General features: G+C 67.0%; 69 protein-coding genes, 2 tRNA genes, 2 rRNA genes and 3 pseudogenes (2 of these 76 cut by a window edge). 47 read left to right on the top strand and 29 right to left on the bottom strand.

The annotated features are described in order from the left end of the window. From QE385_RS10070 to QE385_RS10055, 4 genes are all read left to right on the top strand, one after another. Positions 1-909 (top strand): 23S ribosomal RNA (locus QE385_RS10070); it begins 1928 nt to the left of the window's first position. Between the two features lie 130 nt (positions 910-1039). After that, positions 1040-1154, top strand: a 5S ribosomal RNA gene (gene rrf, locus QE385_RS10065). Positions 1155-1269: 115 nt separating this feature from the next. Then, positions 1270-1346: transfer RNA gene (locus tag QE385_RS10060), tRNA-Met, on the top strand. A 256-nt stretch (positions 1347-1602) separates the two neighbouring features. Then, a protein-coding gene (locus QE385_RS10055; protein WP_307098189.1) for an IS3-like element ISGbe2 family transposase occupies positions 1603-2810 on the top strand; the annotation gives its coding sequence in 2 pieces (ribosomal slippage) (positions 1603-1927 and positions 1927-2810; 1209 coding nt in all). A gap of 49 nt (positions 2811-2859) precedes the next feature. Here QE385_RS10055 and QE385_RS10050 read toward each other — a convergent pair. After that, a pseudogene (locus tag QE385_RS10050) lies at positions 2860-4620 on the bottom strand (strawberry notch-like NTP hydrolase domain-containing protein); the annotation flags it as partial. A gap of 354 nt (positions 4621-4974) precedes the next feature. Here QE385_RS10050 and QE385_RS10045 point away from each other — a divergent pair. Beyond that, positions 4975-5889, top strand: coding sequence for an NmrA family NAD(P)-binding protein (locus tag QE385_RS10045; RefSeq protein WP_307101411.1), 915 nt, complete (start codon positions 4975-4977; stop codon positions 5887-5889). A 114-nt stretch (positions 5890-6003) separates the two neighbouring features. Here QE385_RS10045 and QE385_RS10040 read toward each other — a convergent pair. The 7 genes and pseudogenes from QE385_RS10040 to QE385_RS10010 form a co-directional block, all read right to left on the bottom strand. Further along, a pseudogene (locus QE385_RS10040) lies at positions 6004-6238 on the bottom strand (DUF6117 family protein). After that, a complete protein-coding gene (locus QE385_RS10035; RefSeq protein ID WP_307101409.1) occupies positions 6235-6651 on the bottom strand; it encodes a hypothetical protein in 417 nt (138 codons plus the stop codon). The pseudogene QE385_RS10040 and the gene QE385_RS10035 overlap by 4 nt, the downstream one beginning before the upstream one ends. Positions 6652-6785: 134 nt before the next feature. Beyond that, positions 6786-8900 (bottom strand): ParB/RepB/Spo0J family partition protein, encoded by a 2115-nt coding sequence (locus QE385_RS10030; protein ID WP_307101407.1) that lies wholly within the window; start codon positions 8898-8900, stop codon positions 6786-6788. Positions 8901-8982: 82 nt separating this feature from the next. Beyond that, on the bottom strand, positions 8983-9876 hold the full coding sequence (locus QE385_RS10025; RefSeq protein WP_307101405.1) for an addiction module antidote protein: 894 nt from the start codon (positions 9874-9876) through the stop codon (positions 8983-8985). Then, on the bottom strand, positions 9873-10466 hold the full coding sequence (locus QE385_RS10020) for a ComF family protein (RefSeq protein ID WP_307101403.1): 594 nt from the start codon (positions 10464-10466) through the stop codon (positions 9873-9875). Before QE385_RS10020 ends, QE385_RS10025 begins: the two co-directional genes overlap by 4 nt. A gap of 148 nt (positions 10467-10614) precedes the next feature. Beyond that, positions 10615-11172 (bottom strand): annotated as a pseudogene (locus QE385_RS10015) (DUF932 domain-containing protein); the annotation flags it as partial. A 100-nt stretch (positions 11173-11272) separates the two neighbouring features. Further along, the gene (locus QE385_RS10010; RefSeq protein WP_307101402.1) at positions 11273-11851 is read right to left on the bottom strand and encodes a hypothetical protein; all 579 of its coding nucleotides are present in this window, start codon (positions 11849-11851) and stop codon (positions 11273-11275) included. A gap of 168 nt (positions 11852-12019) precedes the next feature. Here QE385_RS10010 and QE385_RS10005 point away from each other — a divergent pair. The 7 genes from QE385_RS10005 to QE385_RS09975 all read left to right on the top strand — a co-directional run bounded on the left by QE385_RS10005 (position 12020) and on the right by QE385_RS09975 (position 21258). Beyond that, a protein-coding gene (locus QE385_RS10005) for an IS630 family transposase (protein WP_307098127.1) occupies positions 12020-12966 on the top strand; the annotation gives its coding sequence in 2 pieces (ribosomal slippage) (positions 12020-12356 and positions 12356-12966; 948 coding nt in all). A 514-nt stretch (positions 12967-13480) separates the two neighbouring features. Continuing rightward, positions 13481-16519, top strand: a complete 3039-nt coding sequence (locus QE385_RS10000) for a TonB-dependent siderophore receptor (RefSeq protein WP_307101400.1) — start codon at positions 13481-13483, stop codon at positions 16517-16519. 107 nt (positions 16520-16626) lie between these two features. Beyond that, positions 16627-17745: an aspartyl/asparaginyl beta-hydroxylase domain-containing protein gene (locus tag QE385_RS09995; RefSeq protein ID WP_307101399.1), complete on the top strand. Its 1119-nt coding sequence runs from the start codon at positions 16627-16629 to the stop codon at positions 17743-17745. Then, on the top strand, positions 17742-19229 hold the full coding sequence (locus QE385_RS09990; protein WP_307101397.1) for a putative 2OG-Fe(II) oxygenase: 1488 nt from the start codon (positions 17742-17744) through the stop codon (positions 19227-19229). Before QE385_RS09995 ends, QE385_RS09990 begins: the two co-directional genes overlap by 4 nt. A 224-nt stretch (positions 19230-19453) precedes the next feature. Then, on the top strand, positions 19454-20005 hold the full coding sequence (locus QE385_RS09985) for a hypothetical protein (RefSeq protein ID WP_307101395.1): 552 nt from the start codon (positions 19454-19456) through the stop codon (positions 20003-20005). A gap of 163 nt (positions 20006-20168) precedes the next feature. Then, on the top strand, positions 20169-20480 hold the full coding sequence (locus QE385_RS09980) for a hypothetical protein (RefSeq protein WP_307101393.1): 312 nt from the start codon (positions 20169-20171) through the stop codon (positions 20478-20480). A 100-nt stretch (positions 20481-20580) separates the two neighbouring features. Beyond that, positions 20581-21258 carry a hypothetical protein gene (locus QE385_RS09975; protein WP_307101391.1) on the top strand — a complete coding sequence of 226 codons (678 nt, stop codon included), beginning with the start codon at positions 20581-20583 and terminating at the stop codon, positions 21256-21258. A 10-nt stretch (positions 21259-21268) separates the two neighbouring features. Here QE385_RS09975 and QE385_RS09970 read toward each other — a convergent pair whose 3' ends face one another. Next, positions 21269-21847, bottom strand: coding sequence for a bifunctional 2-polyprenyl-6-hydroxyphenol methylase/3-demethylubiquinol 3-O-methyltransferase UbiG (locus QE385_RS09970; protein ID WP_307101389.1), 579 nt, complete (start codon positions 21845-21847; stop codon positions 21269-21271). A 168-nt stretch (positions 21848-22015) separates the two neighbouring features. Between QE385_RS09970 and QE385_RS09965 the strand changes: the two genes are divergently transcribed. The 3 genes from QE385_RS09965 (at position 22016) to QE385_RS09955 (ending at position 27690) form a co-directional block, all read left to right on the top strand. Further along, positions 22016-24508: a TonB-dependent receptor domain-containing protein gene (locus QE385_RS09965; protein ID WP_307101385.1), complete on the top strand. Its 2493-nt coding sequence runs from the start codon at positions 22016-22018 to the stop codon at positions 24506-24508. A gap of 157 nt (positions 24509-24665) precedes the next feature. After that, positions 24666-25682: a DUF2332 domain-containing protein gene (locus QE385_RS09960; RefSeq protein ID WP_307101384.1), complete on the top strand. Its 1017-nt coding sequence runs from the start codon at positions 24666-24668 to the stop codon at positions 25680-25682. 262 nt (positions 25683-25944) lie between these two features. Continuing rightward, a complete protein-coding gene (locus QE385_RS09955; RefSeq protein ID WP_307101382.1) occupies positions 25945-27690 on the top strand; it encodes a methyl-accepting chemotaxis protein in 1746 nt (581 codons plus the stop codon). 276 nt (positions 27691-27966) lie between these two features. Here QE385_RS09955 and QE385_RS09950 read toward each other — a convergent pair whose 3' ends face one another. From QE385_RS09950 to QE385_RS09940, 3 genes are all read right to left on the bottom strand, one after another. Further along, positions 27967-29277 carry a chloride channel protein gene (locus QE385_RS09950; protein WP_307101380.1) on the bottom strand — a complete coding sequence of 437 codons (1311 nt, stop codon included), beginning with the start codon at positions 29275-29277 and terminating at the stop codon, positions 27967-27969. Between the two features lie 120 nt (positions 29278-29397). Then, complete coding sequence (locus tag QE385_RS09945; protein ID WP_373424717.1) at positions 29398-31776, bottom strand: TonB-dependent receptor plug domain-containing protein; 2379 nt, start codon at positions 31774-31776, stop codon at positions 29398-29400. A 178-nt stretch (positions 31777-31954) separates the two neighbouring features. Continuing rightward, positions 31955-34240 carry a TonB-dependent receptor gene (locus QE385_RS09940; RefSeq protein WP_307101377.1) on the bottom strand — a complete coding sequence of 762 codons (2286 nt, stop codon included), beginning with the start codon at positions 34238-34240 and terminating at the stop codon, positions 31955-31957. A gap of 276 nt (positions 34241-34516) precedes the next feature. Between QE385_RS09940 and QE385_RS09935 the strand changes: the two genes are divergently transcribed. The 3 genes from QE385_RS09935 (at position 34517) to QE385_RS09925 (ending at position 38328) form a co-directional block, all read left to right on the top strand. Next, on the top strand, positions 34517-36811 hold the full coding sequence (locus QE385_RS09935; protein WP_307101376.1) for a beta-glucosidase: 2295 nt from the start codon (positions 34517-34519) through the stop codon (positions 36809-36811). Positions 36812-36815: 4 nt separating this feature from the next. Then, entirely contained in the window at positions 36816-38075 is a 1260-nt protein-coding gene (locus tag QE385_RS09930; protein ID WP_307101374.1) for an MFS transporter, read from the top strand. 91 nt (positions 38076-38166) lie between these two features. Then, complete coding sequence (locus QE385_RS09925; RefSeq protein WP_307101372.1) at positions 38167-38328, top strand: hypothetical protein; 162 nt, start codon at positions 38167-38169, stop codon at positions 38326-38328. 134 nt (positions 38329-38462) lie between these two features. Here QE385_RS09925 and QE385_RS09920 read toward each other — a convergent pair whose 3' ends face one another. Further along, on the bottom strand, positions 38463-40091 hold the full coding sequence (locus QE385_RS09920; protein ID WP_307101370.1) for an alpha-L-fucosidase: 1629 nt from the start codon (positions 40089-40091) through the stop codon (positions 38463-38465). A 341-nt stretch (positions 40092-40432) separates the two neighbouring features. Between QE385_RS09920 and QE385_RS09915 the strand changes: the two genes are divergently transcribed. Beyond that, positions 40433-43441 (top strand): TonB-dependent receptor plug domain-containing protein, encoded by a 3009-nt coding sequence (locus tag QE385_RS09915; protein ID WP_373424716.1) that lies wholly within the window; start codon positions 40433-40435, stop codon positions 43439-43441. A gap of 12 nt (positions 43442-43453) precedes the next feature. Continuing rightward, positions 43454-44455 carry a glycoside hydrolase family 43 protein gene (locus QE385_RS09910; protein WP_307101368.1) on the top strand — a complete coding sequence of 334 codons (1002 nt, stop codon included), beginning with the start codon at positions 43454-43456 and terminating at the stop codon, positions 44453-44455. A 144-nt stretch (positions 44456-44599) separates the two neighbouring features. Here QE385_RS09910 and QE385_RS09905 read toward each other — a convergent pair whose 3' ends face one another. Then, positions 44600-45634, bottom strand: a complete 1035-nt coding sequence (locus tag QE385_RS09905; protein WP_307101366.1) for a LacI family DNA-binding transcriptional regulator — start codon at positions 45632-45634, stop codon at positions 44600-44602. Between the two features lie 134 nt (positions 45635-45768). Between QE385_RS09905 and QE385_RS09900 the strand changes: the two genes are divergently transcribed. Next, a complete protein-coding gene (locus tag QE385_RS09900; protein WP_307101363.1) occupies positions 45769-47010 on the top strand; it encodes an MFS transporter in 1242 nt (413 codons plus the stop codon). Continuing rightward, positions 47007-48599, top strand: a complete 1593-nt coding sequence (locus QE385_RS09895) for a glycoside hydrolase family 43 protein (protein ID WP_307101361.1) — start codon at positions 47007-47009, stop codon at positions 48597-48599. Before QE385_RS09900 ends, QE385_RS09895 begins: the two co-directional genes overlap by 4 nt. Positions 48600-48619: 20 nt before the next feature. On the opposite strand, the gene QE385_RS09890 is transcribed toward QE385_RS09895, so the two are convergent. The 4 genes from QE385_RS09890 to QE385_RS09875 form a co-directional block, all read right to left on the bottom strand. Then, on the bottom strand, positions 48620-49003 hold the full coding sequence (locus QE385_RS09890) for a reverse transcriptase-like protein (RefSeq protein WP_307101360.1): 384 nt from the start codon (positions 49001-49003) through the stop codon (positions 48620-48622). Then, positions 49000-50613, bottom strand: coding sequence for an NAD(P)/FAD-dependent oxidoreductase (locus QE385_RS09885; RefSeq protein WP_307101357.1), 1614 nt, complete (start codon positions 50611-50613; stop codon positions 49000-49002). The genes QE385_RS09890 and QE385_RS09885 overlap by 4 nt, the downstream gene beginning before the upstream one ends. Positions 50614-50669: 56 nt before the next feature. Further along, positions 50670-51131 (bottom strand): GNAT family N-acetyltransferase, encoded by a 462-nt coding sequence (locus QE385_RS09880; protein ID WP_307101355.1) that lies wholly within the window; start codon positions 51129-51131, stop codon positions 50670-50672. Positions 51132-51199: 68 nt separating this feature from the next. Then, a complete protein-coding gene (locus QE385_RS09875; protein ID WP_307101353.1) occupies positions 51200-52495 on the bottom strand; it encodes an HD-GYP domain-containing protein in 1296 nt (431 codons plus the stop codon). A 210-nt stretch (positions 52496-52705) separates the two neighbouring features. Here QE385_RS09875 and QE385_RS09870 point away from each other — a divergent pair, with 210 nt between their 5' ends. Together QE385_RS09870 and QE385_RS09865 are read left to right on the top strand one after the other, a co-directional pair. Then, positions 52706-55093, top strand: coding sequence for a TonB-dependent siderophore receptor (locus QE385_RS09870; protein WP_307101351.1), 2388 nt, complete (start codon positions 52706-52708; stop codon positions 55091-55093). Between the two features lie 19 nt (positions 55094-55112). Then, positions 55113-55796 carry a Fe2+-dependent dioxygenase gene (locus QE385_RS09865; protein WP_307101350.1) on the top strand — a complete coding sequence of 228 codons (684 nt, stop codon included), beginning with the start codon at positions 55113-55115 and terminating at the stop codon, positions 55794-55796. Between the two features lie 36 nt (positions 55797-55832). Here QE385_RS09865 and QE385_RS09860 read toward each other — a convergent pair whose 3' ends face one another. Continuing rightward, a complete protein-coding gene (locus tag QE385_RS09860) occupies positions 55833-57947 on the bottom strand; it encodes a TonB-dependent siderophore receptor (RefSeq protein ID WP_307101348.1) in 2115 nt (704 codons plus the stop codon). Between the two features lie 187 nt (positions 57948-58134). Between QE385_RS09860 and QE385_RS09855 the strand changes: the two genes are divergently transcribed. The 6 genes from QE385_RS09855 to rarD all read left to right on the top strand — a co-directional run bounded on the left by QE385_RS09855 (position 58135) and on the right by rarD (position 66191). Further along, positions 58135-58992, top strand: a complete 858-nt coding sequence (locus QE385_RS09855) for an endonuclease/exonuclease/phosphatase family protein (RefSeq protein WP_307101347.1) — start codon at positions 58135-58137, stop codon at positions 58990-58992. A gap of 93 nt (positions 58993-59085) precedes the next feature. After that, positions 59086-61065 carry a sialate O-acetylesterase gene (locus tag QE385_RS09850; protein WP_307101345.1) on the top strand — a complete coding sequence of 660 codons (1980 nt, stop codon included), beginning with the start codon at positions 59086-59088 and terminating at the stop codon, positions 61063-61065. A 223-nt stretch (positions 61066-61288) separates the two neighbouring features. Next, complete coding sequence (locus QE385_RS09845) at positions 61289-62584, top strand: 3-methyl-2-oxobutanoate dehydrogenase (2-methylpropanoyl-transferring) subunit alpha (protein WP_307101343.1); 1296 nt, start codon at positions 61289-61291, stop codon at positions 62582-62584. A gap of 190 nt (positions 62585-62774) precedes the next feature. After that, the gene (locus QE385_RS09840; RefSeq protein WP_307104668.1) at positions 62775-63782 is read left to right on the top strand and encodes an alpha-ketoacid dehydrogenase subunit beta; all 1008 of its coding nucleotides are present in this window, start codon (positions 62775-62777) and stop codon (positions 63780-63782) included. A 1-nt stretch (position 63783) separates the two neighbouring features. Then, positions 63784-65082 (top strand): dihydrolipoamide acetyltransferase family protein, encoded by a 1299-nt coding sequence (locus QE385_RS09835; RefSeq protein ID WP_307101341.1) that lies wholly within the window; start codon positions 63784-63786, stop codon positions 65080-65082. Between the two features lie 215 nt (positions 65083-65297). After that, positions 65298-66191 (top strand): EamA family transporter RarD, encoded by an 894-nt coding sequence (rarD, locus tag QE385_RS09830; RefSeq protein WP_307101339.1) that lies wholly within the window; start codon positions 65298-65300, stop codon positions 66189-66191. Between the two features lie 6 nt (positions 66192-66197). Here rarD and QE385_RS09825 read toward each other — a convergent pair whose 3' ends face one another. Both QE385_RS09825 and QE385_RS09820 read right to left on the bottom strand, forming a co-directional pair. Next, positions 66198-66977: an SDR family oxidoreductase gene (locus QE385_RS09825; protein ID WP_307101338.1), complete on the bottom strand. Its 780-nt coding sequence runs from the start codon at positions 66975-66977 to the stop codon at positions 66198-66200. 28 nt (positions 66978-67005) lie between these two features. After that, on the bottom strand, positions 67006-68433 hold the full coding sequence (locus QE385_RS09820) for a glucoamylase family protein (protein ID WP_307101336.1): 1428 nt from the start codon (positions 68431-68433) through the stop codon (positions 67006-67008). A 573-nt stretch (positions 68434-69006) separates the two neighbouring features. Between QE385_RS09820 and QE385_RS09815 the strand changes: the two genes are divergently transcribed. Next, positions 69007-69774, top strand: a complete 768-nt coding sequence (locus QE385_RS09815) for an enoyl-CoA hydratase/isomerase family protein (RefSeq protein WP_307101333.1) — start codon at positions 69007-69009, stop codon at positions 69772-69774. A 158-nt stretch (positions 69775-69932) separates the two neighbouring features. On the opposite strand, the gene QE385_RS09810 is transcribed toward QE385_RS09815, so the two are convergent. The 3 genes from QE385_RS09810 to QE385_RS09800 form a co-directional block, all read right to left on the bottom strand. After that, a complete protein-coding gene (locus tag QE385_RS09810; protein WP_307101331.1) occupies positions 69933-70154 on the bottom strand; it encodes a DUF1289 domain-containing protein in 222 nt (73 codons plus the stop codon). Positions 70155-70158: 4 nt separating this feature from the next. Next, positions 70159-71580 (bottom strand): DEAD/DEAH box helicase, encoded by a 1422-nt coding sequence (locus tag QE385_RS09805; protein WP_307101329.1) that lies wholly within the window; start codon positions 71578-71580, stop codon positions 70159-70161. A 144-nt stretch (positions 71581-71724) separates the two neighbouring features. After that, positions 71725-72174, bottom strand: coding sequence for a hypothetical protein (locus QE385_RS09800; RefSeq protein ID WP_307101327.1), 450 nt, complete (start codon positions 72172-72174; stop codon positions 71725-71727). A gap of 66 nt (positions 72175-72240) precedes the next feature. On the opposite strand from QE385_RS09800, the gene QE385_RS09795 reads away from it, so the two are divergent. From QE385_RS09795 to QE385_RS09785, 3 genes are all read left to right on the top strand, one after another. Continuing rightward, positions 72241-73665 carry an FAD-binding oxidoreductase gene (locus QE385_RS09795; RefSeq protein ID WP_307101324.1) on the top strand — a complete coding sequence of 475 codons (1425 nt, stop codon included), beginning with the start codon at positions 72241-72243 and terminating at the stop codon, positions 73663-73665. A gap of 75 nt (positions 73666-73740) precedes the next feature. Next, on the top strand, positions 73741-74514 hold the full coding sequence (locus QE385_RS09790) for a SapC family protein (RefSeq protein ID WP_307101322.1): 774 nt from the start codon (positions 73741-73743) through the stop codon (positions 74512-74514). Between the two features lie 3 nt (positions 74515-74517). Next, complete coding sequence (locus QE385_RS09785; protein WP_307101320.1) at positions 74518-75057, top strand: cytochrome b; 540 nt, start codon at positions 74518-74520, stop codon at positions 75055-75057. Positions 75058-75359: 302 nt separating this feature from the next. Here QE385_RS09785 and QE385_RS09780 read toward each other — a convergent pair whose 3' ends face one another. Further along, on the bottom strand, positions 75360-76217 hold the full coding sequence (locus tag QE385_RS09780; RefSeq protein ID WP_307101318.1) for an N-formylglutamate amidohydrolase: 858 nt from the start codon (positions 76215-76217) through the stop codon (positions 75360-75362). 100 nt (positions 76218-76317) lie between these two features. Here QE385_RS09780 and cpdR point away from each other — a divergent pair, with 100 nt between their 5' ends. The 7 genes from cpdR to QE385_RS09745 all read left to right on the top strand — a co-directional run bounded on the left by cpdR (position 76318) and on the right by QE385_RS09745 (position 81348). Then, positions 76318-76695 carry a cell cycle two-component system response regulator CpdR gene (gene cpdR, locus QE385_RS09775; RefSeq protein ID WP_307104665.1) on the top strand — a complete coding sequence of 126 codons (378 nt, stop codon included), beginning with the start codon at positions 76318-76320 and terminating at the stop codon, positions 76693-76695. 45 nt (positions 76696-76740) lie between these two features. Next, positions 76741-76815 (top strand) — tRNA-Val (locus tag QE385_RS09770). A 130-nt stretch (positions 76816-76945) separates the two neighbouring features. After that, the gene (locus QE385_RS09765; protein WP_307101315.1) at positions 76946-77233 is read left to right on the top strand and encodes a hypothetical protein; all 288 of its coding nucleotides are present in this window, start codon (positions 76946-76948) and stop codon (positions 77231-77233) included. An 8-nt stretch (positions 77234-77241) separates the two neighbouring features. Then, positions 77242-77673 carry a periplasmic heavy metal sensor gene (locus tag QE385_RS09760; protein ID WP_307101313.1) on the top strand — a complete coding sequence of 144 codons (432 nt, stop codon included), beginning with the start codon at positions 77242-77244 and terminating at the stop codon, positions 77671-77673. Further along, positions 77670-78230, top strand: a complete 561-nt coding sequence (locus QE385_RS09755) for an RNA polymerase sigma factor (protein WP_307101311.1) — start codon at positions 77670-77672, stop codon at positions 78228-78230. Before QE385_RS09760 ends, QE385_RS09755 begins: the two co-directional genes overlap by 4 nt. 32 nt (positions 78231-78262) lie before the next feature. Continuing rightward, positions 78263-80035, top strand: coding sequence for a copper resistance system multicopper oxidase (locus QE385_RS09750; RefSeq protein ID WP_373424653.1), 1773 nt, complete (start codon positions 78263-78265; stop codon positions 80033-80035). After that, on the top strand, positions 80032-81348 hold the full coding sequence (locus tag QE385_RS09745; protein ID WP_307101309.1) for a copper resistance protein B: 1317 nt from the start codon (positions 80032-80034) through the stop codon (positions 81346-81348). Before QE385_RS09750 ends, QE385_RS09745 begins: the two co-directional genes overlap by 4 nt. A gap of 249 nt (positions 81349-81597) precedes the next feature. Here the strand turns inward: QE385_RS09745 and QE385_RS09740 are convergent, their stop codons facing one another. Together QE385_RS09740 and QE385_RS09735 are read right to left on the bottom strand one after the other, a co-directional pair. After that, a complete protein-coding gene (locus QE385_RS09740) occupies positions 81598-82206 on the bottom strand; it encodes a DUF1826 domain-containing protein (RefSeq protein WP_307101307.1) in 609 nt (202 codons plus the stop codon). Between the two features lie 138 nt (positions 82207-82344). Beyond that, positions 82345-83649, bottom strand: coding sequence for a sugar MFS transporter (locus tag QE385_RS09735; RefSeq protein WP_307101306.1), 1305 nt, complete (start codon positions 83647-83649; stop codon positions 82345-82347). 182 nt (positions 83650-83831) lie between these two features. Here QE385_RS09735 and QE385_RS09730 point away from each other — a divergent pair, with 182 nt between their 5' ends. Both QE385_RS09730 and QE385_RS09725 read left to right on the top strand, forming a co-directional pair. Continuing rightward, on the top strand, positions 83832-84926 hold the full coding sequence (locus QE385_RS09730; RefSeq protein WP_307101304.1) for an aldose epimerase family protein: 1095 nt from the start codon (positions 83832-83834) through the stop codon (positions 84924-84926). A gap of 13 nt (positions 84927-84939) precedes the next feature. Continuing rightward, positions 84940-86730: an IlvD/Edd family dehydratase gene (locus tag QE385_RS09725; RefSeq protein ID WP_307101301.1), complete on the top strand. Its 1791-nt coding sequence runs from the start codon at positions 84940-84942 to the stop codon at positions 86728-86730. Between the two features lie 77 nt (positions 86731-86807). On the opposite strand, the gene QE385_RS09720 is transcribed toward QE385_RS09725, so the two are convergent. Beyond that, a complete protein-coding gene (locus tag QE385_RS09720) occupies positions 86808-87182 on the bottom strand; it encodes a hypothetical protein (RefSeq protein WP_307101299.1) in 375 nt (124 codons plus the stop codon). 186 nt (positions 87183-87368) lie between these two features. Here QE385_RS09720 and QE385_RS09715 point away from each other — a divergent pair, with 186 nt between their 5' ends. Genes QE385_RS09715 through QE385_RS09705 form a run of 3 tightly spaced genes read left to right on the top strand, consistent with a single transcriptional unit; the run spans position 87369 to position 90207 of the window. Beyond that, positions 87369-88514 carry a fumarylacetoacetate hydrolase family protein gene (locus QE385_RS09715; RefSeq protein ID WP_307101297.1) on the top strand — a complete coding sequence of 382 codons (1146 nt, stop codon included), beginning with the start codon at positions 87369-87371 and terminating at the stop codon, positions 88512-88514. 14 nt (positions 88515-88528) lie between these two features. Beyond that, positions 88529-89314: an SDR family NAD(P)-dependent oxidoreductase gene (locus tag QE385_RS09710; protein WP_307101295.1), complete on the top strand. Its 786-nt coding sequence runs from the start codon at positions 88529-88531 to the stop codon at positions 89312-89314. A gap of 29 nt (positions 89315-89343) precedes the next feature. Further along, a complete protein-coding gene (locus tag QE385_RS09705; RefSeq protein WP_307101293.1) occupies positions 89344-90207 on the top strand; it encodes an SMP-30/gluconolactonase/LRE family protein in 864 nt (287 codons plus the stop codon). A gap of 58 nt (positions 90208-90265) precedes the next feature. Here the strand turns inward: QE385_RS09705 and QE385_RS09700 are convergent, their stop codons facing one another. Then, positions 90266-91054 (bottom strand): FadR/GntR family transcriptional regulator, encoded by a 789-nt coding sequence (locus QE385_RS09700; protein ID WP_307101291.1) that lies wholly within the window; start codon positions 91052-91054, stop codon positions 90266-90268. Positions 91055-91164: 110 nt separating this feature from the next. Between QE385_RS09700 and QE385_RS09695 the strand changes: the two genes are divergently transcribed. Then, positions 91165-92500 carry the 5' portion of an aldehyde dehydrogenase (NADP(+)) gene (locus QE385_RS09695; protein WP_307101289.1) on the top strand. It continues 188 nt past the right edge of the window, so the window shows 1336 of its 1524 coding nt (coding positions 1-1336); the start codon lies at positions 91165-91167; its stop codon lies off the right edge, out of view.

Here is a 92500-nt window from a genome sequence, read left to right as displayed (position 1 = left end):
TAACGACTTCCCCACTGTCTCCAGGACATGCTCAGCGAAATTGAATTCTCCGTGAAGATGCGGAGTACCCGCGGTTAGACGGAAAGACCCCGTGCACCTTTACTGCAGCTTCAGAGTGGCATTGGACAAGAACTGTGTAGCATAGGTGGGAGGCTTTGAAGCATTGGCGCCAGCCGATGTGGAGCCATAGGTGAAATACCACCCTGTTGTTGTTTAATGTCTAACCTCGTACCGTGAAACCGGTACAGGGACCCTCTGTGGCGGGTAGTTTGACTGGGGCGGTCGCCTCCTAAAGAGTAACGGAGGCGCGCGAAGGTTGGCTCAGGCCGGTTGGAAACCGGCTGTTAGAGTGCAATGGCATAAGCCAGCCTGACTGCGAGACTGACAAGTCGAGCAGAGACGAAAGTCGGTCATAGTGATCCGGTGGTCCCTCGTGGAAGGGCCATCGCTCAACGGATAAAAGGTACGCCGGGGATAACAGGCTGATAACCCCCAAGAGCTCATATCGACGGGGTTGTTTGGCACCTCGATGTCGGCTCATCACATCCTGGGGCTGGAGCAGGTCCCAAGGGTTTGGCTGTTCGCCAATTAAAGTGGTACGTGAGCTGGGTTCAGAACGTCGCGAGACAGTTTGGTCCCTATCTGCCGTGGGCGTCGAAATTTGAGAGGAGTTGACCCTAGTACGAGAGGACCGGGTTGAACGTACCTCTGGTGTACCTGTCGTCGTGCCAACGGCGCAGCAGGGTAGCTATGTACGGACGGGATAACCGCTGAAAGCATCTAAGCGGGAAGCCTCCCTCAAGATAAGATTTCTCAGGACGGTCGAAGACCACGACCTCGATAGATCGGATGTGGAAGTGCGGTAACGCATGGAGCTAACCGATACTAATTGTCCTATTCGCGCTTGAGAGCTCCACACCCCCACCATCAGCCCTGGGCTAGATGGCAGGGTGCGGTCATCAATACAGCCAGTGCACGCATCGATTTTATACCCATCACCCCGCCCACAAAGCGGGGTCAGTATTCGCGGACTCTATTGCCTGGTGGCCATAGCGTCGGTGTCCCACCCGATCCCATCCCGAACTCGGCCGTGAAACCCGACTGCGCCAATGGTACTACTGCTCAAGCAGTGGAAGAGTAGGGCGTCGCCAGGCATTATAGTCCGCGTATACACAAAACCCATTCACTTGTTTCCTCGGGCACTCAGCCCGGGGCGCTCAGCCCCACGACACCACGCATGAAGCGTGCCGCCGTGCGGCTCAGCTCAGTCGCGGGGTGGAGCAGCCCGGTAGCTCGTCAGGCTCATAACCTGAAGGCCGCAGGTTCAAATCCTGCCCCCGCAACCATCTCAAATTGCGATACCAAATCGCGCAGATCAGCCGCCCCAACCGGGCGGCTTTTTTGCGTCCGCAAGTCCTGATGGTTGCGCCCTCCCGCACCTACCTCAACTTGCGAACCGGCCAAGTTCTGGCCGAAGCCGGTCCCCGCAACCATCTCGACTTGCGATCGGCACGCCCCTCCGGCGGTGAGCTGGCCCCCATTTCGACCGGACGGATTCAAGCCTAAGAAGGAGGCTTGGGGCTATCCCCTAAGCATAGGCTTATGTCCGTGTCCGAAATCATCACCGACGGCGGTCGTCGCCGTCACTGGAGCACGCCTGAGAAGCTGAGGATCGTCGAGGAGACGCTCGATGGTCGCGAGAGCATATCGGTGGTGGCACGCCGCAACGGCGTGGCGCCGAACCTGCTGTACCGCTGGCGGCGGCTGATGCTGGAGGGCGGGAGCGTCGCGGTCGCCGGCGACGACGACGTGACCAGCAATCGCCAGGTCCGCGAGATGGAGACCCGCATCCGCGAACTGGAGCGCCAGCTCGGCCGCAAGACGCTGGAGGTCGAGATCCTGAAGGAGGCGCTGGAGCGCTCACGCCCAAAAAAAGCGAGCTTGCTCATGCACTCGCCGTTGCCGGAGACTATCCGGTGAGCCTGGTCGCCAAGACGCTCGGGGTCGGGCGCTCGACGGTGTACGACCGCCTGACCGGCCGCACCCGGACGCGCGGGCCGTACGCCAAGGCCGACGACGCGGACCTGCTGCCCCGCATACGCCAGATCGCCGCGCAGCGGCCCACCTACGGCTACCGCCGCATCGCGGCAGTCCTCAATCGACAGCAACGCGCCGAAGGACTGGCGCCGGTCAATCACAAGCGCGTCTATCGCATCATGGCCGCGGACCGCCTGCTGCTGGCGCGGCGCTACACCGAGCGGGCCGACTATGGCCATGACGGCGTCGTGGTGGCGATCCGCTCGAACCTGCGCTGGTGCTCGGACGGCTTCGAGTTCACCTGCTGGAACGGCGAGGTCGTGCGCGGCGCCTTCATCATCGACGCCCATGACCGCGAGATCATCGCCTGGCGCGCGATCGCCAATGCGGGCATCAGCGGCTCGGACGTGCGCGACATCATGCTGGAAGCCGTGGAAACCCGCTTCGGCGGTATGCGCGCGCCCGTGCCGGTCGAGATGCTGTCCGATAACGGCTCGGCCTATACTGCCCGCGAAACACGCACCTTTGCCCGGCAGCTGGGCCTCAAACCCTGCTTCACGCCCGTTCGCAGCCCGCAGTCCAACGGCATCTCGGAGGCCTTCGTTCATACCCTCAAGCGCGATTACGTCCGCGTCTCGCCGCTGCCTGATGCTCCCACCGCGTTGACATCGCTTGCCGGATGGATCGAGGACTACAACGACAACCACCCCCATTCAGGGCTCAAAATGCGTTCACCGCGCGAACATCGCGCACTGGTTTCTGCAACCGCCTGAATCCGTCCGGTGAAACGGGGGCCAGATCAGGCGGGCCTTTTGCTTTTGAGCGATACCGCAAGGATAGCGTGGCATAGGTTGCAAACAGGACGCCTTCGGTCAGCGCGATCGGTCGTCCTTGCGGGAAACGCGACAGTGGCGTGACCAGCAGGCGCTCCATTCCGAGCGCCGACCAGTCGCGCTGTGCGTCCTCGATTAGCTTGTCGGATTTGCTGATCCAAACCGCCTTGCGCCGTCCCTGCATCCAGTTGTCGAGGATGATGCCGGCGGACTGGCGGCCCTTGCCCGCACCGGTGCCGTCGCCCAGCATGAAGCCACGGCGGAAGCGCACGGCGTTCACGGCATCGGCGGGTGCTGCCTGAACGAGATCGAAGGCCGCATCGACCGTCCATGATCCGGCGAGGAAGTCCGAATGGGCCACGCCGGCATAGATGACGGTTTCGAGCTGAGCGTCCGACAAGAGGGCGCGGATGTTGGCCGGGAGCATCGGGCGATAGCCGGGCTTCGGCGGCGCCACGCTCGCCATCGCCGCCGATTGCACCAGCTTGGTCGGATGGGCCTGAGAACCAGGAATACGGATCGCCTGCAATACGTATTCTTCATAAATCGCATCGGTGAGGTGCGCGCCTTCCGGCGGCGTCCAGTCCACGGCTTCATAGGCGAGTTCGACGCCCTCGGGATCGGCGGAGGCGACGGCCGGGCGCGAAGTGGCGGCGCGGGCAATGTAACCGCGCACCGACTTCGGCGGGGCAGCGGAGATCGGAGGCGCGCCAGCAGGCAAGATGAGGGGACGCCGGGGCGGCACATCGGCTGCGATCCAGTCGAGCAGCGTGGCCGCATCCGGCGCCATGCCCCGCGAGACCGGGAATACGGTCGGATCGTCGGCGGGCTCTTTGTCGATGACGGTCAGCCGTGTCGGAAAGGTCGTGCCGTGCTTGCGATAGACCGACCTGTCGATCGCGGCGGAGAACACAACGCGCCCGCGCGCCTGCAAGGCGACGAAGGCATCGCGCCAGTCCGGCAACTCCGGCCCGACATTGGCACCGGTGATGGCGACCAGCCGCCCACCGGGCGCGAGACGGTTGAGCGCCGAGGCGATATGGCGAAAGCCTGCATCCGCCACGCGGCCGGAGACATGCGCCATCGCCGAGAAGGGCGGGTTCATCAGCACGACGGACGGGACAGCGGCAGGGTCGAGATGATCGTCGATCTGCGCGGCGTCGAAGCGGCTGACGGCAATGGCCGGAAAGAGGGCGGCGAGAAGCTCGGCGCGCGTATCCGCCAGCTCGTTGAGGATCAGCGATGCGCCTCCGGTCTGCGCGAGGATCGCCAGCAGGCCGGTACCGGCCGATGGTTCCAGTACACGGTCATCCGGCGTAATCGCGGCCGCGGTCAGTGCCGCGAGGCCGAGCGGCAACGGCGTCGAGAATTGTTGAAGCGCCTGGCTTTCCTCCGAACGGCGCGTGTGCGTCGGCAGCAGCGCCGCGATCTTCGCCAGCACGGACAGTCGTGCAGCCGGAGTGTCGGCTTTACGGAACAGCGCCTTTCCGTATTTGCGCAGGAACAGGACGGTCGCGACTTCGCACGCCTCATAGGCCGTCTTCCAGTCCCAGGCACCCGAGGCATCGGACGCGCCGAACGTCGTTTCCATGACGGTGCGCAGCATGCCGGTATCGACGGGCTGGCCGCGTTCGAGATGGGGAAGCAGGAAATTTGCCGCAGCGAGAATGGCAGCGGAAGGGGCGACCGGAGTACGATCGAGCGGAAGCGGCGCGGCCGACGCCTCGGCCACGGGCAGCATGATGTTCATGGAGAAGTCCTCGGGAGAGCGAAACGGGAAAAGTCCCGACGACGCTCTCTCTCGAACGCCGGGGCTCACCCCCGTCCCGGCACTCCTCTCACTCGAAACGCCGATGGCGGAACGGCGGCGGCCGGATTTGGCGATCCCTCTGTTGACGCCGCGCAAGGTTCAGCTTTAATTGTCGTGTCGAAATGGCAGGCTTGGTCTGGGTAGGCCCAAGTCCTTTCCCGAGATAGGGAAAGCTCTTTTCGCATCGAACGATGCGATCCCCGACAGTCCCCGCACGGCTTGCCGTGTTTTCGGGTCTGTTCGGTGCAATTGACGACAAAGCTGCTCCGACAGACCATTTTGAAGGAGCAATCCATGATCGACAGATCGAAACCCATTCTCGTTTTTCTTGCCGCCGGCGTTCAGGGCAGCGCGGTGATGCATGCCGCGCTGGGGCGGGGCCTGAAGGTCCGCGCACTGGTGCGCGACAGCAACCGCGCTACAGCGTTGGCCGCACCTGGCGTCGAGCTGGCAGAAGGTGATCTTGGCGCTGCCGCCTCTCTCACCGCCGCCAGCACCGGCATCGATCATGCCGTGCTCCAAGTGCCGATCGGCCCGGCCGAGACGATGGCAATGCAGGCAGGGAACGCGCTCGCGGCCTTCAAAGCGGCGGGCATCAAATCCTTCGTACTCAAGCTCGCCAGCGCCAGCCGGCCTGCGCCCTGTGAGGAGCCCAGCTTCATCGCCAACCATAGGATCGAGGAGGCGGCACGCGCTTGCGGCATCGACTTCGCCATCGTGCGCCCGACCATGTATCTCGACAATCTGCTGAAACCCTCGGCGCTGGCCGAGATTATCAACGATGGCGTGTTCGCACCGCCGATCCCAGCCTCTCAGCGCATTGCCTGGACATCCGCCGACGATTGCGCCGAAGCCGCGCTGACGCTGCTGGAACGCGGCGCGATGGGTGGCGATCACCGCATCGCCGGGCCGGAGAGCCTGGCGGGCGATGAACTGGCCGAACGGGTGAGCGCCAGCCTCGGCCGCGCGATCCGCTATCGCGGTCAGCCGCTGGACGAGTTCGAGCGTGATGTCGATGTGGCGATGGGGCCAGGCGTCGGTAGGCGCGTGGCCTCGAAGTTCCGGTACTTTGCGACCTATCCCGAAGAGGCCGACGCCATCCTTGCACGGCCCTTCGCGCCGCAATCGGGATTAGAGAATTTTCGGCCGAAGAGCGTCGAGAGATGGGTTCGGGAGCATCGGCTGTGTTTCACGATCCCATCGACCTGACGCGCTGAGCGTGTGTGGCAGAAACCGTCAGCATAGGAAAAGCGCCCAACCATCAGGTGGGCGCTTTTCCGGCTCAAACTGGTGGCCGCGTCCGTCAACGGGCTGTATCGACTATCATGATGCGCCGGCAGGCTGAATGAAGCCGCCGGGATTATCTGGATTGGGCGGCAGATAGGCGTCGTAAGGATTGCGCGAAGACATAGTCGCCGTTGTCCTTCCCCACGGCGCAGATGACGTATCTCATCGCGCCAGTCTGTGCGTCCGCGCATTCCATGAGAGCGAGGTTGCCATCCTCCGCCGCGCGAAGCAGCGTCTGGAAGTTGGCGCGGGCATATGCCGGGATGCTCATGGCCGCTCTCCATCGCTGGAGAGGTGTTCGTCAAGCCAGCCATCGGTGTAGATCCAGTCCAGCGTTTCGCCAGTGGCGAGATCAAGGACATGCGCGCCACCGCCGAAGCCGTCGAGGCGCGGCTTCGAACAGGTGTTGGCGTATTGGAAGCCCCATCGGCCCGTGAGGCCGAACGTGGCAGCACAGCGTTTGACGAACTGGATGAGGCGTTCGGGATCACCGGTCACGTCATCGCGCATCCAGAGGTTGGTGCCGCCATGCTCGGGCTGGATCGAGAAGAGGAAGCCGTCCGACGGCGGTTCTTCCGACGCGCCTTCCTCGGAGAGCGCGTTGTAGAGGTCTAGCGCGCGGGCGGCGTTTTCGGGCGTGCCAACATCGAGCAGGCACGAGAAATGGGTGAAATAGTCGGCCATGACAGGCTCCTGAAACAAGAAAGCCCGACCCGCGCGGCATCGCCGTGCAGGCTCGGAACGTGGGGCCGGGCTGAGATTGCGGGATTGGACGAAGGTGGGTGGGACCGGACGGTGCCAGTCCCACCCGATGAGGCTCATTCGGCGGCGAGCAGGGCTTCGTCGTCTTCGACCGGTTCCTCGTCGTCACCGTCATCGGAGAGGAAGGCCGGCAATGCCTCGTCTCCACCATCCTGATCGGCGGGTTCTCCAGCCATTTCGCCACTGGATTCTGCCGACCGTAGCGGTTCGGGCAGCCAGCCGCTGTCCGCCAGAAGGCGTTCCGCCTCCTTGGCCATGTCGCCCTTCTTCATATGGTCGATGAGCTGCGCCGCCCGTTCGCCTGCCCCCTCACGCACTGCCTCGACGATACGCGCCTTGGTGACACGGCCGAAGTAGTTGCCGACCGTCGGCCTCCAGCTCGCGCCTACCATGTCCAGGCCGGTCGCGCGCGCCAGCCGCTCGGCCTGGCGCATACGGACCTCCAGCCCATGCTCGCTGATGCCGGAGCCGCTGTAGGGATTGGGCCGCTCATAGAGGGCGTTGATCCCGTAGCTGACGCAATGGGCGAGCAGGTCCATACGGTGGTCATCGTCGAGCGCGGTCAGCCAGTCCCACAGCGCTTCGTCATCAGCGGGGATGTGATCGCCCCAGCGTTCGTGCCGGTCGGTGACGGATTTCGCCGAGGCGCTGTCCTTCAGATCGTCGGCCTGCGCGGCGAAGTGGATCTGGCGGACATTGGCTTCGAGCGCGCCTGTTGCCGGGCGATGCAGGAAGATGTCCGAGACCAGCTTGTGCAGGAGCGCCGTCATGGCGACGTGCGGATGATTGGCAACGGCATCACGCAGCGCCAGCGTGCGATGCGCGGTCAGTTCGATGACGAGACGCTCGGGCAGCGGCTTGATGCCGTCGTCTTCCTCCTCTTCGGCGGGTGCCCCTTGGCCGCCGATGGTGATGACAGCGCGCTGGATGGCGGGATCGACGCTCTCCTCCGGTGCGTCGTCACCGCCAGCCACGTCCACGGGCAACTCATCCTCGGGGCGGACATAGCCGCGGTCGATGATGACCGCGCCATGGGCGTCGATAGCGGCGAAGGCTCCGGCGATAGCGATCTCTGCCGGGTCATAGCTGACCGGGCGGTTATCGAGTGCTTCCATTGCCGCTTCGATCTCGCCGAGCCGTTCGTCCACTGCATCGGGCAATTCGTCGGCGTGTTCATACTCTTCAGACAGCCGGTTATATTCCACCTGCAAGGCGTCGCGTGTCGCCCGTTCCTCGTCGGTCATGTCGAGAACGGTTCCCGGCAACCGGCGCATGCCGTGGGTGACGCCATAGGGAATGCTGACGGCAGCATCGACCCATTTCCAGCCTTCCGCCGCGATTTCATCGGCGATGACCTTCAACTTCTCCGCGACCAGCCGGTCGAGCAAGCCGACATCCTGAAGCCAGCCGCCATCGTCGGACTCGAACAGATCGCGCAGCACGATGCCACCCGCTGCCTCATAGGTGTCGATGCCGACGAACACGGCACGCTTGTCGGACGCGCGCACCGTGGTTTCGGTGAGCATCCGCTTGATCTGCCACGGCTCCTTCTGCCAGCTATTGCGGATCGCCTCCCAAACCTGTTCCTGACGGGCATGATCCTCCGACACGGTGAAGGCCATGAGCTGCTTCAGCTCCATGCCGTCCTCGGCGAAGACGTCGAGCAGCACCGACGAGACGGAGGCGAGCCGCAGGCGCTGCTTGACGATATTGACATCGATCAGGAATGCGGCGGCTATTGCCTCTTCGCTCATGCCCTTGTCGCGCATCGCCTGGAAGGCGCGATACTGGTCGAGCGGATGCGGCGGAATGCGCTCGTCATTCTCGGCGTAGGAGATTTCCTCCATCAGAATACCGCTCGCCGCGTCGCTGACGATACAAGGCACCGGCGCCGTCTTGTTGAGGCGCTTCTGCTTCACCAGCAGCTCAAGCGCCCGGTAGCGGCGTCCGCCGGCCGGCACCTCGAACATGCCGGTCTCCACGCCATCGGCATCGAGGACGGCACGCACATGCAGCGACTGGATGAGGCCGCGACGGGCGATGGACTCGGCCAGATCCTCGACCGAGACACCGGCCTTGATCCGGCGGACGTTGGACTGGCTCAGCACCAGCTTGTTGAAGGGGATGTCGCGCGAGCACGACAGGGTGATCTTCTGAACGGCAGTTGCCATCGGGGTTTACTCCGCGACGGGCGGTCGAAAGCCTCTCTCTCGACCTCCAACCCGTCACGAAGCGAAGCGCCGCCCTCTTCCTCTACAGGACCGCAGCGCTGGGAACCGGGGATGGATCGTGCGGCTTCGCCTCCAATCGCACTCCCAGCGAAGACAGAACCTTCATGACGGTGACGAACTCGGGATTCCCGCCAGCATCGAGCGATCGATAGAGGCTCTCGCGTGCAAGACCGGTCTCGCGGGCGATCTGGCTCATCCCTCGGTCGCGGGCGATTGCGCCGAGAACATTCATGATCCGCGTCGCGTCGCCGGACGCCAGCGCGGCGTTGAGGGCCCGAACGGCCTCCTCGGCTGGCTCGGCTGGTTGCGCAGAGCGCGGGTCCGGCACGTCCGCAGCCTCCCCTGGCGTCAAGGGCGTATGATCGAGCAGGCTGGGTTGCGGATCGGCTTCAATCAACGCCCATTCCTGCGGTGTCGCCCGATCCCGAAGGTCGGTGCGGAAAGACGGATCGCACTGGCGGATGAAATCGAGATATTGCTCGACCGTCTTGACGTTGACCGCCGCCTTGTCCGGCACATTGAAGAGGACGGAGATCTTGCCGGCCTGAACCAGACGCAGAACGTTCAGCACGGTGCCGGGGCTTTTGCCGTCCCAGATCATTAGACCGAAATCGGCCTCGCGCGCCATCTCGCGGTCCTTGGCGGCATAGAATTGAAAGCCCTTTGTCCCTTTGGGAACATCGACGCGATGCGTGGTCCATGACCCCAGATTGTTGCGCGGCGCATCGCCCGAACAGAAAACGGTGACGTTGGCATAGTTGGCGTCGAAGAAATGCTTCTGAACGGCTTTGTCAGCGCCATTCGCGTCCCCGACGATGACCTGATGGTGGCTGGCGATGACGTTATCGAGGCGCTTCTTGACCTCGGCCGGTAAACGGGAAACGTGCCGCGAGCCACCGATGAAGATGGTGTTCATTGGTTGCTCCGTGTCTTGGTGATGGTGAGCGCCCGCACCACCTGCGCCTGGCCGGTATCCAGAAGGACATCGGTAATCGCGTTCATGGTCGTGCCGGAGCGGAAGAGGTCGTCGAACAGCAGGATTTTGCGGCCGCGCGTCTGTGCGGCATCGACGGTGTAAAGTCCCTTGACGTGCTCCTTGCGCTCATCGGGATCGGTGATGTTCTTGAGCTGGCCTGTCGGGCGCGTCGTGGTGATGCAGGAAAGGACCGGGACACCCAGAGCCTGCCCGATGCCTTCCGCCATGATGATGACCGGCTGGACGGCGCGCGGGTGCGAAGGGGGGACCGGCACGATCGCGTCGAACTTGTCCCGATGATGCCCGAGGAAATCGGCAACTGTCTCTATGATGGGAGCGGCGGCCGATCGGTCGGCCCGGTTCTTCAGGCGGAACAGCAGCTCGGCGATCTCAGGCCGGACCGTCTCGAACTGCATATACCCGAAATCATTATAGCCGACCGGCGTGCTGCTGATCGTGTGAAGATCCATCGCAACGCCGGAATGCCAGTGCCCGGATATCGCGATCGGATTGATTTTGACGATGGCCATAGGTGCCCTCCTGAATACTCATTGTAACCCATGGGCTACAAGTGAGCAAGGAAGGCACGGAGGGAATATCGAAGAACATCGCTCCACCAAATGTGCGGAAGCGCAAAGCCGGAGACACGGGAAACCGCATCTCCGGCTTTGCGGAACATCAAGCGGCGCGGTCGAGCAGCTTCTTCGCCTTCGCCTCCATGTCGAGACGGGCATCCTGATGCGGCTTGTCGCGTGCGACGGCCGTGATGCCCTGAACGAAGTCGAAGATGGATTCGGGCGGGCGGCCTTCCTCTGCAAGCGCGGTTTCAATGATCTTCCCCGTTTCAGCCTTGGAGAAGCCGCGGCGACGCAGGAAGTCGGTGCGATCCTCGTCGGTCCGCGCCACGATCCGCTCCCGCGCCGCCTTGATGCCGTTGATAAAGGGCATGGGGGACGAGTTGGCGAAATTCAGCAGCGCTGGGGCCGCCTCATGGGCGAAGCGCGAGGCGGCATATTTGCTGTGGCGGATGGTGATTTCCTCGAAATCCTCGACGCCCCACAAATTCCTGTTTTGGCAAACTGCGCGCAGATAAAAGCTCGCCATGCCGAGCGTTTTCGCGCCGACCTCGCTGTTCCAGGCATAGAAGCCGCGGAAGAACAGGTCGGGCGAGCCATCGGGCAGCTTGCCGGCCTCAATGGGATTGAGATCGTCGACGAGGAACACCATGGGCGGCCGTAGCCGGTGCCGCCGTCGCACTGGTTATCGCGGCGTTGCAACCGAGGACGTGACAGCGCCGACTGTTTCACCAGTAGGGAATATTGCAACAGAACAAGCGTTAAGCGGCCGCTCGAAAAAGCAAGTTCAGATGGTTGCCTGCCCCCGCAACCAACGCCTCAGAACTCGATACGCCGCCCTCACGGGCGGCGTTGTCGTTTATGGCGTACGCCACCAGCGACGCTACGCTGGCCACCACCTCCGCTGCAGGACCCTCTGGTTCATCCGGATAGATCGTCACGCTCTCGATAAGCCGCGACATGATTGATGCGGCCTGCCCGCGGACCGCAGGATCTTCCAGCGTGGTGCGCAGGGCGGCGATCCGCGCCCGAAACTGAGCCTGCAGAACGGATGGCGTTGGAAGCGGGGGTTGCGAAGCCACCCCTCTGTCGACGGTAGCGTTTCGCAAAATCAGGCGGGCCTTCTCCGTCTCCCGTTCGTCGATCATCTGACGGAGGGCAGGGGTCGCGATACCCGCCAGCAGATTTTCATACAGATTGCCGAGTTCGCGCTCGAGTTGCTGCAGCCGGATCCTGGCCGTGTCAGCCTCATGGCTGTCGATCCTGGCAAGCCGCGTGGCTTCGCGCTCATATTCCGCAACGAGTAGGCGGAGCCTCCAGCCGGCAACGTCGTTCGACATCCTTGCGCATGCCGCTGTCGACCTCGGTCTTCTTCGCCCACTCGTGCAGCATCTCCCCAGCGCCGAATCTTCGCCTTAGAGCGTTTCCCGGCCGACCTGAGTCGACGGGGGATTCCCATGGCCGAGCTGATCTGATTCACGGTGCTGGCTGGATGGAGGCCGGCATTGATGGGCAAGCCGTTGTCGATGGATCTACGATCGCGAGCGCTGGCCGCGGTTGACGAGGGGATGAGTTGCCGGGCTGCGGCGGTGCGGTTCGGTGTGGCGGCCGCGACGGTGATCCGGTGGCACGACCAGCGCCGCAGCACGGGCACCTATGCCGCCAAGCCGCAGGGCGGGGACACGCGGTCGCGGCGGATCGAAGCGCATGCGCCCACGATCCTGGCGCTGCACGAAGCGCGTCGCGACATCACGCTGGACGAGTTGCGTCGCGAGCTGGGTCAGGCGGGCGTGACGGTGGCGATCTCGACGCTGCACCGCTTCTTTGCCCGTCACGGGATCACGCGCAAAAAAAGACCGGGCATGCGATCGAGCAGGATCGCGCCGACGTCCTGAGTGCGCGTGAGGACTGGTTTGATGGCCAGCTCGACCTCGACCCTGCGCGGCTCGTCTTCATCGACGAGACCTGGACGGCGACCAATATGACCCGCAGCCACGGCCGCTGCCGGCGGGGCGAGCGGCTGCGGATGGGTTACCCACATGGTCATCGCAAGACGACCACGCTGGTCGCTGGCCTGCGCATGACCGGCATGATCGCGCCGATGGTGCTCGACGGCCCGATCAACGGCGACTGGTTCGAGGCCTACGTCCGACAGGTTCTCGTGCCCGACCTCGGACGCGGCGACGTGGTCATCATGGACAACCTGTCCAGCCACAAGCGTGCCGGCGTCCGTGAAGCCATCGAAGCCGCAGGCGCCCGCCTCATGTTTCTCCCGCCCTACAGTCCCGACTTCAACCCGATCGAGAAGGCCTTCGCCCGCCTCAAGGCTATGCTGCGCAGGGCCGGCGAACGCACCGTGTCGGGCTTGTGGTCCCTCATCGGCAGGTTGGTCGATCTGTTCCAACCACAGGAATGCGCCAACTACTTCACCTCCTGTGGTTATGATCCAGACTGATCAGAATCCGCTCTAATCGGCACCACAGCGGCTCAACGCGCCAGGCGATCTGTCTCATGGCCCAGCACCGTCCGCATCGCACCTGCGCACACGTCGGGCGAAAACTGGTGGTCGTCTTGCTCGTCATAGCCCCTTCCCCTCAGGATTTGGGGCCTAGGACAACCCCGGGGCGGTTCAGAAAAATCCTTAAACCATCGCGCGGCAATCGCTCAGCCCAGGCGGTACACGGATCATGTACCCAAGCCGGAGCATGATGCCAGATTCCAAATGAAAACTGGATTAACTGAAAAAGACAATGAATTGGCTTGGCTTTACAAGTGCTTATCGGTCCTCAAGTTCAGTATATCCTTTCAATAATGTGTCATTTTCGCAACAATCCTAAGGCATATCCATCGGCTCGGGCTGTGAATATTGCTCAGGAATAGCATTGAGGTAATAAAACAGGCTTGCGGCCTTCAAAAAGGGGGGGTGCCGCAAAAATTTAACCTATAAGTAATTGATAATGGGGGTTTTGATGGCGAAATTCAGGGTGGGCGGCCTGTTGGCTTCGACGTTCTTGGCCAGCGCGACATTGATGAGCACGGCTGCGGTGGCGCAGACCGTATCGCCTTCTGATCAGTCAGCCCCTGCAGCCTCGACGAGTGGCCAGGACGCGGCTTCCGGCTCGGATGTCGTGGTGACGGGTTCGCGCGTCGCGCGCCCGAATGCGATGTCTCCGAGCCCGATCACCACGGTCGGCAGCGAGGACATCAAGGAATTCGGCGCGACGAAGATCGAGGATCTGACCAATTCGCTGCCTCAGGTGTTCGCGGGGCAGAGCAGCGGCGTATCGAACGGCGCGGACGGCACCGCGACCGTCGATCTTCGTGGCCTTGGGCCGAGCCGTACGCTTGTCCTGATCGATGGCCGCCGCCTGATGCCGGGCAATGTCGGGGGTGGCGCTGGCGCCGACCTGAACTTCATTCCTGCCGCACTGGTGTCGAGCGTCGACCTGATGACCGGTGGTGCCTCGTCCACCTATGGCGCGGACGCCGTCGCAGGCGTTGTCAATTTCAAGATGAACCGTTCGTTCCGGGGCCTTCGCCTCGATGGGCAGTACAGCTTCTTCGACCATAACAACGACAATCCGATCCAGAAGATCGTCAATCAGCGTTATACGTCGCCATCGGGCCATACGGCGCATGGTGGAGCGTATGACGTGACCATGGCGCTTGGCACTGGTGTCAATGACGATCGGGGCAATATCGTCGCCTATGCAGGGTATCGCGAAGAGTCGGCGGTCACGCAGGACAAGTACGACTATTCGGTATGCACGTTCAATCCGGACTCCAATAATGTGGGTCTCGCCTGCGGCGGCTCCGGGACGCCAGCCATTGCTCGCTTTGGCGGCTTCTCGGCTGCGAACCGTACTTTGGCGGGCCTGCCTGCGGCATCGAGCTATTTGCTGACGAATAACGGTCTTCGGGCGTATAGCGCGCTGACTGACGCCTATAACTTCGGTCCACTGAACTATTATCGACGTCCGTCGAAGCGATATACTGCCGGTGCCTTCGCCGATTACGAGATCAGCAAGGAAATCCATCCCTATCTCGACGTGATGTTCGCCGATTACAGCACGCAAGCCCAGATCGCACCATCGGGTGCATTCTACGGCACGCGGACGGTGAATTGCGACAATCCGCTGCTCCAGCAGAACGCTCAGCTCGCCACTGCGGCCTGCGGCGCCAATGTCGGCGTGGCCGGCACATCGGCGCAGATACTGATCGGCAAGCGCAACACCGAAGGTGGCGCGCGTTTCAACGACATCGGCTATAATCAGTTCCGCATCGTCACGGGCGTTCGCGGAGAGTTGGGCGAGGCCTGGTCCTATGACGCCTATTATCAATTTGGCCAGATCAAAGCCGCCAACGTCTATCGCAACGATGTGTCGAACGCGCGGATCAACAATGCACTGAACGTCGTTAACCGCAATGGCGTGCCGACGTGCGTCTCGGTGATCAACGGCAGCGATCCGAGCTGCGTCCCCTATAATGTCTTCGTACCGAACGGCGTTTCGCAAGCCGCGGCCAATTACATCAATATCCCGCTGGTCCTGACCGGAACCACCAAGGAACAGGTTCTTAACGGCGCCGTGACCGGCAATTTGGGTGCCTATGGCATCCAGTCGCCGTTTGCCGAAGACGGCCTGCGCATTGCTGGTGGTCTGGAGTGGCGCAAGGAGTCGCTCGCGACCCAGCCCGACCAGGCCTATATCAATGGCGACGGTGCCGGCCAGGGCGGTCCGACCTTGCCGATTTCGGGTTCCTATACGGTCTTCGACATCTTCGGCGAAGCAGGCGTGCCGCTCGTCACCGACAAGCCGTTCTTCCAGGACCTTTCGCTGACGCTTGGCTATCGCCATTCGAAGTATAATGTGCCGGGCGCCACGCGGCAGAATTCGGCGGACACGTACAAGATCGCCGGGAACTGGTCGCCGATCCGCGATATCACCCTGCGCGGCTCCTATAACCGTGCCGTTCGTTCGCCCAACATCGGCGAGCTGTTCCTCAATCAGTCGCAGGGCCTGTTTGCAGGCAGTGATCCGTGCGCCGGTACGGCAAGCAATGGGCGCGTGAATGGCTATACCGCGCAGCAATGCGCGCTGACGGGGGTTACCTCGGCGCAGTTCGGCAATCTCACGCCCAACTCGGCCCAGCAATACAACCAGTATAGCGGTGGCAACCCCAATCTGATGCCTGAAAAGGCGGATACGGTTTCCGCAGGCATCCTGTTCACGCCGAAGAGCTTCCTGCGCAATCTGGTCCTGTCGGTCGATTATTACCGGATCAAGGTGAACAACGCGATCGGTACGATCGGTGCTCAGGTCATCCTGAACCAGTGTCTGACGACCGGCGATGCTGCCTTCTGCAGCAAGATCAACCGCGCTCCGTCTTCGGCGGGGCCGGCGGCAGGCTCGCTCTGGTTGTCGCCGACGGGTTACGTCAACAACCTGACCACCAACACCGGTTCGCTGACGACCTCGGGCCTGGAAGTGAACGGTGATTACCGCGCGACCTTCGGTAGCGGCTGGAAGGCGCGTTGGCAGTTCGTGGGCGTCTATCTCGACAAATATGTCGCCCAGCCGATCACCAACGGCTTTACCTATGATTGCGCGGGCCTCTACGGTCTTACCTGCGGCAATCCCAATCCGCGGTTCCGGTTCAACACCAACGTCAAGTTCACGACCCCGGACGACTTCGGCGTCACCTTCCGTTGGCGGTTCCTGTCGCATAGCTATGTCGACACCGACAGCCCGAACCCGAACCTGAACTCGCCGGGTGCCGCGCCGACGACCGACCACCGTATCGGCGACTACAGCTATTTCGATCTGCTGTTCAGCCTGCCGGTCAAGGACTCGGTGACCTTCCGGATCGGTGTGAACAACCTGCTCGACAAGGATCCGCCGATCATCAGCCAGGCGTCGCTGGGCGGTTTCGGCAACGGCAATTCGTTCCCGGGCACCTATGACACGCTGGGACGTACCGTGTTCGTCAATCTGACGGCCGACTTCTAAACGTCGATGCTTCCGGCCTTTGCGTCTCTGCGAAAAGGCCGTTCTCTATCCCTTGGCGGCAGGATCAACGTCCTGCCGCCATTCTTTTATCTCAGCGGCACATGCGCATGAACGACGACCAACTTGCCGATCGGGCGGCTGCGGCGGGCGATTACCGCACTGCACTGGATCATCTGGCGCGCGCAAAATCTGCCGATGCGCAACCCAGCCTTGCGCGTGCGCTGAAGATGGCGGCGATGGCCCGCGCGCTTGGCGATACCGAAGCTGCATCCGTCTTTCTTCAGCAAGCGCTAGCCATCAATCCGCTCGACGTTTCGGCGCTGCTCCTGAAAGCGACGATGCTTCATAATGCGGGCGATCCCAACGCGGGGGACTTTTACGGGCGGGCGCTTGCCCAGATCGAGGAACCGGCACCGCCCCATCTCGCCGCCGTTCTACATGTCGCGCGCCAGCGGCATGTCGCTTGGCAGACCGAGACACGTGCCCGCCTGATCGAGCGTGTAAGGTCGGTCGCGCCCGTCACGCCCGCGCTATGCGGCTTTATCGATGCGTTGCTTCATCTGGCACCTCCCGAACGCGAGGGTCCAAGTCATTACTGTTATCCGGGGTTGGCCACTGCCGGCTTTCATCCTCGCGACCGCTTTGCCTGGCTGACCCGGCTCGAGGATAGGGTGGCGACGATACAGCAGGAGCTTGCTGCAATCCTTCAGGTGTCGACCGGCAGCCCTTATATTCGTTACCTGGAGCATGTGCCGGTCGATCAGTGGCATGAACTGAACGGAAACGCCGATTGGTCGGCGATCCATCTGATCGAACGCGGTGTCGTTACCGATCTGGCGCGTCGATATTGTCCGGAAACCGTCGCTTTGGTGCAAAGCCTGCCGCAGCCAGTCGTCGCCGGAATAGGCCCGAATGCCATGTTTTCCCTGCTGGCACCGCATACGCATATACCGCCCCATACGGGTGTCTCGAATACGCGACTGATCTGCCACCTGCCTCTGGTGACGCCGCCCGAATGCTGGTTCCGGGTCGGTGCCGAAACCCGTCTCTGGCACACGGGCGAGGCGTGGGTGTTCGACGATACGATCGAGCACGAAGCGATGAACCCGTCGGAGCATATGCGGGCCGTTTTGATCTTCGATGTCTGGCACCCCGATCTGGATGAGGATGCGCGTCGGGCCGTCGGCGCGATCATGGAGGCGAGCGGCGCATTGCACGCTTTATGACCCCAGCCATGTCGACACGAGGCCATGCCGACCCCAAGGCACGATCGTTCGATCTGATCGCAGCCGATCGCGGTAATCAGGCAATACCGTTATTGGAGGGATGGTTGCGCCAGGCACCGCAGGATGCGGTTGCCTGGCAATTGCTTGCCAATGCCCGTCGCAATGAACAGGACGGCGAAGGCGCCCATCATGCCTTCGAACGTTTTGCCGCTTTGCGTCCGGCCGATCCCAAGGCGTGCGTGGGGCTTGCCATGGCGGCATTGGAAAGCGGCAGGCCGGCCGCACGCCTTTTTGGGCAATTGATCGCCCAGGGCCATGGTACGCCGGACATCGTCCTGTCCGGGGTTGCCGCCCTGACCGCCGAGGGTGAAATCGGCATCGCGGAACAGTTGCTGGAGCGGGCCTTGGCGGAAAGGCCTGACTGGTTGTCCGGGCACGATACCCTATCGTCGTTGCGCTGGCGCTATGGTGATGCCGAGCGGTTCGATGCAAGCTTCGAGGCGGCTGTCGGCCGCGTGGCGCTTCCCTTCCTCTGGTCCGCATGGATCAATCGACTGACCCAGGCAGAACGCTTCGATGCGGCTCTTGGCGCCTTGCACAAAGCACGTGCCCTTTTTGGCGAGCGCCCGGAATTCGACGCGATCGAGGCTTCCATCGCGATCGCGACGGGCGATCCGGCGCGCGCGGAAGTACTGTTCCGTTCCGCGAGTGGGCTTGACGATATGGGCACCAGAATCGCCTATCTTCGCCATTGCATTCGCGTGAAGAATCTCGATCGTGCCCAAGACCTGATCCACCCTTTCCTGACCGGCCCCGATGCCGGGGCGGTGTGGCCGTACCAATCCATCGTCTGGCGCCTCCAGGGAGACGATCGCGCAAAGTGGCTGGACGGGGGATCGCCATTCCATCGGACGATGCCGCTGGGTTTGGCCGCAAATGATCTGGCCATGGTCGCCAATCTGCTCGGCACCAGGGAGGGGCAACATAGATACCCCCTGGATCAATCCCCGCGTGGTGGCACGCAAACAGAGGGGAATCTCCTCAGCCATCATGCTCCCTGTATTCGAAATCTGCGTAAGGCCATCGTCCAAGCCGTTCGCGATTATGCGCATGACCTTCCGGTGGTCGCGGGGCATCCGTTTCTCGGAACGCCGCGATCCGATGTCCGCTTTTCCGGAAGCTGGTCGATAACGCTGAGAGGCGGGGGGTATCATACCTGTCATACCCACCCGAAAGGCTGGATGAGCGGTGTCCTGTATCTTGAGGTTCCGTCACAAGATGAACGGGGCGATAGCGAAAAAGGGTCGCTCGAACTGGGCCGGCCGCCGGAAGATCTGGCGACGGGCCTGCCGCGTTACTGCCGTATCGAACCACGCGAAGGGTATATCATCCTATTCCCCTCCACCATGTGGCATTCGACGATCCCGTTTGACAAAGGCACTCGTCTGACGGTGGCGTTTGATGTCATGCCCCCGCGATTCTGATCCTTCCTGGCCGGAGCAAGTGGCCGGACAGGATCAACCCGACTGTGGTGTCGATCGCCAAGAGGGGCGATCGGAAAACCGGCGACCCCTTTTATTTGTCTCGGACCGGAAGCCGGGTTCGGACGATTTGCGGCCTGTTGACCCCGCTGGTATTGGCATGCGCTATGGTCAAACCCCTTGAAGCTCGTCGCTCGGCATTGCGGACATTATGGGTCGCGTCGGCCGTGACATTGGGCCTGGTCGGGCCATCCCTCCATGCCCGCGAGCCCTCGACGCGGGATGTCGCCGGATGGACCGTCGCGGTCGGGAAGGATGGCGAGGGGTGTTTCATCACGCGCAGCTATGACCGCATCGGTGGGACGACCCTGTTGCTCGGGCTCGACCCGGACGGCGCGAACCGCCTGTCGGTGTTGAACGCGCATTGGTCGATCAAGCCTAAGGCGCAGTTGAAGCTCGATTTCCGTCTGTCGGGTGGCAGCTATCCCAAGCATTTCGCGGTCGGGATCGCGTCCGAGGGCAAGCAGGGGTTCGTCACCAGCTTCGAGCCGCAATTCCCGACCTATTTCGCGACGTCCCGGCTGCTGGAGATCACGCGCGGCGAGGTGCCGGTCGAGCGGCTGGACCTGGCGGGCAGCGGCGCCGCCGTCACCGCGCTGCGTCGCTGCGTCGCGGAGCAGCGCGCGCAGGCCAAGAGGGCGGATAAGCCCGATGTCCGGGCCGATGATATTCCTGTCGATCCCTTCGCTACGTCGGCCAAGGCGAAGCGCAAGAAGTGAGCCCTCTCGTACTGGGCATGCGACGGAACGCCCCAAGTCCACGATATGCGGTGGGCAATAATCGGCTGGGCGAAGAACAGGCACAGTCGAACAGATGACGAATTGCAAGTCGAACGCGACACGGCTTGATTGTTCCAGTTGGTTAATGACTGGAAGAAATGTGATGTCTGCTTTCGCGTCGAAATCCCTAGTGGCGGTTGTGGTGCTGGCCGGTGCGGTCAGCCTTGGCGGCTGTGCGACCAAGTCCTTCGTTCGCGAACAGATCGCGCCGGTGAGCCAGCGCGTCGATACGCTGGAGGCCAAGCTGCAGGAAACCGACGGCACCGCCAAGTCGGCGCTTGCGGAGGCCCAGGCCGCCGCCGGGCAGGCCCAGAATAACGGTCAGCGGCTGGATCAGCTGAATGGCCGCGTCGATGGCGTCGAACAGCGGTTGACCGTGCAGGAGCAGAAGCCCGCACGCCGACCGCGCCATTGATGATCCTGGGGGCGGTGTCGAGTCCCCGATCCACCCTGTCCCCTTTCCTCGGTCGGCCTTCCTTATGGGGAGGCCGATCTTTTTCGAGTATGCCGCACCGATGAAGCCGATCCTGCGCGCCCTGGCCGCGCTGATGATGATCACCCCCGTCGCGGCGGGCGCCGCGCGTCCGCCAAAGCCTGCCAAGCCTGCCAAGGCCGCTCCCGCCGATCCGGTCATCCTGCCGTCCGACAGCGCGACGCGGGTCATGGCCTGGGTCGCCGCATCGGGCGACAATCGCGGGCTGCCCTGGGCGGTGGTCGACAAGGCGCAGGCGGCGATGTTCCTGTTCGATGCGAAGGGCAAGCTGCTGGCCTCGGTGCCGGTGCTGGTCGGCATCGCGACCGGGGACGAGGCCAGCCCCGGCGTCGGCGGCAAGAAGCTCGCCGATCTGGGCCCCGCCGAGAAGACGACCCCCGCCGGGCGATTCCTCGCCAAGTTCGGACTGCCGGTGGCGGGCCAGCGCGTCCTGTGGGTCGATTATGCGACCTCGGTCGCGCTCCATCCGATCCCGTCGGATGCGGGCGCCAGGGAAAAGCGGCGCGAGCGGATGCTGTCGCCGACGCCGGAGGACAATCGCATCACCTTTGGCTGTATCAACGTGCCCAAGGTTTTTTACGGCCGCCAGTTACGCCCGCAATTCCAGAAGAAGGGCGGCTATGTCTATATCCTGCCCGACACCAAGCCGCTGGAGCAGGTTTTCCCGCGTCTGCGCGTACAGTCCGTCACCGCTTCCTAAATTGGATGGATCAGACCGGAGCGGCTGCGTCGAGATAGGCATTGCCTCCTTCGTCCCCAAGCCATCTCACGGGTTGTACGCCGGATTCTTCCAGAATCGCTTCATAGGCCGCGGCACCCAGTGAGGCGGACTCCCGCCCGGTCAGCGTATCGCGCCACACGCACGCCTCGCGCGGGACGCTGACCAATAGCCTGCCGCCCGGTTCCAGTGCCCGTGCCATCCGGCGCAGCATGTTCGGTTGCTCTGCTGCATCCAGCAGGAAGAGAAAGCCGATGGCGATGATCCCGGGATGACGGCGGTTCAAAAAATGACTGGTCTGTGCCGGTTCGCAGGCGATGGCCATGTCTGGAAAGCGCCGGGCGAAGGCGGCTGCGAGCCTGGGAGCGGCGTCGACGCCCGCCACGCGATACCCCTTGTCGACCAGGGCCTGGGCGATCGGCATGCCGTGGCCGCACCCGATGTCGAGGATCGTGGCACCCGGCGCGATATGCCGCTCCGCCCAGCCGCTGACCGCCGATGTTCCGATGCCGGAGCGCAGCGCGACGAAGCGATCGGCGACGGCATCCCAACCGGCGGAACTGTCCGTCATGCTTTCGCCCTCCCGCCCGATCGAACCGGTCCATGGCACGGCATCCCACCGGCCGATCCGCCATACAGGATCAGACGGTGACCGATATATCCGGCACGTGACATATTTAATCGTTTGCAAAGGCTTGTCCGGTAACGAACTCCCCAATCAACAGGGGAGAGGGACATCATGCGTCTTCAACGGCTGCTCATTTCGGCCATTCCGTTCGCGTTGCTGGTACCGGCTCAGGCTCAGGGGCAGGCGGCGCGGACCGACAAGCCTGCGGACGACAAGGCCGCGCGGGCCGATACGCTCAACAAGGATGTGGTCGTCACCGCCGTGGCGCGTGGGCGCGATCGTCTGGACAGCGCCATTTCGACCAGCTCACTCGGCGCGGCCGAGATTCTGAAGGCGGCGCCGCGTTCGACCGCCGAGATCTTCCGCAACATCCCCGGCATCCGATCGGAAAGCTCGGGCGGCGACGGCAACGCCAATATCTCGATCCGCGGCCTGCCGATCGCGTCGGGCGGGGCCAAGTTCCTGCAATTGCAGGAAGACGGCCTGCCGGTGCTGGAATTTGGCGACATCACCTTCGGCAATGCCGACATCTTCCTGCGTGCCGATATGAACGTGTCGTCGGTCGATGCCATTCGCGGCGGTTCGGCCTCGACCTTCTCGTCCAACTCGCCGGGCGGGGTCATCAACATGATCTCCAAGACCGGCGACGTGCCGGGCGGCGCGATCATGGCGACCGCCGGTCTGGACTATGGCGAATATCGGCTCGACTTCGATTACGGGGCCAAGCTCTCCGACACGCTGCGCTTCCATGTCGGCGGCTTCTATCACCAGGGCGAGGGGCCGCGCCGGGTCGGCTATGACGGCACCAAGGGCGGCCAGATCAAGCTGAACGTCACCAAGGAGTTCAGCGGCGGCTATATCCGCTTCTACGGCAAGTTCCTCAACGACCGGTCGGCGGCCTATCTGCCCAATCCGGTGCGGGTGACCGGCACCAACGCCAATCCGCGATACGAGAACGTCCCGGGATTCGACATCGCCCGCGACGCGCTGCTGTCGCGTTACGACACCAGCAACGTGACGCTGGACGGGCAGAATAATCCGGTGGTCGACGACTTGCGCGACGGCCAGCATCCGGTGGTCAACGCCTTCGGGGTCGAGACGCGCTTCGACGTGTCGGGTTGGACCGTGACCGACCGGTTCCGCTATGCCGATGTCTCGGGCCGGTTCATCTCGAACTTCCCCTCGGCGGTCGACAGTGCGGCGGCGACCGCGACGGCGCTGGGCGGCGCGGGGGCGACGCTGCGCTATGCCAGCGGGCCGAATAGCGGGCAGGCGATCACCAACCTGTCCGGGCTGAACGGCAACGGCCTGCTCGCCCGCGTGGTGGTGTTCGACACCAAGCTCAACAGCCTGGACAATGTCACCAACGACCTGCGCGCCAGCCGCGTCTATACCATCGGCAAGGGCGAGCTGACGACCACCGCCGGCTTCTACAAGTCGCGTCAGACGATCGACACCGACTGGCTGTGGACCTCGACGCTGATGGACGTGCGCGGCGACGGGCGCGCGGCGCTGGTCGACGTGGTCAATGCCGCGGGCGTGCCGCAGACGCAGAACGGCTATTATGCGTTCGGGGCGGACTATTTCGGCGGCTGCTGTCGCCGCAGCTACCGCGTCGATTACAACGTCAATGCGCCGTTCGGATCGCTGAACTACAAGATCGGGCGTTTCGCGCTGGGCGCCAGCGTCCGCTACGACTTCGGCAATGCGCAAGGGTCGATCTTCGGGTCGGATCTGGGCGGCGGTCGCGTCGGCACCACGGCGCGCGACATGAACGGCGACGGCGTGATCTCGGCGGTCGAGCGGCGCGTGGCGGTGATCCCGCTGACCAGCCCGGCGCCGGTCGATTACAGCTGGCACTATCTGTCCTATTCGTCGGGGATCAACTTCCGCGTGTCGGAGCCGTTCGCGATGTTCGTCCGCTATAGCCGGGGCGCGCGCGCCAATGCCGACCGGCTGTTGTTCGGCCCGGCGGTCAGCACGTCCGATGGCCATCTGATCAACAAGGACGCGGCGGTCGACTATGTGCGCCAGGCCGAGCTGGGTCTGAAATATCGCAGGAACGGCATGTATGTGAACCTGACCGGCTTCTGGGCGCGCACCGAGGAGCAGAATTACGAGGCGACGCGCCAAGTCTTCATCGACCGCGAATATCGCGCTTATGGCCTGGAGCTGGACGGCGCCTATAGCGTCGGCCCGTTCAACATGACCGGCGGGGCGACCTGGACCGATGCCAAGATCGTCAGCGACGCGCTCAATCCCGGCGTGGTCGGTAATACCCCGCGCCGCCAGGCCCGGCTGATCTTCCAGGCGACGCCGCAGGTCGATCTGGACCGCGTCACGATCGGCGCGAATGTGATCGGCACGACCAGCAGCTATGCGCAGGACAGCAACCAGCTGAAGCTGCCCGGCTATACGGTGGTCAACGCCTTTATGCAGTTCCGCGCCACCGACCGCATCCTGGTCTCGCTGAACAGCAACAACCTGTTCAACGCGATGGGCTTTACCGAGGCGGAGGACGGCGTGATCCCGGCCAACGGCATCGTGCGCGCGCGCGCCATCAACGCGCGGACGACCTCGCTGTCGGTGCGGGTCGGCTTCTGAACCGGCGAGGGGGCGTGCGGCCATGCGCCGCCGCCCCCCCGCTATGACCCGTCGGTTCGCCGGCGAAACACCATTGATATGTTAACGGTCGCGGTCGCATAGGCGGGCGATGCAGACGGAGCGTTCGCCCAATATGTGCCTGGAGCCGGATGGTCCCGTGAGCGAGCTTTACCGTCAATCGCTCGTGATGCGCGCCATCGGCACGCCCTTCGTCGCCGATCTGCTCGCGGCGGTGGACCGGCAGCTGGAGAATGCGCCCCAGACCGCGACGCTGATCCGATCCTGGGGCGCCAATGCGGCATCCTCGGCGATCGCGATGCGGATCAACGCCGCCTTTCACGCGCTCGCGCGACAGGGCAGGGTGCCGCTGCTCAGCGCGCTCTATGCCGGGGAGCATCGCCGTTTCGACGAGGCGGTCGCGCTGGCGCTGGCGGCACATGACGGCTTCTTCGTCGACTGGCTGCGACAGGTGCCGCAGACCAACGAGGTCGGGCGAGCGGCGGCGCTTCATGCCGCGTTGATGGTCCTGGCCCGCGACCATGGCCTGGACTTCGAATTGCTGGAGATCGGGGCGAGCGCCGGGCTGAATCTCAATCTGGCGCGCTATGCCTATGACCTGGGCGGCGTACGCGCGGGCATGGCGACGTCGCCGGTGCGGATCGCGCCGCTCTGGCAGGGCGCGCCGCCGCCCGAGGCGGCCGTGGTCGTGCGGGAGGCGCATGGGGTCGATCTCCATCCGCTCGACGTGAACGATCCGACGGCCTGCGAGCGGCTGGCCTCCTTCGTCTTTGCCGACCAGCCCGAACGCGGCGAGCGACTCGGCCATGCGCTGGCGCTGGCGCGGCAATATCCGCCCCGCATCGCGGCGGGGAATGCCGCCGAATGGCTCGCGATTCAGTTGCGGGAGCCGCAGGCGGAGCGGCGTCACCGGGTCGTCCTGCATTCGATGGTGCTGCAATATGTCGATGCGGGCGACCGGGCCGCGATCGAGGCGGCGCTGGCGCGCGCGGGGCAGGCGGCGAGCGACTCGCGGCCCTTGGCCTGTATCGGCTTCGAATGGGACGCCCGGCGCGAGCGAGTCGAACTGCGTTTGCGCTCCTGGCCCGACGGTCGCGACCATATTCTGGCCCATTGCCACCCCTACGGCGCGTCGATCACCTGGCTGGAGGGCTGAATCCCGGTTCGATCGATCCGTAACTGGACTGGTTTCACTCATAATTAACGCCATCCCCCCTAGGCGTCGTTCCAACGAAAATTTCCAAGAACGACGGGGATCATGCGCATTCATTCCATGATGGCGACGCTGGCATCACTGAGCCTCGTCGCGCGTGGCCGTCCGCTTCATCGGCAGACGGCGTCGGCTCTGGCCTGCCCGGCATGGTGATCCGCCTGTCGCCCTCCGCCCCTGTCGAGAGAACCGCATAATGCTCACGAACATGAACATTCCCAAGAAGCTGGGCGTGTCGTTCCTGGTGATCAGCCTGTCCGCGGCGGTGATGACGATCGTGTTCTTCGTCAACATCTGGGAAATCCGGAGCGCGACGGCACGCAACAACCATGCGCAGGAGGTCTATGCCAAGGCGCTGACGCTGGAGACGTCGATCCTGCGCGAGAACAGCCAGCTGCGCGGTTTCCTCGTCACGGCGGACAAGAGCTACCTCAAATCCTATGAGGAAGCGCGCAAGGAATATGACACGACCAGCCGCGAGCTGACCGCGATGCTGACCGACTCGACCGAGCTGGCCCATGTCGCCAAGTCGCGCGCCGAGGCGACCCGGTGGCGGCGGCAGTGGAGCGACCGGCTGACCGAATGGGTCAAGGCGGGGCGGCGCGACGAGGCGCAGCAGGCGGTGCGCGATGCGGGCAAGGCGGTGCTGACCAGCGACATCGTCCTGCCGCTGCGCGCGGTCCGCGACCAGGAGACGGCGGCGATCAAGGAAAATGCCGCGTCGCAGGAAGGCGCGATCACGACCGCGACCGTCGCGCTGGTGCTGGGCGGCATCATGCTGATCGGTATCGCCATCACGCTCCAGATGATGCTGAGCCGCAGCATCGCGCGGCCGATCACCGCGCTGACCCGGCGGATGGCGGACCTGGCGCGCGGGCATAACGATGTCGACGTGCCCGGCCATGCGCGCGGCGACGAACTGGGCGACATGGCGCGCGCGGTGGTCGTCTTCCGCGACGCCGCCAAGGCCAAGGTCAGCGACGACCGCGAGCGGGAACAGGCGTTGCAGGCGATCGGCTCGGGGCTGTCGTCGCTCTCGGAGGCGGACCTGACCGTCCGTCTGACCGACCTGCCGCCCGCCTTCCATCAACTGGCCGCCGACTTCAACCGCGCGGTCCAGAATCTCGCCGGGCTGACCAGCCATGTGCGCGGCAGCGCAGGCGCGATCCGGTCGAATATCGAGGAGATCCGGCAGGCGACGGACAATCTGTCGGCGCGCAGCGAGCAGCAGGCGGCCAGCCTGCGCGAAACCGCCGCGGCGGTGGGTGAGATCACGCAAGGGGTGCGCGACGGCGCGCTCAACGCCAGCCAGGCCAATCGCGCCGTGACCGAGGCACGCGACGAGGCGGAGAAGGGCGGCCAGATCGTCGCCAAGTCGATCACCGCGATGAACGGCATCGACCAGGCCAGCCGCGAGATCGTCGACATCATCACGGTGATCGACGGCATCGCCTTCCAGACCAATTTGCTGGCGCTCAATGCCGGGGTCGAGGCGGCGCGGGCCGGGGACGCGGGCAAGGGCTTTGCCGTGGTCGCCTCGGAAGTCCGCGCGCTGGCGCAGCGCTCGGCGGATGCGGCGTCGGACGTGAAGTCGCGCATCCTGTCGGCGATCGAGCATGTGAAATCGGGCGTGGTGCTGGTCGACGAGACCGGCAACGCGCTGCAACGGATCATCGGCAAGGTGTCGGACGTCAGCACCGTGGTCGACGTCATCGCGCGCTCCTCCGAACAGCAGGCGCACAGCCTGAGCCAGGTGAATATCGCGATCGGCGAGATCGACTCGGTGACTCAGCAGAATGCCGCGATGGTCGAGGAATCGACGGCGGCGGCGACGATGCTGGCCAAGGAGTGCGGCGCGCTCGTTTCCTCGGTGATGCGCTTCAACGTCGATCCGGTGGCCTCCGCGGCGACCGGCTATACCGATCGCACGCCGCCGATGCGGCTGGCCTCGTAGCGAGCCCGTCCCCTGAGAGGGGTGGGGTGACCTAGGGCCGATCGCCATTCAGCGATCCCTTTCCCTTCCCTCGCCCCTCGCAGAGGGGAGAGGGTTGCGCAGACTTGGCCTTTGCGAGAGCAAAGGCTTAGTCGGAGCTGGGTGAGGGGTGCATGCGCGCAGCGCGCGAGCCTTTGGGCTCGCTCAACCCCTCACCCAAGCTTCGCTAACCCTCTCCCCTGTCCAGGGGAGAGGGGAAGAAGACGCAACACTGAATGTCGATCCGCCCTGAGGGGATCAGGCCTCGCGACGCATCGCGAAGGTGCGCGACAGGCCGTGATAGAGCTTTTCGCGCCACACCAGCGCGCTGACCCCGTCGGCGATATAGGCGGTGGCGAACATCGGCAGCATCAGGCCGCGGCTGTTCGTGGTTTCGGCCAGGATAATGACGGCGGTCAGCGGCGCGCGGACCACGCCCGCGAAATAGCCGACCATGCCCAGGATCACGATCGCCGATGACGGCGAATCGGTGAAGACCGACCGCAGGATGTTGCCGATCCCCGCCCCGACCGCGAGCGAGGGGGCGAAGATGCCGCCGGGCAGCCCGGCGACCGCCGTGGCCAGCGTCGCGACGAACTTGGCCGGGCCGAACCAGAGCGGCGCGTCATGCCCCGCGATCATCGCCCGGGCCGCACCGTAACCGGTGCCCCAGGTCAGCCCCGTCGCACAGCCCAGCGCCCCCACCACCAGCCCGCACAGCGCGGCGAACAGGATCGGCTGCGCCTTGGCCTGGCGGGTGATCCGGTTCGATCCCGTGGCCAGCGCCAGCATCAACCGGGAAAAGGCGCCGCCCGCCAGCCCGCCGACGATCCCGGCGACCGGCACCACGAACAATGCCGAGGCCAGGCTCATATGCGCGCCGATCAGCCCGAAATAGACATAATCCCCCTGCACCGACTGCGCGACCATGCCCGCGATCACGATGGCGGCGATGACCAGCAGGGTCACCCGCTGCTCATAGGCGGAGGCGAGTTCCTCGATCGCGAAGAGCAGCCCGGCCAGCGGCGTGTTGAACGCCGCCGCCACGCCCGCCGCGCCGCCCGCGATCAGCACCGCGCCGCGCAAGGGTACGCGCAGCAGTCGGTGGCTCAGCCCCATCACGGCGGCGGCGATCTGCACCGTCGGCCCCTCGCGCCCGACCGACGCCCCGCCCAGCACCGCGACCAGCGTCAGCAGCGCCTTGCCGGTCACGGTGCGGATCGACACCAGCGAATGGGTCGCCCCCTCCGGATCGCCCTGCGCGGCGATCACCTGCGGAATGCCCGACCCGCGCGCGAGCGGGACGTAGCGGCGGGTGATCCACACCAGTCCGGCAAAGATCAGCGGCGTCGCGACCAGCGGGGCATAGGGATAGCGCGCGGCGAATCGGCCGAACATCTCCCCCGCCGCATCGGCGGCCAGCGCGAAGACGGTGGCCGCCAGCCCGATCGCGATCGCGCCCAGCAAAATGGCGAGTCGCGTCCGGAATCGCACGGATTGCGGGCCACGGCTGCGGAGCAGCGCGCGGTAGCGCGCGGGTGTCCATCGGAGGGGGTTCGATCGGGGCATGCCACCGTCTTACCCCGCCCGCCGGATAAGGCTAGCGGGGGTGCTCGCGATCATGGTTGCAAGCGACGAATTCCGCGATCCGGCCAGCGGGGCCGCGCGGATGCGCCGCCCCGCTCGTCCTCACCAGTTCACGCCCGCACGGGCATAGAGATAACGGCCGTTGAACCCGAAGGGCGAATAATAGGGGAAGCCCAGCACGCCGGTCGAGTTGTTCGCCGCGATCTGGCGCTCCGGATAGACGTCGAACAGGTTGCTGACGCCCAGGCCCAGCTGCACGCCGCGATCGGCGGTGTAGCGCAGCTCCAGGTCGGTGATCGCGCGGCGTCCGACCGGCACGTCGGCGGCGGCGGTGGTGCCCGGCTGGATCACGTTTCCATAATAGGTCACGCGCGCCAGCGCGCCCAGCCGGTCGAGCGACCAGTCGATGCTGCCCGTCACCTTCTGGCGCGGGGTGCCCTGTTCCAGCGTCAGGATGCGGCTGCGCGCGAACAGCGTCGGCGCGGGGTTCAGCACCGCGGTCGAGGTCGGCACGCGGGTCACGTCGACATCGTTGATGTTGCCCGCGACGGTGAAGTCGAACACCCCCGCCTGCGTCGTGCGCCAGCGATAATGCGCGACCGCGTCGATCCCCTGCGTGGTCGAGGCCAGCCCGTTGATGAAGAAGCGCGCCGCCGACACGTTGAACGGCGCGAGCAGCGCGGCGACCTGCGGGCTGAACGTCGCCTGGATATTCTCCGACAGGCCCAGCTGGTTGCGCAGCTTGATGCGATAGGCGTCGACCGTCAGGTCGAACCCGCCGAACCGGATCACCGTGCCCGCCGACAGGTTGGTCGACTTTTCCGGCTCCAGCGACAGTCCGCCCAGCGCCGCGCCGACCGAGGAGACCGAGGGGAAGGTGCCGGTCAGGATCGGCACGCCATTGGTCACGACCGAGGCGATCTGGGTGAAATATTGCTGTTGCAGCGACGGCGCGCGGAATCCGGTCGAGGCGGTGGCGCGGAAGGCGAGCCAGTCGGCCACATCGTAGCGCGCCGAGACCTTGCCGTTGGCCGTGCTGCCAAAGTCCGAATAATCCTCGAACCGGCCCGCCAGGCCCAGCAGGAACTTGTCGGTCACCTGCGCCTCGACATCGACATAGGCGCTGACGTTGCGGCGGCTGCGCTTGGTCTCGTTGCGCGGCGAGAAGCCGCCAAAGCCCTGCGCGCCGGGCGAGGCGCCCGCCACCGCGCCGCTGGTCGGATAGCCATAGGAGGCCAGCTCGCCCGCGACGATCTTGTAACCCTCGCGCCGGCCCTCCAGCCCGAAGGCCAGGTTCAGCGACTGGAAGACGTCGAACTTGCGCGTCACGTCCAGCCCGGCGACATATTGGTCGTAGATCAGCGCGCCGTCGTTGAAATTGCGCGGGGTCGCCGCGCCATAGGCGTAATTGGCCGAATTGAGCGTGCGGAAGGCGATCTTGTTGCGGCCATAGCTGAACGACAGGTCGACATCGAACCCGGCCAGCTGGCCCTTGAGGCCCGCCGCCGAATTCAGGTCCTGCGACTTGGTGTTGATGATCGGCAGGAAGCCGTCGGGATAGCCCGCCGTGCGCGTCGCGGCGCTCGCCAGCCGGGGGAAGGCGGCGCTGCGCGAGTCGCGGTCCTGATAGCCGACCCAGCCATACAGGCTCCATGTGTCGGTCAGCGAGGTGCCCGCATTGATGAAGCCGGTATATTGCTCGACCGCCGGGTCGCCGTAACGGCCGGTGATCCGGGTCGGGGTGACGCGCGGGTCGAAATCGGCGCGGTTGGTCGGCTGGCGGTTCAGATACTCGCCCGAGACGGTGATGAAGCCGTCCTCGCCAAAGCCGATCCCCTGCCATAGCGAGGCGGTGACGGCATGTTCGCCGGTGACGTGGCGGCTGCCGCGCGCGGTATCGACCTGGGTGTCGTAGAAGCCGTAATTGACCTGTGCGCCGCCGCCCGACCGGGCCTGGCGCAGCCGGAGGTTGACCACGCCCGCGATCGCGTCCGAGCCATATTGCGCCGAGGCGCCGTCGCGCAGCACCTCGATCCGGTCGAGCGCGACCGTCGGAATGGTGTTGAGATCGACCGCCGCCGATCCGCGCCCGACCGTGCCGTTGGTGTTGAGCAGCGCCGAGGTGTGGCCGCGAATGCCGTTGATCAGGACCAAAGTCTGGTCGGGCGACAGGCCGCGCAGCGTCGCCGGGCGGATCGAGTCGGTGCCGTCATTGGCGGAGGGACGCGGAAAGTCGATCGAGGGCGCGACCGCCGACAGCGCCGCACCCAGTTCGGTCGTCCCCTGCCGCTGAAGGCTCGAGGCGCTCAGCACGTCGACCGGCGAAATGCTGTCCAGCCGGGTGCGCCCCTCGACACGCGTGCCGGTGACGATGATGTCATTGCCCTCGCTGGCGGTCGTCGCGGCGTCGCCACCGGTGGGCGCGCTCTGCGCCGGTTCGGACGGTTGGCCGGGGGTGGCCTGCTGCGCCCAGACCGGCATCGCCGTCAGGCTCGCCAGAAATGTCCCCGCCAATGCGGCCTTGCGAAGCTGATGCACGCGTCGATCTCCCTTGTGCAGCCCTGTCCCTGAAGCAGGCTATATGCGCGCATGCGTCCGATTGATCGGCGGAGAAAATCTGTGCACTGCACAAGAGGCGGTTGACCGATAGGGAAGGGCGTCAGAACCGCCCCTCGAAACTCAACCCCAGGATGCGGGGATTGGACAGGGTGCCCCGCACGCGGCCGTCGAAATCGGTGTAGAAGGACGTCGGCTGCTGTCGGTCGAAGATGTTGCTGGCGATCAGATAGGCGCCGAAATGCTGGTTCCGCCACCCCAGCTTGGCATTCACCAGCGTCAGCGGGCGGATGTCGCGCACGCTCTGATTCACCGTGTCCTGGTAGAAGGCATCGCGGTATGTCGCGTTCACATTGGCGAACAGCCCGCTATCGTCGTGCCACGTCCCCCCGGCGGAGGCGGTCCAGTGCGGCGCGTTGGCGAATTCGTTGCCGCTGGCCGATCGTCCGAGCGTGCCGACCGGGACGGTGAAGTCGAGGAACTTCGACCGGCTGTGCCCGACCCCGACATACAGGTCGAGCGTGCGGGTCGGCCGCCCGCGCAACTCCGCCTCGAAGCCATAGAGGCGCGACTTGCCTGCATTGACGACCTGGGTGTCGAACACCGCGCCGGGGGTCAGCCGCACCGCCACCTGCTGGTCGCGCCAGTCGATATAATAGGCATTGGCGTTGAAGCTGAGCTTGCGGTCGAACCAGTCGGATCGCAGCGCGACTTCATAGTTCCAGGTATATTCGGGGGCGTAGGTGAAGGCCTGGCCGCGCTGCTGGTTGATGCCCGCCCCGCCGGCGCGATAGCCGCGCTGCACCGTCGCGCTCAGCCCGATATTGGCCGCGACGTCCCAGGTCAGTCCCAGCTTGGGCAGCCAGGCGTCATAGGTGATGGTCCGGATCGGCTCGACGCTGGTCGCCCCGGCGGCGGTGGCGACCAGCAGGGCGTTCAGCCGGGTGACGATCGGTGCCAGCGCGGGTACGGGCAGCCGCGCCGGATCGGGCAGCGTGCCGTTGAGCACGACCGACTGGGTGGCGCCGCGCTGCTGCCGCTCATTGTCGTAGCGCAGCCCGGCGCGCAGTTTCAGCCGCGCGGTCAGCGGGAAGGTCAGGTCGGTGAACCCGGCCAGGTTGCGGGTCAGTCGCGGCTGGGTCAGGCGGTTGCGGATCGGAACGACGCCGCCATACAGGCCCAGCACCGTGTTCACGACCGGCTGCGACAGGCCGAGCGCCAGCAGCTGCCGGTCGACGCCCAACCGGGTCAGGTTCAGATCCTGCGTCGCCTCGAACAGATAGTCGCGATTGTCCTCGCGCAGATAATAGGCGCCGACCAGCCCCTGGACCCAGGGCAGGTCGATGCCCAGCCGCAGTTCCTGCTGGACCGTCTTGGCGGGATCGCGGGTCAGGCTGAGCTGGCCGGGGGTCGCGTTGCGATCGGGATCGGCGACATAATGGGCGCGGACGTCGGAATAGTTGGTGACCGAGGTCAGGTCGAATCCGCCGCCCAGCGCATAATGCGCCTCCAGCGTGGCGATGTCGCTGACCACGCGGGTATCGGTCGCAACGTCCTCGGTGACGATACGGTCGGTGGGCTTGTAGGGGGCGTCGAACTCATAGGCATAGACGCCGCGCACATGGCGATCGTGCAGATAGGTCGCGACCACCCGCAGTCCGGGGAGCGCGTCGGGGGTGACCAGCAGCTTGGCCCGCAGCGTCTCCGACTGGCGGGCATCGGCGTCGCGGTGGAGCGTGGTGTTATGGACCAGCCCGTCGGTCCGGGCGACCTCGCCCGCCAGCCGGAAGGCGATCTGGTCGCCGAGCAGCGGGCCGCCGATCGCCGCGCCTGCGCGCCGCTGGCCATCGGGGCCGGTCAGCATCACGCGCGCCTGCCCGCTCCATTCGTAACCGGGGTCGGTGGTGCGCACGATCACCGCACCCGCCAGCGCATTGCGCCCCTGCACGGTCGATTGCGGCCCGCGAAACACCTCCACCTGGGCGATGTCGTAAAGGTCGAGCGGCCCGGTGTTCAGCGCCGCACGGGGCAGCACCGCGCCGTCGACATAGACGCTGGCCAGCGCCCCGTCGCCCGCGCCCGAGACGTTGAAGGCGTCGATGCCGCGGATCGTGAAGCTGGTCCGGTCGGCGCCGATCGAGACGTTGGGCGTGCGCTGGAGCACGTCATAGACGTCGAGCAGATTCTGGTTCCGGATCGTCTCGGCGGTGGTGACGGCGACGCTGGCGGGGGTTTCCTGCAGGGTGCGACCGGCCTTTTCCCCCAGCACGACGATGTCGTTGCTGCCGTCCTGCACCGTCGCATCGGGCTGCGGCGGCGGTGCCACCTGCGCGAACAGCGGCGTCGCGGCCGAGCCAAGGAGCACGGCCAGCACCGATCGAACCATCATCGTCTTATCCCCCATTTCGTTACGCTCGCGCGCTAATCATCGTGATTATGCGAGTCAATCTCATTATCACGATGGGGCAGTCGGGGCGGTGACCCTGGCGATGGTCGATCGGACAGACCCCCGCCCTGTCCGTCGGGCTCCCGGGCACGCTCGTTCGGGCAGGGGCGGATGGGTGTCCGGAGAGGTTAGTCCTTGATTCCGCGGGGTTGTGAACGCCCGCTGGACAGGATGGCATGGATGCAACAGAGAAGGTGCAAAGCAAGCGATACTGGGAGGATGACGGTGACGAAGGGCATGATGGCGAGCGGGCTGGCGATGATCGCGCTGGCCGGGACGGGCATGAGCGCGCAGGGCGCGGCGCAGACCCGGACGCACAATCGCGCACAGCCGGCGGCGAAGGCGACCGCCCCCTCCGCCGCCGCCGCAGCCCGCGCCCGTGCCGACCGGATCGTCGCGCAGATGACCCGCGCGGAGAAGATCCTGCTGGTCCATGGCCTGTTCCCCACCATGGCGGCGGGCAAGACGCGCGAGGAACTGATCCCCTCGGCCGGGCATATCGACGGCATCCCCCGGTTGGGCGTGCCGGTGGTGCGCGAAAGCGACGCGTCGCTGGGCGTCGCCAACCAGGTCGAGCAGCGGGTCGGCGATGTCGCCACCGCGCTCCCCTCCGGCCTTGCCACCGCCGCCAGCTTCGATCCCGCCATCGCCCGCGCGGGCGGCGCGATGATCGGTGCGGAGGCGCGCGACAAGCGGTTCAACGTGCTGCTGGCGGGCGGCGTCAACCTGACCCGCGATCCGTGGAACGGCCGCAACTTCGAATATCTGGGCGAAGATCCGCTGCTGGCGGGGACGCTGGGCGGCGCGCATATCGCGGGCGTCCAGTCGAACCGCATCGTCTCGACGATCAAGCATTATGCGCTGAACGCGCAGGAGACCGGCCGCGCCGTGCTCGACGCGCGGATCGGCGAGGCGGCGCTGCGGATGAGCGACCTGCTCGCCTTCCAGATCGCGATCGAGAAGGGCCAGCCCGGATCGGTCATGTGCGCCTATAACAAGGTCAATGGCGACTGGTCGTGCGAGAACCGCCACCTGCTGACCGATGTGCTGAAGCGCGACTGGGCCTATCCGGGCTGGGTGATGAGCGACTGGGGCGCGGTGCATTCGACCGCGAAGGCCGCCAATGCCGGACTGGACCAGGAATCGGGCGAGGAACTCGACAAGGCGGTCTATTTCGGTGCGCCGCTGGCCGAGGCGGTGGCCAAGGGGCAGGTCAGCGAGGCGCGGCTGGACGACATGGTCGCGCGCTATCTGACCGGGCTGATCGAAACCGGCGCCTATGACGCCCCCGTGCCCGCGCGGGCGGTAACCCCTGATTATGCCGCCCATGCCGAGGTGGCGCAGCGCGCGGCGGAGGCGGGGATCGTCCTCCTCAAGAATGACGGCAACCTCCTGCCCATCGCCCGGACCGCGAAGCGGATCGTGGTGATCGGCGGCAATGCCGATGTCGGCGTGCTGTCGGGCGGCGGTTCGTCGCAGGTCCGCTCGGTCGGCGGCGCGCCGGTCGAGATCCCGCTCGCCTATGGCGGCTCGGCCTCGTTCGCGCGGATCACCTATCATGCCTCCTCGCCGCTCAATGCGCTGCGCAAGGCGCTGCCCGGCGTCCAGATCGAATGGCAGGACGGGCGCAACCTGAACGCGACGGTGGCGGCGGCGAAGAATGCGGACATGGCGATCTTCTTCGCCACCCAGTGGACGACCGAGGCCGACGACGTGCCCGACCTGCGCCTGCCCAACCAGCAGGACGCGCTGATCGCCGCGATCGCCGCCGTCCAGCCGCGCACGGTGGCGGTGATGGAGACGGGCGGCCCGGTGCTGATGCCCTGGATCGCCAAGGTGCCCGCTATCCTCCAGGCCTGGTATCCCGGCCAGCGGGGCGGCGAGGCGCTGGCCGCGATCCTGACCGGGCGGGTCAACCCGTCGGGCCGCCTGCCGATCACCTTCCCCGCCGACGCCTCGCAGCCGCCGCGCCCGCGCCCCGTCGGGCTGGACAAGCTGAGCGAGGTCGAAGCGGCGGCGGCGGCCAATCCGGCGGCGGCGGGCGGGATCACGCTCCAGAGCTTCCCGGTCGATTATGTCGAGGGCGCCGATGTCGGCTATCGCTGGTACGAGAAAAAGGGGCTGAAGCCGCTTTTCCCCTTCGGCCACGGGCTCAGCTATACCAGCTTCGCCTATCGCAACCCGGTCGTCACCGGCGGGCGGACGATCAGCGTGACCTTCGACGTGGTGAACACCGGCCAGCGCGCCGGGTCGGACGTGCCGCAAATCTATGTCGCGCGCGACGGCAGCGGGGACGCGATGCGGCTGGCCGGGTTCCAGCGGGTCGCGCTGAAGCCCGGCGAGACCCGGCGCATCACCCTGACCGCCGAGCCGCGCATCGTCGCCGATTACGACACCGGCCTGCCCGGCTGGCGGATCAGGGGCGGGCGCTACCGGGTGGCGCTGTCGCATGACGCCGCCGACCGGGCGATCGTGACCAGCACGACCGTCGAGGCGCAGACGATGAAGCCCTGAGCGGATGGCCGATCTCCGGCGGCGTGATCGGGGACAGGGTGCGGCGGCCATGTCCGCCCGCCCATCCTCGCACCGCCCCTTGCCACTGGGCCTCTTCGCGCTGGCCAATGCGGGCGGGGTGATCGCCTATCTGCCGCTTCTGACCCTGCTGCTGCCGATCAAGGTGGAGGCGATCGACGGCGCGGGGCGGATCGGCCTGTTGTCGCTGATCGCGATCTGCGGCGCGGCGGCGGCGAGCCTGGCCAATATCCTGTTCGGCTGGCTGAGCGACCGGACCCAGCGCGCCGGCCATGGCAGGCGGGTGTGGATGGGCCTGGGGATCGTGGCGATCGCCGCCAGCTATGGCGGGTTCGCGCTCGCCACCACCCCGGCGGCGCTGATCGCGGCGATCCTGGCCTTTCAGCTGGCGGTCAACGCGCTGCTCGCGCCGATGATGGCGATCATGGCCGAGGAGATACCCGACGATCAGCGCGGCACGGCGGGCGGGCTGCTCGCGCTGGGCAGTCCGGCGGCCTCGGCCCTGTCGACGCTGCTGGTCGGATCGGCGATGCTGGGCGAGCATGGCCGGATGGCGGTGCTGCTGGGCATGAGCCTGATCCTCATCCTGCCGCTGATGCTGACGCGCGCGCGGATCATGGTCCCGGTCGAGGCCAAGGGCGCATCGGGCCCGTTGCCGCCGCGTCGCGATCTGGTCGTCGCGGGGCTGTCGCGGCTGTCGATCCAGGTCGCCGCCATCGTCACCCAGGTCTATCTCCTCTATTATTTCGAGGCGATCCTGCCGGTCGCTGAGTGGGCGGCGCTGCCGCGCTGGATCGGGCAGCTCTTCACCATCGCCTTCCTCGCGCCCCTGCCGATCGCGCTGATCCTGGGGCCGCTGGCCGACCGGACCCGGCGGCGAAAGGGCATCCTGCTGGTGGCCGCGCTGGTCGCGACGGCGGGGCTGGTCGTCATGGCCTGGATCGGGATGCGGGGAATCGGCGCCGACTGGCGGATCGCGGCGGTCGCCTTCGTCGTCTATACGACCGGCTCTTCGGTGTTCGTCGCGCTCCATGCCGGGCTGATCCTGCAACTGCTGCCCGATCCGCGCCACCGGGGGCGCGACCTGGGGCTGTTCAACCTGACCAACACCGTGCCCTCGATCATCGGCGCCTCGCTGACCTGGACGTTCGCCACGCCGCAGGATTTCACCACCGTCATGGTGGTGCTGGCGCTGATGACCGGCATCGGGGGATTGGCGATCCTGGGGGTGCGGACCTGGGAGTAGGCGCCGGACCGCGTCGCAGGCGGGGCGAATGGCGGGGGCGCAGGGGAACGTCGGCCCCCGGCGGCGCATTGCCCCCGAAAAGGAGAGCGACATGGACGATGCCATCAAGCCGACGACCGAAACCGCGCGCCCCAATCTGTCGACCGAGCATCAGCGCGACGGCGATGCCCGCCGCCCCAGCGATACGCTCGACAAGGGGCAGGCCAGCACCGAGGGGGAGGATGCGCCGAAGCGGAAATCCTCGCTGACCTGAGGAGACGCCCCGTCCTATCCGTAGTGACACAAGCCAGAACGGGGCGTCGAGGACCGTGCGGAAGCCCGACCTCGCGCTCCCCTTACCGTCAGGCGGTTTAAAAAGCGCCAAGGAATCGATGAGCTGCGGCGGAATTACACCAGCCCCGGCCCCTCCACCACCAACGCGACGCCGATATCGTTGCGCAGCGCGGGGGGCAGGTCGACCTCCAGCGCCTCGGCGGTGCGGCGGAAGGGCAGCGGCGCCGGATCGCCGGGAATCGTTACCCGCTGCACCGATCCGGTCCGCGCGAGCGCGGGGAAACGCGCGACATCGTCCTCGGGCCAGCCCAGCGTGAAGCCATGGACCGCCGCCCCCTTGCGCACATAGCGCACGTCGCGCGGGGTATAATGCGAGTCCTGCCCGCCTTCGTTGAACTGGCCGCCCTTTGACGCGGTGGGGCCCTCGCCCAGCAGGCGCCAGGGGCGGGTGGCGTAGATCGCATCGCCATAACGGCGCATCCACGCGCCGATCCGCTCGACGATCGCCTCTTCTTTCTCGTCGATCGTGCCGTTGCCGCGCATCGGCACCGACACCATCATATTGCCGTTCTTGGCGATGACGTCGCACAGCGTGTGGATGATCTTGCGCGGCGTCTTGTACCCGTCACGCGCATAGAGATCGCGGTCGTAATGCCAGTTGCCGATGCAGGTCTCGGTCTGGAAGGGATAGGGCTGGATCGACTGGTGTGCGCCGCGCTCGACATCGTCGACGATTCCCGCAAGCCGCTCCGGCGGCGTATTCTTGGCGGTCACCACCGCCTCGTTGCGGCCGCCGTTCCGCTGCATCGAGCTGTTGTACATATAGGCGGCCATATCGAGCCCCGCCTGGCCCAGCGGCAGCGTGAAATTGTCGAAGTACAGGAGGTCGGGCTGATAGAGGTCGACCAGCTCGCGACAGCGCAGCCGCCACTGGCGGACAAAGGCCGGGTTGGCGGCGGGCGGCTTTTCGTCCCAGACCCGGTCGTTTTTCTCGTGCCACGCATCGGCCTCGGCGATCGAGCGGAAGCCGTCGGGCATCTTCATCGTCGGGCCGGTATAGAGCTGTTGCGGGTCCAGCCCGTCCCACCATTGCCCGCGCCCGTCCGCCCGGGTCAGCCGCGCCGCGTCATAGCGTTGCCCGGCGCGCGGACCTTCGGGATCATAGCCATAGGCGGGTTGATACCAGTGCCAGGCATGCCCCGAATGGTTGGACACGCCGAAGCGCAGCCCCCGCTCGCGCGCCAGCTTCGCCCAGATGCCGACGATGTCGCGCTTGGGGCCGAAGCGCGTCGCATTCCAGGGATGATGGCTGGACGCATAGGAATCGAAATTGTCGTGGTGATTGGCCAGCGCCATGAAATAGCGCGCGCCCGACCGCTGATAGAGGTCGAGCAGCCGCGCCGGGTCCCAGTTCGCGGCGGTCCAGCGCGGATACATCTGCATGAAGCCGACATCGGCCGGGTGGCCGTAATGCGCCAGGTGATGCCGATAGGCGCGGGTGCCCTGCAGATACATTTCGCGCGCATACCAGTCGCCCGCCTCGGGCACGCACTGCGCCGACCAGTGCGCCCAGAAGCCGAACTTGGCATCGCGGAACCAGTCGGGCGCCTGATAACCCGCGACCAGCGAGGACCAGTCGGGCCGAAACGCCTGGGGCGTCGCGGCCCCGGCGCGACCGGGAAGCAGCGCGGACCCCCCGATGCCTCCCATGGCGGACAGGAACGATCGGCGGCCGATCTGCATCGTTTTTTCCCCTTGGAGGCTGAGGCACAGGTGCGGAACCGCGAACTTGCCTGACAAAAGCACGCGCGTCCATGGGTTTGCATGGCGCAAGGCGCGGGCGTTGCGGTCCGGCACGGTGTGGCATCGCGAGGTGCCCCCACCGAAACCTGCCGCGCCCCCGGCGGGGTGATCGCATGCGATCGGGCGCATAAGCGGGGCGGTCCGTCCCTGCCGCTACCCTGGACCGGGCCGAAGCGGGATTATCCCCGAATGTCGGACAGTTGACAGACAGCGAAAAAGCGAAGAGTGATACTGGTAACGTTACCAGATATAACGGAACGAGATAGGGAGTGGAGACGATGATGACGGGAACGCGCGCCCGCCGTTCGGGCAAGAGCGGCATCGGACCGGCCAGCCTGGCGGTCCTGGCCCTGTGTATCGCCATGCCGGCCCAGGGCCAGACCGCCCCGGCGCAGGATGGCGCGACGGTCCAGCCGGGGCAGGGCGATCAGGCGGGAGCGGGGGCTCAGGCAGGGCAGGGCGATGTGGCCTCGCCGCCCGCCGATGCCGGCGAAGCCCAGACCCGCGACATCATCGTCACCGGCTCACGCATCACCACCGGCGGCTTCACCGCGCCGACCCCGACCACGGTGATCGGCGAGCAGCAGATCCAGCAGAATGCGCAGCCCAACATCTTCACCACGGTCGCGCAGCTGCCCTCGCTCCAGGGCTCGACCGGCACCTCGGTCAACACCTTCAGCACGTCGAGCGGGCAGCAGGGGCTCAGCTCCTTCTCGCTGCGCGGCGTGGGCGCGATCCGCACCCTGACCCTGCTCGACGGGCAGCGCGTCGTCGGCGCCAACGTCACCGGCGTACCCGATATCAGCCTGTTCCCGCAGCTGCTGATCAAGCGGGTCGATGTGGTCAATGGCGGCGCCTCGGCCTCCTATGGATCGGACGCGGTCGGCGGTGTCGTCAACTTCATCACCGATACCCGGTTCAAGGGGATCAAGGGCAATGTCCAGGGCGGCCTGACCACCTATGGCGACGACCAGCAGGTGCTGGTCCAGCTGGCGGGCGGCACCAGCCTGTTGAACGACCGCCTGCACCTGATCGCCAGCACCGAATATGCGCATGAGGACGGCGTCGGCGGCGGCGAGTTCGGCACCGCGCTGGCGGGCGGGCGCGACTGGTTCCGCCAGTCGACCCTGATCAACCGCAACGTCCTGAACGACGGGACGCCGCAATATCTGTTCCGCGACTATGCCCAGCCCTATAACTACACCAAATACGGCCTGATCACCGCCGGGCCGCTCCAGGGCATCGCCTTCGACCAGGCGGGCAATCCGTTCCAGTTCCAGTACGGCTCGGGCGGGGTGCCAGCGCGCGACGCGGCGGGCAATGTCCGCGGCTGTCTCCCCGGCTTCTGCCTGGGCGGGGACCTGTCGGGCAATGTCGATGCGGGCCGCTCGCTCCAGTCGAAGATCCAGCGGGTGAACAGCTATGGCCGTATCGGCTATGACTTCGCGCCCAACGGCGAAATCTATGGCACGGTCAATATCGGCCAGGTGAAGACCAACAACCAGCCGGTCGGCGGCATGAACCGCCCGAACCTGACGATCGAGTGCGCCAATCCCTATGTCCCGGCGGCGATCAAGGCGGCCTGCACCACGGCGGGCATCACCAATTTCCAGTACGGCACCAGCAACGCCGCGCTGGGCAACAGCCAGGTCTATACCGATCGTCGTCAGTATCGCTTCGTCGCGGGCGCCAAGGGGCGCGAGGCGGTCGCCGGGTCCGACTGGTCCTACGACATCTATTACGAGCACGGCACCAACTATACCGATGTCGATGTCAGCAACATCATGCTGTCGCGCCGGTTCAACCAGGCGATCAACGCCATCACGCTGAACGGCGCGATCGTCTGCGCCGATGCGACGGCGCGGGCCAATGGGTGCCAGCCGCTCAACATCTTCGGCGGTAATCCCTCGGCGGAGGCGCTCAGCTATATCATCCCGCAGAACGGCGCCTATCAGCGGACGCGCCAGACCCAGGACGTGATCAGCCTCAACTTCTCGGGCTCGCCCTTCTCGTCCTGGGCGGGGCCGGTGTCGGTGGCGTTCGGCGGCGAGTTCCGCCACGAATTCTACCGCGTGCGCGCCGATCCCTACGGCGCGGGCTTCGCGAACACCCCGGCCAACGGCGCCTATCCGGCCGACCCGGTGCTGCTGGCGGACGGCAACAACTGGTATGCGGGCAATTACAAGAACGGCAACGGCGCCTATAGCGTCAAGGAGGCGTTCCTCGAGGCCGATCTGCCGATCATCAATTCGGATGCGGGCGGCCGGGCCAATATCAACGGCGCGGTGCGCGTCACCGACTATAGCACCTCGGGCACCGTCTGGGCGTGGAAGATCGGCGGCACCTGGGACCTGCCGGTCGACGGCCTGCGCATCCGCGGCGTGACCTCGCGCGACGTGCGCGCGCCCAATCTATCGGAACTGTTCGCCGCGCCGGTCACGACGACCCTGCCGGGCTTTTTCGATCCCTTCCGCAACGTCAACGTGCTGGCGCTCCAGAACACCATCGGCAACGTCAACCTGACGCCCGAGATCGCGCGCAACACCACGCTGGGCATCGCCTTCTCCAACTCGGCGGCGATTCCGGGGCTCAGCCTGTCGGTCGACTATTACAAGATCAAGATCACCGACGTCATCTCCAGCCTGGGCGCGCAGGACATCGTCAACCTGTGCTTCCTGAACATCGCGCCGGAGACGTGCGGCGTGTTCAACCTGAACAACCCCAACGGCCCCAATTTCATCAACGTCCAGTCGTTCAACCTGGCATCGATCCTGACCGACGGTTTCGATATCGAGGCGAGCTATCGCTGGCAGCGTCCGCTGGGCCTGCCGGGCAGCCTGACGCTGCGCGCGCTGGCGACCAATATCCGGCGGTTCATCACCGATACCGGCCTGCCCGGCACCATCCCCAACGACACGGCGGGGGTGAACATCGGCAACACGCCCAAATGGAAATGGCTGGCGGTGCAGACCTATGCCACCGACGACTGGTCGCTGCTGCTGCAGGAACGCTGGTTCAGCGACGGCAAGCTGGGCAACCAGTATATCGAGTGTACCACCGGCTGTCCCGCCTCGACCGCCAACCGGCCGACGATCGACACCAACTTCATCCCCGGCGCCTTTTATTTCGACGTGGGCGGCACCTATAACGTGACCCCGGCGGTCACCGCCTATTTCAAGGTCGACAATGTGTTCAACCGCGATCCGGCCCGTTCGCCCTATTTCGTCAACCCGGCGCTGTACGACGTTCTCGGGCGGGTGTTCCGCGCGGGCGTGCGGTTCAGCTTCTAAAGGAAACAGGCCATGACCCTGTCGCGGATCATCGCTGCGTGCCTGCTGCTCGCCCTGCCGGGCAGCGCCCTGTCCATGCCGGAGCCGTCGCGGGAGCGTCCGGGGAGCAACCCGATCATCCGGGACCGCTTCACCGCCGACCCGGCGCCGCTGGTCGTCGGCGACCGGCTGTACCTCTATGTCGGGCATGACGAGGCGCAGCGGGACGAGATGTTCAACATGAAGGAATGGCTGGTCTATTCGACCACCGACATGCGCCACTGGAGGCCGCATGGGCCGATCATGAACGTGCGCGACTTCAAATGGGCCAAGAAGGACGCCTGGGCCAGCCAGACGATCTACAAAAACGGCAAATACTGGTTCTATGCCGCGGTCGAGCATGACGACACCCATCCGGGCAAGGCGATCGCGGTTGCCGTGTCCGACAAGCCGACCGGCCCGTTCGTCGATGCCAAGGGCTCCGCGCTCGTCACCAACGAGATGACGCCCAAGGGCACGCATAGCTGGGAAGACATCGACCCGACCGTGATGACCGACGATGACGGGACGACCTGGATCGCCTGGGGCAATCGGCAATGCTATATCGCGAAGCTGAAGCCCAACATGATCGAGATCGACGGCCCGATCACCGAAATCACGCCGCCGCATTTCGAGGAGGGGCCCTGGCTGCACAAGCGCGGCAAGCTCTATTACCTGACCTATGCCTCGCTCGATCGCACGACGCAGCGGGACGAGCATGTGTCCTATGCCACCGCGCCGTCGCCCAAGGGGCCCTGGACCTATCGCGGGCTGCTGACCGGATCGGGCAAGTACAGCTTCACCATCCATCCCGGCATCGCCGACTTCAAGGGCAAGTCCTACCTCTTCCTCCACAATGCCACGCTGGCGATCGGCGACCAGAGCGGATCGATCGGTCGCCGCGCGGTGACGGTCGAGCGGCTTTACTACAACCCCGACGGGACGATGAAGCCGGTGGTCCAGACCGAAGCCGGCGTCACGGCAGCGGGGCGGTAGGGGGTGAGTCCGCTTCCTCCGCTCCACCCCGGCGAAGGCCGGGGTCCAGTTGCCATGCGTCTGAAATGGTCGCCCGTGCGATCGGCTGCTCCACCGGCGTCAAAGCAACTGGACCCCGGCTTTCGCCGGGGTGGGGCGCAAACTTCAAGGACGCGGCGCGGCGGTGGAGTCGCGTTCGACCAGCCGGTGGTCGAGGATCGTGACGCGGGGCTCTCCGTCGGCCCTGGGCGCCCCGCCGCGAATCTCCTGGATCAGCATCTGGAGCGCCGCCTCCGCCAGTGCGCGGACCGGCTGGTGGACGGTGGTCAGCGGCGGCCAGAGCGTCGTCGCGGCGATGCTGTCGTCGAAGCCCGCCACGGTCAGGTCGCCGGGCACGTCCAGATGCCGCCGATGGGCGACCGAGACGATCGCGGCGGCCATGTCGTCATTGCTGGCGAAGATCGCGGTCGGCGGCGTCGCGCCGTCCAACAGCGTCTCGCCCGCGACCAGGCCCGAGGCATAGCTGTAATCGCCCTGCACCACCTGGGTCTCGATCCCGCCCGCTTCCTCGACCGCCGCCCGAAAGCCCGCAAGCCGCGCGATGCTGGCCGACTGGTCGGGATTGCCCAGCACGAAGCCCAGCCGCCGGTGGCCCAGCCCGATCAGATGCCGGGTCATGTCATAGGCGGCGCGGTTATTGTCGATGCCCACGCACACCGCATCGGGCGCGACGCCGCCGATCACCGCGACGGGCAGCCCCGCCTCGCGCAGGATCTCGCGCACCGCCGCCGACTCGCCCAGCGGCGGCGCCAGCAGCACGCCCGCGATCCGCTGCGCGATCAGCCCCTCGATCGCCGCGCGCGACGGCGGCTTGCCGTTTTCGCCCTTCAGCAGGAACAGCTGCGCCGCGCGGGTCGAGGCGTCCTCGAACACGCCGACCAGCAGCTCGCTCATGAATGCCGCGCTGGGGTTGGAATAGATCACGCCGATCCGGATCTCGCGCGCCGTGACCAGGCTGCGCGCCATCAGATTGGGCGTGTAGTTCAGCTTGGCGATCATCTCGCGGACATGCGCGCGCACCTCGTCGCGCACCCCCGCATCGCCGTTGATGACGCGCGACACGGTCATCGGCGACACGCCCGACGCCTTGGCCACATCGATGATCGTCACGCCGCGCGGGCGCTGTCGGGTACGCGTCAAAAGCCCAATATCCTGTCGTCGCGGGGCCTGTCGCCCCGGTCGTCTTCCATCGCCGTGCCTTGCCGTAAGGGGGAAGGTCAATGCCGGGGATGCGTCCCGTCGGCGAAAATCCCGATACAATCGAAAGGCGCGGCGTGACGCGATTTCCCTATATCCGCTGGACGATCATCGCGCTGTTCGTCGGTGCGATGGTCATCAACTATCTGACGCGCAGCATCCTGGGCGTCGCCGCGCCCGCGATCATGACCGAGCAGCATATCTCGGCGCAGCAATATTCCTGGATCACCGGCGCGTTCCAGTTCGGCATCATGTTCCAGCCGGTGGCGGGCTATCTGCTCGACCTGATCGGGTTGAAGATCGGCTTCACCCTGTTCGTCGCGGTCTGGTCGTGCATCACCATCGGGCATGGCTTTGCGAGTGGCTGGATGGGGTTCGCCGGGCTTCGCGGCGCCTTGGGGCTGGTCGAGGGATCGGCGCAGCCCGCGGGCATGAAGCTCGTCGCCGAGTGGTTTCCGGCGCGCGAGCGCGGGCTGGCGGGCGGCCTCTATCAGATCGGCGCGTCGTTCGGCGCAGTGTTCGCGCCGCCGCTCGTCGCCTGGGCTGTCTTCCACCATAGCTGGCGCGCGGCCTTTTTCGTGGCGGGCGGGCTGGGGCTGCTCTGGGTCGTCGCCTGGCTGCTCTGGTACGCGCCACCCGCCCGGCACCGAATGCTGTCGCCGCGCGAGCGCACGCTGATCGTCGAGGGGCAGGAGGCCGCGCTCGCCAGGAAGCGCCGCCGCCCGCCGCTGCGCGAATTGCTTGGCCGCCGTAACCTCTGGGCGATCGCGGCGGCGCGGTTCCTGGCCGATCCGGTCTGGGGGATGCTGTCGCTGTGGATGCCGCTCTATCTGGTGCAGGCGCGGCATTTCGACCTGACCCAGATCGCGCTGTTCGCCTGGCTGCCCTTCCTCGCCGCCGATCTGGGGTGCCTGTTCGGGCCGGCCGTCGTCGCCTTTCTCCAGCGGCGCGGAGTCAATCTGATCGACGCGCGGCGCGGGGCCTTCACGCTGGGTGCGGTGCTGATGACCGGCATGATGTTCGTGGGCAGCGTGACCAGCCCGGTCGCCGCCGTCGCGCTCCTGTGCCTGGGCGGTTTCGCGCACCAGACGCTGTCGGTGACGGTCATCACCCTGTGCTCCGACCTGTTCCCGCAGGATCAGGTGGCGACCGCGACCGGCGTATCGGGGACGGCGGCCAATCTGGGCGTGCTGCTCTTCACCCTGACGCTCGGCTCGCTGGTCGATCAGGTCGGTTATCAGCCCTTCTTCATCCTGCTCGGCCTGCTCGATCTGGCGGGCGCGGCTCTCCTCTGGACCCTGGTGCGCAAACCCGCATGACCCCGATCAATCCCATCCTGCGCGGCTTCAACCCCGATCCGTCGATCGTCCGGGTCGGCGAGGACTATTATATCGCGACCTCGACCTTCGAATGGTATCCGGGCGTCCAGATCCATCACAGCCGCGATCTGGCGAACTGGACGCTGGTCGCACGGCCCCTGGTGCGCGCGGGCCAACTCGACATGCGCGGCAATCCTGATGGCTGCGGCGTGTGGGCCCCCGATCTCAGTTACAAGGACGGGCGCTTCCACCTGATCTTCACCGACGTGAAGCGCTATGGCCGCACCACCATCGACGGCGCGAAGGGCGCGTCGCTGCGCGATTTCCACAATTACTGGGTGTCGAGCGAGCGGATCGACGGCGACTGGACGGACGCGGTCCATCTGAACAGCAGCGGCTTCGACCCCGCGCTGTTCCATGACGATGACGGGCGCAGCTGGCTGCTCAACATGCTGTGGGACCATCGCCCCGACCGAAAGCGCTTCGCGGGCATCGTGGTGCAGGAAATGGACCTGACCAGCGGCCGCCTGATCGGCGAACGGCGCGTCATCTTCGAGGGGACATCGCTCGGCTTCACCGAGGGGCCGCACCTCTACAAGCGTGACGGCTGGTATCATCTGCTCGTCGCCGAGGGGGGGACAGAGCGCGGCCATGCCGTGGTGATGGCCCGGTCGCGCGCCCTGTTCGGCCCCTATGAGACGCATCCCGACGGCCCCGTGCTGACCATGCGCGACAGGCCCGACGCTCCGCTCCAGCGCACCGGCCACGGCGATCTGGTCGACACGGCGGAGGGGGAGACGTGGATGGCCTATCTCTGCGGCCGCCCGCTGCCCCAGAGCGACCGCTGCGTGATGGGGCGCGAGACGGCGATCCGGCGCATGGCCTGGGGTGCGGATGGCTGGCTGCGCTGTGCCGAGGAGCCGCCGGTGATCGACGCCCCCGAACGGATCGAGGCGCATGACGTGTTCGACTCGCCCGATCTGCCCGCCGCCTTCCAATGGCTGCGCACGCCCGATCCCGACCATCTGTTCAGCCTGACCGCAAGGCCGGGCCATCTGCGCCTGTACGGGCGCGAGACGATCGGCAGCCATTTCACCCAGTCGCTGGTCGCGCGCCGCCAGACCGCGTTCCGCTATGACGCGCAGACGCTGGTCGACTTCACACCCGAGCATTTCCAGCAGGCGGCGGGGCTGGTCTGTTATTACAACAGCAGCAAATATCTCTACCTCCACCTGACCGCCGACGATGCGGGGCGGCGGCAGGTGCAGGTCCTGTCGGTCCTGCCGGTCGGCGAGGGGCGCAGCGTGCTGAGCGCGCCGGTCCCCGCGCCCGAGGGGCCGGTCGAGCTGCGCGTCGCGGTCGATCATGAGCGGCTGCGCTTCGCCTTCCGGGCCGAGGGCGCGGGCGCGTGGCAATGGCTGCCCGAGGCGTTCGACGCCAGCCTGTTGTCGGACGAGGCCACGTTGCAGGGGCTGCCCAATTTCACCGGCACCTTTGTCGGCATGGCCTGCCAGGACATGGCGGGCACCGGGCGCCATGCGGATTTCCGCTGGTTCCGCTATGTGGACGATCCCGAACCGCACGAATGACGGCAAACAGGCCGGGCGGATCAGCCGCCGCGTTGCGCCTGCGGGTAGAGCCAGGGTTTGGCGAGCGCGATGCCCGCCAGATTCTGGGTCCGCCTTATGTGGCGAAGCCGGAAGCGCCCCGGCGGGCGCGGCAGGTCGGACCAGAGCCGGTGATGCGCGCGATAGGCGGGCGGGACCCGGACGCGTCCGCTCGCCTGCCCGATGACCGCGAGCGAGTCGCCCAGCAGCAGGACGTCGGCCAGCCCCGCATCATGGGCCAGACGGGTCGCGGCGATCAGCGCCAGCCATTCGGCGTCCATGCTGTCGCCCGGTCCGGCCATGCGCGCGACTTGGGCATGGCCGCCCATCACCACCGCCCATTCCAGGCCGGTGGGGCGCAGCCCGCCGTCGAAGAAGATCTTCACGCCGCGATGCTGCGCGCGACCGCCTCGGCCGTCTTGATGCCGTCGACCGCCGCCGACAGGATGCCGCCCGCATAGCCCGCGCCCTCGCCCGCCGGGAACAGACCGCGTGTGTTCAGGCTGTGCCCGTCCTCGCCGCGCGTGAAGCGGACGGGGGAGGAGGTGCGCGTCTCGACGCCGGTCATCACCACGTCGGGATGGTCATAGCCCGCGATCTGGCGGCCGAAGACGGGAATCGCCTCGCGCATCGCCTCGACCACGAAATCGGGCAGGCATTGCGACAGGTCGGTCGGGGTGACGCCGGGGCGATAGGAAGGGGTGACCGATCCCAGGCTGGTCGAGGGCCGCCCGGCCAGGAAGTCGCCCACCCGCTGCGCGGGCGCCTTGTAGTTGGAGCCGCCCGCGACATAGGCGCGCTCCTCCCAATGGCGTTGCAGCGCCAGGCCCGCCAGCGGGTCGCCGGGAAAGTCGCGCTCCGGATCGATCGCGACGACGAAGCCCGAATTGGCGTTGCGCTCGTTGCGCGAATATTGGCTCATGCCATTGGTCGCGACGCGCCCCTCCTCGCTGGTCGCGGCGACCACCGTGCCGCCGGGGCACATGCAGAAGCTGTAGACGGTGCGCCCGTTCTTGCAGTGGTGCGAGATGTGATATTCGGCCGCGCCCAGGATCGGATGTCCCGCCTGGTGGCCGAAGCGCGCGCGGTCGATCCAGCCTTGCGGATGCTCGATGCGCACCCCGATCGAAAAGGGCTTGGCCTCGACATGGACGCCCGCCGCCTGGAGCATCGCGAAGCTGTCGCGGGCGCTGTGCCCGATCGCCAGGACGACGTGATCCGCCTCCAGATAGCCGCCGCCGTTCAGATGCAGCCCGCGCACCCGCCGCTCGCCCGCACCGTCGGTCTCGATGTCCAGCCCGTCGACGCGGGTGGAGAAGCGATATTCGCCGCCCAGCTCCTCGATGGTCGCGCGCATGCTCTCGACCATCGTCACCAGGCGGAAGGTGCCGATATGCGGATGCGCCTCGGTCAGGATCTCGGGCGGCGCACCGGCCTTCACGAACTCGGTCAGCACCTTGCGGTTCAGGTGGCGCGGGTCCTTGATCCGGCTGTAGAGCTTGCCGTCCGAAAAGGTGCCCGCCCCGCCTTCGCCATATTGGACGTTGGATTCGGGGTTCAGCACGCTGCGCCGCCACAGGCCCCAGGTGTCCTGCGTCCGCTCGCGCACCACCTTGCCGCGCTCCAGCACGATCGGCCGGTATCCCGCCTGCGCCAGCACCAGCGCGGCGAACAGGCCGCAGGGGCCCGCACCGATGACGACGGGGCGCTTCGCACCCGGCGGCGGCGCGGCCGGCAGGTGATAGCGGGTGTCGGGGGTCCGCTGCACATCGCGGTCGCGACGAAAGCGTTCGAGCACCGCCGCCTCGTTCTTCAGGTTCACGTCGACCGAATAGACGAGCTGGATATTGCCCTTGTCCCGCGCATCATGGCCGCGCCGGGCGACGGTGAAGCGGATCATGTCGCGCGGGGTCACGCGCAACCGGCGGCAAATGGCCGCGGGCAGTGCCTCGTCCGCATGATGGAGAGGCAGTTTCAATTCACTGAGGCGGATCATCCCGTGCGCCATACAGAATTGCGCGGCGGGCCGCCATTGCCCGCGTGTGTCGGGCGTCAGGCCAGAATCAGCATCTTCTGGATGATTCCGTTCCCTTCGCGCCAGGTGCGAAAGCCCATGGCCTCATAATAGCCAAGGCCAACGGCATTGTCCGCGCCGATCGACGCATCGACCCGGTCCAGCCCGGCGGCGATCGCGGCCTCCCGGCTGACGGCGAACAATGCCTTGCCGACGCCGCGACGATGCGCGCGCGGACTGATATGCGTGCCGATGATGCCCCATCCCTCGGGCACATCGTAGGGATTGCCCGCGACGGCGCGTTTCAGCGACTGAAACCCCAGCACCGCGCCATCGCCATCGACCGCAACGCTGCACCGTATCCCCTCGGGTCCAGCGATGTAATGCGACAAGGCAAAGGCCGGATCGTTCGGGCGTACCCGGCCGGTCAAAGCGATGATCTCGCGGAGGACTCGGCTCATCGGCACGGCATCGTCCGGGGTGGCGGTGCGAATGATCATAGGGTCTTCGACGTGGTGAGCGGGAACGCCATCCTATCAGGCGGCGGCGCGATCGCCAGCGCCGGGGTTCACATCCGGGCGCGGGGCAGGTGATGGCGCGGGGCCTCGGGCACGGCGACCTGCGCCATGATCTCGGCCTGCAGGGTGGGCCAGCCTTCGCCGAACCAATATTCGCCGCGTTCCGCCCGGATGATCGGGTCGCCGCTGGTCGCGACATCCTCGACGGGCAATGTCTGTTGGTCGGGCACGTCGAAGAAGCTGCGCACGATCGGCGTGGTCGGACTTTCGCCCTCGCGCACCACGATGCCCAGCCGGTTGGAGTGCAGCCGGACCAGCGCGCCAAAGGGCTGGATGCCGAGACAGGCGATGAAGGCGCGCAGCATCGCGGGGTCGAAATGCCCCTCCCATTCCAGCATCTGGGCCAGCGCCTCGTGCGGCGACCAGGCGCGTTTGTAGGACCGGATCGAGGTGACCGCGTCATAGACGTCGCACACCGCCGCCAGCCGGGCGAAGCGGCTGATCTCCTTGCCCTTCAGTCCGTCGGGATAGCCGGTGCCGTCCATCTTCTCGTGATGGTGGAGGCACACGTCGAGAATGCGCGGGTCGAGATCCTCCAGGTCGAGCAGCATGCGATGCCCCAGGCCGGGGTGAAGCCGGATCTGCGCCAGCTCCTCGCCGGTCAGGCGGCCGGGCTTGTCGACGATCTCGGCGGGGACCTGCATCTTGCCGATGTCGTGCAGCATCCCGGCCAGCCCGGCGACGCGGACATCGTCGTCGTCCATGCCCAGATGGCGGGCCAGCCCCATCATCAGCGTGCCGACCGCGACCGAATGGATATAGGTATATTGGTCCTTGTCCTTCAGCCGGGTGACCGCGATCAGCGCGGCGCCGTTATGGCTGGTCGCATGGGCGATCTCCTCGACCATGGGCAGCAGGTCGGCGGTGCGGATGGCGCGGCCCAGCCGTGCCTCGGCGAACAGCCTGGTGACGGCGGCGATGGCGCGTTCGGCGGTGGCGGCGGCGCGCTCCAGCTCGGTCGGCGGTTTGCGGCGCCGGGGGCGGATCGCGACGACCGGCTCGGGCGCGGCGGCGGCGGGGGGCTCGGGGGGCGGAGCGGGATCGTCGTGGTCGCGGCTGTCGGCCATGGCCATCACCTTCAGCCCGCGCCCCTTGGCCAGGTCGATGGTGATCTGCGGCACCGATTCGTGAATCAGCGCCTGGTCCTGCGGACTGATCAGCAGGAAGCTGCGTCGCCAGAACGGGTTGTGGATCCAGGAACAGTGCACGGCATGAACGAACATGCCCAATTCCGCCTGATCTCCCCGGATTCGGATATACCGATTCGTGTCCCCATCGTCACTCATGGACCGCGCTTAACCGAGAGCAGGTAAAGGCTTGGTTGCGGTCTGGCGGGACGCAGCCGCGCACGCGGGCCCCGCCGCATCGGTCCGAAAGAGCGACCGATTTGGTCAGACTGGCGCCGCACCCGACCAGCCCGCAATGCGATAATCACTTGCAATAGCGTTGACTATGCGAGTCTTTAGCAATAGCGCGCGGGCAAAGGGGAAATCATCATGTCACAATCCTTCATCGCCTTGTCCTGCGTAGGCTTTTTGGCGACCGCACCGGGGATCGCCGCCGCCGAGGATGCGCGCCGCGCCGATCCTGCCGCGACCCATGCGCAGGACGCCACCGGGCAGCGCGATGTGGTCGTGACCGGACAGCGTGCGACCGGCGCCGCCGTATTGGAAAGCCCCAAGGCGACCGCCCCGCTGCTCGACACGCCCCAGACGATCACCGTGGTCAGCGAGCAGACGATCCGGAAACAGAATCTCCAGACGCTGCGCGACGTGCTCCAGACGATTCCGGGCATCACCTTCGGCGCGGGCGAAGGCGGCGGCGGCTATGGCGATTCGATCAACCTGCGCGGCTTTTCGGCGAACAACGACGTCACGATCGACGGCGTCCGCGACAGCGCGCAATATAGCCGGACCGACCCGTTCAACCTGCAACAGGTCGAGGTCTATAACGGCGCGAACAGCGTCTTCAACGGATCGGGATCGGTCGGCGGCACGATCAACCTCGTCTCCAAGGTGCCCACGGCCGAGACGCTGACGATCGTGCAGGGGTCGGTCGGCACCGACAATTATTATCGCGGCGCGGTGGACAGCAATGTCCGCGCCTCCGACCTGGTCGCGGTGCGGCTGAACGCGGCCTATCATCACAACGACATACCCGGCCGCGACGTCGAGAAGATGGAACGCTGGGGCGTCGCGCCCTCGGTCACGATCGGCATGACCGGCCCGACCAGCCTGACGCTCGCCTATGTCCATCAGGAGGATCGCAACACGCCGGTATACGGCGTGCCCTATTTCGACAACGGACTGGTCGACGGCTTCGTGCCGGGCGCGAGCCGCAGCGCCTATTTCGGCATCGCCAATCTCGACCGGCAGGACATCACCGTCGACCGGTTCACCGCGACCTTCCGGCATCAGGTCGATGCGCATCTCAGCCTGCGCAATCTGACCCGCTGGCAGCAGGTCACGCAATATAGCGTCACCTCCGCGCCACAGGGGACCTTCTGCCTCGCCTCGACCGGGCGGCAACCGATCACCGCGACGCCGGGCGCGACCGTGGGGGCGGCCTGTCCCGCCAATGTGCCGCCGGGCTATTATCTGCCGTCCGGCCCGCGGGGCTATGTGCGCGATCAGCGCAACCAGATGCTGTACGACCAGTTCGACGTGCGGCACGAGGCGGGGGCCAAGGGCGGCCTTCACAATGTCCTGAATGTCGGCCTGTCGGGAACGCTGGAGAATTACCGCATCACCACGGCCTCGCTGCTGCGCAACGCCAATGGCAGCGCGGTCTCGCCGCTGCCGCTGATCGCCATCGCCGTGCCGAACACCGACTATACGGGGCCGATCAACCTGACCACGACCGCCCAGTCGCGCAGCGAGACGCGCAACCTGGCGGTCTATGCCTTCGACACGCTGGAGCTGAACCGCTTCTTCGAGCTGAACGGCGGCGTCCGGTACGAATATCAGGAGGCGAATTTCCGCGCCCTGCCGCTGGCGGTGGTGCCGCCGGGGACGACCCCGCTGACCGCGCTCCAAGCCCAGCCGCAGGTCAGCCGCGAGCGGCTATTCTCCTGGCGGGTCGGCGGCGTGTTCCACCCGGTCGAGAATGTCAGCCTCTATGCCGGCTATGGCAATGCCAAGACCCCCTCGTCCGCGACCGTGCGGTTGGGCTGCGGCGTGCCCTCGACCGCGACCGCCGCGAATCCGTGCGCCGTCGCGCCCGAAACCGCGAAGAATTACGAAGCCGGGGTGAAGGCCGGGCTGTTCGACCGCCATCTGGAGGTGACCGCCGCCGTCTTCCGCAACGAACGCACCAATTACCGCGTCCCCTCCAACGATCCCGCGCTGCCCGCCGGGCTTCAGGTGCTGGACGGGCGCAGCCGGGTGGACGGCGTCGCGCTAGGCCTGTCGGGGGCGATCACCCCGGCCTGGACGATCTTCGCCAACTATACCTATCTCGACGGCAAGGTGCTGCAGAGCATCTCCAACCGCGACAAGGCGGCGGGCGTGGCCGATGTGCAGGCGAACAGCCAGCTGATCCAGACGCCCAAGCATTCGGGCAGCCTGTTCACCACCTACAAGCTGCCCTTCGGACTGGAGGTCGGCTATGGCCTGACCTATCAGGGCGACTTCGCGACCAATGCGCCGGTCGCGGCCAATCGCACCCAGTACCGGGCGGAGGATTATCTGATCCACCGCGCCTTCCTGGCCTATACGCTGGCCGAGCGCTGGACGCTGCAGCTCAACGTCCAGAACTTCACCGACGAGAAATATGTGACCGGCGTGCGCAACAATGTGAACGCGACGACCGGCGTCGTCACCGGCGGCTGGGCGGTCCCCGGCGACCGGCGGCAGGCCACGCTCAGCCTGTTCACCAACTTCTGAACGGACTAGCGTTGCCGTCATGCTGATCGCCATCCCCAACGTCCTCGATCCTGCCGGCGTGGCGCAGGTCCGTTCGATCGTCGATGCAGGGGAATGGGCGGACGGCAACGCCACCTCCGGCCCGCAGGCCGCGCTCGCCAAGCGCAACGCGCAACTGCCCGAGGACTCCGCCGCCGCCACCCAGGCGGGGCGGATGGTCCTCGACGCGCTGGGCCGGTCGCCGCTGTTCGTGGCGGCGGCGCTGCCGCTGAAGGTCTATCCGCCGCTGTTCAACCGCTATGCCGGGGGGCAGGCGTTCGACGTGCATGTCGACAATGCCGTCCGTCTGAAGCGCGGCAGCGATTTCCGCATGCGCAGCGACCTGTCGCTGACGCTCTTCCTCGAAGACCCCGCCGCCTATGACGGTGGCGAGCTGGTGGTCGAGGATCTGTTCGGCGAACAGCGGGTGAAGCTGGGCGCGGGCGATGCGGTGCTCTACCCCGCCTCCAGCCTCCACCGGGTCGAGCCGGTGACGCGCGGGTGCCGCGTCGCGTCGTTCCTGTGGGTCCAGTCGATGGTCCGCGACGATGGCGAGCGGCGCATCCTGTTCGACCTCGACCGCGCGATCCAGCGGGTCGGGGCGGAGAAGGGGCAGGGGGACCGATCGGTGGTCGAGCTGACCGGCGTCTATCACAATCTGCTGCGCCGCTGGGCCGACGCCTGAGCGGATCGCCCCGGTCCGGGCCGGGGCGACGAGCCCTCAGAACCGCCCGCGCAGCGTCACCCGCACATTGCGCGGCGCGCCCGGCATCGTCCACACATCGGCATAGCTGCTGCTGATATAATAGACGTCGAACAGATTCTCGAGGTCGAGCCGCACGTCGAAGCGCGGCGTCACCGCCCAGGTCGCATCGGCGCGCACGATCGTATAGGCGGGCAGGCGATAGCCGCTGGCGAAGGGGTCGCCGTTGCGCGCGCCGACATGGGTGACGCCGCCGCCGACCGTCACCGCCCCCACCCGCTGATGCAGGTCCAGCGCGGCGAGATGCTTCGGGACGTTGGACAGCGTGGTGCCGATCAGCGCGGTGTTCTTGTCATTACGCACCGTGGCGTCGGTGTAGGTGTAGGTCGCCGTGCCGGTCAGCCCGCTGGCCAGCCGCAGGTCGGCCACCGTCTCGACCCCGCGCGACCGCTGGCGGCCGATCTGGGTCTTGGTGAAGACATCGGTGGCATTGGGGTTCAGCACGTTGCGCTTGGTCATGGTGAACAGCGCGGTCTGGCCGGTCAGCGCGCCGCCGAACAGCGCATATTTCGCGCCGATCTCGGTGGACTCGCTACGCTCGGCGTCGAAGCTGCTGATCCCGTCCGACGGGTTCAGGCGCAGCGACTGGCCCCAGCTGGTGAACAGCGAGAAGCGCGGGCTGGCCGCCCAGCTCAGCGCGGCGCGCGGGGTGATGCCGCGATCCACCGTATCCAGCCGCAGATCGCCGCGGACATGGTTCACCATCGTCTCGCGAAAGCTGTTCCAGCGCGCGCCGATCAGCGCGGTGAAATCGCCGAAGCGGATCAGGTCCTGCGCATAGATGCTCTCGCTGCGGAAGGAGTGGTGGCGGTTCTGGAACGCGGTCGGCACGGGCAGGGGCTGGCCATAGACGGGGGCGAAGGCGTCGATGGTCAGGATCGGCGCACCCGGCCGCCCGCGTGCCTGGTCCATGCGGAAATCCATGCCGTGGCGCACCCGGTCGGCCCCGATGCGCAGCTCGTGCGACAGGCCCAGCCAGTCGAGTTTCGCGGTCAGCTCGGCCCGCGCGGTCAGGTCCTGCCAGCGGAAATCGTGGAAGCGCCGCGACCGTCCGATCGTCCGGCCATCGGCCTGCACCCCGCGCGCGCCGAAATCGGGCTGGGTCGCATAGCCGGTCAGGAAGCCGTCGCGGCTGGACAGCCCGGCCTCCAGCGAGACGCGGTCGGACAGCGCGGCAAAGACGCTGCCCTGTTGCCACAGCATGCGCTGGGTCATCCGGCCATCGGCGGGCTCGCCCAGGAAGGTGCTGCGGTCCATCGAGCGCGCATTGCCCTTGATCGCCGCCACGCCGCGATCGATCGGCGCGCGGTTGCGCATGAACTCGGCCTGGTAAAGGAACCGCAGGTCCTGGCTCGGGGTGAACGAGACCGAGGGGGCGAGCAGCAGCCGGTCGGTGTGGACGAACTGGCGGAAGCTGTCGCCCTGTTCCGACACGCCGATCAGCCGTGCGGCTAAAGTATCGGTCACGGGGCCGCTGATGTCGCCGGTCGCGCGCAGCCGGTTCCAGCTGCCATAGCTGAGCGAGGTTTCGCCCTGGAGCGTCGTGGTCGGCGTCTTGGTGACGATGTTGAGCGAACCGCCGGGCTCGCCCAGCCCCGACAGTGCGGCGGCGGCGCCCTTCAGGAATTCGAACCGCTCGACCGTGGCGGTGTCGACCGGCGCGTTGAAGCCCAGATTGCTGTTGAACCGGTTGATGAGGATGTCCGGGCCGCTATTCTCGTTCCCCGCAAAGCCGCGGATCGAATATTTGTCCCACAGCCCGCCAAAGTCGTTCTGCCGCGCGACCCCGCCCGCCAGGTCGATCGTGTCGTCCAGCCGCGTCGCGCCCAGCCGGTCGATCAGTGCGTGGTCGATGACGCGTAGGCTTTGGGGATAGCGGGCGGGCGACGCGTCGGTGCCGGTGATGCTGGCATTGGCGTCGCGCAGGCCGGTGACGACGATATCGGTGCGGTCCGTCGCATCGTCCCGCACCGCCCTATCGCCCCGCAGCGCCGACGCGGTCTGCGCCTGAACGCCCTGGGCCATCATCGCCCCGGCCAACAGCATGGCGCGCCCCATCGCCTTCGACATCATCACAAGCCCCCACATCAATCGATTTCGGGCGCGCCATATCGATAATGCTAATAACTCTCAATCATGAAGTGATGATCGGATACCGCTACCTGTCACGCCGCTGACATGCCGCGCTGTCATGCGCCTGGGGCATGACGGTCGGGACTCGGGCAACTTCCGGGCGGCCATGGCGATTGAGGATCATGAAATGACCGGATTCTGGCGAATCATCTGCCATGCGGCGGCGCTGGCCGCGACGCTCGCCCCGCTGAGCGGCTGGGCACGGCCGCTCAAGGTCATGACGTTCAACGTCCGCTATGCCTCGGACGAGGGGGCGGAGCGCTGGGCGGTGCGGCGGCCGGTGATGGTCGAGCTCATCCGCCGCGCCGCGCCCGACCTGATCGGGACGCAGGAACTGCTCCAGCGGCAGGGCGACAACCTGACCCGCGCGCTGCCCGGCTATCGCTGGTTCGGGCGCGACCGGCGCGGGGGGCATGACGACGAGCATATGGGCATCTTCTATCGCCCCGACCGGCTGACCCTGATCCGGCATGGCGATTTCTGGCTGTCGGACACGCCCGACATGGTGGGCAGCCGGAGCTGGGGCACCGACCTGCCGCGCATGGCGAATTGGGGCGTGTTCGAGACGAAGGGGGCGGAGCGCCGCCGCTTCCTGTTCGTCGACACGCATCTGCCGCACCGCGACGAGGATGCCGAGGCGCGCGACCGTGCCGCTAGGCTGATCCTGTCGCGGCTGCCCGCACTGGCGCAGGGGTTGCCGGTGGTGCTGGCGGGCGACATGAATGCGCGTCCCGACAGCGCGGCCTATCGCACGCTGGCGGGGGCGATGACCGATGCCTGGACCAGCGCCGCCGGGCGCGAAGGGCCGGAGATGACCTTTCACGACTTTACCGGCACGCCCGACCGGCGGATCGACTATCTGTTCCTGCGCGGCTTTCGCGCGGACCATATCGCGACCGATCGCTGGCATCGGGGCGCGACCTATCCGTCGGATCATTTCCCGGTCCGCGCCACCCTGTCCTTCGCGGCGGGGCACAGCCGGTAACGTCTTTTGCGATAGCGTTATCATTTGCCCGTTCCTATGCTCCCGCCGGAATCCGATGGCCGCGAACCGGCGGCCCGACGGGACAGGAGAGGGATGACGATGCGCGAAGGGCAATCACGGTCTGGCGCCGGGCGGCGGGCGATTCTGGCGCTGGCTCTGGGGGCGGCAACCGCCTGGCCGGTCATGGCCGAGGCACGGCCGCGCATCCTGACCCCGATGAGCGCGCATGCCGTCCTGCAACGCGACCGCCCGATCATCGTCGAGGGGACGGCGGACGCGGGCGAGCGGGTGAAGGTCACGCTGGGCGGCAACAGCGCCGATGCCACCGCCGACCGCCAGGGCCGCTGGCGCGCGACCCTGCCCGCCATGGCGGCGGGCGGCGCGGCGCTGACCCTGACCGCGACCGGCCAGGACGGCGCGACCGATGCGATGGACGATCTGCTGATCGGCGATGTCTGGCTGTGCTCGGGCCAGTCGAACATGGAATATCCGACCAAGCAGGCGCTGAACGGCGAGATGCTGGTCAAGGGCGCGGCCGACGACCGTATCCGCCTGCTCGACATCGCGCATCATGTCGGCCTGTCACCCGAAGAGGCGCTGGAGAAGCGCCCAGTCTGGGCCGCCGCCGCGCCCGCCAGCGTCGCCGATTTTTCCGCCGCCTGCTATCTGATGGTCAAGGATCTCGCGGCGAAGTCCAAGGTGCCGATGGGCGCGATCGATTCGAGCTGGGGCGGGACCAAGATCATTCCGTGGATCCCCGGCGTCGATGCGCGCAAGCTGCCGGGGCTGGCCGCCGATGTCGACCTTCTGGCGCTCTATGCGCGCGACCATGCCGCCGGGCTCCGCGCCTTCGGCGGCCGTTGGGGCGAGTGGTGGCGCAAGGCCAGCGGGACCAGGGCGGGGCAGGAGCCCTGGAATGCGCCCGACCGCCTGAACTGGACCCCGGTGCCCAAATTCGGCCCGTGGGAGGAATGGGGCGTGCCCGCGCTGGCCGATTATAACGGGTTGGTCTGGTTCCGGCAGGGCTTCGATCTGGCCCAGGCCCCGACCGGCGACGGCGTGGTCGAGCTGGCCGGGATCGACGAGATGGACACGGTGTGGGTCAACGGGGTGGTCGTGGGCGCGACCTTCGGCTGGGGCGACTGGCGCCGCTACACCGTGCCTCGCGCGGCGCTTCGGAAGGGGCGCAACGAGATCGTCGTGGGGCTGGGCGACGGCTATGGGCCGGGCGGGATGTTCGGCCCGGCCGACCAGATCCGCTTCACCCCCGCCGGGGGAGCGCCGATCCCGCTCGGCACCGGCTGGCGCTATTCGGTCTATAAGCGCGACGACCAGAGCTATCCGCGCAGCCCCTGGGAAAGCCATGCGGGGATCGGCACGCTCTATAACGGTATGATCGCGCCGCTGGGGCCGATCGGGCTGAAGGGCGTCGCCTGGTATCAGGGCGAGTCGGATGTGGGGCGCGCCGATTATGGCGACCGGCTGGCGCTCCTGATGGCGGGCTGGCGGCGGCAGTTCGGCGATGCGAACCTGCCCTTCCTGATCGTGCAGCTCGCCAATTACGGCGCGCCGCCGGTCCGGATCGAGGATAGCGGCTGGGCCGCGCTGCGCGAGACGCAGCGTCTGGCGGTGCTGCGCGATCCGCATAGCGCGCTGGCCACGACGGTCGATATCGGCGTGCGCAACGACATCCACCCCGCCGACAAGAACGAGTTGGCCAAGCGGCTGGTCTTTGCGCAGACGCATCTGGAGGCGGGCGATCGCGCCAAGGCCTCCGGGCCGATGATCGCCTCGGCGACGCGGGGCCAAAGCGAGGTGGTGCTGCGCTTTACCGGCGTGCAGGGCGCGCTCCACGCCTGGAGTGCGGCGGCGCCGATCGGGTTCGAGCTGTGTGACGCCACCGCCTGTCGCTATGCCAACGCGACGGTGAACGGGTCGGAGGTGCGGCTGGCCGATGCCAGGCCCGGCGATGTGCGTGTGCGCTATGCCTGGGCCGATGCGCCGGTGGTCAATCTCTATGACGAAGCCCCGCATCCGGTGGTGCCGTTCGAGGCGGCAATCACCGACCAATAACGCAACCCGTCGCCCCAGCGCAGGCTGGGGCCTTTTGCGGATGACGACGATCCTTGCCAAAGATCCCAGCCTACGCTGGGATGACGGTGCTTGTGGCTGGGTCCTTTGCCAGCCTCTGCCTGCAACCCGTTGAGCCGTCACAAAAGGCGCTTGAAATAAAATTCCATCGGGTTGAAAGATAGCAACGACCCGATGGAATCGGGCGAAGCGTTGAGGAGAGAGCATGGCCGTGCCGCCAGAAGGCATTTCGCGCGCCAACCTGGCCCCGTTGCGACTGCATGTCCCCGAGCCGAAGTTCCGGCCGGGCGATGCGGTCGACTTCGCCGGTGTCGAGGTTCCCCCCGCCGGAGCGCAACGCCGCCCGGACACCGCCGCGCCCGCCGACAGCTTCCACGAACTTGCCTATACGCTGGTCCGCGTGCTGGATGACGAGGGCCGCGCAGTCGGTCCCTGGGACCCCCGGCTTTCCCCCGATGCCTTGCGCCGTATGCTGCGCCACATGGTGCTGCTCCGCGCGTTCGACGAGCGCATGTTCCGCGCGCAGCGTCAGGGCAAGACCAGCTTCTATATGAAGGCGCTGGGCGAGGAGGCGGTCGCCGTCGCCGCCGCCCATGCGCTCGACTATGAGGATATGTGCTTCCCCTCCTATCGCCAGCAGGGGCTGTTGATCGCGCGCGACTGGCCGCTGGTCGACATGATGAACCAGATCTATTCCAACAGCGCGGACCGGCTGGGCGGCAAGCAGCTGCCCATCATGTATTCGGCCAAGGAAGCGGGTTTCTTCTCGATCTCCGGCAACCTCACCACCCAATATCCGCAGGCTGTCGGCTGGGCGATGGCCTCGGCCGCCAAGGGCGATACGCGGATCGCCGCCGTGTGGTGCGGCGAGGGCTCGACGGCGGAGGGCGACTTCCACTCGGCCTGCACCTTCGCCGCCGTCTATCGCGCGCCGGTCGTCATGAACGTCGTCAACAACCAGTGGGCGATCTCCAGCTTTTCCGGGTTCGCGGGGGCGGAGGCGACGACCTTTGCCGCGCGCGCGATCGGCTATGGCATTGCGGGTTTGCGGGTCGACGGCAACGACGCGTTGGCGGTCTATGCCGCCACCCAATGGGCCGCCGAGCGCGCGCGGACCAACCAGGGCGCGACGCTGATCGAGCATTTCACCTATCGCACCGAGGGGCATTCGACCTCGGACGATCCCACGCAATACCGCTCGGCGGGCGAGCCGACCGCCTGGCCGCTGGGCGATCCGATCCGGCGGTTGAAGGATCACCTGATCGCGCTGGGCGAGTGGGACGAGGAACGCCACGTGACCCAGGACCGCGAGGTCGCCGAGGAAGTCCGCGCCGCGCAAAAGGCGGCTGAGGCGAACGGGATTCTCGGCCACGGCCTGCACCAGCCGCTCGACAGCCTGTTCGACGGCGTGTTCGAGGAGATGCCCTGGCATTTGCGCGAGCAGCGCCAGCAGATGCTCGACGAGGAAGAAGCGAGCGGACGGCCATGGGCGCGCAAGTGAATTTCCCCTCTCCCATCGGGAGAGGGAGGGGCCCGCTCGGCACCGCCGAGTGGGAGGGTGAGGGTATCCTCGCCGTACGTCCCACCCTCACCCTCCCGGCGCTATGCGCCTCCTTCCCTCTCCCAAAGGGAGAGGGACAGTGAGCGACACCATGACCGAGACTTTCGAACAGGCGGGCGAAACCACCCGCATGAACATGATCCAGGCGATCAACTCCGCCATGGACGTGGTCATGGCGCGCGACCCTGATGTGGTCGTGATGGGCGAGGATGTCGGCTATTTCGGCGGTGTCTTCCGCGCGACGGCGGGCCTTCAGAAGAAGTATGGCAAGACCCGCGTGTTCGACACGCCGATCACCGAATGCGGCATCATCGGCGTCGCGGTCGGCATGGGCGCCTACGGCCTGCGCCCGGTGCCGGAGATTCAGTTCGCCGACTATATCTACCCCGCGCTCGACCAGCTCGTATCGGAGGCGGCGCGGCTGCGCTATCGCTCGGCGGGGGAGTTCACCGCGCCGATCACCGTGCGATCGCCCTTTGGCGGCGGCATCTTCGGCGGGCAGACGCACAGCCAGTCGCCGGAGGGCATCTTCACCCATGTCTCGGGCATCAAGACGGTGATCCCGGCGACCCCCTATGACGCCAAGGGCCTGTTGATCGCCGCGATCGAGGACAATGACCCCGTCCTCTTCTTCGAGCCGAAGCGCATCTATAACGGCCCGTTCAACGGCCATTGGGATCGCCCGGCGGAGAATTGGTCCAAGCATCCCGGCGGCGAAGTGCCGACCGGCTATTACCGCATCCCGCTGGGCAAGGCGGCGACGGTGCGCGCGGGCGAGGCGGTGACGATCCTCTGCTACGGCACGATGGTCCATGTCTGCGCCGCCGTGGTCGCGGAGATGGGCGTCGATGCCGAGATCCTCGACCTGCGCACGTTGATCCCGCTCGACATCGAAGCGATCGAGGCGTCGGTCAAGAAGACCGGCCGCTGCATGATCGTGCACGAGGCGACGCGGACGGGGGGCTTCGGCGCGGAGCTGTCCGCGCTGGTCCAGGAACGCTGCTTCTACCATCTCGAAGCGCCGATCGCGCGCGTGACCGGCTTCGACACGCCCTATCCGCACAGCCTGGAATGGGCCTATTTCCCCGGCCCGGTCCGCATCGGCCAGGCGCTCAAGACCTTGTTGAAGGACGCCTGACATGGCCCGTTTCACCTTCCGCCTGCCCGATATCGGCGAAGGCATTTCCGAGGCCGAGATCGTCGCCTGGCATGTGAAGCTGGGCGACCGGGTCGAGGAGGACCAGTCGGTCGCCGACATGATGACCGACAAGGCGACGGTCGAGATGGAGTCGCCGGTGTCGGGCACGGTGGTCGAGCTGGCGGGCGAGGTCGGCGATCAGGTGCCGATCGGATCGGCGCTGATGGTGATCGAGACCGATGCGATCGAGGCCGCGTCGCCCGCGACGGAAGAGGCGGTGCTCCAAGCCGAAAACCCCGGCGTCGAAGAAGCGCAAACTCCCTCTCCCCCTGTGGGAGAGGGGCGGGGTGAGGGGGCGGCGCCGCAAGCCGAAACCCCCGTGGCCCCCCCTCACCCCGACCCTCTCCCACAAGGGGAGAGGGAGCAGAAGAAGGTGCTGGCCTCGCCCGCCGTCCGCGCGCGGGCGGTGGATCTGGGCATCGACCTGTCGAGCGTGAAGCCCGCCGAGGGCGACCGGGTGCGCCACTCCGATTTGGACGCCTTCCTGCGCTACGGTTCGGGGCAGGGCTATACCCCCGCCCGCCCGCCCCGCGCCGATGAGCAGGTTCGCGTCATCGGTATGCGCCGCCGCATCGCGGAGAACATGGCGGCGTCCAAGCGCGCCATCCCGCATTTCACCTATGTCGAGGAAATCGACGTCACCGCGCTGGAGGACACCCGCGCGCAACTGAATGCGGGGCGCAGCAACCGGCCCAAGCTGACCCTGCTGCCCTTGCTGATCGTCGCGATCTGCAAGACGCTGCCCGACTTCCCGATGCTGAATGCGCGCTATGACGACGAGGCGGGCGTTGTGACCCGAGCGGGCGCGGTGCATATGGGCATGGCGACCCAGACCCCGACCGGGCTGATGGTCCCCGTCATCCGAAACGCCGAGAGCCGCAATGTCTGGCAGCTGGCGACCGAGATCGCGCGGCTGGCCGATGCGGCGCGCACCGGCAGCATCGCCGGGGGCGACATGGGCGGTGGCACCATCACGCTGACCTCGCTCGGGCCGCTCGGCGGGATCGCGACGACGCCGGTCATTAACCGGCCCGAGGTGGCGATCATCGGTCCCAACCGTATCGTCGAGCGGCCGGTCTTCCGCCCCGACGGACGCGGCGGCGAGACGATCGCGCGCGCCAAGCTGATGAACCTGTCGATCAGTTGCGATCACCGTGTCGTCGATGGCTATGACGCGGCAAGCTATGTCCAGGCGCTGAAGCGGTTGCTGGAGATGCCGGTGATGCTGTTCGCAGATTGAGGGCCGATCCGGGGTGAGGGTGTACGCTTCGAGCTCGCTCAGCGTGAACCGCTGTCGGTAACTATTCCCCACCTCCGTTCCGCCTGAGCGAAGTCGAAGGCCACGCATCACCCCATCCACCGGCCACACGCCCTGTCCTCGCAGACGGGCGGACGCCAGGGTCGCGCGCCGACCAAGCCTTGCCAACCGCGCCCCCGGCGTGGAACAGGGGCGGCATGACGACCGACCATAACGCCCGCACCGGCCTGATGCTCGGCATCGGGGCCTATATCAGCTGGGGCATATTGCCGCTCTATCTCAAGCTGTTGAAGGGTGTGCCGGCGCTTCAGGTGCTGGCCCATCGCATCCTGTGGTCGCTGTTGCTGCTGGCGCTGGTCGTGCTGGTCGCGCGGCGGGGGCGGGCGATCCTGGCGGCGGCGCGCGGGCGTACCCTGTTGCTGCTCTGCGCCAGCGCCGCGCTGATCGCGGTGAACTGGCTGGTCTATATCTGGTCGGTCCAGAACAACCATGTGCTCGAGGCGAGCCTGGGCTATTTCATCAACCCGCTGATCAACGTCGCGCTGGGCGTCGTGCTGCTGGGCGAGCGGATCCGCCGGGGACAGGCGGTGGCGGTCGGCATCGCCGCGCTGGGTGTGGCGGTGCTGGCGATCAGCGGGGGCGGGGCGATCTGGATATCGCTGACGCTGGCATTGTCGTTCGGATTCTATGGCCTGGTCCGCAAGGTCGCCGCGATCGACGCGCTGGGCGGCCTGACGGTCGAGACGCTGCTGCTGGCCGCGCCCGCGCTGGCGGTGCTGGTGCAGGCCAGCGTCACCGGCACGGCGGCGTTCGGGGTGGACCGGCATCTCGACATGCTGCTGATCCTGGCGGGGGCGGTGACCGCGGCGCCGCTGCTGATGTTCGCGGCGGCGGCGCGGCGGCTTCGCTATTCGACCCTGGGGCTGCTGCAATATCTCGCCCCGACATTGCAATTCGCGCAGGCCGTGCTGTTGTTCGGCGAGCCGCTCAAGCCCGTGCACATCGTCACCTTCGCGCTGATCTGGGCGGGGTGCGCGCTCTATGCCTTTGACAGCGTGCGGGGGAGCCGGACGCCCGTCACCGCCGAGTAAATCGGCTCACCGCCGCCCGCTCTGCAATTTCGCGACCGCGCGCCGCAGCACCCCGCGCGGCGCCACCCGCGTGCTGGCGGCGGTCAGCCGGTTGAGCAGCCCCGACACCATCACCGCCTGGCCCCGGCCGAGCGCATCCAGCCCGTCGCGCACCACCTGGTCCGACGTGCCCGCAAAGCGTTCGAACAGCGGCGTCTGCGCCATGCCCGCGACATCAGCGAACTCGGTCCTGGTCGGCCCCGGACACAGCGCGGTGACGATCACGCCGCGCCCCTTCACCTCTTCGTGCAACGCCTCGGAGAAGTGCAGCACGAACGCCTTGCTGGCATAATAGACCGCCATATAGGGCCCCGGCTGAAAGGCGGCGGTGGACGCGACGTTCAGCACCGCACCCCGCCCGCGCGCCAGCATCGGGGGCAGCAGCGCATGGGTCAGCGCGACCAGCGCACGGGCATTCAGGTCGATCATCCCCAGCTGCGTCGCCAGATCGCCGTCCGCGAAGGGGCCCAGCGCGCCATAACCGGCATTGTTGATCAGCGTATCGATATGCAGGCCGCGGTCCGCCACCCCGTCGAGCAAGGTCTTTACCCCCTCTGGCCGTCCCAGATCGGCGGAGACGACATGCACCTCCACCCCCGGTCGCTGCCCCAGTTCCTGCGCCAGCGCGGCCAGTCGGTCGGTGCGCCGGGCGGTCAGGACCAGGCTCACCGGCTTTTTCGCGAGCGCGCGTGCGAAATCCGCGCCCAGACCGGCCGATGCGCCGGTAATCAGGATGGTGTCGGTCATGGCCGCCTCCCAAATCGCGCGGCCGTCCTTATCCGTTCAGCCAGCCGCCGGTGAATCCTGCCCTTTGCAATCCGCGCCGCAGGTGCGGGTTCCGTCGCATCGTCTTCCAGATCAGGCCGGTGCGGTGATTCTCGATCATCGCGACGATCGGGCCCTGGTCGATGCCCAGATAATCCTTGTCGACCCAGCCGATGCCGGGGACGATCTGGCCATGTTTCAACGGCTCGGGCGGGTTGGTCAGGGTCGGGTTGAACGCATCGAGAAAGCCGTATTGGCCGTAGATGCCCTGCCCATAGCGGTCGTGCATCGCCTGCACCGCCGGAATCGCGATGTCGGGGGCGAAGGGGATGGACGCGGCGGCGGCCGTGGGTGCCAGCGTGCCGTCGTCGCGCTCGCCCGGCCCGCGCGCCGAATAGCTGTAGAATTCGCGCGGCAGCCCGTCGATCGTCTGGATGAAGTCGCCCGGCCCGTCGCACGCGGTCAGCCCCCAGATGTCCGCGCCATAGCCGCGCCAACGGCCCGGATTCTCGATGGCATAGCGTTGCTGGGCATAGGCGGCCCGGCGGCTGTTCTCGAAATAATCGATGCCCTTGCCCGCCATATAGCCGTCGCGGATGCCTTTGAAGTCGACCCAGATATGGCTGTACTGGTGGCCGAACAGCGGCGCGAAGTGGAGATGCGGCTGGCCCCAGCGATCCGACCAGCTCGGCTCGAACCGGCTGGACCAGGCCTGCCATGTCCCCTCCGGCAGCGGATGGGTGGGGGAGCCCAGCGCCAGCAGATAGAGCAGCATCCCCTCGTTATAGGCGTCCCAGTCGGACTTGATGAACCCCGTCTCCGGGTGCCAGCCCATCGACAGCAAGGGCGCGCGCGGGGTGATCCAGGTCCAGTCGACGGCGCCGTAGATCCGGTCGGCGAGCGCGCGGATGCGGGCCTCGTCTGGATGATCGCCATCGAACCAGCTTTGCGCGAACAGCACGCCGCCCAGCAGCAGCGCGGTGTCGACCGTCGACAGCTCGCACCGGGCGAAGCGCTGTCCCTTGGTGACGCCCAGGAAATGGTAGAAGAAACCCTTATAGCCGCTGAACCCCGTCTCGCCCGGCCCCTGCGGCGCATCGGCGAAGAATTGCAGCGTGGTCAGCGTGCGAAGCCGCGCCTCTTCGCGGGTGATCCAGCCATTGACGACGCCGACCGGATAGGCGGTCAGCGCAAAGCCCACCGCCGCGATCGAGGCGAAGGACGGCGTCGGCCAGCGATCGGGGGCGAGGCCAGTTTCGGCATCGGTCGTTTCCCAGAAGAAGCGGAAGGTGCGTTCCTGCAGATCGCGGATCAGGTCGGGCAGAACCTGCGGAATGATGCGCGGCGCGCTCACCCGGCCCTGCTGCCCGGCACATCCCGTTATCAGGGCGGCGAGGCTCAGCCCGCCCAGATTCAGGACGCCGCGGCGGTCGTACATGGTCTCTCCTTGTTTCTTTTCTGGTGCCGTGCCGTTCTGTACCCGGCCCGGTCGTTATGGCCCGCAACCTAGCCGGAACGACCCTTTACGGGGAAGAGCAGGAGGGGGCATGGCCGACCCCGGCGTCCCGGATGCCGTGCTGGGCAAAATATGTCGGTGATACAGTATGATGGGGGCAGCCGGGCGGCCCGATGTGAGCATGCCCGTCCAGGCATGCGAATAAAAAAATGTAACCGGTTACTTGGCCGGACGGCGGAGACGCCGAATCGGTACGGGGCGGGGACTGCCCGATCCGGGCGGACGCATCGGCGATGGGATGATCGTAGAAAGGGAAAGGGCGGCTCGCCACCGAGCCGCCCGGCATCCTCTCCCGGCACGAAGCCTTGCGGCTTCCGATGCCTGATGCCGACCTGTTTTCGGCCGGTCATTCTGACATGAACGGCTCTTAATCCTGTCTTGGCCGCCCGCTCAAGCCCCTGTCGATGGACCTTGGGTTAAAGCGGTGATCCTGTGTCTTTCGAGCAACGGGTATGGTGCTGGCCGTTCGCGTGGAAACCGGGCTAAGAGGGCGGCATGACAGTTGAATTTCGGCGTGACGCGGCGGTGGCGGTCCTGACGCTACGGAATCCGCCTCATAATCATCTGGGGCTGGGAACCATTTCCGAATTGGGTGATGCGTTCGATTCGGCGGATCGCGATCCCGATATCCGGGCGATCCTTCTTCGATCCGAAGGTCGGGTCTTCTGCGCCGGGGCCGACCTGTTGAACGCCAATCCGGTGGCGGAGCCTTTGCCGCCGGGCGCGCGCAGCCCCTTCTATGTCGCGGCGGCGCGTCTGTTCGGGGTCGCCACGCCGGTCGTGGCGGCGGTGCAGGGGGCGGCGGTGGGCGCCGGCCTGGGACTGGCGCTGGTCGCCGATTTCCGGGTGGCCACTCCCGAAGCGCGGTTCGTGGCCAATTTCGTCGCATTGGGCCTGCATCCCGGCTTCGGCATCTCGGCGGTGCTGGAGCGCGTGATCGGGCGACAGCGCGCGGCGATGATGCTGCTCACCGGGCGGCGCATCCGGGGGGACGAGGCCGAACGCTGGGGGCTGGTCGACCAGCTGGTGCCGCCCGACCGGCTGGACGAGACGGCCCTGGCGCTGGCCCGGGAGATCGCGGCGGGCGCACCGCTGGCGGTGGCCTCGACCCGGCGGACGCTGCGCGGCGACCTGCGCGCGCTGGTCGAGGCGGCGACCGACCATGAACTCGCCGAGCAGGCTAGGCTGATGCAGACCGAGGATTTCGCCGAAGGAGTACGCGCAGTCAGCGAACGCCGGCCGGGACGGTTCGTGGGGCGATAGGGGGCGGCAATTCCGACCCGCCGTTCAGCCTGAGCGAAGTCGAAGGCCAAGGGAATCACGCCGCCAGAAGCGCGGGGCGGCGGTTTAGCGTGGCCTTCGACTTCGCTCAGGCTGAACGGGCGGTGGGGTAGGGGGCGCGGCGCACGGCCCGCCACCCCTCAGCCCTGCTTCGCCGCCAGTTCCGCCTTGCGCGCAGGCAGGGCGGCCAGGATCGCGCGGCGTTCCTCGGACGGCTTGGCGCTCCAGTTCGAGATTTCGCGGATCGTCCGTGCGCAGCCCAGGCACCAGCCCGTCGCCTTGTCCATCGTGCAGACCAGCACGCAGGGGCTGGCGATGCTCGCGGGTTCCGGTTCGACGAAGCTGATGATGTCGAGCGACATGGGATCAGATCCCGAACGAGACCTTCAGGAAGTCCGGGATCGGGCCGTTCCAGCCACCGTCATCGGGCGCCTCGTCGGCATTGGAGCGGCGGTCGCGACGCCGGTCGTCGCCGCGCGGCGGGCGCGCCTCCTGGAACCGGGGCTGCTCCTGCCGGGGCTCCGGTTCGCGGGCCTGGCGGGCCGGACGGGCGCGCGGCGCCTCCTCGACCGGCTCGGGGGCGGGGGCGGCCTGGACCGGCGTCTCGGCGGCGCGCTGGCCGCGCTCGCGACGCGGACGGCGACCGGGGCGCTCCTCCTCGACGGGGGCGGGCAGTTCCAGGCGATCGATGGTCTGGCCGGTCAGCTTCTCGATATTCTCGAGATTCTCGGCATCGTCGGGCGCGACGAAGGTATAGGCGGTGCCGGTCGCGCCGCCGCGACCCGTACGGCCGATGCGGTGGACATAATCGTCCGGATGCCAGGGCGCGTCGAAGTTGAACACATGGCTGACGCCCTTGATGTCCAGCCCGCGCGCCGCGACGTCGGAGGCGACCAGGATGTTGATCTCGCCGCGCTTGAACAACTCCAGCTCGGCCAGCCGCTGCGGCTGTTCCATGTCGCCGTGAATCTCGCCCGAGCGGAAGCCATGCTGCTTGAGCGACTTGTTCAGCTCGCGCACCGTCGTCTTGCGGTTGCAGAAGATGATCGCGGTGCGAACCTCCTCCTGGCCCAGCAGCTGGCGCAGCCGCTTGCGCTTCTCGAACGACTGGGGCGCGACCGGCACCACGAACTGCGCGATGTTGATATTGGTCGAGGCGGGACGCGCGACCTCGATCGTCTTGGGGCTTTCCAGGAACTTGTCGGCCAGCTTCTTGATCGGCGGCGGCATCGTCGCGGAGAAGAGCAGGGTCTGGCGCTGCTTGGGCAGCTTGGTGCAGATTTCCTCGATATCGGGGATGAACCCCATGTCGAGCATCCGGTCCGCCTCGTCGATGACCAGCATCGAACAGCCGGTCAGCAGGATGTTGCCGCGCTGGAACAGGTCCATCAACCGGCCCGGTGTCGCGATCAGCACGTCGACGCCCTTTTCCAGCGCCTTGATCTGGTCGCCCATCGACACGCCGCCGATCAGCAGCGCCATGGAGAGCTTGTGGTTGGCGCCGTATTTCTCGAAATTCTCGGCCACCTGCGCGGCGAGTTCGCGCGTCGGCTCCAGGATCAGGCTGCGCGGCATGCGCGCGCGGCTGCGCCCATGCGCCAGGATGTCGATCATCGGCAGGACGAAGGAAGCGGTCTTGCCCGTCCCCGTCTGTGCGATGCCGATGATGTCGCGCATCATCAGGACGGAGGGGATGGCGGACGCCTGAATCGGTGTCGGCTCGGTATAGCCGGCATCGTGGACCGTCTTCAGGAGTTCGTCGGAGAGGCCGAGATCGGCAAAGCTCATGCAGTTTTCCGGAATATGGCGTGGAGTGGGAATCGCCCCGCGCTCGCCCAGCAAGGGTAGGCGCTTGCGGATTTGACGGCAAAAGTCAAGTTTTTGCCGCGTTCGGGTCGTGAATCACCCGCTTGCCGGACAGGGCGGCGATGGTCAGCGCGCCGGCGTCAGGGCGCGGAAGCGCTGGATATCGCAGGTGCCGCCCGCCCGCGTCCGGATCGGATCGCGTCGCGCGCAGATCTGGCCGTCGGCACCGGGGCGGATATAGAAGGTGGCGTAATAGTCGATCTGCCGACAGGCGCGCGACAGATGGGCGCGCACCCGGTTGCCGCCCGCCAGGACGATGTCGACCGTCCCCTCTTCGCCGGGCAGCGCGCCCGCCAGCTGTTGCGCGGGGATGCAGCGGGGGCCCTTGCGCTCCTTCCACCGGGTCGGCGTCATCGCGCGCATCGGGGTGCGCGGCACGCGGACGATGACCCGCTCGCGGATCATGACCTGGGCGAAGCGGCCTTGCGGCAATGACGGATCGGCCGCCCCCAGCAAGGCGGGCGTTACCAGCGTCGCCAGAGTGGCGGCGGCAAGTGTCCAAGGGCGGCGCAGCATGTCAGCGGGACCCGCTCATAGCAGCGATCGTTGAACACTTCCTGAACCTGTTTTAGCGGATGGGGCATGAATTCCAGCCAGACCGCCATGATCGCCGCGCTTCGCCCCCTGCTGGGCGACAAGGGGATCGTCACCGATCCCGAACGGATCGCCCCCTGGGAGATCGACTGGCGGCGGCGCTTCTCCGGCCATGCGCCCGCGATCCTGGCCCCCGCCGATACCGCGCAGGTCCAGGCGGTGCTGCGCGCCGCGGCCGAACACCGGGTGCCGCTGGTGCCGCAGGGGGGGAACAGCTCGATGGTCGGCGGCGCGACCCCGCCCGTGGACGGCTCGGCGCTGATCCTGTCGACCCGCCGGATGAACCGCATCCGCCGCATCGATGCGCAGGCGGGCATGGCGATCGCCGAGGCGGGGGTGATCCTGGCCGAGCTGCACGATGCCGCCGAGGCGCAAGGGTGGCGCTTTCCGCTGACCCTGGGGGCGAAGGGCAATGCGACGGTGGGCGGGCTCGTCTCGACCAATGCGGGCGGCACGCAGGTCTTGCGCTTCGGGACGATGCGCGGGCTGACGCTGGGCGTGGAGGCGGTTCTGCCCGACGGGACGCTGTATGACGGGCTGTCCGCGCTGAAGAAGGACAATCGCGGCTATGACCTGGGACAGCTGCTGATCGGCGCGGAGGGGACGCTGGGCATCGTCACCGCCGCCGCGCTGCGGTTGGCCCCGGCGATCGCGGGCCATGCGACCGCCTGGGTCGGGCTGTCCGATCCGGCGGCGGGCCTGTCGCTGCTGCGCCGGTTGCAGGCCGCGACCGACATGATCGAGAGTTTCGAGATCCTGCCCGCCGAGAGCCTGGCCGCCGCCGTCGCGCATCTCCCTGGCGCGCGCGCGCCGCTGGCCGGGCCGCATCCCTGGCACGTGCTGATCGAGGCGGTGACGGGCGACCCCGCCGCCGATCCGGCCGCGATGCTGGAGGCGCAACTCGCCGCCGCGCTGGAGGACGGGGTGGTCGCCGATGCGGTGATCGCCGCATCGGACGCGCAGGGCGAGGCGTTCTGGCTGCTCCGCCACTCGCTGTCCGATGCCGAGCGCGCGCTGGGTCCGGCGGTGCAGCACGACATCGCGGTCCCGGTCGAGGCGATGCCGCGCTTCATGGTCGAGGCGGCGGCGGCGTGCGACGCCCGCTTCCCCGGCACCCATGCCTCGGGCTTCGGGCATCTGGGCGACGGCAATATCCATTTCCATGTCCGCGCCGCGCCCGGCACCGACCGCGACCGTTTCTATGCCGAACAGGCCGCGATCATCACCCGCTTCGTCCATGACCTGGTAACGGCGGCGGGCGGCACCATCTCGGCCGAACACGGCATCGGCCAGATGAAGCGCGACGAACTCGCCCGCCTCTCGCCCGAACGGGTCGCGGCGATCCGCGCCATCAAGACGGCGCTCGATCCGCACGGCCTGTTCAATCCGGGCAAGCTCGTCGCTTGCGCATAAGGCCCCGGCCCCATAGACACGAGGCCACGACACGCGGCCGGGGGGCTCGCGTGAACGCGTTTTTTGGAGATTATCATGGCCAGCGCGCCGTCCCTTCCGCTTTTCTATAACGGCCTGGAGCCGCTTTCGAGCGAGGCTCACGCCAATTACAAGGTCCGTCCGCAGGAAACGGCGCCCTTCCTCGCCGGCCAGCATGCCATCCCCGTCACCGTCGACGAATTCCCGCTGGTCCAGCGTTTCATGCCGATCGTCTTCTCGGTCGGCGAGGCGCCGATCCCGCTCGCGCTGATGGGCCTGAACGAGGGCGTCAACGTCTTCGTCAGCGACGAAGGCCGTCTGACCGAGACGAATTTCTACGTCCCCGCCTATGTCCGCCGCTATCCGTACATGCTGGCGCGCCTGCGTCCCGAGGCCGAAGAGCTGTCGCTTTGCTTCGACCCGACCTCGCCGACCATCGGGGCGTTCGACGACGGCGACGCGCTGTTCGACAACGGCCAGCCCAGCGAGCTGACCAAGAACATCCTGGCGTTCAACGAATCGTTCGAACAGGCCGGTGCCCGCACGCAGAACTTCATGGCCGAACTGGTCGAGATGGGCCTGCTGATGGACGGCGAAGTCTCGATCCAGCCCGACGGCGCGGAGCAGCCCTTCGTCTATCGCGGTTTCCAGATGGTCAATGAAGAGAAGCTGGTCGACCTGCGCGGCGACCAGCTGCGCAAGATGAGCCAGTCGGGGATGCTCCCGCTGCTCTATGCGCACCTCTTCTCGCTCTCGCTGATGCGCGACATCTTCTCGCGCCAGATGCAGCTGGGCAAGATGCCCCAGCCGCAGCTTCAGCCGATCGGCTAAGCCATGACCGGGCCGGTCGCCGCGACGGCGCGGTACAGCCATGTCGCGATCGCCTTTCACTGGGCGATCGCGGTCCTGGTGGTCGCCAATCTCGCGATCGGCCTGCTCCACGAAAGCCTGTTGCCGGGGACCATCCCGCTGCACAAGGCGATCGGGTTGACCGTGCTGGCGCTGACCGCCGGCCGGATCCTTTGGCGGCTGGGCCATCGCCCGCCGCCGCTGCCCGCCGAGGTCCCGGCCTGGGCGCGCGGCAGCGCCCATGCGCTGCACATGGCCCTCTATGTCCTGATGATCGTCATGCCGGTGAGCGGCTGGGCGATGGGATCGGGCCGCGACGTCCCGCGCCCCGTCAGCTGGTTCGGGCTGCTCGACGTACCGCCCTTGCCCATCGGCAAGGCCGCCGCCGGGCTGGGGCATGAGGCGCATGAGATTCTGGGTTGGGCGATGCTGGCCCTGGTGGCGATCCATGTCGCGGCGGCGCTGCGCCATCACTATCTGCTGCGCGACGGCCTGCTCGCGCGCATGAGCTTCCGCACGCGCTGAGCTTTTTCTCCCCTGCAAGGGGAGGGGGACCATGCGAAGCATGGTGGAGGGATGTAGCCGCCTGAGATCGGTCGGCGCCCTCGCAGAACGAGACACCCCTCGTCAGGCCGGCGCATCCCACGACCCGTTACGAAAAAATGACGAATTGCGGGGGGCGGGGTTGAACCAAATAGGCCCCTTCTTATTTATACCCTGTACGGCATCGTGTCCCCCCTTTCGCGGTGTCGTATGACACGCTTTCAGCGTGTCTCCTCCCTGAACCTTGGCCACCTCGCGCTCTCCCCCTTGCGCGAGGTGGTTTTTTATTCGGCGGCGAGCGGCAAGTCCTGCCCCAGCGCCTCGGCGCCAAGCGCGGCGATCGCCCCCCGGACCAGCGCGACGGTGGCATCGAAGCCTTCGCCCGGCGATTCCAGCGCGGCATCGAGATAAAGCGAACGGTCCAGCTCCAGCTGGATCGCATGGATGCCGCGGCGGGGATCGCCGTGCCGCTCGACGATATGGCCGCCCGCATAGGGCGCGTTGCGGGTGACGGCGACGCCCAGCCCGCGCACGGCGGCCTCGATCCGGCGGACGAAGCGGGGCTCGGCGGTCGTGCCGTGCCGGTCGCCGATCACCACCCGGGGGCTGACCGTCGCGCGGCCCAGCGGCGGCATCGAATGCAGATCGAGCAGCACCGCCACCCCGAACCGCGCCCGGACCGCCGCCAGACAGGCCGCCAGCGCCTGGTGATAGGGCCGGTGCTCCGTCTCGATCCGGGCGACGATCTCGGCATCGGTGAAGCGCCGCGCCCAGATGTCGCCATGCCCGGCGGTCCGGCGCGGCACCAGCCCCAGCCCGCTGCGCAGCTTGGCCGAACTGCGCCCGCCGATCCGCGCGCCCGCATCGACCAGCGGATCGCGCTCACCCTCGTCGCGGTTCAGGTCGATCCAGGCGCGCGGAGTGCGTTGCATCAGCATCGGCTCGTCGCCGCGCGCCGCCATCGCCACCCGGTCGATCAGCCGGTCCTCCAGCGCCATCAGCGCGGACGGCGGCACGCGCAGCGCGGCGACCAGCGCGGGGGAATAGTCCCGCCCGCCATGCGGCACCGACAGCACGACCGGACCGGCGGGCAGGGCCAGCCCGTAACCGTCATAGCAGGGGCCGGGGTTCGCTTGGGCCATTGGCGGGCGATCCTATGGCGGGCCGACAAGGCAAGCAATGGTCTGGAAATCTTAACGGCCTCGCCGCTAGAACGGCCGTCACATGAATCGGGATCAAGAGATGCTTCACATCCTGCTGGCCGAAGACGATGAGGTCATGCGCGAATATCTGACGCGGGCGCTGACCCGCTCGGGCTATCGGGTGACGGCGGTGGATCGCGGCACGGCGGCCATCCCGCTGCTGGAGAGCGAACGGTTCGACCTGCTGCTGACCGATATCGTCATGCCCGAGATGGACGGCATCGAACTGGCCCAGCGCGCCGCCGTGATGGTGCCCGACCTGCGCGTGATGTTCATCACCGGCTTTGCGGCGGTGACGCTCAAGGCCGGGCAGGCGGTTCCCAACGCCCGCGTCCTGTCCAAACCCTTCCACCTGCGCGACCTGGTGATGGAGGTGGATCGCCTTTTTCAGACAAATTCGGTCGATGGTGCAATTTAGGGCTTGCCAGCCCCCCACACCCCGGCTAATTGGCCGGCCTCCGGCGGGCGTGTAGCTCAGTGGTAGAGCACTGTGTTGACATCGCAGGGGTCGCAAGTTCAATCCTTGCCACGCCCACCATCGAAAACCCCGCTAGGCCAACGGCTTAGCGGGGTTTTTGTTGTGCGGTGCGGATCGACTGCCGGGTGGCCGTTTTTCGCGGATCTTATCCCCATGAGGGGTTTGGCGCTTTGTCGCGTATAGTCCTGTCATGACCGATCCCATCGACCACGATCTCGCCCGATTGTCGCGGGGCATGCCGCCCGCCGCGCTTGCGGATATGGAGCAGCGGGTCGCCGCGACGATCGCGGCGGCGCCCGTCCCTGTCGGAACGCTCTCGGTGCGGGGCATGGCGTTGGCGGCCGCTGTCGCCATGGTGCTGGGCCTGGCGGGCGGCGGCGTGATGGCCGGGCGGAGCGAGGCGCGCGAGCGGCCCGGGGCGGCGGTCGTCGCGCTGGGCGGGGGCCTGGCGCCGTCCACGCTGTTGCTTGGCCGGTGAGGGGCGAGATGCGCCGGGCGGTGCTGACCATCGTGATCGCCTTCGTCGCCGCGCTGGCCGGGGTGGCGATCGGATGCCGGTTGCTGATGCCCACCGAGCCGCAGGCGAGCGACATCCATACGCTCGTCCACCAGACAATCGCGCTCGACCCGGCGCAGGCGGTGGCGCTCGACCGACTGGAGACGCAGTTCGCCGCCACGCGCGCGGCGCTCGACGCCCGGCTGCGCGGCGACAATGCCCGGCTGGCGGCGGCGATCGAGGCCGAGCATCGCGACGGTCCCCGCGTGACCCAGGCGATCGACGCGGTGCATCACAGCATGGGCGACCTGCAAAAAGCGACGCTGGCGCATGTCTTTGCGATGCGCCGCGTGCTGCGGCCCGACCAGGCGGCGACCTTCGACCGGCTGGTGGTCGCCAAGCTGACCGATACGGGGCGGTGAGCCGCGATTATGCGGGCTTGTCCGACGGCGATCTGGTCGCGCTGGTGCGGGGCGGTCGGCCCGAGGCCTATGCCGCGATCGTCGCCCGGCACAAGGCGGCGCTGTATCGCCTGATCCTGGCGCATGTCCGCGACGCCGAGGAGGCGCTGGACCTGGTGCAGGAGAGTTTCGTCGCCGCGCACGGCGCGCTGGCGCGGTTCGATACGACGCGCAGCCTGCGCGCCTGGCTCAGCCGGATCGCGCTCAACAAATGCCGCGACTGGGCACGGCGGCGGCGGGTGCGCGCGGTGATCGCGCGTTTCCTGCCGGTCGAGGCGGCCGAGGCGGTGGCCGACGACCGGATCGGCGGCGAAGCGGCGGCGATCGAGCGCGACTCGCTGGCCCGCACGCTGGCCGCGCTGGACACGTTGCCCGAGGCCTTGCGCGCGCCGCTGATCCTGTGCGCGATCGAGGGGCTGAGCCAGGCCGAGGCGGCCGAGGCGCTGGGGCTGAGCGTGAAGGCGGTCGAACTGCGCATCCGCCGGGCCCGTGCCGAATTGCGCGACAGGACCGGGTGAGGGGCGCACGCCGGGCTTGCGTATAAGGGGGCATGATCGATCCGAAGACGATGATGCGCCGCCGCGATCTGCTGGCGGGGGGGGCTGGACTGGGCGCGCTGGTGGCGGTGCCGGGCTGGGCGCAGAGCCATGCGCATGGCCTGGATATGGCGCGCCCCGAGCTGAGCGGCCCCGACATCACCCTGACCATCGCGCGCCAGCACATGATGATCGACGGCAAGCCCTATCACGCGATCGGCATCAACGGCTCGGCCCCGGCGCCGCTGATCCGGCTGCGCGAGGGGCAGCGCGCGCGGATCACCGTCGTCAACCAGCTGGACGAGGAAAGCTCGATCCACTGGCACGGGTTGCTCCTGCCCTTCCAGATGGACGGGGTGCCGGGGATCAGCTTTCCGGGCATTCCGGCGGGCGGGCGCTTCACCTATGAGTTTCCGGTCGTCCAGGCCGGGACCTATTGGTATCACAGCCATTCGGGATTGCAGGAGCAGGAGGGGCTGTACGGCCCCATCGTCATCGATCCTGCCGGACCCGATCCGATCGCCGCCGAGCGCGAGCATGTCGTCCTGCTGTCCGATCACAGCGCGCTGCATCCGCATGCGATCTTCCGCCGCCTGAAATTGCAGGGCGGGTATTTCAACTATCAGAAACAGACCGTCGGCGGATTGCTGGCGGGGCGCGACCAGCCCCTGGCCGAGCGCTTGCGCTGGGGGGCGATGCGGATGGACCCCAGCGACGTGTCGGACGTGACCGGCTCGACCTATCGCTATCTGGTCAACGGCCATGGCCCGGCGGACAACTGGACCGGGCTGTTCGCGGTCGGAGAGCGGGTGCGGCTGCGGCTGGTCAATGCGTCGGCGATGACGATCTTCAACATACGGCTTCCGGGGCTGGCGATGACCGTCGTGCAGGCGGACGGGCAGGATGTCCGGCCGGTCGCGGTCGACGAGCTCCAGATCGCGGTCGCCGAGACCTATGACGTGATCGTCACTCCGGCGGAGGACCGCGCCTATACGCTGGTCGCCGAGACCTGGGACCGGTCGGGCATGGCGCGGGCCACGCTGGCGCCGCGGATCGGCATGGTCGCGCCGGTGCCGCCGCTGCGCCCCCGGCCGCTGGCGACGATGAAGGATATGGGGATGGGTGGGATGGACCAGGGCGCCGCCGCCTGCTCGCCCGAACATGCCGCGATGGGGCATTGCCAGCCCGGCGGGGGCGGCATGGATCATGGGGCGATGAAGCACGGCATGCGCGACTTCGCCAACGCGCCCGGCCTGCCACGCACGCCGGTCGTCCAGACAATTTCGCCGATGCCGGTCGACCGCACCGGCGAGCCGCCACAGGGGCTGGCCGATGCCGGGCACCGGGTGCTGACCTATCGCGACCTGGCGAGCACCCGGCCCAATCCCGATCGCCGCACGCCCTCGCGCGCGCTGACCATCCATCTGACCGGCAATATGGAGCGCTATATGTGGGCGTTCGACGGGGTGAAGCTGAACGCCGTGACCGCGCCCATTCCCTTTCGCCTGAACGAGCGGGTGCGGGTCACGCTGGTCAACGACACGATGATGGCGCACCCGATCCATTTGCACGGCCATTTCTTCGAACTGGTGACCGGGCATGGTGATCATGCGCCGCGCAAGCATACGGTCAATGTCGCGCCGGGGGGGACCGTCACCTTCGACCTGACCGCCGATGCCGAGGGGGACTGGGCGTTCCACTGTCACCTCCTCTATCACATGCATGCGGGTATGATGCAGGTGGTGACCGTTCGGCCCGATCCGGCGACGAAGGGAGATGCGGCATGATCCTGCTGTCGCTTCTGCTCGCCGATCCGCTGATGCAGCATCAGGGCATGGCGATGCCCGGCATGACGATGCCGATGGCCGCCCCGAAGCCCGCCGCGCTCCGCAAGCCTGGCAAGGCCAGGCCCCGGAATAAGGCCACCCGTGCCCCGCACGCCGCGCCGGGCCAGGCCGGAATGGCGCATCATGCCATGGAGCATAAGGCGGCGGCTTCGGCCTGCTCCCCCGAACATGCGGCGATGGGGCATTGCCAGGCGACTCCGGCCCTGGAAGCAGGTGCGGCCGATCCCGCCGCGATGCCCGGCATGGCGATGGGGGCGGAGGCCTGTCCGCCAGAGCACGCCGCGATGGGCCACTGCAAACCTGCACCGGCGGCCGAAACCCGCGCAGCCGATCCCGCCGCGATGTCCGGCATGGCGATGGGGGCGGTGGCCTGCTCGCCCGAGCACGCCGCCATGGGCCATTGCAAACCTGCACCGGCGGCCGAGACCCGCGCAGCCGATCCCGCCGCGATGCCGGGCATGGCGATGGGGACGGAAGCCTGTTCGCCGGAACATGCCGCGATGGGCCATTGCCAGCCCGCTGCCACCCCGGCGGAATTGGTGGGCCATGCCCCGCCGCCGCCCGCTCCGACGACGCGTGCAGCGGATCGCTTCTACGACCGCGCCGTCATGGCCGCCGCCGATCGCCGGATGCGGGCGGAGCATGGCGGCATGGCCTTTCACCAGATCCTGTTCAACCTGGCCGAGATCCAGGTCCGCGACGGGCGCGACGGCTATCGCTGGGACGGGGAGGGCTGGTTCGGCGGCGACATCCACCGGCTGGTCGTCAAGAGCGAGGGCGAGGGGGATTTTGGCGATCGGATCGGCGCGGCGGAAGTGCAGGCACTCTATGCCCGCGCGATCGATCCCTATTGGAACCTCCAGGCGGGCGTGCGGCAGGATGTCGGCAGCGGGGTAAGGCGCACCTATGCGGTCGTCGGGGTCGAGGGGCTCGCCCCCTATTGGTTCGATGTCGAGGGCGCCTTGTTCCTGTCGGACAGGGGCGATGTGCTGGCCCGCGCCGAGGCCTGGGTGGACCAGCGGATCACCCAGCGGGCGATCCTGCAACCGCGCATCGAGGTCAATCTCGCGGCGCAGGACGTGCCCGATCAGCGGATCGCGGCGGGCGTCTCCAATATCGAACTGGGCCTGCGCCTGCGTTACGAGATCGCCCGCGAATTCGCTCCCTATGTCGGGGTGAACTGGGAACGTCGCTATGGCCCCGCCCGTGGCAGCGGCGCGGCGCTGGCGCTGGGCATCCGTGGCTGGTTTTAGGGGCGGATGCCATTTAGGATTGCATCTTCTTCCCTCTCCCCTGGACAGGGGAGAGGGTTAGCGAAGCTTGGGTGAGGGGTTGAGCGAGCCCAAGGGCTCGCGCGCTCGCTTGCGAGCGCCCACCCCTCACCCAGCTCCGACTAAGCCTTTGCTTTCGCAAAGGCCAAGTCTGCGCAACCCTCTCCCCTCTCCCCTCTGCGAGGGGCGAGGGAAGGAGAGGTGTCTTGGTCGCGGCAGACCAGCGCAGGCTCAGCCATGGTCGGGCCATTCGGTATCGATGACCAGCAACAGCCGGTCCTCGGCACTGCCTGCGATCGGGGGAGAGCGGTGGATGATCGCCCGGTCGCCTGCGCGCTCGCGGCCCTTGAACAGGCCGACATCTCCGGGCGCCAGCGCGCGGGGCGCGGACTGCGGATCGGCGCCATGGGGCAGCCACTGGGTCGCCTGCCCGCAATAGGTGGTGATCATCCGCAGCGCGACATAGTCGGCATGGAATTTCCAGCAGCCATTGCCCGTCACCCGCTCGATACGGACCTCGACCCGGTCCTCGCCGGTCAGCGTGGCATAAAGCCGGGCCAGCGTCTCGACATCGCGGGCGAGCCAGTCATGCCAGTCCTGCGGAACCGCATCCGCCAGCGCGGCCCGCACCTTCGCCGCGACCGATCCGGCATCGGCCGCGAAGCGCAGCGCCGGAAACTCCGCCAGATCGGGCCGGGGCAGCGGCGACGCGCGCTCCCATATCGCCAACGTCACTGCCGGATCGTCGATCGTGCCCAGCACGCTGGAGTCGCGTCCCAGACGGACATGATCGGGGAGGGCGAGGGGGGCGGCGTGGAGCAGGTCGAGGGAAGGGGACAAGGGCGGGATACTCGGCTGAATGGGATGATGTATCGTACCATGCCGTGCCCATTGGCGAAAGATGCCGCCGCTCCAAAACAGAAGGGGGCGGCACCCTGCGGCACCGCCCCCCTGTTTTCGAACGAGGATCGTCCGGTATCAGCCGGCGTCCTCGTCGGGGAAGGCGTTGGTCGGCTTCGAACCCCAGACCGCGTAGAACAGGATGTAGAGTTCGCACACCGCGGTCAGCAGGAACGACTGCTGCAACCCGTAATGATCGGCCAGCCAGCCATGCACCGCGACCAGCGCGCCGCCCGCGATCGCCATGATCAGCAGGCCCGAGCCTTCCTCGGTCAGCGGGCCGAGGCCGCGAATGCCCAGCGTGAAGATGGTCGGGAACATGATCGAGTGGAACAGGCCGACCAGGATCAGCGACCACATGGCGATGTGACCATCGGCGAACACGGTGACCAGCATGGTCAGGAACGCGCCGATCGAGAAGACCGCCAGCACCGCGCCCGCAGGCACCTTCTGCATGATCGCCGAGCCGACGAAGCGACCGACCATCATCCCGCCCCACAGCAGCGTCAGGTAACGGCCCGCCGCCTCGGTGGTCATGTTGCCGATGTCGGGGCGGCTGACGAAGTTGACGAACAGGTTGCCCACGCCGATCTCGGCGATCAGGTAGATGAAGATCGCGCCGATGCCGAACACCAGGTTGCGATGCTTCCACAGCGAATGGTTCTTGCGCTCCTCCTTGGCGATCCGGCTGGTCGCCGAACCCATGGCGGGCAGCGGGAAGCGCGCGATGACGAGCGCCAGCACGACCAGAACGATCGCGACCAGGCCGTAAGGCAGGACCACCGCATGCGCATCGGCCAGGCGTTCGGCCTGGGTCAGCGCCTCACCGGCCTGCGCCGTGCCGCCCTTGGACCGGCCGAGGATCAGATAGGCGCCGAACAGCGGGGCCAGCATCGTGCCCATTGAGTTCATCGCCTGGACGAGGTTGAGGCGCGACGACGCCGTGTCCGCCGGGCCGAGCACCGCGACATAGGGGTTGGCCGCGACCTGGAGCAGGGTGATGCCGCTGGCGATCACGAACAGCATCAGCAGCGTGACGCCATAAGAGGGCAGCGACGCCGCCAGCATCATGCCGACCGCACCCGCCGCCATGATGAGCAGGCCCGTCACCAGCGACTTCTGGTATCCGATCCGCTCGATCAGCTTGGCCGAGGGGATGGAGGCGAAGAAATAGGCGATGAACCAGACGCTCTCGATCAGCGAGGCCTGGAAATAGCTCAGCTCGAACACGCTGCGCAGGTGCGGCAGCAGCGTCCCGTTGATGACCGTGATGAAGCCCCACATGAAGAACAGGCTGGCCAGCAGCGCCAGTGCGGAGCCGTATCTGCCCCCTCCCGCGGCTGGCGACGCGCCGTTGGCGCGGGAAACGACGGGTGCGGCCATGCAATCCTCTCCTTCGGGCCGGTAATCTCGCGAAAAACTGTTCGCAGACCGGCTTGCTCCTGATATTTTGTCTGACTATAGTGACGCAAAAGGCGCGTCAATGGCGTCTGGCGACGAAAGGGTGAGGCATGTCGAGGGCGTCAATCAAGACCTTTTTCACGTTGGTAGCGGTAACGTCCGTAATGAGTTCGACTGCGGCCCTGGCGGGCGAGGCGAAACGCGCCCCCGCCGGGCAACTGGCCGATGGTGCCGCGATCGAGGCGGTGACCCTGACCAACAAGGCCGGGCTGTCGGCGCGCGTCCTGACGTACGGCGCCACGTTGCAGTCGGTCATGGCGCCCGACCGCGACGGCAAGCTGGCCGACGTCCTGCTCGGCTATGACAAGGCCGACGATTATGTGAACCATCCCAATTTCTTCGGGGTGACGGTCGGCCGCTTCGCCAACCGGATCGGCGGCGGGCGCTTCACGCTCGACGGGCGCCCCTATCAGCTGACGCTGAACGACAAGGTCAATTCGCTGCACGGCGGGACCAAGGGCTTCGACAAGCATCTGTGGCGCATCGTCTCGATGAAGGACGGCCCGACCGCCAGCGTCGTCATGGCGCTGACCAGCCCCGATGGCGATCAGGGCTATCCGGGCAAGGTCGATGCGACCGTGACCTATTCGCTCGACGAGGCGGGGGCGCTGACCATCGCGTTCGAGGCGAAGACCGACAAGCCGACCATCGTCAACATGACGAACCACGCGATCTTCAACCTGAACGGCGAAGGCTCGCCTTCGGGCGCGACCTTCCACAAGCTGACCATCCCAGCGACGACCTATACCCCGGTCGACGCCAAGCTGATCCCGACCGGCGAGCGTCGTCCGGTTGCGGGCACCGTCTTCGACTTCCGCAGCCCGCGCGTGGTCGCCGACGGCATTCGCGACGGCAATGACCAGCAGATCCGCTATGGCCAGGGCTACGACCATAATTTCGCGCTCGACAAGGGCCTGACCGTCACGCCGCAGCTGGCGGCCCGGCTGGAGGACCCCGCCTCGGGCCGCGTGCTCGAGGTGCTGTCGACCGAACCGGGCGTGCAATTCTATACGGGCAATTTCCTCGACGGCACCTATGTCGGCAAGAAGGGCCATCTGTACCGCATGGGCGACGGCATCGCGCTCGAGCCGCAGAAATTCCCCGACTCGCCCAACAAGCCCGATTTCGTCTCGCCGCGCGTCGATCCCGGCAAGCCCTACCGGCATACCATGATCTACCGCTTCTCCACCGTTCGCTGACCGAAAGCCTGACATGACCGACACGCCCAAACTGCGCAGCCGCGCCTGGTTCGACAATCCCGAGAATATCGACATGACCGCGCTCTATCTGGAGCGGTATCTGAACTTCGGCCTGTCGCTGGAGGAGCTTCAGTCGGGCAAGCCGATCATCGGCATCGCGCAGACCGGCTCGGACCTCTCGCCCTGCAACCGCCATCATCTGGTGCTGGCCGAGCGGGTGCGTGAGGGCGTGCGCGAGGCGGGCGGCATCGTCCTGGAATTCCCGGTCCATCCGATCCAGGAAACCGGCAAGCGCCCGACCGCGGGCCTCGACCGCAACCTGGCCTATCTGGGGCTGGTCGAGGTGCTGTACGGCTATCCGCTCGACGCGGTGGTGCTGACCATCGGTTGCGACAAGACGACCCCGGCCGCGCTGATGGCCGCCGCCACCGTCAACATCCCCGCGATCGCGCTGTCGGTCGGGCCGATGCTCAACGGCTGGCACAAGGGCGAGCGGACCGGCTCGGGCACCATCGTCTGGAAGGCGCGCCAGATGCTGGCGGCGGGCGAGATCGACGATGCGGAGTTCATCCGCCTGGTCGCCTCGTCGGCACCGTCGACCGGCTATTGCAACACCATGGGCACCGCGACCACGATGAACTCGCTGGCCGAGGCGCTGGGCATGTCGCTGCCCGGCTCGGCCGCGATCCCCGCGCCCTATCGCGATCGCCAGGAAGTCGCGTACCTGACCGGCAAGCGCATCGTCGAGATGGTGAACGAGGACCTGAAGCCCTCCGACATCCTGACCAAGGAGGCGTTCCACAACGCGATCAAGGTGAACTCGGCGATCGGCGGCTCGACCAACGCGCCGATCCACCTCGCCGCCATCGCGCGCCATATCGGCGTCGACCTGCCCGTGCAGGACTGGGAGACCGAGGGGCACAAGATCCCGCTGCTCGTGAACCTGCAACCGGCGGGCGAATATCTGGGCGAGGATTATTACCGCGCAGGCGGCGTGCCCGCCGTGGTCAACCAGTTGATCGAGCAGGGGCTGATCCACGAGGGCGCGATGACCGTCAACGGCAAGACCATGGGCGAGAATTGCCGGGGCGTCGCGATCGAGGACGAAAAGGTCATCCGCCCCTTCGCTCAGCCGCTGAAGGAAGAGGCGGGCTTCATCGTCCTGTCGGGCAATCTGTTCGACGCCGCCGTGATGAAGACCAGCGTGATCTCGGAGGAATTCCGCGAGCGTTATCTGTCCAACCCCGACGATCCCGATGCCTTTGAAGGTCCGGCGGTCGTGTTCGACGGGCCGGAGGATTATCACCATCGGATCGACGATCCCGCGACCGGCATCACGCCGCAGACGCTGCTGTTCATGCGTGGCGCGGGGCCGATCGGCTATCCGGGCGCGGCGGAAGTCGTCAACATGCGCCCGCCCGCCTATCTGATCACCGAGGGCGTGCACTCGCTGCCCTGCATCGGCGACGGGCGTCAGTCGGGCACCTCGGGTTCGCCCTCGATCCTGAACGCCAGCCCGGAAGCGGCGGCGATGGGCGGCCTGGCGCTGATCGAGACCGGCGACCGGGTGCGCATCGACCTGAACAAGGGCACCGCCAACATCCTCATCTCCGACGAGGAACTGGCCGAGCGTCGCAAGACCCTCGCGGCGGCGGGCGGGTATAAATATCCTGCGTCGCAGACCCCGTGGCAGGAAATCCAGCGTTCGGTGGTCGGCCAGATGTCGACCGGCGCCATCCTGGAGGGGGCCGAGAAGTATCAGCGTATCGCCCAGACCCAGGGCCTGCCGCGCGACAACCATTGATCGGATACTGGCCGGAACGGTCAGGCCGGGCGGGATTCATCCCGTCCGGCCGTCCGGCGGGGGATCGGCCGTTTCGTCTAACTGTTCTCGAGCCAGGCCAGGGCGGCGTCGTAGGACAGGAAGGCGTCGATACTGGGCAGCTGGTAATTCTGCCGGACCTGCATCTTCAGGGGGCTGGAATCGACGACCAGCGCCAGTCGGTCGCCGGGCCGATAGAATGCCATGATGCCGTCGCGCATCACCTGGACCATCGTGATCGGCATGATGGGGGTGCCGCGTCGATCGACCAGCACCCTGGCATGGCCCCACTGCGCGCGCGATGCGTCGAGGAAGGGCTGGAAGCAGGCCCAGTAACGATCGGCGATCTCGACGGTCCACGCGGTTCGCGTCCGGACCTGAATGATGAAGCGGTCGTCCAGCCAGACGGAGAATCCGGGGTCGTCGATTCGCATGGGCCTGTTTTCCCCCTCCGGCACCAGATGGCATGGCGTCGCTATCCAAGTGGTTAAAACCAAAATGGACCCATTGGGAATGACCCAAATGTCGCTATGGCGGTGACGGCTGGACGACCGCGAGCGCCTCTTGACCTGAACCGGGCGGCACTCGATACCGCTAACAAAAATCGCGGAGAGTAAGACATGGCAAGCAATTCCACTCCTCTGATCGATGCCCTGCCCGAGGATTGGCGGACGGGCCGTTTCGTCGGCCGTATCGATCGCGGCGAGGGGCCATGTCCTATTTTGGTGCAGGGCGGGGAAGTTTTCGACATGAGCCGCGTCGCCCCGACCGTTTCGGCGCTGATCGCGGCCGGTACGGTCGAGGCCGGGCAGGGGGAATCGCTGGGCGATCTGGGCGACCTGAACCTGTCCCCCGAGCAAGGCGCGGCCAACCGCCTGCTCTCGCCGATCGATCTGCAATGCGTGAAGGCGGCGGGCGTGACCTTCGCCGTGTCGGCGCTGGAGCGGGTGATCGAGGAGCGTGCGCGCGGCGACCATGCCAAGGCGGCGGGGCTGCGCGCCACGCTGGAACAGGCGCTGGGCGGCAATATCCGCTCGGTGGTGCCGGGCTCGCCCGAGGCCGCGCAGCTCAAGGACGCGCTGATCGCCGAGGGGCTGTGGTCGCAATATCTGGAGGTCGCGATCGGCCCGGATGCCGAGATCTTCACCAAGTCGCCGGTGCTGTCGACCGTCGGTTGGGGCATGCCGGTCGGGGTCCGTTCCGATTCGACCTGGAACAACCCGGAGCCCGAGGTGGTGCTGGTCGCCGACGCGCATGGCAAGGCGGTCGGCGCGACGCTGGGCAACGACGTCAATCTGCGCGATTTCGAGGGGCGCTCGGCGCTGCTGCTGGGCAAGGCGAAGGACAACAACGCCTCCTGCTCGCTCGGGCCGCTCGTCCGGCTGTTCGACGACGGCTTCACCATGGACGATGTCCGGTCGAGCGAGGTCAAGCTGACCATCACCGGCACCGACGGCTATGTGCTGGAAGGCGCCAGCTCGATGGACCAGATCAGCCGCGATCCCGAGGACCTGCTGGGCCAGGCGCTCAGCGAGCATCATTATCCGGACGGCCTCGTCCTGTTCCTCGGCACGCTGTTCGCGCCGACCCAGGACCGTGACGAGCCCGGCCGCGGCTTCACCCACAAGGTCGGCGACACCGTCGTCATCGCCAACCCGCGTCTGGGCACGCTGGTCAATCCGGTGATGACCAGTGCCGACGCCCCGGCCTGGACCTTCGGTCTGGGCGACCTGATGCGCAACCTGGCCAAGCGTGGCCTGTTGTGACGGAGACTCAAGACATGTTGCAGAAGACCAGCGCCGCCGATCTGGTCGCGCGCTATCCCAGCCTGACCGACAAGCGGGTGATCGTGACCGGCGGCGGCTCGGGGATCGGCGAGGGGCTGGTCGAGGCGTTTGTCGCGCAGGGCGCGCGCGTCGCGTTCGTCGACATCGCCGAGGAGGCGAGCCGGGCGCTGGTCGAGCGGCTGTCGGGCGATGCCCGCCATGCGCCGATCCATCGCCGCTGCGACCTGACCGATCTCGACCATCTCAAGACGATCTTCGCCGAGCTGGAAGAGGCGCTGGGCGGGGTCGACATCCTGGTCAACAATGCGGGCAATGACGACCGCCACAGCATCGCGGACGTGACCCCGGCCTATTGGGACGAGCGGCTCAACGTCAATCTGCGCCACCAGTTCTTTGCCGCGCAGGCGGTGATCCCCGCGATGAAGCGCGCCGGTGGCGGCGCGATCCTGAACTTCGGGTCGATCAGCTGGCACCTGGGTCTCAACGACCTGGTCCTGTACCAGACGTGCAAGGCCGCGATCGAGGGCCTGACCCGCAGCCTGGCGCGCGATCTGGGGCGCGACAACATCCGCGTGAACACCATCGTGCCGGGCAACGTCCAGACGCCGCGCCAGGAAAAATGGTACACGCCCGAAGGCGAGGCGGAGATCGTCGCGGCCCAGTGCATCGACGGGCGCATCCAGCCCGCCGATGTCGCGGCGCTGGTGCTGTTCCTGGCCTCGGACGATGCCCGGATGTGCACCGGCCACGACTATTTCATCGACGCCGGTTGGCGCTGACAGACCGGGCGAGAGCATAGGAGAGAGTGATGCAGCAGGCCGAACATTGTCTGACCGTGGGTGCGACGCTGGGCGAGGGCCCGATCTGGGTCGACGGCCTGCTGTGGTTCGTCGATATCAAGCAGCAGCGCATCTATGCCCATGATCCGGTGGCGGGCACGCTCGATCACTGGGACTCGCCCGAAATGGTCGGCTGGGTGGTGCCGGCGCAGCGCGGCGGATTCGTCGCCGGGCTGAAGTCGGGCCCGCATCACTTCGATCCCGCCACCGGCGGGTTCGAGCGTATGGCCGAGGTCGATACGCATCTCCCCGCCAACCGCCTGAACGATGCGTGCGTCGACGGGCAGGGGCGGATCTGGTTCGGCACGATGGACAATGACGAGACGGCGCTGTCGGGCCGTCTGTTCAGCTGGGTCGCGGGACTGGTCTCGCCGTCCAGCGCCGATGCGGTGTGCATCACCAACGGTCCCGCCATCTCGCCCGACGACTCGACGCTCTATCATGTCGACACGCTGGGCAAGGTCATCCTGGCGCACGCGATCCTGGCGGACGGGACGCTCGGCCCCGCGACCGAGTTCGCGCGCTTCGGCGATGCGGACGGTCATCCCGACGGCGCGATCTGCGATGCCGAGGGCGGGGTGTGGGTCGGCTTCTATGGCGGCTGGGCGGCGCGGCGTTACGGCCCCGACGGCGTGATGACCGACGAGGTGCGCTTCCCCGTGTCCAACATCACCAAGATCGCGCTGGGCGGCCCCGACGGCCGCACCGCCTATGCCACCACCGCGCGGCAGGGCCTGTCGGACGAGCAACTCGCCGAGCAGGTCCAGGCGGGCGACATCTTCACCTTCCGGGTCGCGGTCCCGGCCAAGCCGCTCCACCGCGCGGCCTTCTGACCCCCGTCTCCGAACCCGGCGTCTCGGGTGGCCCGCTCCTGAACGGGGGCGGGCCTTCTTATCCTTCCATCGCGCTGCGGGTATCCTCCAGCGCCAGATCGACGAGCAGCCGCATGGCCTCTCCCGCGCCCTCGACATCGCCCGCGGCGATCGCGTCATAGACTTTCACATGGTCGGGCACCGGATTGCGGGGCAGCGCGCGCGACCGCTGCTTGAACTGGGTGGTCCAGGCGACCGCCGCGCCGATGCTGGCGGTCAGCACGACCAGCGCGTCGTTGCGGGTCGCGGCCAGCACCGCGTTGTGGAATTCGCGGTCCGCCGTGCGCCCCGCCTCGGTCGCCAGCGTGTGGCGGCGCATCGCGGCCAGCGCGTCGCGCATCTCCTTCAGGTCGGCCTTGTCGCGTCGCTCGGCCGCCAGCCGCGCGGCGGCGGGCTCGACGATCGACCGCAGCTCGAACAGGCTGCGCACGAACTGGATGTCGGGCTCACCCGAAAAGGCCCAGGCGAGCACATCGGGGTCGAGCAGGTTCCAACGGTTGCGCGGCAGGACGCGGGTGCCCGTCTTGGGTCGGCTTTCGACCAGCCCCTTGGCGCTCAGCACCTGCACCGCCTCGCGATAGGCGCTGCGCGACACGTCGAGCGCCTCGGAAAAGGCGACCTCGCCCGACAGCGTGTCGCCGGGGCGATATTCGCCCGACACGATCGCCGCGCCCAGCTTGTGCGCGATCGCGCCGTGCAGACGGCGGCCGGTGCCGCGCCGGGTCTTGGGTGCGGGAACCTCGGAATCGGCCGGGGACTGGACCGGGGAATCGACCAGGGGTTCGGGCGCGGCGTTCCCGTTCGTCATCATGTCATCCATCGATCGTACCTCTCCGCCCCTATCCTCGCGCATTACCTTTAACATTGCCATCGCTCCGTCAAACGAATATGTCGGAGTAATATAAAGGAGCTTCCCCTATGACCGATTTCCGCTCGATCGACGCCGCCACCGGACAGCCGGTGGGCGACGCCTTTGCGGTGCACGGACCGGCCGATGTCGATGCGGCCTGTGCCGCAGCAGAGGAGGCGTTCGACGTCTATCGCGCCACCAGCCGCGAGGAGCGCGCCGTGTTCCTCGACAGGATCGGTGCGGAGATCATGGCCATTGGCGACGATCTGATCCAGGCAGCGATGCGCGAAAGCGGTCTGCCGCGCGCGCGGCTGGAGGGCGAGCGCGGCCGCACGGTCGGCCAGCTCGGCCTGTTCGCCAAGGTGCTGCGCGCCGGGGCCTATCTCCAGGTCCGTATCGACCCCGCCCTGCCCGACCGCCAGCCGCTGCCGCGCCCCGATCTGCGCCTGCGCATGGTGCCGCTGGGCCCGGTCGCGGTGTTCGGCGCGTCCAACTTCCCACTCGCCTTCTCGACCGCCGGTGGCGACACGGCATCCGCGCTGGCCGCCGGTTGCCCGGTGATCGTCAAGGGCCATCCCGCCCATCCGCAGACCGGCGCGCTGGTCGCCGCCGCGATCGAACGCGCGGTCGAGGCCTGCGGTCTGCCCAAGGGCGTGTTCGGTCATCTGACCGGCCCCAGCAACGAACTGGGCGGCGCGCTGGTCCGTGATCCGCGCATCGCGGCGGTCGGCTTCACCGGCTCGCGCGCGGGCGGCCTGGCGCTGCTGAAGATCGCACAGGAGCGGCCCATCCCGATCCCCGTCTATGCCGAGATGTCCAGCATCAACCCGGTCGTGCTGATGCCCGAGGCGCTGAAGGCGCGCGGCGCCGCGCTGGGCACCGCCTTTGTCGGCTCGCTGACCATGGGCGCGGGCCAGTTCTGCACCAATCCGGGCCTGTTGCTGGCGATCGAGGACGAGGGGCTGGACGGCTTTGTCGAGGCGGCGCGCACCGCGCTGACCGAGGCGGCGGCGCAGACCATGCTGACGCCCGGCATCCACGCCGCCTATACCAAGGCGTCGGAGTCGCTGGCGAGCCACGACAAGGTCGAGACGGTTGCGAAAGGAAAGGTGGGCGAGGGCGTCACCGCCGGTCGCGCCGCCTTCTTCCAGACCACGGCCGAGGCGTTCCTCGCCGACGAGGCGCTGGGTCATGAAGTGTTCGGCGCGTCGTCGATCCTGGTCCGCTGCCGCGACGAGGCGGAACTGATCGCGGTGCTCAAGGCCGCCGAGGGTCAGCTGACCGCTACGATCCAGATGGATGAGGGCGATACCGACATGGCCGCGCGGCTGGTGCCGGTGCTCGAGCGCAAGGCGGGGCGGATCCTGGCCAATGGCTGGCCGACCGGCGTCGAGGTGGCGCATG

This window comes from Sphingomonas sp. SORGH_AS_0950 (assembly GCF_030818415.1).
GTDB lineage: Bacteria > Pseudomonadota > Alphaproteobacteria > Sphingomonadales > Sphingomonadaceae > Sphingomonas.
The sequence above is the reverse complement of the archived record's forward strand: the minus strand, read 5'-3'. Positions and strand labels throughout refer to the sequence as shown.

What these genes read in the sequence shown, in the direction of transcription:
- QE385_RS09765 (WP_307101315.1), top strand. Translation starts at nt 76,946, where the DNA reads ATGACCGATCCCATCGACCACGATCTCGCCCGATTGTCGCGGGGCATG.
- QE385_RS09825 (WP_307101338.1), bottom strand. Translation starts at nt 66,977, where the DNA reads ATGACCGACACCATCCTGATTACCGGCGCATCGGCCGGTCTGGGCGCG.
- QE385_RS09750 (WP_373424653.1), top strand. Translation starts at nt 78,263, where the DNA reads ATGATCGATCCGAAGACGATGATGCGCCGCCGCGATCTGCTGGCGGGG.
- QE385_RS09745 (WP_307101309.1), top strand. Translation starts at nt 80,032, where the DNA reads ATGATCCTGCTGTCGCTTCTGCTCGCCGATCCGCTGATGCAGCATCAG.
- QE385_RS09795 (WP_307101324.1), top strand. Translation starts at nt 72,241, where the DNA reads ATGAATTCCAGCCAGACCGCCATGATCGCCGCGCTTCGCCCCCTGCTG.
- QE385_RS09720 (WP_307101299.1), bottom strand. Translation starts at nt 87,182, where the DNA reads ATGCGAATCGACGACCCCGGATTCTCCGTCTGGCTGGACGACCGCTTC.
- QE385_RS09920 (WP_307101370.1), bottom strand. Translation starts at nt 40,091, where the DNA reads ATGCAGATCGGCCGCCGATCGTTCCTGTCCGCCATGGGAGGCATCGGG.
- QE385_RS10030 (WP_307101407.1), bottom strand. Translation starts at nt 8,900, where the DNA reads ATGGCAACTGCCGTTCAGAAGATCACCCTGTCGTGCTCGCGCGACATC.
- QE385_RS10025 (WP_307101405.1), bottom strand. Translation starts at nt 9,876, where the DNA reads ATGAACACCATCTTCATCGGTGGCTCGCGGCACGTTTCCCGTTTACCG.
- QE385_RS09990 (WP_307101397.1), top strand. Translation starts at nt 17,742, where the DNA reads ATGACCCCAGCCATGTCGACACGAGGCCATGCCGACCCCAAGGCACGA.
- QE385_RS09790 (WP_307101322.1), top strand. Translation starts at nt 73,741, where the DNA reads ATGGCCAGCGCGCCGTCCCTTCCGCTTTTCTATAACGGCCTGGAGCCG.
- QE385_RS09810 (WP_307101331.1), bottom strand. Translation starts at nt 70,154, where the DNA reads ATGTCGCTCGACATCATCAGCTTCGTCGAACCGGAACCCGCGAGCATC.
- QE385_RS09875 (WP_307101353.1), bottom strand. Translation starts at nt 52,495, where the DNA reads ATGAGTGACGATGGGGACACGAATCGGTATATCCGAATCCGGGGAGAT.
- QE385_RS09950 (WP_307101380.1), bottom strand. Translation starts at nt 29,277, where the DNA reads ATGCCCCGATCGAACCCCCTCCGATGGACACCCGCGCGCTACCGCGCG.
- QE385_RS09715 (WP_307101297.1), top strand. Translation starts at nt 87,369, where the DNA reads ATGGCAAGCAATTCCACTCCTCTGATCGATGCCCTGCCCGAGGATTGG.
- QE385_RS09955 (WP_307101382.1), top strand. Translation starts at nt 25,945, where the DNA reads ATGAACATTCCCAAGAAGCTGGGCGTGTCGTTCCTGGTGATCAGCCTG.
- QE385_RS09870 (WP_307101351.1), top strand. Translation starts at nt 52,706, where the DNA reads ATGTCACAATCCTTCATCGCCTTGTCCTGCGTAGGCTTTTTGGCGACC.
- QE385_RS09925 (WP_307101372.1), top strand. Translation starts at nt 38,167, where the DNA reads ATGGACGATGCCATCAAGCCGACGACCGAAACCGCGCGCCCCAATCTG.
- QE385_RS09895 (WP_307101361.1), top strand. Translation starts at nt 47,007, where the DNA reads ATGACCCCGATCAATCCCATCCTGCGCGGCTTCAACCCCGATCCGTCG.
- QE385_RS09885 (WP_307101357.1), bottom strand. Translation starts at nt 50,613, where the DNA reads ATGATCCGCCTCAGTGAATTGAAACTGCCTCTCCATCATGCGGACGAG.
- QE385_RS09850 (WP_307101345.1), top strand. Translation starts at nt 59,086, where the DNA reads ATGACGATGCGCGAAGGGCAATCACGGTCTGGCGCCGGGCGGCGGGCG.
- QE385_RS09860 (WP_307101348.1), bottom strand. Translation starts at nt 57,947, where the DNA reads ATGATGTCGAAGGCGATGGGGCGCGCCATGCTGTTGGCCGGGGCGATG.
- QE385_RS09725 (WP_307101301.1), top strand. Translation starts at nt 84,940, where the DNA reads ATGACCGACACGCCCAAACTGCGCAGCCGCGCCTGGTTCGACAATCCC.
- QE385_RS09805 (WP_307101329.1), bottom strand. Translation starts at nt 71,580, where the DNA reads ATGAGCTTTGCCGATCTCGGCCTCTCCGACGAACTCCTGAAGACGGTC.
- QE385_RS09940 (WP_307101377.1), bottom strand. Translation starts at nt 34,240, where the DNA reads ATGATGGTTCGATCGGTGCTGGCCGTGCTCCTTGGCTCGGCCGCGACG.
- QE385_RS09730 (WP_307101304.1), top strand. Translation starts at nt 83,832, where the DNA reads ATGAGTTCGACTGCGGCCCTGGCGGGCGAGGCGAAACGCGCCCCCGCC.
- rarD (WP_307101339.1), top strand. Translation starts at nt 65,298, where the DNA reads ATGACGACCGACCATAACGCCCGCACCGGCCTGATGCTCGGCATCGGG.
- QE385_RS09760 (WP_307101313.1), top strand. Translation starts at nt 77,242, where the DNA reads ATGCGCCGGGCGGTGCTGACCATCGTGATCGCCTTCGTCGCCGCGCTG.
- QE385_RS09785 (WP_307101320.1), top strand. Translation starts at nt 74,518, where the DNA reads ATGACCGGGCCGGTCGCCGCGACGGCGCGGTACAGCCATGTCGCGATC.
- QE385_RS09980 (WP_307101393.1), top strand. Translation starts at nt 20,169, where the DNA reads ATGTCTGCTTTCGCGTCGAAATCCCTAGTGGCGGTTGTGGTGCTGGCC.
- QE385_RS09815 (WP_307101333.1), top strand. Translation starts at nt 69,007, where the DNA reads ATGACAGTTGAATTTCGGCGTGACGCGGCGGTGGCGGTCCTGACGCTA.
- QE385_RS09735 (WP_307101306.1), bottom strand. Translation starts at nt 83,649, where the DNA reads ATGGCCGCACCCGTCGTTTCCCGCGCCAACGGCGCGTCGCCAGCCGCG.
- QE385_RS09945 (WP_373424717.1), bottom strand. Translation starts at nt 31,776, where the DNA reads ATGCCGGTCTGGGCGCAGCAGGCCACCCCCGGCCAACCGTCCGAACCG.
- QE385_RS10010 (WP_307101402.1), bottom strand. Translation starts at nt 11,851, where the DNA reads ATGTCGAACGACGTTGCCGGCTGGAGGCTCCGCCTACTCGTTGCGGAA.
- QE385_RS09845 (WP_307101343.1), top strand. Translation starts at nt 61,289, where the DNA reads ATGGCCGTGCCGCCAGAAGGCATTTCGCGCGCCAACCTGGCCCCGTTG.
- QE385_RS10045 (WP_307101411.1), top strand. Translation starts at nt 4,975, where the DNA reads ATGATCGACAGATCGAAACCCATTCTCGTTTTTCTTGCCGCCGGCGTT.
- QE385_RS09865 (WP_307101350.1), top strand. Translation starts at nt 55,113, where the DNA reads ATGCTGATCGCCATCCCCAACGTCCTCGATCCTGCCGGCGTGGCGCAG.
- QE385_RS09710 (WP_307101295.1), top strand. Translation starts at nt 88,529, where the DNA reads ATGTTGCAGAAGACCAGCGCCGCCGATCTGGTCGCGCGCTATCCCAGC.
- QE385_RS09915 (WP_373424716.1), top strand. Translation starts at nt 40,433, where the DNA reads ATGACGGGAACGCGCGCCCGCCGTTCGGGCAAGAGCGGCATCGGACCG.
- cpdR (WP_307104665.1), top strand. Translation starts at nt 76,318, where the DNA reads ATGCTTCACATCCTGCTGGCCGAAGACGATGAGGTCATGCGCGAATAT.
- QE385_RS09910 (WP_307101368.1), top strand. Translation starts at nt 43,454, where the DNA reads ATGACCCTGTCGCGGATCATCGCTGCGTGCCTGCTGCTCGCCCTGCCG.
- QE385_RS09820 (WP_307101336.1), bottom strand. Translation starts at nt 68,433, where the DNA reads ATGTACGACCGCCGCGGCGTCCTGAATCTGGGCGGGCTGAGCCTCGCC.
- QE385_RS09705 (WP_307101293.1), top strand. Translation starts at nt 89,344, where the DNA reads ATGCAGCAGGCCGAACATTGTCTGACCGTGGGTGCGACGCTGGGCGAG.
- QE385_RS09840 (WP_307104668.1), top strand. Translation starts at nt 62,775, where the DNA reads ATGAACATGATCCAGGCGATCAACTCCGCCATGGACGTGGTCATGGCG.
- QE385_RS09700 (WP_307101291.1), bottom strand. Translation starts at nt 91,054, where the DNA reads ATGACGAACGGGAACGCCGCGCCCGAACCCCTGGTCGATTCCCCGGTC.
- QE385_RS10020 (WP_307101403.1), bottom strand. Translation starts at nt 10,466, where the DNA reads ATGGCCATCGTCAAAATCAATCCGATCGCGATATCCGGGCACTGGCAT.
- QE385_RS09855 (WP_307101347.1), top strand. Translation starts at nt 58,135, where the DNA reads ATGACCGGATTCTGGCGAATCATCTGCCATGCGGCGGCGCTGGCCGCG.
- QE385_RS09970 (WP_307101389.1), bottom strand. Translation starts at nt 21,847, where the DNA reads ATGACGGACAGTTCCGCCGGTTGGGATGCCGTCGCCGATCGCTTCGTC.
- QE385_RS09975 (WP_307101391.1), top strand. Translation starts at nt 20,581, where the DNA reads ATGAAGCCGATCCTGCGCGCCCTGGCCGCGCTGATGATGATCACCCCC.
- QE385_RS10035 (WP_307101409.1), bottom strand. Translation starts at nt 6,651, where the DNA reads ATGGCCGACTATTTCACCCATTTCTCGTGCCTGCTCGATGTTGGCACG.
- QE385_RS09995 (WP_307101399.1), top strand. Translation starts at nt 16,627, where the DNA reads ATGAACGACGACCAACTTGCCGATCGGGCGGCTGCGGCGGGCGATTAC.
- QE385_RS09880 (WP_307101355.1), bottom strand. Translation starts at nt 51,131, where the DNA reads ATGATCATTCGCACCGCCACCCCGGACGATGCCGTGCCGATGAGCCGA.
- QE385_RS09930 (WP_307101374.1), top strand. Translation starts at nt 36,816, where the DNA reads ATGGCCGATCTCCGGCGGCGTGATCGGGGACAGGGTGCGGCGGCCATG.
- QE385_RS09780 (WP_307101318.1), bottom strand. Translation starts at nt 76,217, where the DNA reads ATGGCCCAAGCGAACCCCGGCCCCTGCTATGACGGTTACGGGCTGGCC.
- QE385_RS09935 (WP_307101376.1), top strand. Translation starts at nt 34,517, where the DNA reads ATGACGGTGACGAAGGGCATGATGGCGAGCGGGCTGGCGATGATCGCG.
- QE385_RS09800 (WP_307101327.1), bottom strand. Translation starts at nt 72,174, where the DNA reads ATGCTGCGCCGCCCTTGGACACTTGCCGCCGCCACTCTGGCGACGCTG.
- QE385_RS10000 (WP_307101400.1), top strand. Translation starts at nt 13,481, where the DNA reads ATGGCGAAATTCAGGGTGGGCGGCCTGTTGGCTTCGACGTTCTTGGCC.
- QE385_RS09965 (WP_307101385.1), top strand. Translation starts at nt 22,016, where the DNA reads ATGCGTCTTCAACGGCTGCTCATTTCGGCCATTCCGTTCGCGTTGCTG.
- QE385_RS09835 (WP_307101341.1), top strand. Translation starts at nt 63,784, where the DNA reads ATGGCCCGTTTCACCTTCCGCCTGCCCGATATCGGCGAAGGCATTTCC.